This window comes from Amycolatopsis sp. NPDC114478, from assembly GCF_055633805.1.
This window is the reverse complement of sequence record NZ_JBVKDO010000026.1, coordinates 1-110,601: the sequence shown is the minus strand read 5'-3', so window position 1 is coordinate 110,601 and position 110,601 is coordinate 1. Positions and strand designations below refer to the sequence as shown.

General features: G+C 71.6%; 113 protein-coding genes and 3 pseudogenes (1 of these 116 only partly in view). 63 read left to right on the top strand and 53 right to left on the bottom strand.

The genetic code is table 11. The annotated features are described in order from the left end of the window. The 3 genes from ACZ7OH_RS44510 to ACZ7OH_RS44500 form a co-directional block, all read left to right on the top strand. On the top strand, positions 1-750 hold the 3' portion of the coding sequence (locus tag ACZ7OH_RS44510; protein ID WP_470286437.1) for a carboxylesterase/lipase family protein. It extends 636 nt beyond the left edge of the window; only the last 750 of its 1,386 coding nucleotides appear in the window; the start codon falls outside the window, past its left edge; the stop codon is at positions 748-750. Next, a complete protein-coding gene (locus tag ACZ7OH_RS44505; protein ID WP_470286436.1) occupies positions 750-2,312 on the top strand; it encodes a helix-turn-helix domain-containing protein in 1,563 nt (520 codons plus the stop codon). The genes ACZ7OH_RS44510 and ACZ7OH_RS44505 overlap by 1 nt, the downstream gene beginning before the upstream one ends. 116 nt (positions 2,313-2,428) lie before the next feature. Then, positions 2,429-2,641, top strand: coding sequence for a DUF5988 family protein (locus ACZ7OH_RS44500; protein WP_400902479.1), 213 nt, complete (start codon positions 2,429-2,431; stop codon positions 2,639-2,641). 66 nt (positions 2,642-2,707) lie between these two features. Here ACZ7OH_RS44500 and ACZ7OH_RS44495 read toward each other — a convergent pair whose 3' ends face one another. From ACZ7OH_RS44495 to ACZ7OH_RS44470, 6 genes are all read right to left on the bottom strand, one after another. Continuing rightward, on the bottom strand, positions 2,708-5,449 hold the full coding sequence (locus tag ACZ7OH_RS44495; protein ID WP_470286435.1) for an alkaline phosphatase family protein: 2,742 nt from the start codon (positions 5,447-5,449) through the stop codon (positions 2,708-2,710). 5 nt (positions 5,450-5,454) lie between these two features. Next, entirely contained in the window at positions 5,455-6,810 is a 1,356-nt protein-coding gene (locus tag ACZ7OH_RS44490; protein WP_470286434.1) for an ABC transporter permease, read from the bottom strand. Next, positions 6,807-7,724, bottom strand: a complete 918-nt coding sequence (locus ACZ7OH_RS44485) for an ABC transporter ATP-binding protein (protein WP_470286433.1) — start codon at positions 7,722-7,724, stop codon at positions 6,807-6,809. Before ACZ7OH_RS44485 ends, ACZ7OH_RS44490 begins: the two co-directional genes overlap by 4 nt. Positions 7,725-8,012: 288 nt before the next feature. Further along, entirely contained in the window at positions 8,013-8,666 is a 654-nt protein-coding gene (locus ACZ7OH_RS44480) for a polysaccharide deacetylase family protein (protein WP_470286432.1), read from the bottom strand. A 3-nt stretch (positions 8,667-8,669) separates the two neighbouring features. Next, positions 8,670-9,329, bottom strand: coding sequence for a glycoside hydrolase family 11 protein (locus tag ACZ7OH_RS44475; RefSeq protein WP_470286431.1), 660 nt, complete (start codon positions 9,327-9,329; stop codon positions 8,670-8,672). 106 nt (positions 9,330-9,435) lie between these two features. Further along, entirely contained in the window at positions 9,436-10,188 is a 753-nt protein-coding gene (locus tag ACZ7OH_RS44470) for a hypothetical protein (protein WP_470286430.1), read from the bottom strand. 196 nt (positions 10,189-10,384) lie between these two features. Here ACZ7OH_RS44470 and ACZ7OH_RS44465 point away from each other — a divergent pair, with 196 nt between their 5' ends. The 3 genes from ACZ7OH_RS44465 (at position 10,385) to ACZ7OH_RS44455 (ending at position 11,900) form a co-directional block, all read left to right on the top strand. After that, the gene (locus tag ACZ7OH_RS44465; RefSeq protein WP_470286429.1) at positions 10,385-11,251 is read left to right on the top strand and encodes a helix-turn-helix domain-containing protein; all 867 of its coding nucleotides are present in this window, start codon (positions 10,385-10,387) and stop codon (positions 11,249-11,251) included. Position 11,252: 1 nt separating this feature from the next. Continuing rightward, positions 11,253-11,465, top strand: coding sequence for a DUF397 domain-containing protein (locus ACZ7OH_RS44460; RefSeq protein WP_470286428.1), 213 nt, complete (start codon positions 11,253-11,255; stop codon positions 11,463-11,465). 219 nt (positions 11,466-11,684) lie between these two features. After that, on the top strand, positions 11,685-11,900 hold the full coding sequence (locus ACZ7OH_RS44455) for a DUF397 domain-containing protein (protein ID WP_470286427.1): 216 nt from the start codon (positions 11,685-11,687) through the stop codon (positions 11,898-11,900). Positions 11,901-11,977: 77 nt separating this feature from the next. Here the strand turns inward: ACZ7OH_RS44455 and ACZ7OH_RS44450 are convergent, their stop codons facing one another. Beyond that, positions 11,978-12,583: a hypothetical protein gene (locus tag ACZ7OH_RS44450; protein ID WP_470286426.1), complete on the bottom strand. Its 606-nt coding sequence runs from the start codon at positions 12,581-12,583 to the stop codon at positions 11,978-11,980. A gap of 205 nt (positions 12,584-12,788) precedes the next feature. Here ACZ7OH_RS44450 and ACZ7OH_RS44445 point away from each other — a divergent pair, with 205 nt between their 5' ends. Further along, positions 12,789-15,650 carry an AfsR/SARP family transcriptional regulator gene (locus tag ACZ7OH_RS44445; protein WP_470286425.1) on the top strand — a complete coding sequence of 954 codons (2,862 nt, stop codon included), beginning with the start codon at positions 12,789-12,791 and terminating at the stop codon, positions 15,648-15,650. Positions 15,651-15,715: 65 nt separating this feature from the next. Here the strand turns inward: ACZ7OH_RS44445 and ACZ7OH_RS44440 are convergent, their stop codons facing one another. Together ACZ7OH_RS44440 and ACZ7OH_RS44435 are read right to left on the bottom strand one after the other, a co-directional pair. Beyond that, positions 15,716-18,244, bottom strand: a complete 2,529-nt coding sequence (locus ACZ7OH_RS44440; protein ID WP_470286424.1) for an ABC transporter permease — start codon at positions 18,242-18,244, stop codon at positions 15,716-15,718. Continuing rightward, positions 18,238-18,972: an ABC transporter ATP-binding protein gene (locus ACZ7OH_RS44435; protein WP_470286423.1), complete on the bottom strand. Its 735-nt coding sequence runs from the start codon at positions 18,970-18,972 to the stop codon at positions 18,238-18,240. The genes ACZ7OH_RS44440 and ACZ7OH_RS44435 overlap by 7 nt, the downstream gene beginning before the upstream one ends. A 125-nt stretch (positions 18,973-19,097) precedes the next feature. Here ACZ7OH_RS44435 and ACZ7OH_RS44430 point away from each other — a divergent pair, with 125 nt between their 5' ends. From ACZ7OH_RS44430 to ACZ7OH_RS44420, 3 genes are all read left to right on the top strand, one after another. Then, positions 19,098-20,297 (top strand): sensor histidine kinase, encoded by a 1,200-nt coding sequence (locus ACZ7OH_RS44430; RefSeq protein WP_470286422.1) that lies wholly within the window; start codon positions 19,098-19,100, stop codon positions 20,295-20,297. Beyond that, a complete protein-coding gene (locus ACZ7OH_RS44425; RefSeq protein WP_372669369.1) occupies positions 20,285-20,941 on the top strand; it encodes a response regulator in 657 nt (218 codons plus the stop codon). The genes ACZ7OH_RS44430 and ACZ7OH_RS44425 overlap by 13 nt, the downstream gene beginning before the upstream one ends. 71 nt (positions 20,942-21,012) lie before the next feature. After that, entirely contained in the window at positions 21,013-21,201 is a 189-nt protein-coding gene (locus tag ACZ7OH_RS44420; RefSeq protein ID WP_470286421.1) for a hypothetical protein, read from the top strand. On the opposite strand, the pseudogene ACZ7OH_RS44415 reads toward ACZ7OH_RS44420, so the two are convergent. From ACZ7OH_RS44415 to ACZ7OH_RS44375, 9 genes and pseudogenes are all read right to left on the bottom strand, one after another. Further along, a pseudogene (locus ACZ7OH_RS44415) lies at positions 21,177-21,872 on the bottom strand (MFS transporter); the annotation flags it as partial. The gene ACZ7OH_RS44420 and the pseudogene ACZ7OH_RS44415 overlap by 25 nt on opposite strands. Next, positions 21,827-22,765, bottom strand: a complete 939-nt coding sequence (locus tag ACZ7OH_RS44410) for a GlxA family transcriptional regulator (protein ID WP_470286420.1) — start codon at positions 22,763-22,765, stop codon at positions 21,827-21,829. The pseudogene ACZ7OH_RS44415 and the gene ACZ7OH_RS44410, both read right to left, overlap by 46 nt. A 21-nt stretch (positions 22,766-22,786) precedes the next feature. After that, positions 22,787-23,353, bottom strand: coding sequence for a TetR/AcrR family transcriptional regulator (locus ACZ7OH_RS44405; RefSeq protein WP_400902431.1), 567 nt, complete (start codon positions 23,351-23,353; stop codon positions 22,787-22,789). Positions 23,354-23,413: 60 nt separating this feature from the next. After that, a complete protein-coding gene (locus ACZ7OH_RS44400; RefSeq protein ID WP_470286419.1) occupies positions 23,414-24,727 on the bottom strand; it encodes an ABC transporter substrate-binding protein in 1,314 nt (437 codons plus the stop codon). Further along, positions 24,714-25,784 carry a branched-chain amino acid ABC transporter permease gene (locus ACZ7OH_RS44395; RefSeq protein ID WP_470286418.1) on the bottom strand — a complete coding sequence of 357 codons (1,071 nt, stop codon included), beginning with the start codon at positions 25,782-25,784 and terminating at the stop codon, positions 24,714-24,716. Before ACZ7OH_RS44395 ends, ACZ7OH_RS44400 begins: the two co-directional genes overlap by 14 nt. After that, complete coding sequence (locus ACZ7OH_RS44390) at positions 25,781-26,632, bottom strand: branched-chain amino acid ABC transporter permease (RefSeq protein ID WP_470286417.1); 852 nt, start codon at positions 26,630-26,632, stop codon at positions 25,781-25,783. The genes ACZ7OH_RS44395 and ACZ7OH_RS44390 overlap by 4 nt, the downstream gene beginning before the upstream one ends. Positions 26,633-26,660: 28 nt before the next feature. After that, positions 26,661-27,368, bottom strand: a complete 708-nt coding sequence (locus ACZ7OH_RS44385; RefSeq protein ID WP_470286416.1) for an ABC transporter ATP-binding protein — start codon at positions 27,366-27,368, stop codon at positions 26,661-26,663. Beyond that, positions 27,361-28,152 carry an ABC transporter ATP-binding protein gene (locus ACZ7OH_RS44380; RefSeq protein WP_470286415.1) on the bottom strand — a complete coding sequence of 264 codons (792 nt, stop codon included), beginning with the start codon at positions 28,150-28,152 and terminating at the stop codon, positions 27,361-27,363. Before ACZ7OH_RS44380 ends, ACZ7OH_RS44385 begins: the two co-directional genes overlap by 8 nt. A 162-nt stretch (positions 28,153-28,314) precedes the next feature. Further along, a complete protein-coding gene (locus tag ACZ7OH_RS44375) occupies positions 28,315-29,286 on the bottom strand; it encodes an ABC transporter substrate-binding protein (RefSeq protein WP_400902415.1) in 972 nt (323 codons plus the stop codon). A 340-nt stretch (positions 29,287-29,626) separates the two neighbouring features. Between ACZ7OH_RS44375 and ACZ7OH_RS44370 the strand changes: the two genes are divergently transcribed. Beyond that, positions 29,627-30,538 (top strand): Kelch repeat-containing protein, encoded by a 912-nt coding sequence (locus ACZ7OH_RS44370; protein WP_470286414.1) that lies wholly within the window; start codon positions 29,627-29,629, stop codon positions 30,536-30,538. A gap of 4 nt (positions 30,539-30,542) precedes the next feature. Here the strand turns inward: ACZ7OH_RS44370 and ACZ7OH_RS44365 are convergent, their stop codons facing one another. From ACZ7OH_RS44365 to ACZ7OH_RS44355, 3 genes are read right to left on the bottom strand one after another with little or no spacing between them, the layout of a single operon-like run. Next, positions 30,543-30,806 (bottom strand): SH3 domain-containing protein, encoded by a 264-nt coding sequence (locus ACZ7OH_RS44365; RefSeq protein WP_400902409.1) that lies wholly within the window; start codon positions 30,804-30,806, stop codon positions 30,543-30,545. Between the two features lie 11 nt (positions 30,807-30,817). Further along, a complete protein-coding gene (locus ACZ7OH_RS44360; RefSeq protein WP_470286413.1) occupies positions 30,818-31,105 on the bottom strand; it encodes a hypothetical protein in 288 nt (95 codons plus the stop codon). Positions 31,106-31,129: 24 nt separating this feature from the next. Further along, positions 31,130-32,107, bottom strand: a complete 978-nt coding sequence (locus ACZ7OH_RS44355) for a methyltransferase (protein ID WP_470286412.1) — start codon at positions 32,105-32,107, stop codon at positions 31,130-31,132. A gap of 140 nt (positions 32,108-32,247) precedes the next feature. Between ACZ7OH_RS44355 and ACZ7OH_RS44350 the strand changes: the two genes are divergently transcribed. Then, positions 32,248-32,421 carry a hypothetical protein gene (locus ACZ7OH_RS44350; protein ID WP_470286411.1) on the top strand — a complete coding sequence of 58 codons (174 nt, stop codon included), beginning with the start codon at positions 32,248-32,250 and terminating at the stop codon, positions 32,419-32,421. Here the strand turns inward: ACZ7OH_RS44350 and ACZ7OH_RS44345 are convergent. Then, positions 32,370-32,765 (bottom strand): hypothetical protein, encoded by a 396-nt coding sequence (locus ACZ7OH_RS44345; protein WP_470286410.1) that lies wholly within the window; start codon positions 32,763-32,765, stop codon positions 32,370-32,372. The two genes, ACZ7OH_RS44350 and ACZ7OH_RS44345, sit on opposite strands and share 52 nt — an antisense overlap. A gap of 15 nt (positions 32,766-32,780) precedes the next feature. Here ACZ7OH_RS44345 and ACZ7OH_RS44340 point away from each other — a divergent pair, with 15 nt between their 5' ends. The 3 genes from ACZ7OH_RS44340 (at position 32,781) to ACZ7OH_RS44330 (ending at position 34,966) form a co-directional block, all read left to right on the top strand. Beyond that, positions 32,781-33,644, top strand: a complete 864-nt coding sequence (locus tag ACZ7OH_RS44340) for a tetratricopeptide repeat protein (RefSeq protein ID WP_470286409.1) — start codon at positions 32,781-32,783, stop codon at positions 33,642-33,644. A 272-nt stretch (positions 33,645-33,916) separates the two neighbouring features. Then, positions 33,917-34,684, top strand: coding sequence for a GntR family transcriptional regulator (locus ACZ7OH_RS44335; RefSeq protein WP_400902393.1), 768 nt, complete (start codon positions 33,917-33,919; stop codon positions 34,682-34,684). A 24-nt stretch (positions 34,685-34,708) separates the two neighbouring features. Beyond that, positions 34,709-34,966, top strand: a complete 258-nt coding sequence (locus ACZ7OH_RS44330) for a hypothetical protein (protein WP_470286408.1) — start codon at positions 34,709-34,711, stop codon at positions 34,964-34,966. Here the strand turns inward: ACZ7OH_RS44330 and ACZ7OH_RS44325 are convergent. The 4 genes from ACZ7OH_RS44325 to ACZ7OH_RS44310 are packed head-to-tail and all read right to left on the bottom strand — an operon-like array spanning position 34,942 to position 38,759. After that, positions 34,942-36,255: a hypothetical protein gene (locus tag ACZ7OH_RS44325; protein ID WP_470286407.1), complete on the bottom strand. Its 1,314-nt coding sequence runs from the start codon at positions 36,253-36,255 to the stop codon at positions 34,942-34,944. The two genes, ACZ7OH_RS44330 and ACZ7OH_RS44325, sit on opposite strands and share 25 nt — an antisense overlap. Further along, positions 36,252-36,641, bottom strand: coding sequence for a PTS sugar transporter subunit IIA (locus ACZ7OH_RS44320; RefSeq protein ID WP_400902388.1), 390 nt, complete (start codon positions 36,639-36,641; stop codon positions 36,252-36,254). The genes ACZ7OH_RS44325 and ACZ7OH_RS44320 overlap by 4 nt, the downstream gene beginning before the upstream one ends. A 9-nt stretch (positions 36,642-36,650) precedes the next feature. Then, a complete protein-coding gene (locus ACZ7OH_RS44315) occupies positions 36,651-38,276 on the bottom strand; it encodes a PTS system mannose/fructose/sorbose family transporter subunit IID (RefSeq protein ID WP_470286406.1) in 1,626 nt (541 codons plus the stop codon). A 6-nt stretch (positions 38,277-38,282) separates the two neighbouring features. Then, positions 38,283-38,759, bottom strand: coding sequence for a PTS sugar transporter subunit IIB (locus ACZ7OH_RS44310; protein WP_470286405.1), 477 nt, complete (start codon positions 38,757-38,759; stop codon positions 38,283-38,285). Between the two features lie 411 nt (positions 38,760-39,170). On the opposite strand from ACZ7OH_RS44310, the gene ACZ7OH_RS44305 reads away from it, so the two are divergent. Both ACZ7OH_RS44305 and ACZ7OH_RS44300 read left to right on the top strand, forming a co-directional pair. Continuing rightward, the gene (locus ACZ7OH_RS44305) at positions 39,171-40,427 is read left to right on the top strand and encodes a ricin-type beta-trefoil lectin domain protein (RefSeq protein ID WP_470286404.1); all 1,257 of its coding nucleotides are present in this window, start codon (positions 39,171-39,173) and stop codon (positions 40,425-40,427) included. Positions 40,428-40,487: 60 nt separating this feature from the next. Next, positions 40,488-41,432: an MBL fold metallo-hydrolase gene (locus ACZ7OH_RS44300; RefSeq protein ID WP_470286403.1), complete on the top strand. Its 945-nt coding sequence runs from the start codon at positions 40,488-40,490 to the stop codon at positions 41,430-41,432. On the opposite strand, the gene ACZ7OH_RS44295 is transcribed toward ACZ7OH_RS44300, so the two are convergent. Then, positions 41,429-41,608: a hypothetical protein gene (locus tag ACZ7OH_RS44295; protein ID WP_470286402.1), complete on the bottom strand. Its 180-nt coding sequence runs from the start codon at positions 41,606-41,608 to the stop codon at positions 41,429-41,431. The two genes, ACZ7OH_RS44300 and ACZ7OH_RS44295, sit on opposite strands and share 4 nt — an antisense overlap. Before the next feature lie 139 nt (positions 41,609-41,747). Between ACZ7OH_RS44295 and ACZ7OH_RS44290 the strand changes: the two genes are divergently transcribed. The 3 genes from ACZ7OH_RS44290 to ACZ7OH_RS44280 are packed head-to-tail and all read left to right on the top strand — an operon-like array spanning position 41,748 to position 43,628. Beyond that, positions 41,748-42,356, top strand: coding sequence for an RNA polymerase sigma factor (locus ACZ7OH_RS44290; RefSeq protein WP_470286401.1), 609 nt, complete (start codon positions 41,748-41,750; stop codon positions 42,354-42,356). After that, positions 42,353-42,793: a hypothetical protein gene (locus ACZ7OH_RS44285; RefSeq protein WP_470286400.1), complete on the top strand. Its 441-nt coding sequence runs from the start codon at positions 42,353-42,355 to the stop codon at positions 42,791-42,793. Before ACZ7OH_RS44290 ends, ACZ7OH_RS44285 begins: the two co-directional genes overlap by 4 nt. Before the next feature lie 28 nt (positions 42,794-42,821). Continuing rightward, the gene (locus tag ACZ7OH_RS44280; RefSeq protein WP_470286399.1) at positions 42,822-43,628 is read left to right on the top strand and encodes an alpha/beta hydrolase; all 807 of its coding nucleotides are present in this window, start codon (positions 42,822-42,824) and stop codon (positions 43,626-43,628) included. Here ACZ7OH_RS44280 and ACZ7OH_RS44275 read toward each other — a convergent pair. The 4 genes from ACZ7OH_RS44275 to folP all read right to left on the bottom strand — a co-directional run bounded on the left by ACZ7OH_RS44275 (position 43,618) and on the right by folP (position 47,733). Next, entirely contained in the window at positions 43,618-44,460 is an 843-nt protein-coding gene (locus ACZ7OH_RS44275; protein ID WP_470286398.1) for an ABC transporter permease, read from the bottom strand. The genes ACZ7OH_RS44280 and ACZ7OH_RS44275 overlap by 11 nt on opposite strands. Further along, positions 44,457-45,368, bottom strand: a complete 912-nt coding sequence (locus ACZ7OH_RS44270; protein WP_470286397.1) for an ABC transporter ATP-binding protein — start codon at positions 45,366-45,368, stop codon at positions 44,457-44,459. Before ACZ7OH_RS44270 ends, ACZ7OH_RS44275 begins: the two co-directional genes overlap by 4 nt. Next, complete coding sequence (locus tag ACZ7OH_RS44265) at positions 45,365-46,492, bottom strand: LolA-like protein (protein WP_470286396.1); 1,128 nt, start codon at positions 46,490-46,492, stop codon at positions 45,365-45,367. Before ACZ7OH_RS44265 ends, ACZ7OH_RS44270 begins: the two co-directional genes overlap by 4 nt. A 368-nt stretch (positions 46,493-46,860) precedes the next feature. Continuing rightward, positions 46,861-47,733, bottom strand: coding sequence for a dihydropteroate synthase (folP, locus tag ACZ7OH_RS44260; protein ID WP_470286395.1), 873 nt, complete (start codon positions 47,731-47,733; stop codon positions 46,861-46,863). A gap of 96 nt (positions 47,734-47,829) precedes the next feature. On the opposite strand from folP, the gene ACZ7OH_RS44255 reads away from it, so the two are divergent. Continuing rightward, positions 47,830-48,477, top strand: a complete 648-nt coding sequence (locus ACZ7OH_RS44255) for a rhomboid family intramembrane serine protease (protein ID WP_470286394.1) — start codon at positions 47,830-47,832, stop codon at positions 48,475-48,477. Positions 48,478-48,557: 80 nt separating this feature from the next. Continuing rightward, complete coding sequence (locus ACZ7OH_RS44250) at positions 48,558-49,265, top strand: TetR family transcriptional regulator (RefSeq protein ID WP_470286393.1); 708 nt, start codon at positions 48,558-48,560, stop codon at positions 49,263-49,265. Here ACZ7OH_RS44250 and ACZ7OH_RS44245 read toward each other — a convergent pair. Beyond that, a complete protein-coding gene (locus tag ACZ7OH_RS44245) occupies positions 49,262-50,038 on the bottom strand; it encodes an alpha/beta fold hydrolase (RefSeq protein WP_470286392.1) in 777 nt (258 codons plus the stop codon). The two genes, ACZ7OH_RS44250 and ACZ7OH_RS44245, sit on opposite strands and share 4 nt — an antisense overlap. A gap of 95 nt (positions 50,039-50,133) precedes the next feature. On the opposite strand from ACZ7OH_RS44245, the gene ACZ7OH_RS44240 reads away from it, so the two are divergent. Continuing rightward, positions 50,134-50,880, top strand: a complete 747-nt coding sequence (locus ACZ7OH_RS44240; RefSeq protein ID WP_470286391.1) for a trypsin-like serine peptidase — start codon at positions 50,134-50,136, stop codon at positions 50,878-50,880. Positions 50,881-50,943: 63 nt separating this feature from the next. Here the strand turns inward: ACZ7OH_RS44240 and ACZ7OH_RS44235 are convergent, their stop codons facing one another. Both ACZ7OH_RS44235 and ACZ7OH_RS44230 read right to left on the bottom strand, forming a co-directional pair. Then, a complete protein-coding gene (locus ACZ7OH_RS44235; protein WP_470286390.1) occupies positions 50,944-51,771 on the bottom strand; it encodes a hypothetical protein in 828 nt (275 codons plus the stop codon). A 174-nt stretch (positions 51,772-51,945) separates the two neighbouring features. After that, on the bottom strand, positions 51,946-52,581 hold the full coding sequence (locus ACZ7OH_RS44230) for a TetR/AcrR family transcriptional regulator (RefSeq protein ID WP_400902346.1): 636 nt from the start codon (positions 52,579-52,581) through the stop codon (positions 51,946-51,948). A gap of 94 nt (positions 52,582-52,675) precedes the next feature. Between ACZ7OH_RS44230 and ACZ7OH_RS44225 the strand changes: the two genes are divergently transcribed. From ACZ7OH_RS44225 to ACZ7OH_RS44200, 6 genes and pseudogenes are all read left to right on the top strand, one after another. Beyond that, positions 52,676-54,361 carry a TIGR03086 family metal-binding protein gene (locus ACZ7OH_RS44225; protein WP_470286389.1) on the top strand — a complete coding sequence of 562 codons (1,686 nt, stop codon included), beginning with the start codon at positions 52,676-52,678 and terminating at the stop codon, positions 54,359-54,361. 354 nt (positions 54,362-54,715) lie between these two features. Then, positions 54,716-55,555 carry a hypothetical protein gene (locus ACZ7OH_RS44220; RefSeq protein WP_470286388.1) on the top strand — a complete coding sequence of 280 codons (840 nt, stop codon included), beginning with the start codon at positions 54,716-54,718 and terminating at the stop codon, positions 55,553-55,555. Positions 55,556-55,575: 20 nt separating this feature from the next. Next, a complete protein-coding gene (locus tag ACZ7OH_RS44215; protein ID WP_470286387.1) occupies positions 55,576-56,175 on the top strand; it encodes a TetR/AcrR family transcriptional regulator in 600 nt (199 codons plus the stop codon). Positions 56,176-56,569: 394 nt separating this feature from the next. After that, positions 56,570-56,884, top strand: a pseudogene (locus tag ACZ7OH_RS44210) (Rossmann-fold NAD(P)-binding domain-containing protein); the annotation flags it as partial. Positions 56,885-56,993: 109 nt separating this feature from the next. Next, the gene (locus ACZ7OH_RS44205; protein ID WP_470286386.1) at positions 56,994-57,224 is read left to right on the top strand and encodes a hypothetical protein; all 231 of its coding nucleotides are present in this window, start codon (positions 56,994-56,996) and stop codon (positions 57,222-57,224) included. Positions 57,225-57,239: 15 nt separating this feature from the next. Beyond that, positions 57,240-58,262 (top strand): LLM class flavin-dependent oxidoreductase, encoded by a 1,023-nt coding sequence (locus tag ACZ7OH_RS44200; RefSeq protein ID WP_470286385.1) that lies wholly within the window; start codon positions 57,240-57,242, stop codon positions 58,260-58,262. Here ACZ7OH_RS44200 and kstD read toward each other — a convergent pair. Beyond that, positions 58,259-59,983 (bottom strand): 3-oxosteroid 1-dehydrogenase, encoded by a 1,725-nt coding sequence (kstD, locus tag ACZ7OH_RS44195; protein ID WP_470286384.1) that lies wholly within the window; start codon positions 59,981-59,983, stop codon positions 58,259-58,261. The two genes, ACZ7OH_RS44200 and kstD, sit on opposite strands and share 4 nt — an antisense overlap. A 178-nt stretch (positions 59,984-60,161) precedes the next feature. On the opposite strand from kstD, the gene ACZ7OH_RS44190 reads away from it, so the two are divergent. After that, positions 60,162-60,851 carry an SDR family NAD(P)-dependent oxidoreductase gene (locus ACZ7OH_RS44190; protein WP_470286446.1) on the top strand — a complete coding sequence of 230 codons (690 nt, stop codon included), beginning with the start codon at positions 60,162-60,164 and terminating at the stop codon, positions 60,849-60,851. Between the two features lie 10 nt (positions 60,852-60,861). After that, positions 60,862-61,587, top strand: coding sequence for a nucleotidyltransferase domain-containing protein (locus tag ACZ7OH_RS44185; protein WP_470286383.1), 726 nt, complete (start codon positions 60,862-60,864; stop codon positions 61,585-61,587). Here ACZ7OH_RS44185 and ACZ7OH_RS44180 read toward each other — a convergent pair. Together ACZ7OH_RS44180 and ACZ7OH_RS44175 are read right to left on the bottom strand one after the other, a co-directional pair. Next, positions 61,584-62,864, bottom strand: coding sequence for a 6-phospho-beta-glucosidase (locus ACZ7OH_RS44180; RefSeq protein WP_470286382.1), 1,281 nt, complete (start codon positions 62,862-62,864; stop codon positions 61,584-61,586). The genes ACZ7OH_RS44185 and ACZ7OH_RS44180 overlap by 4 nt on opposite strands. Continuing rightward, positions 62,861-63,604: a DeoR/GlpR family DNA-binding transcription regulator gene (locus ACZ7OH_RS44175; RefSeq protein ID WP_470286381.1), complete on the bottom strand. Its 744-nt coding sequence runs from the start codon at positions 63,602-63,604 to the stop codon at positions 62,861-62,863. The genes ACZ7OH_RS44180 and ACZ7OH_RS44175 overlap by 4 nt, the downstream gene beginning before the upstream one ends. A 113-nt stretch (positions 63,605-63,717) precedes the next feature. Between ACZ7OH_RS44175 and ACZ7OH_RS44170 the strand changes: the two genes are divergently transcribed. The 5 genes from ACZ7OH_RS44170 (at position 63,718) to ACZ7OH_RS44150 (ending at position 67,584) form a co-directional block, all read left to right on the top strand. Beyond that, entirely contained in the window at positions 63,718-64,746 is a 1,029-nt protein-coding gene (locus ACZ7OH_RS44170) for a carbohydrate kinase family protein (RefSeq protein ID WP_470286380.1), read from the top strand. Beyond that, positions 64,747-65,481, top strand: coding sequence for a heavy metal-binding domain-containing protein (locus ACZ7OH_RS44165; RefSeq protein ID WP_470286379.1), 735 nt, complete (start codon positions 64,747-64,749; stop codon positions 65,479-65,481). 76 nt (positions 65,482-65,557) lie between these two features. After that, entirely contained in the window at positions 65,558-66,355 is a 798-nt protein-coding gene (locus tag ACZ7OH_RS44160) for a heavy metal-binding domain-containing protein (RefSeq protein ID WP_470286378.1), read from the top strand. Between the two features lie 9 nt (positions 66,356-66,364). After that, the gene (locus tag ACZ7OH_RS44155; RefSeq protein WP_400902309.1) at positions 66,365-67,183 is read left to right on the top strand and encodes a heavy metal-binding domain-containing protein; all 819 of its coding nucleotides are present in this window, start codon (positions 66,365-66,367) and stop codon (positions 67,181-67,183) included. Continuing rightward, a complete protein-coding gene (locus ACZ7OH_RS44150; protein ID WP_470286377.1) occupies positions 67,183-67,584 on the top strand; it encodes a hypothetical protein in 402 nt (133 codons plus the stop codon). The genes ACZ7OH_RS44155 and ACZ7OH_RS44150 overlap by 1 nt, the downstream gene beginning before the upstream one ends. Here ACZ7OH_RS44150 and ACZ7OH_RS44145 read toward each other — a convergent pair. Beyond that, the gene (locus tag ACZ7OH_RS44145; RefSeq protein ID WP_470286376.1) at positions 67,581-69,638 is read right to left on the bottom strand and encodes a PQQ-dependent sugar dehydrogenase; all 2,058 of its coding nucleotides are present in this window, start codon (positions 69,636-69,638) and stop codon (positions 67,581-67,583) included. The two genes, ACZ7OH_RS44150 and ACZ7OH_RS44145, sit on opposite strands and share 4 nt — an antisense overlap. A gap of 69 nt (positions 69,639-69,707) precedes the next feature. Beyond that, complete coding sequence (locus ACZ7OH_RS44140) at positions 69,708-70,577, bottom strand: alpha/beta fold hydrolase (protein ID WP_470286375.1); 870 nt, start codon at positions 70,575-70,577, stop codon at positions 69,708-69,710. Between the two features lie 91 nt (positions 70,578-70,668). Between ACZ7OH_RS44140 and ACZ7OH_RS44135 the strand changes: the two genes are divergently transcribed. Both ACZ7OH_RS44135 and ACZ7OH_RS44130 read left to right on the top strand, forming a co-directional pair. Continuing rightward, the gene (locus ACZ7OH_RS44135; RefSeq protein WP_470286374.1) at positions 70,669-71,217 is read left to right on the top strand and encodes a CGNR zinc finger domain-containing protein; all 549 of its coding nucleotides are present in this window, start codon (positions 70,669-70,671) and stop codon (positions 71,215-71,217) included. A gap of 10 nt (positions 71,218-71,227) precedes the next feature. After that, positions 71,228-71,635, top strand: a complete 408-nt coding sequence (locus tag ACZ7OH_RS44130) for a VOC family protein (protein ID WP_400902294.1) — start codon at positions 71,228-71,230, stop codon at positions 71,633-71,635. Here ACZ7OH_RS44130 and ACZ7OH_RS44125 read toward each other — a convergent pair whose 3' ends face one another. The 4 genes from ACZ7OH_RS44125 to ACZ7OH_RS44110 form a co-directional block, all read right to left on the bottom strand. Next, positions 71,636-72,391: an SDR family NAD(P)-dependent oxidoreductase gene (locus tag ACZ7OH_RS44125; RefSeq protein WP_470286373.1), complete on the bottom strand. Its 756-nt coding sequence runs from the start codon at positions 72,389-72,391 to the stop codon at positions 71,636-71,638. It lies immediately after the preceding gene. Between the two features lie 61 nt (positions 72,392-72,452). Next, the gene (locus tag ACZ7OH_RS44120) at positions 72,453-73,292 is read right to left on the bottom strand and encodes an SCO6745 family protein (protein ID WP_470286372.1); all 840 of its coding nucleotides are present in this window, start codon (positions 73,290-73,292) and stop codon (positions 72,453-72,455) included. A gap of 10 nt (positions 73,293-73,302) precedes the next feature. Continuing rightward, entirely contained in the window at positions 73,303-74,508 is a 1,206-nt protein-coding gene (locus ACZ7OH_RS44115; protein WP_470286371.1) for a cytochrome P450, read from the bottom strand. Positions 74,509-74,759: 251 nt separating this feature from the next. Next, positions 74,760-75,482, bottom strand: a complete 723-nt coding sequence (locus ACZ7OH_RS44110; RefSeq protein ID WP_470286370.1) for an SDR family NAD(P)-dependent oxidoreductase — start codon at positions 75,480-75,482, stop codon at positions 74,760-74,762. A 171-nt stretch (positions 75,483-75,653) separates the two neighbouring features. On the opposite strand from ACZ7OH_RS44110, the gene ACZ7OH_RS44105 reads away from it, so the two are divergent. Next, positions 75,654-77,219, top strand: a complete 1,566-nt coding sequence (locus ACZ7OH_RS44105; RefSeq protein WP_470286369.1) for a discoidin domain-containing protein — start codon at positions 75,654-75,656, stop codon at positions 77,217-77,219. A gap of 76 nt (positions 77,220-77,295) precedes the next feature. Continuing rightward, positions 77,296-77,919 carry an SAM-dependent methyltransferase gene (locus ACZ7OH_RS44100; protein WP_470286368.1) on the top strand — a complete coding sequence of 208 codons (624 nt, stop codon included), beginning with the start codon at positions 77,296-77,298 and terminating at the stop codon, positions 77,917-77,919. Between the two features lie 56 nt (positions 77,920-77,975). Here the strand turns inward: ACZ7OH_RS44100 and ACZ7OH_RS44095 are convergent, their stop codons facing one another. Together ACZ7OH_RS44095 and ACZ7OH_RS44090 are read right to left on the bottom strand one after the other, a co-directional pair. Continuing rightward, on the bottom strand, positions 77,976-78,992 hold the full coding sequence (locus ACZ7OH_RS44095; RefSeq protein ID WP_470286367.1) for a S1 family peptidase: 1,017 nt from the start codon (positions 78,990-78,992) through the stop codon (positions 77,976-77,978). A gap of 432 nt (positions 78,993-79,424) precedes the next feature. Then, entirely contained in the window at positions 79,425-79,712 is a 288-nt protein-coding gene (locus ACZ7OH_RS44090) for a GNAT family N-acetyltransferase (RefSeq protein WP_470286366.1), read from the bottom strand. Between the two features lie 205 nt (positions 79,713-79,917). Between ACZ7OH_RS44090 and ACZ7OH_RS44085 the strand changes: the two genes are divergently transcribed. The 8 genes and pseudogenes from ACZ7OH_RS44085 (at position 79,918) to ACZ7OH_RS44050 (ending at position 86,826) form a co-directional block, all read left to right on the top strand. Next, positions 79,918-81,855: a terpene synthase family protein gene (locus ACZ7OH_RS44085; RefSeq protein ID WP_470286445.1), complete on the top strand. Its 1,938-nt coding sequence runs from the start codon at positions 79,918-79,920 to the stop codon at positions 81,853-81,855. A 1-nt stretch (position 81,856) separates the two neighbouring features. Then, the gene (locus ACZ7OH_RS44080; RefSeq protein WP_470286365.1) at positions 81,857-82,030 is read left to right on the top strand and encodes a hypothetical protein; all 174 of its coding nucleotides are present in this window, start codon (positions 81,857-81,859) and stop codon (positions 82,028-82,030) included. Positions 82,031-82,183: 153 nt separating this feature from the next. Next, positions 82,184-82,975: an MBL fold metallo-hydrolase gene (locus ACZ7OH_RS44075; protein WP_470286364.1), complete on the top strand. Its 792-nt coding sequence runs from the start codon at positions 82,184-82,186 to the stop codon at positions 82,973-82,975. Then, complete coding sequence (locus ACZ7OH_RS44070; protein ID WP_470286363.1) at positions 82,972-83,553, top strand: DedA family protein; 582 nt, start codon at positions 82,972-82,974, stop codon at positions 83,551-83,553. Before ACZ7OH_RS44075 ends, ACZ7OH_RS44070 begins: the two co-directional genes overlap by 4 nt. Then, positions 83,550-85,658: a phage holin family protein gene (locus ACZ7OH_RS44065; RefSeq protein ID WP_470286362.1), complete on the top strand. Its 2,109-nt coding sequence runs from the start codon at positions 83,550-83,552 to the stop codon at positions 85,656-85,658. Before ACZ7OH_RS44070 ends, ACZ7OH_RS44065 begins: the two co-directional genes overlap by 4 nt. Further along, positions 85,655-85,885 carry a glutaredoxin domain-containing protein gene (locus ACZ7OH_RS44060; RefSeq protein ID WP_155544664.1) on the top strand — a complete coding sequence of 77 codons (231 nt, stop codon included), beginning with the start codon at positions 85,655-85,657 and terminating at the stop codon, positions 85,883-85,885. The genes ACZ7OH_RS44065 and ACZ7OH_RS44060 overlap by 4 nt, the downstream gene beginning before the upstream one ends. Continuing rightward, positions 85,882-86,085: pseudogene (locus tag ACZ7OH_RS44055) on the top strand (putative acetyltransferase); the annotation flags it as partial. The gene ACZ7OH_RS44060 and the pseudogene ACZ7OH_RS44055, both read left to right, overlap by 4 nt. Then, positions 86,074-86,826, top strand: a complete 753-nt coding sequence (locus ACZ7OH_RS44050; RefSeq protein ID WP_470286444.1) for a methyltransferase domain-containing protein — start codon at positions 86,074-86,076, stop codon at positions 86,824-86,826. The pseudogene ACZ7OH_RS44055 and the gene ACZ7OH_RS44050, both read left to right, overlap by 12 nt. On the opposite strand, the gene ACZ7OH_RS44045 is transcribed toward ACZ7OH_RS44050, so the two are convergent. Further along, on the bottom strand, positions 86,804-87,592 hold the full coding sequence (locus ACZ7OH_RS44045; protein WP_470286361.1) for a TetR/AcrR family transcriptional regulator C-terminal domain-containing protein: 789 nt from the start codon (positions 87,590-87,592) through the stop codon (positions 86,804-86,806). The two genes, ACZ7OH_RS44050 and ACZ7OH_RS44045, sit on opposite strands and share 23 nt — an antisense overlap. Positions 87,593-87,668: 76 nt before the next feature. On the opposite strand from ACZ7OH_RS44045, the gene ACZ7OH_RS44040 reads away from it, so the two are divergent. Genes ACZ7OH_RS44040 through ACZ7OH_RS44030 form a run of 3 tightly spaced genes read left to right on the top strand, consistent with a single transcriptional unit; the run spans position 87,669 to position 91,628 of the window. Continuing rightward, positions 87,669-89,942, top strand: coding sequence for an ATP-binding cassette domain-containing protein (locus ACZ7OH_RS44040; protein ID WP_470286360.1), 2,274 nt, complete (start codon positions 87,669-87,671; stop codon positions 89,940-89,942). Next, positions 89,939-90,730 (top strand): siderophore-interacting protein, encoded by a 792-nt coding sequence (locus tag ACZ7OH_RS44035; protein WP_470286359.1) that lies wholly within the window; start codon positions 89,939-89,941, stop codon positions 90,728-90,730. Before ACZ7OH_RS44040 ends, ACZ7OH_RS44035 begins: the two co-directional genes overlap by 4 nt. A 16-nt stretch (positions 90,731-90,746) precedes the next feature. Beyond that, complete coding sequence (locus tag ACZ7OH_RS44030; protein ID WP_470286358.1) at positions 90,747-91,628, top strand: phosphotransferase family protein; 882 nt, start codon at positions 90,747-90,749, stop codon at positions 91,626-91,628. Here the strand turns inward: ACZ7OH_RS44030 and ACZ7OH_RS44025 are convergent, their stop codons facing one another. The 4 genes from ACZ7OH_RS44025 to ACZ7OH_RS44010 all read right to left on the bottom strand — a co-directional run bounded on the left by ACZ7OH_RS44025 (position 91,629) and on the right by ACZ7OH_RS44010 (position 95,536). Beyond that, the gene (locus ACZ7OH_RS44025) at positions 91,629-92,792 is read right to left on the bottom strand and encodes a cytochrome P450 (protein WP_470286443.1); all 1,164 of its coding nucleotides are present in this window, start codon (positions 92,790-92,792) and stop codon (positions 91,629-91,631) included. It abuts the gene before it with no gap. 137 nt (positions 92,793-92,929) lie between these two features. Then, positions 92,930-93,493 carry a TetR/AcrR family transcriptional regulator gene (locus ACZ7OH_RS44020; protein ID WP_470286442.1) on the bottom strand — a complete coding sequence of 188 codons (564 nt, stop codon included), beginning with the start codon at positions 93,491-93,493 and terminating at the stop codon, positions 92,930-92,932. Between the two features lie 134 nt (positions 93,494-93,627). Next, on the bottom strand, positions 93,628-94,662 hold the full coding sequence (locus tag ACZ7OH_RS44015; RefSeq protein ID WP_470286441.1) for a glycoside hydrolase family 75 protein: 1,035 nt from the start codon (positions 94,660-94,662) through the stop codon (positions 93,628-93,630). A gap of 169 nt (positions 94,663-94,831) precedes the next feature. Further along, positions 94,832-95,536 (bottom strand): SDR family oxidoreductase, encoded by a 705-nt coding sequence (locus ACZ7OH_RS44010; RefSeq protein WP_470286357.1) that lies wholly within the window; start codon positions 95,534-95,536, stop codon positions 94,832-94,834. A 102-nt stretch (positions 95,537-95,638) separates the two neighbouring features. Between ACZ7OH_RS44010 and ACZ7OH_RS44005 the strand changes: the two genes are divergently transcribed. Next, positions 95,639-96,130, top strand: a complete 492-nt coding sequence (locus ACZ7OH_RS44005; RefSeq protein WP_470286356.1) for a winged helix-turn-helix transcriptional regulator — start codon at positions 95,639-95,641, stop codon at positions 96,128-96,130. Between the two features lie 260 nt (positions 96,131-96,390). Continuing rightward, complete coding sequence (locus ACZ7OH_RS44000) at positions 96,391-97,545, top strand: AAA family ATPase (RefSeq protein ID WP_470286355.1); 1,155 nt, start codon at positions 96,391-96,393, stop codon at positions 97,543-97,545. Positions 97,546-97,745: 200 nt separating this feature from the next. Here the strand turns inward: ACZ7OH_RS44000 and ACZ7OH_RS43995 are convergent, their stop codons facing one another. Beyond that, a complete protein-coding gene (locus tag ACZ7OH_RS43995; RefSeq protein ID WP_470286354.1) occupies positions 97,746-98,747 on the bottom strand; it encodes a LacI family DNA-binding transcriptional regulator in 1,002 nt (333 codons plus the stop codon). A gap of 154 nt (positions 98,748-98,901) precedes the next feature. Between ACZ7OH_RS43995 and ACZ7OH_RS43990 the strand changes: the two genes are divergently transcribed. The 7 genes from ACZ7OH_RS43990 (at position 98,902) to ACZ7OH_RS43960 (ending at position 107,133) form a co-directional block, all read left to right on the top strand. Beyond that, positions 98,902-99,978 carry an ABC transporter substrate-binding protein gene (locus tag ACZ7OH_RS43990; protein WP_470286353.1) on the top strand — a complete coding sequence of 359 codons (1,077 nt, stop codon included), beginning with the start codon at positions 98,902-98,904 and terminating at the stop codon, positions 99,976-99,978. Further along, a complete protein-coding gene (locus tag ACZ7OH_RS43985) occupies positions 99,978-101,534 on the top strand; it encodes a sugar ABC transporter ATP-binding protein (RefSeq protein WP_470286352.1) in 1,557 nt (518 codons plus the stop codon). The genes ACZ7OH_RS43990 and ACZ7OH_RS43985 overlap by 1 nt, the downstream gene beginning before the upstream one ends. Further along, positions 101,527-102,489, top strand: a complete 963-nt coding sequence (locus tag ACZ7OH_RS43980; protein ID WP_470286351.1) for an ABC transporter permease — start codon at positions 101,527-101,529, stop codon at positions 102,487-102,489. The genes ACZ7OH_RS43985 and ACZ7OH_RS43980 overlap by 8 nt, the downstream gene beginning before the upstream one ends. Beyond that, positions 102,486-103,460, top strand: coding sequence for an ABC transporter permease (locus ACZ7OH_RS43975; protein WP_470286350.1), 975 nt, complete (start codon positions 102,486-102,488; stop codon positions 103,458-103,460). Before ACZ7OH_RS43980 ends, ACZ7OH_RS43975 begins: the two co-directional genes overlap by 4 nt. A 30-nt stretch (positions 103,461-103,490) precedes the next feature. Further along, a complete protein-coding gene (locus ACZ7OH_RS43970; RefSeq protein WP_470286349.1) occupies positions 103,491-105,986 on the top strand; it encodes a LamG-like jellyroll fold domain-containing protein in 2,496 nt (831 codons plus the stop codon). Between the two features lie 86 nt (positions 105,987-106,072). Next, positions 106,073-106,471 (top strand): carboxymuconolactone decarboxylase family protein, encoded by a 399-nt coding sequence (locus ACZ7OH_RS43965; protein ID WP_470286348.1) that lies wholly within the window; start codon positions 106,073-106,075, stop codon positions 106,469-106,471. Beyond that, complete coding sequence (locus ACZ7OH_RS43960) at positions 106,468-107,133, top strand: Rossmann-fold NAD(P)-binding domain-containing protein (RefSeq protein ID WP_470286347.1); 666 nt, start codon at positions 106,468-106,470, stop codon at positions 107,131-107,133. Before ACZ7OH_RS43965 ends, ACZ7OH_RS43960 begins: the two co-directional genes overlap by 4 nt. On the opposite strand, the gene ACZ7OH_RS43955 is transcribed toward ACZ7OH_RS43960, so the two are convergent. Together ACZ7OH_RS43955 and ACZ7OH_RS43950 are read right to left on the bottom strand one after the other, a co-directional pair. After that, positions 107,093-107,755, bottom strand: coding sequence for a TetR/AcrR family transcriptional regulator (locus ACZ7OH_RS43955; protein WP_470286346.1), 663 nt, complete (start codon positions 107,753-107,755; stop codon positions 107,093-107,095). The two genes, ACZ7OH_RS43960 and ACZ7OH_RS43955, sit on opposite strands and share 41 nt — an antisense overlap. An 18-nt stretch (positions 107,756-107,773) precedes the next feature. Next, entirely contained in the window at positions 107,774-108,190 is a 417-nt protein-coding gene (locus ACZ7OH_RS43950; protein ID WP_470286345.1) for a PGPGW domain-containing protein, read from the bottom strand. A 395-nt stretch (positions 108,191-108,585) separates the two neighbouring features. On the opposite strand from ACZ7OH_RS43950, the gene ACZ7OH_RS43945 reads away from it, so the two are divergent. From ACZ7OH_RS43945 to ACZ7OH_RS43935, 3 genes are all read left to right on the top strand, one after another. Continuing rightward, positions 108,586-108,921: an ArsR/SmtB family transcription factor gene (locus tag ACZ7OH_RS43945; RefSeq protein WP_470286344.1), complete on the top strand. Its 336-nt coding sequence runs from the start codon at positions 108,586-108,588 to the stop codon at positions 108,919-108,921. Beyond that, positions 108,918-109,379 (top strand): SRPBCC family protein, encoded by a 462-nt coding sequence (locus ACZ7OH_RS43940; protein WP_470286343.1) that lies wholly within the window; start codon positions 108,918-108,920, stop codon positions 109,377-109,379. Before ACZ7OH_RS43945 ends, ACZ7OH_RS43940 begins: the two co-directional genes overlap by 4 nt. A 606-nt stretch (positions 109,380-109,985) precedes the next feature. Next, positions 109,986-110,576: a DUF222 domain-containing protein gene (locus ACZ7OH_RS43935; RefSeq protein ID WP_470286342.1), complete on the top strand. Its 591-nt coding sequence runs from the start codon at positions 109,986-109,988 to the stop codon at positions 110,574-110,576. Positions 110,577-110,601 lie beyond the last annotated feature (25 nt).

Genomic DNA, 110,601 nt, shown 5'->3' with positions numbered 1-110,601 from the left:
GGACACGCGAACATGGTGCGCGGCCGGGCGGAACTGGAGCGGGTGGCGCAGGCAGTGGCCGACCGCCTCGGCGTCGCCCCCACCGCCGACGCGTTCCGGAAGCTGAGCACCGAGCAGCTGCTCGACGCGCAGGACGCCTTGCTCAAGCCCGGCGGGAGCCCCGACCTGCGCGGCGAAGACGGGCTGGACCGCGGCTTCGGCCTGAGCCCGTTCCTCCCGCTGGTCGGCGACGACGTCTTGCCGCGGCACCCCGGCGAGGCGATCCGCGCCGGTGCGGGCGCCGACATCGAGCTGATCGCCGGCACCTGCCGCGAGGAGATGCTGCTGTACTTCGGCCCGACCGGCCTGCTCGACGTGCTGACCGACGAGCAGGCCGTGGCCATGCTGTCGGCGTCGCACCCGGACGCCGCGAACGTCCTTCGCGGCTACGGCTTGGGCGACGGGCGGAAGGCGGGCGAGGTGTTCGTCGAGGCCATGACCGACCTCGTCTTCCGCGACGGCGTCAAGGAACTCGTCGAGAGCCACCACGGCCGTTCGTTCCGGTACGAGTTCGAGTGGCGGGCGCCGCGGCTCGGCGCGTGCCACGGCATGGAGCTGCCGTTCGTGTTCGACTCCCTGGCCGCGTCCGCCGCGCTCGTCGGCGACGAGCCGCCGGCCGAGCTGGCCCGCGAGGTCAACGCCGCGTGGACGCGGTTCGCCGCCACCGGCGACCCGGGCTGGGAGCCGGCCGAGACGACGCACCTGGGCTGATGGACGCCCACGGCCTGCGCGAGCTGTACGACCTCGTCCTGCGCCTGTCGGCGGTCCACGACCTCGACGCGCTGGTGCAGGAGGTGGTCGACCACGCGCGGCGGCTGCTCGGCGTCGACGTCGCCTACCTCGCGCTGGCCGAGCAGGACGGCTCGCTCGTCATCCGCGTCACCGACGGCTCGCTCGGCCCGCGGCTGCGCGGGGTGGTGCTGCCGCCGCACGGCGGGCTGGCCGGGCAGGTCGCCGACACGGGCGAACCGGTGCAGAGCACCGACTACCTCGGCGACGCCGCGTTGACGCACCTGGGCGACGTCGATCGCGTCGCCGAGGCCGAAGGCCTGCGCACGATCCTCGGCGTGCCGCTGCGGTTGTGCGGCAAGGTGGCCGGCGTGCTGATGGTGTCGCAGCGGGCGGTGCGCCGGTTCACCGCGGCGGAGTCGTCGCTGCTGACGTCGCTCGGCTCGTTCGCCGCGATCGCGATCGAGAACGCCAAGCTGGTCACCGCGCTCGCGGAGGCGAACGACCGGCTGGAGCGGGCCGCCCGGCTGCACGACCGGCTCGGCGAGGTGGCGCTGCACGGCGGCGCCGCCGAAGACGTCGTCGTCCCGCTGTCGGAGCTGGTGAGCGGCCTGGTGCTGGTCGCCGACGAGCACGACAAGGTCCGCGCGGCCGCCCGGGCCGGCTCGCTCGTCGAGGCCGCCCTCGATGGCAAGCCGTCGACGCTGTTCGCCGCCGCCCGGCGGACTCGCGTGGACGGGCGGACGGTCACCGTGCCCCTCGCGTCGGTGAACGCGTATTTCGGTGCGCTGCAAGTGGTTCCCGACGCCCCGCTGGCCGAGGCGGACGTCCGGTTGCTGGAGCGCTCGGCGATGACGGTCGCCCTCGTGGCGTCGGTCGAGCGCGCCGAGCGCCGGACGGCGGAGGAACTGGTGGAGCAGCTGGTGACCCGCCGGGTCCGCGAGATTCCGGCCCACGCCCGTGATCTGCGGCGGCCGCACCTGGTCGTGGTGAGCGAGGACCCGCGGCTGCGGGAATTCGCCACATGGAAGTCCACAGTGGATGGTCGTGTGATCGCCCTGGTCCGCGCCGACGAGGCGACGGTCCGCTCCTGGTCACTGGGCACGACGGGCCTGGCGGGCCCGGCCACCGGAGCGGCCGCGCTGGCCGACGCGTACGACGATGCGGTCGCGTGTATCCGGGTCCTGAATGCGTTGGGACGCCGGGGTTCCACGGCTTCGCCGGCCGACCTGGGGCCCTACCGGTACCTGCTGAGCCAGGCCGGTCTCGAAGAAGCGGGCACGTACATCGCCCGCACCCTGGGCCCGCTGCTGGCCCACGACGAGGGGCGCGGCACGGATCTGGTCCGCACCGCGGAGGTCTTCCTGCGCAACGGCCGCCGCAAGACCCCGGCGGCCGAGGAGCTGACGATCCACCCGAACACGCTCTACCAGCGCCTGGACCGCATCACGGCGTTGCTGGGCGAAGACTGGCAAGAGGGCGACCGGGCATTGGACGTCCACCTGGCGCTGCGCATTCACCGCCTGGCCGCAGAACTCGCGTAATACCCCTGCCGTCAACCCCTGCCCGGGCCGATTGACACAGCGAGCGCACGTCAGGGATCGTCGAGAGACGAACAACACATTTTTCCTCCGCGCCGACGAACCCACGGAGATGACTCATGACGAACATCAAGGTGACGCTTTCCGGTGGCCCGGCAGAACTGGGCGAACAGCACCGGGAATGGACGGTCGGCGGCCTCGGCGAAGTCGCGAAGGTCAGCTTCGGCGCCGGCTACGAGCACTTCTCCCACGCGGGCGAGTTCACGACGACCAGCGGCGGCGACCAGGTCCCGGTGTTCGCTTGGTGCGGCCGCACCAGACTCGCCGAATAACCCGCGACGACCGGTCGTGAGCGGGAAACAGGGTGGGAACCCTGTTTCCCGCTCACGACCTATTGGTCAGCCGTCCGATTCCGCGACCGGGAGGTAGGCGCCCGGCACCTGGTCGGGCGCGAACACCTGCTTCTCACCCGGGTACGGCAGCTGCCACCCGTGCGTCTGGTACCACGTGAAGTGGTTCATCTGCGCGGGGTTCGCGTAGTCCGCGACGGCGCTCGGGCCGGTCAGACGCTGGTGCGTCGTCCACTCCTGCCACTGCGCCGCCACCTGCTTCTTGTCCGCGGGCACCGCCGACGACGGCACCGGCGCCGCGGCCGGGTTCGCCGCGGCCGGGACGTCCGGCCCGCACGACGGCTGGGTCTTCAGCCCGTCGGTCAGCGACGTGCGGTTCGGCAGCGCGGTGAACGGCGTGTAGTCCGGCTTCGGGGTGAAGGCCGCCGCCATCGGCGTCGCCGCGCTGTCCTTCTGGTTCATCGGCTTGACCCCGAGGATCTGCTCGATCGTCCGGACCATCGTGATCTGCGAGTAGTAGTGGCTGTCGACGACGCCGTGCTGGGCGTACGGGCTGATGATCTGCACCGGCGCCCGGTGCCCGTCGACGTGGTCGAGACCGGCCTGGGAGTCGTCCTCGACGACGAAGATCGCCGAGTCCTTCCAGTACTGGCTGTGCGAGATCTCGTCCACGATCCGGCCGACCGCGAGGTCGTTGTCGGCGACCTGGGCGGCCGCGTTCGGCGGGCCGCCGGTGTGGTCGCTGGACAGCCAGAACATGTTGAGGTTGGCCGGCCCGTTCTTCTCGAAGTCGTTCTTCCAGACCTGGTACCGGTAGACGTCCGGCACCGACGTGTCGAACTTCGGGAAGCCCGGCACCGAAACGTTGTTCAGCGACGGGATCGGCGACGACGACACCATCGGGTAGGCCGTCGGCTCGCCGGTGGCCATGTTCTTGGCGTCGCAGTACAGGTTCTGCCAGCTCGCGTCCGCGGGCTTGGTCAGGAACTGCTGGAACTCGCCGAAGTCGCGGACCGACTTCCCGGCCGCCTGCGCGCCGGTCCAGAGGAACCCGCTGGTCTGGTGGCCGAGAGCGTCGTCCTCGGTGTCGTAGCTGCGCAGGTACTCACCGGCCGAGGATTCGGTGTACTCCGGGTTGTCGGCCTGCATCAGCCAGTTGTGACCTTCGGCGGAGTTCGTGCCGATGTCGTAGGTGTTGTCGTAGAGCCCGAACTGCTTCTCCAGTGCGTGCTGGTTCGGCGTCACGTTCTCACCGAACTGCGTCACGCTCGGGTCGCCGTTGCCGCGCGCGTCGTCGCCGTAGACCTGGTCGTAGGTCCGGTTCTCCTTGACCAGCATGAAGACGTGCTTGATCGTCGACGGGTCGCCGAGCCGCGCCGGGACGGGCACCGGGTTGCGGTGGCCGTTCGACTCCGCCTGCCGCACCGCGTCGTCGGTCCAGCCGTTCTGCTTGAAGACCTGGCCGGTGTAGCCGCGGATGGCCCGGTCGTCCGGCAGCCGGAACTTCTGCACGCTCGAGGTCGTGTCGTGCGTGCCGTGCCCGGCGGCCGTGGTGGGCCGGCGGGCGTCGATGCCGCGGGTGTTGGAGACGACGACGTCCTTGCCGACCGTGGTGATCGCGGTCGGGAAGTAGTCGGTCGGCAGCAGGCCGACATAGCTCACCGGCTCCTGCGCCCGCTGGAAGCGGTAGACGGCGACCGCGTTCGCGCGGCCGAGCGTCACCAGCAGGTGGCCGTCGTCGGTGAGGGTGACGCCGTCCGGCTCGTACCCGACCGAGGCCTGCGGCCACGGCTGGGTCGCGATGGTCTGCACGACCTTGTCGCGGCCGCTGTCGATGACCGAGACGGTGTTGCTCGCGGTGTTCGTGACGAACACCGTGCCGTTCTTGGTGTACACCGCGGTCGGGTGCAGGCCGACGTCGACGCTCTTCGGCGTCGCGGCCGCGTTCGCCAGGTCGATGACGCTGACCGTGCCGCTCGTGGTGGCGCCGGTGAACTGATTGGCCGGAACCTGCGTGTTGTACGAGTTCAGCGTCGGCTCGCCGGGCTTGGCCGGGTGGCCGCCTTCGTTGCTGACGTACAGCTTGTTGCCGACGCGCACCAGGTCACGCGGCGCGTTGCCGACGGCCCAGCTCTGCTTGACCGCACCGGTCGCCGCGTCGAGGGCGACGACGCGGTTCTGGCCGTTGACCGCCGAGTACACAGTGGACCCGTCGGGCGAGAACACCGCTTGCGCGACCAGCGCGTGCTTGGCGCCGTCGGCCGGGATCTTGACCGACACCGGCGCGGCCACGGTGCCGTCGGGGTTCACCGTGAACTTCGTGTAGCCGTCGGTCTGGGCCAGCCACAACGACTTCCCGTCCGGCGAGTACGTCGGGCCTTCCTGGCCGACGTCGTTGCCGGCGATGCGCAGGTTCGCCGTCGCGGAGTTGCCGACGAGCTGCTGCACATGCCAGTTCTTGAGGTCGACGACGGTGAGTGCGATCCCGCCGTCGGTGGTCAGCGCGGCGAGGTGGCTGCCGTCCGGGCTGACCGAGGACGCCATGATCTTGCCGTTGTTGACGACCAGGCGGTCGCCGATCGGCTTGATGTACTGGTCGGCGGAGACGACCTGGCCGTTCTGGGTGACCTGGCCGACCTGGTCTTCGCCGAACTGCGCTGTCGACGCGACGCCGACACCGGTGCCGGTGGCAACGAGCGCGAACGTGACGGAACCGGCCGTGGCGTAGCGCAGCCGATGACTGCTGCTCCGGCTCTTCCCGGCACGCCGTCTGCGGCGTGTTACCTGCATCGGGGTTATCCCTTCGGGGTGGAGGAGAGCAGCTCGACGTTCCCGTCGAACTGCCAGAGCGGGTTGGGTTGGTCCCCTGCCGGGGTCCGCACCTGGAAGTAGCCGTTCACTTCCTTCGGTCCGTCGCCGTCGGCGACGTACCGCCCGTCCGAGGTGATGTCCAGCTGGTAGATCGCCGTGCCCGTCGCCGCGACGTCCGGCAGGTGCCAGGAGACGACGCACCTCCAGTCGTTGCCGGGGCCCTCCGGCTCGACCCGGCCGTCGCCCTTGGTGCACGCGGCCGTGGCGGCCAGCTGCTCCTCGGTGACGTCGGGCCGGGCGAGCTGCCCGGCCTGCAGCCGGTAGAGGTGGGCGAAGGCGGTGGCGACCGACCGCTGGACCTTGTCCAGGTCGATCCCGGACCCGGTGGCCGGCGTGGCCACCGCGACGACCCCCGCCGTCACGCCGAGCAGCGCGACCAGCGGCAGGACACCGAGGGTGAGCGCGCGGCGCCCCCCGCCGTCGTGGGCGGGGTTGGTGAAGTCGCGGCGCACGAAGAGCAGGTAGGCCAGCGCGGTCGCGGCGACGGCCCACGCGAGGCTGACGCCGACCGCGATCAGCAGCGGCCCGAGCTGGGCGGGGCCGGTGAACAGGCCGTTCCACGCGATGAAGGCGTAGCTGGGCAGGGCGAGCCGGACGGCGACCGGCAGCGGCAGCAGCTGGGCCGGCGCCAGCACGAGCGCGACGACGGCGGGCAGCAGCAGCCCCATCGGCGACCGGCCCCAGAGGACCGACCCGAGCAGCCCGATCGCGCCGAGGGCGAGCGTCGCGGCGAGCACGCAGACCCACGCGAGCAGGACCTGCACGGCGGCGTCGCCCGGGGCCAGCGAGTGGCCGTCGAGACCGACCAGCGGCCGGCTCCCGGCGGCGAGCACCCCGCCCACCGCGCTGGAAACGGCCATCCCGGCGACGAGCACGAGGATCACGGTCAGGCTGGCAAGCGCTTTCGCGACGAAGATCCGCCGCGGCGAGCGGACCGCGACCAGCAGGTGGCGCCAGGTGCCGAGCCGGTCTTCGGAGGCGAAGACGTCCCCGGCGACGACCGACGTCAGCAGCGGAAGGGCGTACGTGCCCGCGAACCCGAGCATCACCAGCGGTCCCGCCCAGCCGGTCGCGTTCATCCACCGGCCGAACAGCGTGTCGACGGGCAGCGAGCTCTGCTCGCTCACCACGGCGACGAACAGCGCGGGCGCGATCCAGCAGGCGAGCACCAGCAGGCGGATGCGCCAGGCGGCGAACAGCTTGACGAGCTCGAAGCGGTAGCCGCGGGTTACCGGCACGGGTTGGGCCGTCTCGCCTGCTTCGGTGAGGGTCGCGGTCATCGGCCGGCCTCCGGCTGTTCGGTGAGGGCGAGGAAGGCGGCTTCGAGCGGGGACACGACGGGGGCGAGCTCGCGCACCGCGATGCCCTCCTTCGCCAGCCGCAGCACCAGTTCGTCGAGCGCGGCGGTCTGCGCGCGCACCACGAAGACGTCGGCGCCGGGGTCGGCCAGCCGGATCCCGGGTGCGCCGGCGACGACCGCGCGGGCTTTGTCCGGGTCGGAGGTGCGCAGCCGGTGGTCGAGTTCGCCGCTCTCGGCGGAGAGCTTGCCGAGCGGACCGGTGAAGACGACGCGGCCGGTGGCGAGGATCGTGACTTCGGAGCACAGCGCCTCGAGGTCGTCCATCCGGTGGCTGGAGAGCACGACGGTGGTGCCCTTGGCGGCGAGCCGCTCGAGGACGCCGTGGACGTGCTTCTTGCCGGCCGGGTCGAGGCCGTTGGCCGGCTCGTCGAGCACCAGCAGGCGCGGCTCGGTGAGCAGGGCGGCGGCCAGGCCGAGGCGCTGGCGCATGCCGAGCGAGAAGCCGCGCACGCGGTCGTCGGCGACGTCGGTGAGCCCGACCTCGCCGAGGACGTCGTCGATCTTCGGCGTCTTCCGGTCGCGGCCGTGCAGGCCCATCAGCGCGGCGAGGTTCTGCCGGGCGGTGAGTGCCGGGTAGAGCCCGGGGCCGTCGACGAACCCGGCGACCCCGCCGAGGTTCCTGCCGACCGGCGCGCCGAGGATCTCCAGGGTGCCCTCGTCGGCGACGGCCAGGCTGAGCAGCAGGCCGAGCAGCGTGGTCTTGCCGGCCCCGTTCGGGCCGACGAGCCCGTGGATGTGGCCGGGAGCGACGTCGAAGTCGACGCCGTCGAGCGCGACGACGTCACCGAAGCACTTGCTGATCCCGCGCGCTCTCACTGCCAGGGGTGCGTCCATGAGTTCCTTGCTCTCGCTTGCGGCTCGATCAAGAAACTTAGGCACCGCAAATTACGGCGGCGGGCGAGCAGGGTGAACGCCGTCCGAACGACAGCCGACCGACGTTCGCCGGGGTGGTGAAATGTCCGGGTTAAGGAGGTTCCTTACGGCGAGTTAACCGCCCGCTTGCCTGTCCACAGTGGATCAACTCGGCTGGCCGTGCCGGTCGTGCCCCGCGGCGCGGCTGGAGTGGTCCGTGAACCGAGGAAGGTGGCGCGGCGGGTTCCGGAGCCGCCGCGCCACCAGGTCTCAGCCCGGCGCGACGGCCCGGCCGGTCTGCGGCGAGATCATGCCCGCGCACAGCCCGCGGCTCGCCAGGGTCTGCGCGATCCGCGGGATGGCGGACAGGGTGTTGGCGGGCCATTCGTGCATGAGGATGACCTGGCCGTTGCCGAGGCGGGCGTTGGCCTGCACGATCGCGTCGACGCTCGCGCCGTTCCAGTCCTGCGAGTCGACGTCCCAGATGATCTGCCGCAAGCCGTACTTGGCTTCGACCGCCTGCAGCGTGGAGTTGGTTTCCCCGTAGGGCGGCCGGAACAGCTTCGGCGTCCCACCCCCGGCGGCCGAGATCGCTTGCTGGGTGCGGGAAACCTCCGAGTCCATTTGGGACTGACTCTGCTGCGTGAGGTGCGGGTGGGTGTAGCTGTGGTTCCCGACCCACATCCCGGCACTGACTTCGGCCCGCACCTGAGCGGGATAGGCGGCGGCGTACTGCCCTTCGTTGAACATGGTGGCGCGCAAGCCGTTCTGCCGCAGGGCGTTGAGCAGCCCGGGGGTGTGCGCGTTCGAGGGCCCGTCATCGAAGGTGAGTCCGACATAGCCGTTGCAGGCGGCGGCGTGCGCGGGTCCGGCGCCGACCGCGCCGGTGATCGCGAGGGCAGCTGCAAGGATCAACGTGCGCATCGGTCAGCCCACCGAGATGTTCGAGTTGCCGCTGCTCTGGTAGCCCTCGGTGGCGAGGATCATGTAGTAGTTGAAGCTGCCCATGCGCATGCCGTAGCGGGCCCAGGCGTCGAAGTGGTTCCCGGTGGTGATGGTCCCACCGGTCTTCTTCTGCTGCCGCACGGACCAGTACTGGTTGAAGGTCTTGGTCCCTTCGACGGAAGGCGCGTTGTACCGGGTGGTCTGGTAGATGTCGTAGGTGCCGCCGTCGCTGGTGACGGTGCCCTTGTAGGTGCCGGTGGGCCGGTAGCTGCCCCAGTTGTCGACGATGTAGTACTCGACGAGCGGGTTCGACGTCCAGCCGTAGAGGGAGAGGTAGCCGTTCCCGGAGGGGTTGAAGCTGCCGGAGTAGTTCACGGTCCGCCGGCTGCCGTTGCTCCACCCTTTGCCGGCGACGAAGTTGTTGGCGTTGCTCCAGTTGGTCCGGTAGTTCCCGCCGGACCCGAGCGTCATGGAGACCGAGCCACCGCCGGCGGTCCAGAACGAGTAGTAGTACCCGTTGTTGTTCCCGGTCTGGTTGGTGGTGATCGTGGTATCGGCCCGTGCCACCCCGGGCACCAAGGCGGCGACCAGCGCAAGGGCGGCCCCACCGGCGAAAACCCTGAAGCGGTTCTTGGTGAGCATGCTTCCTCCTCATCGAGGCCTGGCGATGGGGAAAGCATGTGATCAGGAGCGGCGGTGGGACAATGACTTTCGGAAAGTTTCGCCAGTACGGCAGGGGTTTCCCGATTCAGGCGAACCGCAGGCGGCGGGACAGATCGCGCCGCCGCTGAACGAGGCGGATCCACGCGACGCCACCGCTCGCGATGCCGACGGGATGGTAGGCGTCGGCGCAGCTGCGCTCGCTGTGCCGGATCACTTCGTCGAAGAGCCAGTCGGAGGCGATCACGGCGAGCAGGGCGGTGGTTCCCGCGAGCGAGCGCTTCAGTTCGGGAGCATCGAGCAACTGCTGGGCGTGAAGGATCGAAGAGCCGGTGACGCCGTAGTCGTCGTAGGAAACTTCCCCAGCGTGCAGCGCGAGCCGGAGCCGGATCCGTTCGGACGACGGGTGCGCGCCGTTGTGCGCCGCCAGTTCGTCGGCGAGCGGGCCGAGGAGCAGGTCGGCGAAGAGGACCTTGGAGATGCGAGCGGGGGCAAGCACGAGCACACCATCTCCGAGATCGGCGTGACGGCAGGCAGCCCACGGGATCGCCGCGGCGACGAAGGCGCGCTCGAGGGCCCGGTACATGCCCCGCCGGACGCGGACCTTGTTCGGGTTGGTCCGGCTCCGCAAGCCGAAGCCTTCGACATCGACGACGACGATAGTGCAGTGCGCGGTGTTCAGGCCGACGCCGCCCCGACGGCCGGCTTCGTCCGGCCCGGCCTCCGGTAAGGGAGCGACACCGATGATCCCGGAGCCGCCACCAGGCCCGGGCGGGTCCCATCCCCATGCCCGCCCGCCAAGCCGGGCCGCAGGCGGCCTCGTCGAATCCGGCTCCGGCATGTCGATCCCCTTGACCGCGACCCCGTCATCGCCCGATCGAGAGCGCGTCGCCGGACTCGCCACAGTGTATCGATGGTTATCCTCAAGGTTAGGCAAACTGGATACTTCACCACTACAGCTTCGGTCAGACTGTTCGGTTACCGTAACCAAGAGCGTCTTCTCGCAACTGCGTCAGCACGTGCAAAGGAGCCCGACGTTGTCAGCGCCTTCGTCGCCGGTCGTCGCTTCCTGGGAGCTCGCCCTGCGCCTGAAGCGGCGGCGCGAGCAGCTGGGCATCGAGGTCAGGACGATCACCGAGGCGCTCGGCTTCAGCCGCAACTACTGGTCGGCCGTGGAGAACGAGCGAAAGATCCTCTCGCTGGAAAGCCTGACACGGCTCATCGATCTGTTCGAATTCGACAGCGAAGAGCAGCAGGAGCTGCTGACACTGCGCGCCGCAGCCAAGGAGCGCGGCTGGTGGACACGCTATTCCGCGCTGTTCGACAATGAGATCCAGCGGCTCTACGGCCTGGAACAGGGCGCACGTGGCCTGCGGGACTACGAGAACCTGCTCATTCCCGGCTTGCTGCAGACCGCCGACTACACGCGGGCGCTCATCCTGCCCGACGTGACCATGCGGGCGGTCGAGGTCAACCAGCGCGTCGAGGCCAGGCAGCGGCGGCAGCAGCGGCTCACCGACCCCGACGACCCGTTTCGGTTCACCGCCGTCATCAGCGAAGCCGCGCTGCGGCAGCAGATCGGTGGCCCGAAGGTGCTCCGCGACCAACTCGCACACCTCGCCACCATGATCGAACAGTACCCGGAAAAGCTCGACCTTCGCGTGATCCCCTTCACGGCGACCGCATGCGGGCTCTTCGGCGGGGCGACCGTCGTCGTCATCGACTTCGACAACTCGCAGCTGCCGACGTTGGCCTGGCAGGAAACCGTCTCGTCGTGGGGAATAATCGAAGATCCCACAGAGGTGCGAAACATCACCATGACGTTCGAGGATGCTTACCGGCGAGCCCTCGGCCGAAAAGAAACATTCGAGATGGTCCGCCATCACACCAAGTACATGGAGTGAAGTGAACGACAATCCAATCGCCACCCCCGATCGCAACGGGTGGTTCAAGAGCAGCTATTCCAGTGCCGGCGGAAGCTGTGTCGAAACCCGTTTCACGCGTGGACGCACTCAGGTGCGCGACAGCAAGGACCGGCGACGCGATTCGCCGACCATCGAGGTTCCACCATCGGCGTGGACGTTTTTTCTATGCCTGATCACGCCGGAGGACGCCTGAGGTCGGACAGTTGAGGATGGGGGTGCAGCCGGAGCCCCCATCCCGGCGCACAATGTGCCACCACCGCGTATCAGAGTAAGGAAAGTTTCACCAAGACTCGACAACGGAAAGACCCGCTCAGCCGTCGCAAACAGTCACATCTTGCGACGGCACGCCTTGCCGCGCCCTGAGCAGGATAATCATACACCCCGGATAATCGTCAATCCAAGGAGAAAACCGATGACAGAGAAGCCGCTAGCCAACCACCAAGAATGGTTCCGAAGCTCGCACTCCGGCCATTTCGAGAGCTGCGTGGAGGTGCGATTCGAGCCCGGGAGCGTGCTGGTGCGCGACAGCGAGGACCCACGTCATGATTCACCGTCCCTTGAATTTTCCGTGCCCGCTTGGAAAGCTTTTCTCGGCCTTATCTCCCATGAGCCTGAACATGAAGGTTGAAATAAGTGAAGCATGAGCGCTGAGCGGGCTCCGCTCGCCATCAGGAGGTGGAGCCGGCCACAGTCGGTCCCACCTCCTCAGCCCAGCGCAAGATCGCCCGAGCGGTCGTAGCGCTCCCCCGGCAGCCGGATCCATCCCCACGCCGCGGTTTCCTTCTCCTGTACGAATACCGGCCGATACCACTCGGGTCGACTCACCGGACTGTGCCGGATGATCTCCTCGTAGAACCACCCCGAAGCGATCACCGCGAGATCCCCAGCCGCATTCGCCAGGGCGTCCCGCACCACGCTCGAGTGCAACAGCCGGAACGTGTGCACGATCGCCGCTCCCGTCCTCCCGTATGGGTCGTAGCTGACCTCGCCGGCGTGCAACGCCACCCGCAGGCGGATCCTCTCCGGCAACCGGTGCACCCGGTTGTGCTCGGCCAGCAGCGCAGTCAGCGCCACCGGGACCAGCTCGCTGAACACCGCCTTCGGGTAATCCGCAGGCACCAGCAAGAGAACCCCGTCAACGAGGTCGGAGTGGTAGCAGTCGAGCCAGGACACGCCGCTACCCACCAACGCTCCTTGCACCACGTCGTACAGCGCCGCCCGCAGCGTCAACCGGTGCATGTTCGTCCGCCCCGCGGACGCGAACCCGTCGATCTCGACCACGAAGATCGTGTGGTGCACCGGATCGGCCACCGGCTCCGCGAGCACAGGCGGCGCGCCCCACAGCCACCGCCACGCTTCCGTCCACGACATGACGTGATCGTGAACCGCGGCGGTTGACACATCGGTTACCAACCGCTGGACAAATTCTTGACAGCCCCTTGACCTGCACTGAAACCCGCTCGTCGCCGGGTTACCGTCGGGACAGGAAGTCCCTGCCGACCAACCACAAGGTGCGATGCAGTTCCGGATCCTGGGGCACGTCGAACTCCTGCTCGGCGACCGGGAGGTCGCGCTCGGGCGGGCCAAGGAACGGTCGCTTCTGGGCGTGCTGATGCTCAACCACGGGAAAGTCGTCGCCGTCCGGACCGTTACCGAAGCCCTCTGGGACGACCCTCCCGATCACGCCCGGAAAGATCTCCACGCCTACGTCAGCCGGCTGCGGGCTTCCCTGCGCGACGCCGGGGTTTCCGCGAAGATCGTCACCCAGCGGACCGGCTACCAGTTCCTGCCCGAGGACGACGATCTCGATTACGCGCGCTTCAAAACGCTGTTCAAGAACGGCGAAAGAGCAAGGGAAGCCGGCCGCTTCGACGACGCGGCCGCTGCCCTCAAAGAAGCCATGAACCTCTGGCGCGGGCCCGTCGTCGAAGATCTCGGGACCATCTGGATGGAGCAGAAACGGGAGGACATCGACCGCTACGAACGCGTCGCCGGCTACCAGGCGCTGTGCGCCGTCGAGCTCGAACGCCGGGACTACCGCGGGGTCCTGCGGATCCTCGACGAGGCCATGGTCGACCACGAGCTGGACACCCAGTACATCGCCCAGCGGATCACCGCCTTGAACGGGCTCGGGCACTACGAAGCCTTCGACGCGTACTGGAAACAGGTGTACGACCGGTTCGCGCGGTCGTTCGGGACCGGCCCCGGCCAGGACCTGCAGGACCTGCACCAGCAGCTGCTGCAGTCCCGCGACTCGCCCGCGCCCGCCGACCGGCACCGGACCCAGGCGGCCCTGCGCGCCCTGCCGCCCGCGCAGCTGCCCTCGACCGTCAGCCAGTTCGTCGACCGCGCCGACGACGTCGACCGGCTGGACGACCTGTACGTGCGCTCGCGGGTCGGTGGCCCGCCCGCGACCCTCATCGTCGCGCTCACCGGGCCGGCCGGGGTCGGCAAGACCGAGCTCGGCCTGCACTGGGCGCACGCCGTCCGCGAGCGGTTTCCGCACGGGCAGCTGCACGCCGACCTCGGCGGCTACGGCACCGGACCGCCCCGGGATCCCGCCGACGTGCTCGCCGAGTTCCTCGACGCGCTCGGCGTCGCGGCGGCCGCGATCCCCGCGAGCCCGAGCGCGCGGGTCCGGATGCTGCGGACCCTGCTCGACGACCACCGCGTGCTGGTCTTCCTCGACAACGCCCGGGATTCCAGCCAGGTCGTGCCGCTGCTGCCGGGGAGCGCGCACTCCGTGGTCGTCGTGACCAGCCGGCACCGGCTCAGCGACCTCGTGACCCACCACGGCGCTTTCCGGCTGGAGGTGCGGCCGTTCTCCGAAGCCGAGATCGCCCGGCTGCTCGGCGGCCTGTTGCGCGACACGGACGCCGAGCCGCCCGACCCGGCGGCGGTGCGGGCGCTGACCGGCGGGGCCCCGCAGGCCGTCCGCACCCTCGCCGAACTCCTGCCCGGCACCGGCGGCCTGCCGAGCCCGGCCGAGCTCCTGCTGGCCGGCGAACTGGCGTCGGGCACGATCCTGACGTCGGTGCTGTGGTCGTACCACGCCCTCGACGCGCCGGCGGCGCGGCTCTTCCGTTCGCTCGCGCCGCACGTCTCGCCCAGCCTCGCGCCGGAAGCGGTCTTCGCCCTGGACGGGACCGACGAGGAGTCGACCCGCGGCGCGCTGACCAGGCTCGGGTCGCTGTACCTGATCGACCGGGACGACGGCCGCTACCGGATGGACGCCCTCACCCGCGAGGCCGGCGAACGGCTGGCGCGGGCCCACGATTCGCGCGAAGACCGCCGTGAGACCGAGGCGCGGCTCCTCGACTGGTACATCGCCCGGGTCACCGACGCCGCCGAGGTCCTGGCGCCGGCCCTGCGGCGCACCGCCGAGCTGCCGCACGCCGGTCTGCCGGATTTCGAGGCCGCGGAAGCGTTCCTGGCCGCGGAAGAGACGAGCCTGTGCGCCGCGATCCGCCGCGCGGCGGGCGGCAACCTGCCGCGGGCGGTGACGTTGCTCCGGCTGCTCCGGCCCCACCTCGCCTTCGACGGCACCGGGTGCGATTGGCGCGAAGCCGTCGAGACGGTGCTGCTCGCCGCGCGGGACGTCCAGGACCGCGACGCCGAAGGCCAGGCGCTGGCGACGCTGGCGCGGATCCACGACGACCCGGACAAGATCGCCGAATCCCTGGAGATCGCGAACTTGCTCTTCGGCAACACCCGCAACAGCCGGGACCGGTCGGAAGTCCTCCTCCTGCTCGCGCGCCACGCGGAGGAGGCCGGGGAGCGGGACCGCGCCGAGTCCTGCCTGCGGGAGGCCCTCGACATCCAGCACAGCCTGAACGAACCCGCCCAGTGCGCCGCCGCGCACGGCGAACTCGGCACTCACCTGCGCCGTCGAGGCAAGCTCGAAGAAGCGGAAACCCATCTGTCGCAGGCGAAAACGCTCTACGCCGAACTGGGCGACCACCGGCGTCACGCCGCGATGGCGCTGGAGCTCGGCCTGCTGAGCCGCCGCGCCGGCCGGAGCACGGAGGCCCTCCGGCAGCTGACCGAAGCCGTCGAGCTGCACGAGCGCTACCCGGCCGGCCACGAGCAGACGCTCGCCGCGCTGGTCGAGCTGAGCGAGGCCGCTTGCGACGCCGAAGAACACGGCGACGTCCTGCTGTTCGCCCGGAAGGCCCTCGGCGTGTCCCGTTCGGATCACGTTCCGGTGGTCCGCGCGCTGGTGGCGCTGGTGCGGTCGCTGGCCGCGACCGGCAGGCAGGTCGAGGCGTGGAACGAGTCCCGCCAGACGATCGCACTCGTCGCCGACGTCGACGACCCGGTCCGCGGGCACGTCCGTGAGCAGCTCACCAAGCTGGGGTTGTGGCCGCTCAGCCCATGAGCCGGTCGTGAGTGAGAAACAGTGTTCTAACCCTGTTTCTCACTCACGACCAGCTGCAGCAGGGGTTACTCCCGCAACCCGATCGCGTCGATCGGCCTGGCCCGCAGCGCCACGAACGTCGACAGCCCCATCGCCAAGAACCCGAGTACCGCCGCGCCGCCAACAATTCCGAAGTAGACACTCAACGGCCCCGACGGCAGCGGACTCCCCCGCAGCCCCACATTGAGCAACGCCAACGGCACCAAAGCGACCACAGTCCCCACCACCACCGCGATCCCCACCGTCACCAAAGCCTCGAGGCGCATCATGTGCGTCACCTGGCGACGGGTCGTCCCCACCAGCCGGAGCAACGCGAACTCCCGCGACCGCTGGGCCGTCGTCAAGACCAACGTGTTGGCCACCGAAATCGCCAGGTACCCGACGATCACCCCCGCCGCCACCAGGTTCAGGTAGAACTGAGCCTGCCCGTCGCCACCCGAAGGGGTCGACAAAGCCGTAGCCACCGTCAAGCCCGGGTACGGCAGCGAACGCAACGCCGCGGCCACCGACGCGGGGTCCGCGTCAGGCGAACGCCGGACCAGCACCGAATCGTCCAATCGCCCGCCATTGTGCTGACGCGCCAACGAAACCGGCAAGACGAAGTCACCGAAAGCCTTGTCGTGCGTATAAGTCGCCACCAGACGAAGCTTCGCCGGGACGCCGTCGCCGTAGTAGAACGTGATCTCGTCGCCGAGCTTCTTGCCCTGCCAGTCGGCCTCCGATCGGCTCAACGCCACCGTGTCGCCCGTCAAATCCGCGAGCCGCCCGGAGTCGACGCCCAGTTCCAACACCGCTTGAGAAGAACCAAGCCCTTGCGCCGGCGTGCGCTGGACCTCCGTGCTGTCGCCGACCGTCGACACCGTCAGCACCGACGTGCGGACCACCGGCGTCGCCGTCGCCACGCCCGGCAACCGAGCGGCCGCCGCGGCGACCTCCGGCGAGACCCCCGCCGGGCCGCTCAGCACGTAGTCGGCGGTGGTCGACGCCTCGGTCTCCGAAGCGGCGGCCGCCGTCGCGGACGTCGGGCCGTAGAACATCGCCAGCGCGAACGCGATCGCCAGCATCAACGGTGTCGCCGCCGCGGCCAGGCGCCGCGTGCCCGCCGAAGCGTTCGCCCCGGCCAGGTACCCGCTGATCCGCCACAGCCGTGCCAGCAGCGGGCTCAGGAACCGCACCGCCAGCCCGGTCACCTGCGGCCCCACCACAGCCAGCCCGATGACGATGACCAGCGTCGACATCGACGACACCGCCGTCGCGACGTCGCCGCGCAGGAACAGCGGCACCAGCGCGCCCGCGAACCCGGCCAGCACCAGGCTCCAGCCGGTGATCGCCCGCCCGCGGCCGAGCTGACGACGTTCGACCGCCGCCTCGCCGAGCGCCTCGACCGGCCGGATCGACGACGGCCGCCGCGAGGCCGCCCACGCCGCCAGCCGGGCCGCGCCCAGCCCCAGCAGCACCGCGGCCAGCGACGGCAGCGGGCTGATCGCCAGGGCGAAGTCGGCCGGGATCACGCCGATCGCGGCGAACGCGTCGCGCAGCCCGGACGCGACCGCCAGGCCCAGCGCGCCGCCGAGGACGCCGGCGACGAGCGCGACGATCGTCGTCTCCAGGCCGATGAGCTTGCGGATCTGGCGCGGTGTCGCCGCGACCGCGCGCAGCAGCGCGAACTCCCGGCGCCGCTGGTTGATCGTCAACGCGAGCGTGCTGGCCACCACGAACACCGCCACGAGCAGGGCGAACCCGCCGAACGAGCCGGCGATGGCGAGCAGCAGCGTCCGCGTCTGGCTGACGTCGAGGAACTCGATCGTGCTGCGCTCGACGCCGGTGGTGACCTCGGCGTCCCCGGCGACGGCGCCGATCCGCTGGGCGAGCGTCTCCGGGGCCACGCCGGGTTCGGCCAGGACGCCGATCGCGTGGGCCTGACCGGGGCGAGCGGCCAGTTCCGCGGCCCGGGCCGGTGTGAAGAACAGCGCCGACTGCCGCGACAGCGCGTCCACGATCCCGCTCACGCGGAACTCGACCGGCACGGACCGGGTCATGATCCGCACCTGCCCATCGACGCCGACGCCCGCCCGCCGCGCCAGGTCGGCGTCGAGCACGACCTCGTCCGGCGCCCCGGGCGCCCGGCCCGCGCTCAGCCGGAACGGCGCCAGCACGGCCGCGTCCCAGTTGTGGCCCAGCGACTGCGGGCCGCCGAGGACCTCCCCGGAGGCCGTGACGACCTGCGCCGGGAAGCTCTGTTCGGCCACCGCCGAACGCACGCCGGGCACCGAAGCGATCCGCCCGGCCAGTTCCGAAGGCACCGACGGCTGCTCGCCGACCTGCTCGAACGTCAGCGCGTCGGCGCCCGGCGGGTGCACGGTCTGGGCGCCGCCGACGACGACGGCCGCGGCGGCGTAGCGCTGGGTGGGGACGCCGGCGCGCAGGCCGGACTCCATGAGGACCCCGCAGCCCGCGACCAGCGCGGTGCCGCAGAGGATCGCGACGAAGGCGCCGATGAACCCGCCGAGCCTGGTGCGGATGGTCTGCCACGCGAGGGTCAGCACGGTCACCACTCCCCGAGGTGCGTCATGCGCTCCGCCACCCGCTCGGGGGTGGGGTGCGGGAGGTGCCCGGCCAGCTTGCCGTCGGCCAGGAAGAGCACGCCGTGCGCGGCCGACGCCGCGACCGGGTCGTGGGTCACCATCAGGACGGTCTGCCCCATCCCGTCGACGACGGCGCGGAGCAGGTCGAGCACCTGCCGCGCGGTGCGGGTGTCGAGCGCGCCGGTCGGCTCGTCGGCCAGCACGACGTCGGGCCGGGCGATGAGCGCCCGCGCGATCGCGACGCGCTGCTGCTGCCCGCCGGACAGCTCCGCCGGGCGGTGCTCCAGCCGCTTGGCCATGCCGACGCCTTCGACGATCTCGCGCAGCCACTGCGGGTCGGGCTTGGCGCCGGCCAGCCGCATCGGCAGCGTGATGTTCTGCAGCACGTTCAGCGACGGCAGCAGGTTGTAGGCCTGGAACACGAACCCGACGCGGGTGCGCCGCAGCCGCGTCAGCTCGTTCTCCTTCAGCCGCCCGATCTCGGTGCCGCCGAGCATCACCTTCCCCGACGTCGGCCGATCCAGGCCGGCCGCGCAGTGCAGGAAGGTGCTCTTGCCCGAGCCCGACGGGCCCATCACCGCGGTGAACGTCCCCCGCGGCACGTTCGCCGTCACGCCGTCGAGCGCGGTGACGGCGCCGTCGCCGGAGCCGTACACCTTCCGCACCCCGGCCAGTTCCAGCGCGTTCCCTGTGGTCATTTTCCGGTCCCCTTCGTGGTCTACCGGGAAAACTAGGTCCGCGACCAGCGGCGATCGATCCCGTGGAGAGGTGGATCGGGGGTAGCGCCAGCACCACCACGGCGGTGGGGTGGGACACTGTCGGCGTGACGACCCGCCTGCGCGAGTGCTGGTCGGCGGCTCGTTACCTCGTGGTCGGCGCCGGCACGTCGCTGCTGTCGATCCTGGCCCTCGCCGGGCTCTTCGCCGTCCTGCTGCTGTGCCCGTTCGGCGTCGGCATCCCGTCGCTGGCCCCCGCGATCAAGCTGGCGCGGTGGCCGGTCCGGGTCGACCGGCGTCGCGCCGCGCGCCGGCTCGGCGAGGCCATCCCCGAGCCCTACCGCGACGGCTCCCCGCTGAAGGACCCGGCGACCCGCCGCGACCTCGCGTGGCTCGCGATCCACGCGGCGACCGGCCTGGTGCTGGGCAGCCTGGCGATCGGCCTGCCGCTCGGCGCGGTCCAGCAGGTCGTCACGGTCCTGATCTGGCCGGTGGTGCCCGGCGGGATCGAGGGCTCGCTCGGCATCATGGTGAATTCGTGGCCGAGCGCGGGGCTGGACTTCTTGGTCGCCGCAGGAATGGCCGCGGCGACGCTCCTGCTGCCGCGGGCCGCGCGCTGGCAGGCCCGCACCGCGCAAAAGCTGCTGCGGCCGGCCCCGGGCGTCGTGCTGGCCGACCGGGTCGCCGAACTGACCGCGACGCGGGCGGCCGCGCTGGAGGCGCACGGCGCCGAGCTGCGCCGCATCGAGCGTGACCTGCACGACGGCACCCAGGCGCGGATCGCCGCGGTCGTCCTGCAGCTCGGCATCGCCGGCCAGCTCTACGACCGCGACCCCACCACGGCGCGGGACCTGCTGGTCAAGGCCCAGGACACCGCGACCGACGCGCTGGCCGAGCTGCGGACCGTCGTGCGCAGCATCTACCCGCCGCTGCTGAGCGAGCGCGGCCTCGCCGGGGCGGTGCGCGCGCTCGCCGAACACTGCCCGGTGCCGACGGCCGTCACCGTCGAATACGAGACCGGCCGCCCGGCCGCAGTCGAGGCCGCCGCGTACTTCGTCGTCGCCGAGATGCTCGCGAACGTCACCAAGCACGCCGAAGCGTCCACTGTGGACATCACACTCGGCGGCACGGCTTCCCTGCTGACCCTGGAGATCCGGGACGACGGCCGCGGCGGCGCCGACGAGCGGCGCGGCAGCGGGCTCGCCGGGATCCGGCGCCGGGCCGAAGCCTTCGACGGAACCCTCACCCTGACCAGCCCACCCGGTGGGCCGACCGTGCTGCGAGTGGAGCTGCCATGCGGGTCGTGATCGCCGAGGACGACGCCTTGCTGCGCGAAGGGCTCGCGCTGCTGCTGAAGACGGCCGGCATCGAAGTCGCCGCCACGTTCGACAACGCCGAGGGCTTCCTCGAGTTCGTCGAAGGCGACCGGCCGGACGCCGTCGTGATGGACGTCCGGATGCCGCCGACCCACCGCGACGAGGGCCTGCGCGCGGCCGTGCGCGCCCGCGAGATCCACCCCGGGCTGCCGGTGCTGGTGCTGTCGGCGCACGTCGAGACGAGCTACGCGGTCGAGCTGCTCGCCGACGGCGTCGGCGCGGTCGGCTACCTGCTCAAGGAGCGCGTCGGCAAGGTCGAACGGTTCCTGGACGCGCTCGAGCGGGTCGCGAAGGGCGGCACGGCCATGGACCCGGAGGTCATCGGCCAGCTGATGTCCCGCCGTCGCGCGAAGGACCCGCTCGAAGCGTTGACGGCGCGGGAGCGCGAGGTGCTGGCGCTGATGGCCGAGGGCTACAACAACGGCACGATCGCCGAGCTGCTCGTCGTCAGCGACGGCGCGGTGCTCAAGCACATCCGCAACATCTTCGCGAAGCTCGGCCTGCCGTCCGACGAAGGCGGCGGGCACCGCCGGGTGCTGGCGGTGCTCGCCTACCTCGGCCGGGACGCGGGGTAGCGCTGGCGCTACCCCGGATCCGGGTGCCGACGGGATCGTTGGCTGAGCAGCGCGTTCGTAGTGTTCGTGGCATGACGAACAACACCGTTTCCACCCGTACCGCGACCGCGCTGTGGCCGGTCCTCATCGTCAGCGCCGCCGTCAACGCGGGCGGCCCCCTGCTGGGGCTGGGTCTGGTGCCCCGGATGATCGCCGGCGGCATCGCGATCGCCGCCATCGCCGGCCTGGTCGCCCACTACGTCCGGCGCCGGAGGGCGTGAACCGCCGGCGCCGCCGCGACCCAGAACGGTTTCGCCAGCCCTGCGAGAACCGGGCCCGCCGTCGCGCCGACGTTGAGCGCCGCGGTCGCGTAGGAGCCCGCCATGGTCGGGGCGCCGGTGGTGAGGGCCGGCGCGACCCAGCCGCCGAGCAGGAGAACACCGGGCAGGCGGCGGAGTTCCCGCAGTTCGCCGCGCAGGTCGGCGGGGGTGTCCTCGACGCGGGACGCGCCGGCCAAGGCGGGCAGGCACAGCGCGGCGACGCCCCAGAAGGCCGAGCGCCAGCCGAAGGCGGCGTCGAGCAGCGCCCCACCGGGAATCCCGGCGACGCAGGCGAGGGTGGTGCCCCCGAACAGCACGGCGAGCGCGCGTCCGGTCTTCTCCGGCGGCACGAGCCCGGCGGCCGCGGTCAAGGCGACGGCGAGAAACCCGGAGTTGGCGAGCGCGGCGACCACCCGCGTCCCGAGCAGGACGCCGAAGGACGACGTCAGGCCCCCGACGACGTGCGCGGCGAGGAAGGTTCGCAGCGCGGTCCGGCGCCGCCAGCGCCGGGCGACGGCGGCCATGAACGGCGCCCCGGCGACCATCCCGGCGGCGAAGGCGGGCGACCGGTTTCCCCGACCGCCCGTCACCCCGCCCGGAAGCTCGCCCGGTAGGCCTGCGGACTCGTTCCCACCACCCGCTTGAACCGCTCCCGGAACGCGCCCGGCGAGCCGAACCCCACCAGCCCGGCGATGCGGTCCACCGGCTCGCCCGTCGACTCGAGCAGGTGCTGCGCCCGCCGGACGCGCACCCTCAGCAGCCACTGCAGCGGTGTCGTTCCCGTCTGCTCGCGGAACCTGCGGTTCAACGTGCGCGTGCTCATCCCCACCTGGGCCGCCACCCCCGAGAGCGTCAGCTCCGACGCGCAGTTCTCCTCCAGCCACGCCAGCACCGGCTCCAGCTCCGACCCGCGGGGCGTCGGCGGCGGGTCGTGCGCGATGAACTGGGACTGGCCGCCCTCGCGCTCCAGCGGCATCACCGACAGGCGGGCCGCCGAAGCCGCCACCGCCGAGCCGTGGTCGCGGCGGATCAGGTGCAAGCACAGGTCCAGGCCCGCCGCCGCGCCCGCCGAGCTCAGGATCTGCCCGTTGTCCACGTACAGCACGTCGGGATCCACCTCGACCGCCGGGAACGACCGCGCCAGCTCGGGCGCCGCCGCCCAGTGGGTCGTCGCGCGCAGGCCGTCCAGCAACCCCGTCTCGGCCAGCACGAACGCCCCCGAGCAGATCGACGCGATCCGCGCTCCCCGCGCGGCCGCCGAGCGCAACGCCGAGATCACCGAAGCCGGCAGCGGCGGGTTCGCGGAACGACCCGGCACGATGATCGTCTCGGCGTCAGCCAGCCCCGACAGGTCCCACGGCGGCCGCAACGTGAACATCCCCGCGTCCAGCTCGCGCGCGGGACCGCAGATCCGGACCTCATACGCCGGCCGGCCGCGCAGGAGCGTCCGCGAGAAGACCTCGATGGGTGTCGCCAGATCGAACGGGACGACCTGGTCGAGCGCGAGGACCGCCACGATGTGCATGCCCCCACGATAGATCGTCCACTATGGACGGAGGCTGCGCAGCATCAGGTTCGCGAAGTGCTCGCCCACCTGCTCCCCCGACAGCTCGCCGTCGGCGTGGTACCACATGCCGAGCCGGTGGATGGCACCGAAGTGGTAGTTGATCACCAGGTCGGCGGGCACGTCGGCGCGGAACACCCCCGCCCGCTGCCCCTCGGCGACCAGGTCCCGCACGCGCTCGTGGTAGGTGCGCCGCTCGGCCCGCACCTGGACCTGCTTGGACTTCTCCAGCAGCGGGAACGACTGGAAGAACACCGTCGCCGCGTCGAGGTCGGCGATGCTCGTCACGACGACGTCGGCGACGATCGCGTGCAGCCGCTCCGGCAGCGGCAGGTCCGACTCGGCGATCGTCACCATCCGGCGCGTCTGCATCCGCAGCATCGCCGTGTAGATCTCGAAGAGCAGGTCGTCCTTGGACTCGAAGTAGTGGTACAGCCCGCCCTTGGTGACGCCGGCCTCTTCGACGATCTCGCGGACCGTCGTGGCCTCGAAGCCCTTCTCGGCGAACAGGCGCACCGCCGCCCGCACGACCTTCTCCCGCACGTTCATGTCGCCACCCTATGTGAGCGGGCGGGCCGGCTCGCGCGGCGCCGCGAGCCGGCCCGGTCCTCACTTGCCCAGCAGGTTCACCTGCTCCGGAGTGGCGCGTTCACCGGTGTACGGCGTGATCGCCCCGGTGCCCCGGTCGGTGACCGACGGTGGCTGGATCACCGTCGTCGTGGTGTCCGGGTTGATCTTGAACACGTACGCGCCGGTGTAGCCGGCGTGCGAGTCCTTCGAGAACCCGAACGGCGTCAGCCCCGGCCCCTTCAGGGCGCCCGAGGTCATGGCGTCGACGATCTTCTGCCGCGTCGGGTCGGGCCCGGCGGCCTTCAGCGCCTGCGCGAACGTGTAGGCCTGCACCATCCCGTAGAACAGCGTGTTGGTGAGCGGCTCCTTCGGGATGTACTTGTCGTGGATGCCCTTGAAGTAGGCGACCCACGGGTCGGACGTCTGCGCGACGTCGGGCAGGTAGCCGGTGCCGATCAGCCCGTTCAGCAGCTGCGCGCTCGACACGCTGGCGCCGCCGCGCTTGGCGAAGTCCTGCAGCAGCCCGGACAGCGTCGCCGGGTCCGCGCCGATGCTGCTGACGACGAACTGCGGTTTGTACCCGATCTTCGCGGCGGCCAGGATCGACAGCGCGGTGAACGCCGGGATGCACTCGCAGACGACGACCTCGGCGCCCGCGGCCTTCAGCGCCGACAGCTGCGGCGTGACGTCGGTGTTGGCGCTGTCGTAGCCCTGCCGGACGACGGTCTGGTCCTTGACGAACTGGTCGAGCCCGGCCTGGGTGTCGCGGCCGACGTCGTCGTTCTGCGTGAAGTAGCCGATCTTCTTGCCCGCGAAGGTGTCCTTGATGTACTTGCCCTGGATCTTGCCCTCGCGCGTGTAGTCGACCTGGTACCCGAAGGTCATCGGCGCCTTCTGCGGGTTGTCCCACGCGAGCGCGCCCGACGACACCAGCAGGTCCGGCACGCCTTCGGTGTTGAGGTAGTCGACGACCTTCGAGTGCGTCGGGGTCCCGAGGCCGCCGACGATCGCGAACACCTTGTCCTGCAGCACGAGCTTCTTGACGACCTCGACGGTCTTCGTCGGGTTGTACCCGTCGTCTTCGACCTTGTAGTCGATCTTGCGGCCGTTGATCCCGCCGCCGTCGTTGATCGCCTGGTACACCGCGCGGGCGCCGACGGAGATCTTGCTGTACCCGGGCGCGGCCGGGCCGGTGAGCGGCTGGTGCGTGCCGATGGTGACGGTGTCCTTCGTGACGCCGACCGCCGAGTCCGCGGCCTGCTGACCACCGCCGTTGCTCTCGCCCGCGCCGCCGCACGCGCTGAGCGCGAGCGCCAACACCGCGATTCCCGCGACGGTTCTAGTGGTTCTCATGGTTCTCCTTCTTTTCGGCGGGTCGACGGAGAAGTCCGCGCAGCTTCTGGAAACCACCCTGGATACCGCGGGGGAAAGCGAGCACGACGACGATGAGGATCACGCCGTACACCGCCAGCGGGAGGTTGTTGGCCACGTCGGTGTTCAGGTGCAGGACGTCGGCGAGGTCCTCGGACCAGGCCTGGAAGTAGACGAGCGCGACCGCGCCCCACAGCGCGCCCCACAAGGACCCGAGCCCGCCCAGCACGACCGCGGCCAGCAGGCTCAGCGACAGCGCGGGCGTGAACGACCCCGGCGCGGCGGTGCCGAGCAGGAACGCCTGCAGGCCACCGGCGAGGCCGCCGCACACGGCGCTGATGAGGAACGCGAGGATCTTCGTGCGCCCGACGGCGATCCCGCTCAGCGACGCGGCGACCTCGTCGTCGCGGACCGCGCGGAAGTTCCGGCCGAGCTTGCCGCGCACGACGTTCACCACGAGCACCAGCGCGATGAGCACGCTGAGCCAGACGATCCAGGTCTGCCAGCGCAGCTCCGGGACCGCCACGCCGGACGGTCTGCTGTGGACGGTGAAGCTGAGTCCGTTGCTGCCGCCGAGGAAGTCCTGGAACCGGCGGGTCAGCGCGGGCAGTCCGACGGCCAGCGCGAGCGTCGCCCCGGCGAGGTACGGGCCGCGCAGCCGGGCCGCCGCGGCCCCGGCCAGCAGCCCGGCGAGCCCGCCGGCGGCCGAGGCGAGCAGCAGGTCGGCCCACAGCGGGAACGACGGCACGTGCTTCACCAGCAGGGCGACCGTGTACGCGCCGATGAACATGAACGCGCCGTGGCCCAGCGAGACCTGCCCGGTGAGACCGGTCAGCAGGGTCAGCCCGGCCACCGCGATCAGGTAGTAGCCGATGGTCGCGATCCGCAGGTTGGTGAACTCGTCGGTGACCAGGGTCAGCGCGACGACGGCGGCGAACGCGGCCAGCGCGGCGAGGCTGTGGCGCAGCAGCGGCGGCAGCGTCCGCTTCTTCGTGGAGGTCTCCACCCGGGTTTCCGGAAGACTCGTGCGCACCGTCATACCCGCCTCACCTTCGCCCGGCCGAACAACCCGCTGGGCCGCACGATCAGCACGACGACGAGGATCGCCAGCGCCGCGATCGTCACCATCTCCGGTCCCAGGTAGCCGGACACGTAGGACAGTCCGACGCCGAGCACGAACCCGCCGGCGATGGTGCCCAAGGGGTTGTCGAGCCCGCCGAGCACGGCCGCGGTGAGGGCGTAGACGAAGACGCCGTCCAGGACGTTCGGGAAGAGGAACGGCGGGGTGGCGAGCAGCCCGGCCAGCGAGCCGACCGCCGCGGCCAGCCCCCAGCCGACGGTGAGCATCAGCCCGACCCGCACGCCGAGCGTGCGGGCGACGTCCGGGGCGAACGCGGCCGCCCGCATCCGCAGGCCCAGCGGGGTGTACTTGAACACCACCAGCACGAGCGCGGCGATGGCGAGCACCACCAGCACCACGAACAGGTCGTTGGCGGAGAACCGGCCGCGGAAGTCGAAGGCGTACGGGAACGCCAGCGGTTCGTTGGACCAGATCATGCCCGCGATCGCTTGCAGCACCAGCAAAAGCCCGAGCGTGACGATGATCGAGCTCAGCTCGGAGCGGTGCCGCAGCGGCCGGATCAGCAGCCGTTCGGTGGCGACGCCCAGCACGGTCCCGGCCACGATCGCCACGGCGAACCCGAGCCAGTAGCTGCCCGTCGCCTTCGTCACCGAGTACGCGAGGTACGTCGAAATCAGGGCGAGGGCGGGCTGCGCGAAGTTCACCACCCGGGTGGCCCGGTAGATGATGACCAGCGCGAGCCCGAGCGCCGCGTAGACCGCGCCGGCGGAGATCCCGCCGAGGGTCAGGTCGAGGAATTCCTGCATACCGGACCGTTCTCTCCCTGGTGGTTGCTCAGAAACCGAGGTAGGCGTGGCGGAGGCCGTCGTCGGCCAGCAGCTCGGCCGCGGTGTCGACGGCGACGACCCGGCCCAGCGCCAGGACGTACCCGCGGTCGGCGATGGACAGCGCGGAGTGCGCGTTCTGCTCGACGAGCACGACGGTGAGCCCGGTCGAGGCGCGCAGGTCACGCAGAATCCCCATGATCCGGGCGGTGATCAGCGGCGCGAGGCCGAGCGACGGTTCGTCGAGCAGCAGCAGCTCGGGCCGGCTCATCAGCGCGCGGCCGATGGCCAGCATCTGCCGCTCGCCGCCGGACAGCGTCGACGCGGGTTTCGCCGAACGTTCCTCCAGCGGCGGGAAGAGCTCGTAGACCTCCTTGCGGGCGGCCGCGCGGTCGGCGCGGTCCCGCCGCCACAGCGCACCCAGCCGGAGGTTCTCGTCGACGGTCAGCTCGGTGATGACCCCGCCGCCCTCGGGCACGTGCGCGACCCCGCCGCGCGCGATGCGGTCGGGGGCGAGCCCGGTCAGTTCCTTGCCGTCCCACGCGATCCGACCGCCGTGCGCGGGCTGCAGGCCGCTGATCGTGCGCAGCAGCGTCGTCTTGCCGGCGCCGTTCGCGCCGAGCACGGCGGTGATCCCGCCGCGCTCGACCTCGATGCCGACGCCGTCGAGCGCGCGGACGGCGCCGTAGGCCACGGACAGCTCGTCGATCTCAAGCACTCGGGGCCTCCTCGGCGGGGTCACCGAGGTAGGCCTCGGCCACGCGGGGGTCGGCCTGGATCTCGGCCGGCGTGCCCGCCGCGATCACCTCGCCGAAGTTGAGCACCACGACCCGGTCGCACACCTGCATCACGAGGTCCATGTGGTGCTCGACGAGCACGACTGCCATGTGCTGCCGCAGCGACCGGATCAGCGTCGACAGCTCGGCGAGCTCGGCCGACGACAGCCCGCTCGCGGGTTCGTCGAGCAGCAGCAGGTCGGGCTCGGCCACCAGCGCCCGGGCGAGGGCGACGCGTTTTCGCACGCCGTAGGGCAGTACCCCCGGCAACCGGTCGGCGAGGTCGGCGATCCCGAGTTCGCCGAGCGTGGCGCGGGCCCGCGCGGCCAGCTCGGATTCGTCGCGCGCCGACCGGCCGGCGCCGACGAGCGCGGGGAGGACGCCGGTGCGGGCGTGCCGGCCCGCGCCGGCCATCACGTTCTCGAGCACGGTCAGCCCGGCGAACAGGCCGAGGCCCTGCAGGGTCCGGACGATCCCGAGGCCCGCCAGCTGTTCGGGGCGGTGCCGCACGAGGGGTTCCCCGCGCCAGACCACGCGGCCGGACTGCGGCCGGACGAACCCGCAGATGACGTTGAACAGCGTGGTCTTCCCGGCGCCGTTGGGCCCGATGACCCCGACGACCGTGCCGGCGTCGACGCTCAGCCGGACGTCGTGGAGCGCGGTGAGACCGCCGAACCCGACGGTGAGCCCGTCGACCACGAGCAGGTCCTCACCGAGAAGTGTCATCGTCGACTCTCCTGTCATGTCCCACTATGTGGACCAAGCCGTACCGCGCGGTCGGTATGAAGAGGGTGGGGTGCGACGCCGGTCGTGTCAAGGCGTGAGCGCGCACGAAAAAGGGCGGGTGCGCTCTTCAGCGCACCCGCCCCGGGTCGTGTCGTGCCGGGATCAGCCCGTGCTGGCCTGCGGGGTGATCATCGAGGAGGCGTCGAGCTTCGTCTGCACGACACCCAGCTGCTGCAGCAGGTCCGGCACGCGCTGGATGCGGCGGGCGTCCAGGGTGGACCCGAACGCCGGCATCACCATCAGGCTCGCGATGTCCTGGTCCACGTGGGCGTTGCGGACGACGAGCGGCTCGATCCGGCCCCGGTCGACGGCGGCGCGCGTCGCGTTGAGCATCGCGCGCTGGAACGCGAGCATCGTCTTCGGGTGGTCCTGGACCCACTTCCCGGTGGCGCCGAAGCCGGTGAGCGGGAAGGCCTGCGTGCTGCCGCTCGCGGCGTCGATGACGGGGAACGCCCCGGCCGTCTTGGCGGCCTGGGTGAGGAACGGCTCCGGCTGGTAGGCGGCATCGACGCGGCCCTGCGCCAGCGCGGCCCCCATCTCCGGCAGCGGCATCGGGACCCACTGCACCTTGTCGAACTCGACGCCGTGGTCGCGCATGACCGACCGGGTCAGCACGTCGGACGCGGCGTTCTTCGAGCTGATGGCGATCCGCTTGCCGTTGAGGTCCTTGACGGACTTCACCGGCGAGTTGGGCACGGTGACCAGCTCGTTGCTGCGCGGGCTGGCGGAGGTGGCGTCGCTGACCAGCTTCACGTCGGACCCGTTGTTCTTCGCCAGGAAGAACAGGGTGTAGGTCGAGAGCGCGAGGTCGTCCTGGCCGTTCGTCATGCGGGTGAGCGACTCCTGCCCGCTGGCGGCGGCGTCGGCCTGCACGTCGAGGCCCTCCGCCTTGAAGTAGCCGCCCTCCTGCGCCAGCCAGAACGTGGCGAGGTCGACGGTGGCGAAGACCGCGACCCGGATCGAAGCCTTTTCGACGGCACCGCCGCCGGTCGCGGTGCGCTGGCTGCACGCGCTCACCAGTGCGAGGACCAGCGCGAGCACGGCGAACCGGCGGGTCGAGGCGCGTTTGCGCATGCCACTCCTCGGAAAAGAAACACGGGGACCACGGATTCCGGCGTCAAAGCCGTTGATCGCCGGACTGTAGATGACGATTTCCCGGACCGCAAACACGTTGCCGAGAAATACCGCACCGATGATCACCATCGGAAACAAACCAACGAGAAACGCGCACACAGCGTGATCGTTGTCCGCCATCCGGCCCAGCCCACTGCGTCGGATGATCGTCAGCGGCGTTCCTCCCGGCCGAGTCATCCGAAAACGAATAACCCGCGCCGGCGCGAATAACGGAAATCGAATCCGTCGTAACGGACGGGTCCGCCACGGAGACTCTGGGCGCGGAAAAGGGGTGGAAACGATGAACGAAACCTGGAAGTACCGGCCGCCGATGCTCTCGCCCCGGTTCGCCCACGAGGTGGCGACCGTCGGGGACGACGTCTTCGTGCTCGGCGGCACCGACGGGAACGTCGCCTACAGCTCGGTGGAGACCCGCAAGCTGACGGGCAGCGGCGAGTGGCACTACGTCAGCCCGATGCCGTTCCCGCGGGGCAACCACGCGGCCGGCGTCGTGGACGGGCTCGTCCACGTCGCGGGCGGGATCGGCCCGGACGGGCGCACGACCGACGCGGTGGAGGTCTACGACCCGGCGGCCGACGCGTGGCGGGAGAGCCCGCCACTGCCGGTCCCGCTCGGCGCGGCTTCGGCGGCCGGGCTGGGCGGGAAGCTGTACGTGGCGGGCGGCTTCGTCGGCGACAGCGATCCGGAGGAGCACGCCACGGACGCCGTGCTCGTCTTCGACCCGGCGGCGGGGCGCTGGGCGCCGGTCGCCCCGATGCTCACCCCGCGGGCCCGGTTCCGGCTCGTCGCGACCGGCACGCACCTGTACGCGCTCGGCGGGCTGCCCAGCAGGCAGCAGAACGCGCTCGACTCCGTGGAGCGGTACGACCCGGACACCGACCGCTGGGAGGCCGTCGCCCCGATGCGCAAGCGCCGCGGCGCGCCCGGCGCGGTCCGGGTGGAGGACCGGATCATCGTGGTCGGCGGCGGTCCCGCGCCGATCGAGGACCCGACCGCGCGAGACCGCACGACCGAGGTCCTCGACGTCCGCACGGGCGAATGGGTGCTGCTGAGCACCCTGCTCCCGCACGGCCGGGCGTCCGTCGTCTGCGCGGCCACCCCGGCCCACCGCGTGCTGGCGATCGGCGGCAGCGCGAACCTCTACGGCCAGAGCGTGACGGTGCCGGACGTGCTGTCGCTCAAGGTGCCGTGAGCGGTCAGCAGAACCAGCCGGCCTGGATCCAGCCGCGCTGGTTCACGTGGCCCATGGCGTAGCCCTCGGCCCAGTCACCGCTGGGCGAGTACCGCGACAGCTCGAAGTGGTCGCCGCGGTAGAGGGTGCCGATGATGACCCCGGCGGGCTGAGTGCGGACGTAGAGGTCCTGGGCGCAGATCTCGTGCACGGTCCCGGCGCTGGCGGCGGGCGCGAAGGCGATCGCCGCGGCGGCGGCGAGGGTGGTGGTCAGCAGGGCGCGTTTCATCGGTTTCCCTTTCAGTTCAGGGTGAAGCAGTCGCGGAGGAGGAAGCCCCACTTGCCGGTGCCGTGCCAGAAGACGTCGGCGGAGTAGTGGTCCGCGGTGATGTACCGGACGCCGATGTAGTTGCCTTCGACGAGCGTGGCGATCGGGTCGGAGTGGCCTTGGCCCGGGGTGTAGTTGCCGAAGAGGGTGGCGGTCTGGCAGGTGATGTGCGCGGCCCGGGTCGGCACCCAGGGATCGCCGATGGTGCCGCTTCCACTTTGGACGGTCGCGTGGGCGGCCGCCGCGGTGAGGGCGCCCACCGCGACGGCGAGGACGGTCGCGGCCTATCCGAACCGGAACTCCAAGACCGACCGCCCGCCCGCGTCCGTCACCGACTCCAAGACCAGCCCGTGTTCCGACGCGAGAGCCTCGAACTCCTCGACCCGCCGTTCCCGCCCCCCGAAGATGACGAGCATGGCCAGGTCCATGTCGGTCGCCGCCTGCCGGCCGCCGACCGGCTCGACGACCACGATCCGCCCGTCCGGCCCGGCCGCCTCGACGCAGCGGGCCAGGATGCGGTGGGCGTGCTCGTCGTCCCAGTCGTGGAGGATGTCGACCAGCAGGTAGGCGTCCGCCCCGGGCGGGAGCGGGTCGAAGAAGCTGCCGGCCGCCGCCGAAGCCCGGTCGCCCAGCTCGTGCGCGGCGAAGGTCGCCACGGCCATCGTGACGTCGAGGTCGACCAGCCGGCCCCGCACCGGCGCGTGGGCCGCCAGGATGCCCGCGAGCACCGTGCCCGGACCGCCGCCGACGTCGACGATCGTGGCGAACCGGCTCCAGTCGTACCAGGTCGCGAGGTGCGGGACGCCGGCCCGCAGCCGGTGCGCCATCTGGCGGTCGAACGACTCCCGCAGCGGCGGGTGCGCGGCGAGGTCGGACCAGAAGTCGCGCCCGTACCGGCGGTCGTACCCGGCCTGCCCGGTGGTGACGCTGTGCAGGAGCTCGGTGAACGCCAGCTCGGCGCGCCCGCCCGCGGTGTCCAGGTTCAACAGGACCGTGGTCAGGTTGTCGCCGCAGAGGTTCTCGCCGAATTCGGTGGTGCGGTAGCCGGCTGCGGTCCGCTCGAGGAAGCCGAGGCTGGTGAGGTGGGCCAGCAGCAGCCCGAGCGGAACCGGCGCGACGCCGAGGTCTTCGGCCAGCCGGTCGACGGCGGCGTCGGTGTCGCGCAGCCGGTCCGGCAGTCCCAAGGTCACCGCCACCCGCAAGGCCATCGGTGTCGCGAGGCCCGCCATGCGCAGGATCGTGTTCGCGTCGTCACTCCCCATGACCGCGCATGGTTCCAGCCGGGTAATTCCTTCCACAAGGGACGGTCGGTGAGCGGACGGGCACCGGGAGCGAAGGGAAGCGGATTGGAAGTCCCCTCGGGCAAGATCGATCCGCATCCCGAAGCGTGAGGAGTCGAAACATGAAAGCCCGTGTTCTCCAGGCCGTCATCGGTACGGCCTTCCTGGCCGTCCTCGTCCTCGCGCCCGCCGCGCAGGCGGCCGAGACACCGCCGCAGAACGGCCCCTCGATCGGCGTCGGTCCCTACATCGGCGACTCGCCCAAGCCCGGGACGGCCAACGCGGAAACCAGGTAAGCCGCGCGCAGGACGGCGTCGCGCAGCAGCGCGCCGCTGTCCCGCTCGCGGGCCGGGGCCAGCACGAACCCCGCGTCCGTGTGCTCGCCCCAGCCCGCCATCGCGTGCGGCTCGCCGAAGCCGCGGATCGGGCACGGCAGCGGCGGCGCCACCGGCAGGTGCGCGTCGCTGGCCAGCAGGCTGACGTCCGCGCGGGCCGCCTGCTCCGGCACTGCCCGCGCGGCCCGGTCCGGCGGCGCCTGGTGCGCCACGACGAGTGCCCGCGGAACCCCCAGTCCCGCGGACACCCGCCGCTGCGCCAGCCGGTAGGCGACCAGCGCGCCCAGCCCCGCGCCGAACAGCACGTGCGGGCGAGCTCGATGCTGGAGTGGACGGGCCGGCTGTCGGAAGCGGTCGAACACAGCCGGCGCGCGATCCAGCTGTTCCGCGAGCTGGGGAACCGGTCGGGTGAGGCGCTCGCGCTGAACTCGCTGAGCTGCCACTACCGCCAGCTGGGCCGGCTGGAGCAGGCCGAGGACTGCCTGTACGAGGCGGTCGCGCTGTGCCGCCGGGAGGAGCTGCGGTTCTGGGAAGCGGCGAACCTCGCCGACCTCGCGTGGGTGCTGCTGGAGACGGGCCGGTTCACCGAGGCGGCCGACGCGGCCGAGGGATCGCTGGCGGCGTTCCGCGAACTGGGGTCGAGCTTCGGGGAGGCGACGGCGTTGAACGCGTTGAGCGCGCTGCAGGGCGCGCGCGGCGATCACGCGGCCGCGGCCCGGACGGCAGAGGAAGCGTTGGACCGCGTCCGTCGCGACGGCGACCGCCAGGTGGAGGCGGCGGCGCTGATCGCCCTCGGCCGCGCTTCGGAAGCCAGCGGCGACCTGACGCTGGCGGAGCGGGTGCTCAGCGAAGCCCGCGAACTGGCGGCGGAGTCGGGGTTGCGGGGCCAGCTGGCCGAGGCATCGGCGACGCTGGCGTGGGTGCTGGCGGCGGCCGGCCGGGTCCCGGAGGCGGGCGAGCACGCGCGCGCGGCGTTGGACGCGGCCCGCGCGGGCGGCTACCGGCTGCTGGAGGCCCAGGCGTTGCTCGGACTGGCGGCGGTCGAGGGCGCGGCGGGCCGGTCGATGCTGGCGGCGGGGACCGCGCGGGAGGCACGGGGGTTGTACCGGTCGGTCGGGCACGTGACGGGGGAAGGACTGGCCGAGCGCTTCCTCACGGACCTCGCCCGGCGAGCCACCGGCTGAGCCGGGGAAAGCAGTCGCGGTCTCGCCGGCCAAGCCACCGGCCGAGCCGCGGCAGGCACTCGCGCGCCGGGCCCCCGGTCGAGCCGCGGCGAGCACCCGAACCACCACCTGCCCGCCGGCCTCGGACCAACCGCGGTCGCCCGATCGCGCGCGCCCGCTGGACCCGACGGCAGCGGTGCCTGCCCCCGAACGCCGTCACCACCCTTCCTTCGTGGTCGCGCCACCGGATGAGCGGTGTTACCCACCGGCGGGCGGCGCGACATACTGAACCCATGCCCCGTCCCAAACACGTCCCCGCGAGCGATCTCCGGCTCCCGGACGCGCTGCAGCCGGGGCGGCCCAAGGGCGACCAGCTGCGCGAGATCCTCGAGAGCGTCGCGACCGAGGCCGGCCCCGGGCGGCTGATGCCGTCCGAACGGTTCCTCGCCGAGCACTTCGGCGTCGCCCGGGGCACCGTGCGGCAGGAGATCAACCGCCTGGTCTCCGACGGCGTCCTCTACCGCCAGCACGGCACCGCCACCTTCACCGCCGAGCGCCAGACCGCGCACATCGACATGCTGACCTCGTTCACCGAGGACATGAAGGCCCGCGGCGTCGTCCCGAAGACGAAGGTGCTGCACGCCGAGGTCGAGGGCGCGGGCCGGCGGCTGGCCGGCCGCCTGAACGTCCCGCCGGGCGCGCGGGTGTTCCGCCTGGAGCGGCTGCGCTTCGTCGAGAACGAGCCGTTCGCCGTCGAGCGCACCAACCTCTCGGTCGACCGGTTCCCCGGCATCGAGCTGTTCGACTGGGAGACGCAGTCGCTGCACCGCACGATCGAGGAGCGCTGGGGCGTCCACGCGGAGTGGAACGACACGGCGATCTCGGCGGTCCTCCCGGACACCGGCGACGCCGCGCTCCTCGGCATCGAGCCGAGCCAGCCGTGCCTGATCATCGAGGGCACCCTGCACGACCAGAGCGGCGGCGTCATCGAGGCGGGCCGGTCGCTCTACCGCGCGGACCGCTACACCGTCTTCACGCAGGCGCGGCGCAGCCCGGCCTGAGCGGGCCCCCCATCCCTGCCGCGCGTGATCACGGGGAAAGGGAGGCACGCCGACGGCACCAGCGCACCGCGCACTCGTGCAGGGCGCGGAACCGCGATCCTGGTTTCCGGCTTCGCCGTGCTCGGCGTGGTCCTGTCGTCGGTCGCCTGGTGGCGGGGAGCCTGGCGGCCGCGCGGTGCGCACCTCCCATCGCCGCTCAGCCTGCTCGGCCTGTTCTTCCTGGGCGTCGCCGTGCTCCGGTCCGGCTTTCCGCTCGGTCAGGAGCGCGGCCGCGCCTCCTGATGCGCCCGGAGCAGCTTGAGGCAGTGCTCCACCAGCTTGTCCCCCGCGTCGGGCTCGAACAGCGTCACGTACGACTCGTAGATCCCGTCGCGGTGGCCATCCGCGTCGGGCAGGTAGCCCAGGTAGCCGTCGGAGTACCCGATCACCCGCGTGTGCCGGAACGGGCTGCCGCGCCGGATCCGCAGCCCCAGGGACGCGAACAGCTCGAACGGCGTGTGCAGCCAGGCGATCTCGCCCAGCGACACGACGCTCACCGGGACCTCCGCGCAGCCCGTCGGCCGGTCGGTGGCCGCCATCGCCGCCAGCATCGCGCCGCCCTCGTAGCGCGTCTGCGCGATCCGGACGGCCGGGTGGTCTTCGCCGTGGTGCGCCAGTTCGCGCTGCCACTCGCGCTCGGCCGACTCCCGCAGCTCCAGGCTATCCTCCAGCGACGGCACGTCCCGGTAGGGCAGGTGCAACGCCGAGCGCGTCATCCGAACCGGGCCGGACTCCGCCCCGGAGGACGCCTCCGCCAGGGTCCGGGCGATCGACGTCGCCAGGTGGCCGCCGAGCGTGCGGACCTCGGCGTGGTCGCGGCCGCGCCGGACGAACCGGGAGCTCGCGTCGCCCGCCGCGCCCTGCAGGAACGCCGAGACCGGCTGCCCGATCAGCGCCGCCAGCTCGCGCCGCGTCGCGCCCGGCCAGTCGGCCGACCAGGTCAGGTTGTCGGGCCCGAGCACGGTCGGGTGGCTCGCGTAGTCGAACAGCAGCGCCGCCGGCGAACCGTCGTCGCGGCGCAGTTCGAGCACGCCGAACGACGTGTCGTGCGGCCCGTCCGGCCGGTAGCGGTTGCCGCCGACGGCCTCGGTCGACCCGGCGTGCCAGCGGGCCCGGACGCGGCCGCGGCACGCGCGCAGCCGCAGTGCCGCGCCGGTGACCGTCTCCGCCATGCGGCCCACCAGACCGGCGTCGCGCCGCCAAGGAAGCCCCGGGTGCAGCGGTCCGGTCCAGCCCTCGGGCCCGGAATGCGTGTGCGACGCGCAGAGGACCACGCGCGCGGGGTCGATGCCGACCGCCGCGGCGACGGCGTCGGCCAGGGTGCGGGTGAGGCCGGCGTCGACCGCGAGCGCGTCGAGCGCCACCCACAGCACGCCCGGGTCGTCCTCGGTGGACAGCCAGATCAGCGACGCCTCGAGGTCGTCGTGCGTGCCGGTGGCGACGCCGTGCCGGGCCAGGTAGCCGCCGAGCGGGTGCCCGGGCCCCGGCGTGATCCGGACGTCTTGCGCGGCGAGCAGCAGCGCGGCGGTCACCAGGTCGATTCCAGGACGTCGACGACGCCGTCGCGGCCGGCGGCGCGCGCCACCCCGGCCAGCTCGGTGACGTCGCCGGTCGTGTGCAGCAGGACTTCCAGCAGCATCGGCAGGTTGAGCCCGGAGACCAGCTGGATGCGCGGGTGCACGGCGGCGAGCGCGCGCACGGCGTTGAACGGCGAGCCGCCGTGCAGGTCGGCGAGCACGAGCGCCTCGGTGGCCTCGCCGAGCAGCGCGAGCAGCCGGACGCCGAACTCCTCCGGGCTGTCGTGCGGGCTCAGCTCGCACACCTTCAGCCGCGACTGCGGCCCCAGGATCATTTCGGCGGCTTCCCCCACGCCGGAGGGCAGCCGCCCGTGCCCGGCGAGGACGATCGGGACGGACATGGCGGTCTCCTAACCCTTTGCCGGGGCCGACGGCGCGAACCAGCCGAGCCACCCCAGGATGACCCCGGCGACGACGACGATGGCGATGATCCAGACGGGCCGCAGGCGGGCCTTGGCCGTGAGCAGGTACACCCCGGCGGTGACGAGGACCGGCAGCAGGAACGGGACGAGCTCGTCGAGCCGGGCCTGGATCGCGACGGCCTGCGTCACGGGCTGCCCCTGGACCGTCGTGGTCTGGCGGTAGGTCAGCGTGGTGACGACCTTGACGATCGACGGGATGAACCCGCCGAGCACGACGAACCCGAGCACGGTGGCCCCCTGCGCGACGCGCGCGAGCGCGCCGGCGGCGAGGTGGCCGGCCAGCCGTTTCCCTTCGCGGTAGGCGAACCCGAACTGCCAGCGCCGGATCAGCGCGTACGGCACGAGGACCATCACCGCGGCGAAGGCGGGGCCGAGCCAGTTGCCCTGCAGCGCCCAGGACGCGCCCATGGTGAAGACGATGCTGTTGTAGAGCGCGAAGACGACGGTGTCGCCGATGCCCGCCATCGGGCCCATCAGCGCGACCTTGGTGCTCGCCGCCGACTTCGGCGTACCGGCTTCTTCGAGGGCGACGCTGGAGCCGAGGATCAGCGGGCCGCCGACGAGCACGGAGGTGTTGAAGAACTGGAGGTGCCGCTGCAGGCCGGCGACGTAGTCGGCCTTCTCCGGGTAGAGCCGGCGTAGCACCGGTTCCATCGAGTACGCGAAGCCGAGCGCCTGCATCCGCTCGTAGTTCCAGGAGATCTGGCTCGACCAGAAGTACCGGCGGAACACCCGGCGCAGGTCCTGCTTGGTCAGCCGGGCGTCCACAGTGTCCTTTTCGGACTTTTCGGCGGTCTCCGGGACCTCGATCGCCGGTTCGTCGCGCTTGAGCGTCACGAACAGCATCGCGACCGCGACGCCGATCAGCGCGATGCCCAGCAGCGGCACGTGGAGGTAGGCGAACGCGACGAACCCGATCAGCAGCAGGTACCAGTACCGCGAGAGCTCCATCATGCCGAGCAGCAGCGCGAACCCGACGGCGGGCAGCAGCGACCCGGCGAGCGTCATACCCTGCACGAACCCGGCGGGGATGCTCGCGGTGATGTCCTTGACCAGGCCGCCGGACGCGGCGAGCGCGGCGAGGAACGTCGGGATGGCGCGCACCGCCACCCACGGCACCAGGCTGACCCAGTGGATCACCGCCAGGCCGCGGGCGTTGCCGTCGGCGGCGTAGCCGTCGGCCCGGTGGACCAGCGCGGTGGTGATGATCTTGCCGACCGGGTCGAGCGCGGAGAGCAGGATGGCGGCGGGCAGCCCGACGCCGAGCCCGATGGCGACCTGCGCGGACGTGTCGCCGGCGGCGCCCGCGGCCAGCGCGGTGCCGACGATCGCGCCGGTCTGGTAGTCCGGGATGGTCGCGCCGCCGTAGGTGTAGACGCCGAGGGCGGCCAGCTCCAGCGTCGCGCCGATCAGCAGGCCGAGCAGCGGGTGCCCGACGATCAGGCCGGCCACCGAGCCGGCGATGAGCGGGCGCTGCGCGTAGATGAGGAACGGGCCGAGCCCGTCGTAGGTGCAGTAGATCGCCCAGAGGGTCAGGGCCAGCGCGACGAGCATGCGGGGCTAAAGCCCTTTCCGGTCGAGCAACGGGACGAATTCGGTGGGTTTGTCCTGCGGCATCAGCTGCGTGACCAGCGGGACGCCGGACGCGGCCAGCTCGCGGTAGGCGTCCGCCTCGTCCGCGGTGACCGCGATCGAGCGCGTGACCATGGTGTAGGCGGTACCGGGGCGCGGGGCGACGTTGCCGACGTTGACGGCTTCGGGTCTCAGGCCGCCTTCGACCAGGCGGAAGGCGTCTCCGGGGTCCTTGGCGAGGATCATGACGCCGGCGTCGGCGGTGGTTTCGAGCGTCTCGGCGACGGTGAAGACGTCGGTGGGCAGCCCGCGGGCGGCCTGCGGGAGCAGCATCCGCTGCAGCTCGTCGGCGGCGACGTCGTCGTTGCAGACGACCAGCCGGCGGACGCCGAGCCGCCGCGTCCACGCGACGGTGACCTGCCCGTGGATCAGCCGGTTGTCGATCCGGACGTGTGCCCCCGCCATGTGTCTCCTCCCGGCCCGCAGCGTCCATACTGGTTCGTACCAGTAGTTGTGTCAACGCTGTCCGTGACCGGCGGTTTTCAACGACGGCTTCGCGCGGCCGACGGAAGGACCCCTCAGACCTTCCGTCGGCCCGCGAGCGCGAAGCCCCCTCGGATTTACCCGGACCCTCCCATAAAGGTATATACCAGTATGGACGTCCGAGATCGACTGTCAAGACCTGCGCCGATGATCGGTACGAAGATCATTTTCAATCGGTCGACCGAAATGGACCAACTGAGCGGACTGGTGGGCGATTCACTCCAAGCTGTCCGCTCTTGTCAGTGACAGCCCGCTCACTCCCTGCCTATCATCCTCAGTGGTCTAGACCGCACTTCTCGCCCCCTGCCGCACCGGGAAAGGCGGAACTCCCCCATGACCGCGAAATCCCCGCGCCTCGCCGCGCTCTGCGCCGCCCTCGTCATCGCCACCTCGCTGCTCCCCTCGGCCGCCGCCGCGGGGGATGGCACCGAACAGCTGCCCGGCCGGCTGCGGCACCAGACCGCCGCCGCCCCGATGTCCGCCGTCTGCGACGGCGACGGCACCAGCGGCAAGCGCGTCCAGGCCCTCTACGTCCGCGGCGACACCCAGGCCGACCGCTACAGCCAGTTCGCCGGCCAGTTCCAGACCTTCGCGAGCCAGATCGACGACGGTTTCGTCGAGGCCGCCTACCGGCTCGGCGGCGGCGTGCGGCACGTCCGGTACGTCACCGACTCCAGCTGTCGCGCCACCGTCAACAACGTGACCATCGCCCAGGCCGACATGGCAGGAGTCGACACCATCACCAACGCCATCAAGGCGCAGGGCTACAACCGCGCCGACCGCAAGTACATCGTCTGGTACGACAAGGACGGCTGCGGCCTCGCGTTCGGCAACGGCGGCAACGACAGCCCCGGCTCGGGCAACCCGTACAACGCCGGCCCGCACTACGCCACCGTCGGCACCGGCTGCTGGTCCTGGCAGGCGACCGGGCACGAACTGCTGCACACCCTCGGCGCCGTCCAGGGCAGCGCACCGCACTCCACCGCCTACGGCCACTGCTGGGACGACGAAGACATCATGTGCTACGACGACGGCGGCCTGCCGAACCCGCCGGGCACCCTCGTGAAGGTCTGCCCCGGCGCGCCGGAGAACCAGTTCGACTGCCTCGGCGACGACTACTTCAACACCAACCCCGCGCCTGGCAGCTACCTGGCGACGCACTGGAACGTCGCGACCAGCGCGTACCTCATCGCCAGTGGCACGCCCTACCCCGCCGGCCCGATCACCGGGATCGACGGCAAGTGCGTAGACGTGTCGAACAGCGGCACCGCCAACGGCACCGCCGTGCAGCTCTGGACGTGCAACAGCACCGCCGCTCAGCGCTGGACCCGCCAGAACGGCACCGTCCGCGCACTCGGCAAGTGCCTCGACGTCGCCAACAGCGGCAGCGCGGACGGCACGCTCGTCCAGCTGTGGGACTGCAACGCCACCGGCGCGCAGAACTGGCAGGCCCGGTCGGACGGGACACTGCTGAACCCGCAGTCGGGCAAGTGCCTCGACGCGCCCGGCGGGTCCACCGGCGACGGCACCCGCCTGCAGATCTGGTCCTGCTCGGCGGGGGCCAACCAGCGCTGGGTTATCTCGGGGTAAAACCCCGCAACCTGCTCGCGCCCCCGTCGTTATCCGCTTCGTCAGTCCAGGGGAGGAACCATGCCGGCCGTCACTTCGAACATCGTCCCGCTCCGGCACGCGCGCCCAGGCGTGGTCGCGTACGTGAAGAGCCCGGCCGAGTGGTTCGTCTCCAACAGCGGCTGGATCCAGGGCAGCGAGGGTGTCGTGCTGGTCGACACCTGCGGCACCGAGCAGGCGACGCTGGAGCTGGTGCGCGACGTCCGCAAGTACGCGGGCGAGCAGGAGCTCACCGTCGTGGTCACGCACGCGCACGGTGAGCACCACAACGGCGTCGGGGTCGCGTTGCGCGAGGGCGGGACGGCGCTGGCCGCCCCCGGCAGCGTCGACCTGGTCAAGGCCGGGCCGCAGACCTACGGCAACGTCTTCACGTTCACCCAGTGGGGCGTGCTCGAGCCGCCGGAGCCGGCCGCGGTCCGGCCGGTGCCCGGCTGGCAGCGGCTCGACCTCGGCGACGCGGTCGCCGACGTCGTCGCGGTGCCGGGCGTCGCGCACACCGCGGGCGACCTCGTGGTGCACGAGCCGCGCTCGGGCACGCTCTTCACCGGCGACCTCGTCTCCATCGGCGACACCCCGATGGCGGTGCACGGCTCGGTCACGGGCTGGCTCAGCGCGCTCGACTGGCTGCAGGACACGTTCCGCCCGCGGACGCTCGTGCCCGGCCACGGCCCGGTGGCGACCCCGGGCCACAGCGCGCTGCACGCGATGCGCGTCTACCTCGAGTGGCTGCTCGAGGTGACCGGGCGCCAGACGGACTTCACGCGGCTGGCGAACCAGGCGTCGCTGCGCTGGCCGCACTGGCGCAACCCCGAACGGCACATCGGCAACCTGATGCGCGCGTACGCCGACCAGCACGGCCGCAAGCTCGACGTGGACCTGGCGGTCGACGCCATCCTCGCGGCCGCCGGCGGCCGGATCGACCTGGACTGCGTGCTCGGCGGGGAACCGGTCCGCCGCATTTCCTAGAGCCGCACCACTTCCGGCACCACCGGCGTGTCCCCGAGCCACGTGCAGGCGGGCACGCCGGTGCTCGAGGGCACCGGCACCGCCTTGCCGATCTTCACGCCGGCCACCGGCCGCCCGCACGCGGCGAGGTCCAGCACCAGCAACGGTATGACGAGCAGTACTTTCCGGATCCGCATATCGGCTCACCCCGGCTTGGTCTCCACACTCCCACCCGGCACACGGCGGCCGCGACGGCGCGGTTCAGCGCGATCGGGTGTATTTCCGCGGGCCCGCGCGGATCGGATGAACGGGGGGACGACCGGAAGGAATCCCCCGATGGAGTACCGGCTGGTGGCTACGCTGAGCGGGTCGATCGGAGGTGCGGTGGACACCACGACCCTGCTCGAAACGGCCGCTCGCGGCGACCAAGCGGCCTGGGACACCCTGGTGGACCGGTACGCGAGCCTGCTCTGGGCGATCGCGCGCGGCCACCGGCTCTCGGACGCCGACGCGGCCGACGTCGTCCAGACGACGTGGCTGAAGCTCGTCGAGAACCTCGGCAAGATCAAGGACCCGGACCGCCTGCCCGGCTGGCTCGCGACGACCGCGCGGCACGAGTGCCTCCGCCAGCTGCGCCGCGCCGGCCGCGAACGGCCGTCCGACGACCGGGACTGGCCCGAAGAGGCCGCCAGCCACCCGGGTGTCGACGCGGCCCTGCTCCTCGACGAGCGCAACGCCACGCTGTGGCGCGCGCTGGCCGCGTTGTCGGAGCAGTGCCGGCAGCTGCTGCGGGTGCTGATGGCGACGCCCCCGCCGTCGTACGCGGACGTGGCGGCCGCCCTCGACGTGCCGGTCGGCAGCATCGGCCCGACCCGGCAGCGCTGCCTGGCCCGGCTCCGGGAGCGGGCCGGCGCGGCCGGGCTCGGAACGGAGGACCGGACGTGACCGACGACGACGAACTCCTCGACGAGCTGCGCGCCGCCGCCGGGCAGGCGGACCCGGTGCCGGACCTCGTGCTGCGCCAGGCCCGCGCGGCGCTCGCCACCCGCGACCTCGACGCGGAACTGGCCGAGCTCGGCTTCGACTCCGACCTCGAGGCGGCGGGCGCGGTCCGCGGCGGCGACGTCCGCCTGCTGTCGTTCGACTCGGCGCGCGTGTCGCTGGAGCTGCAGGCCGAGTACGAAGACGACCGCGTCACGCTGCGCGGCCTGGTGACGGGCGCGACCGGCGACGCGGTGATCGAGGCCGCCGGCGAGCGGCACGTCCGGCCGATCGCCGCGGACGGCTGGTTCACCGCGACCGGCCTGCCGCGCGGGGCGACGCGGGTGCGGGTGACGGCGGCGGACGGCACGACGGTCACCACCGGCTGGACCAGCCTCTGACCCGGCCCGGCCGGGGCATCATGGACTGGTGCGGATCACGGCTTGGTGGCGCGGAATCAGCCCGCGACGGCGGCTGCTCATGGGCGGCGTCGTCGTCGCGGTGGCCGGCGTGCTCGTCGCGTCCGTCCTCGCCGCGACCGGCACCAGCGCCGCGCCGCAGTCCGGCGTCCCCGACCAGGGCAAGCCCGGGCCGGTGCTGCTCGTCCCCGGTTACGGCGGCGGCCAAGGCGCGCTGAACGAGCTCGCCGCCCACATCCGGCAGGCCACCGGACGCTCCACCGAGGTCCTCACCCTGGCCGGCGACGGCACCGGTGACCTGCTCGAACAGGCCGGCGTCCTGGCCGAAGCCGTCGAGAACGCGTACGCGCGCGGAGCGCCTTCGGTGGACGTCATCGGCTACTCCGCCGGCGGGGTCGTTGCCCGGCTGTGGGTCAGCCGCGACGGCGGCGACCACCAGGCCCGCCGCGTCGTCACGCTCGGCGCGCCGATGCACGGCACCGGCCTCGCCGCAGCCGGCGGCGCGCTCGTCCCCGGCGCCTGCCCGACCGCGTGCGTCCAGCTCGCCCCGGGCAGCACGCTCATGCAGGAGCTGGCGAAGGAACCGATCCCCGCGACGCTGCCGTGGCTGTCGGTGTGGACCGAACGCGACGAGACCGTCACGCCCCCCGAGTCCGCCCGCCTCGAGGGCGCCGTCAACGTCCCCCTCCAGCAGGTCTGCCCCGGCAACCAGGCCGGCCACGGCGACCTGCCCACCGACCCCGCCGTCACCGAGCTCGTCCTGCAGGCCCTGGGCACCGGCCCGCTCGAAGCGCCCACCGAGTGCCTCAGCTCGTGACGTCCTTGGTCGCGAAGTTCGCCCACGCGGCCCCGAAGAACACGACGATGTAGCCGGCCTGCAGCAGCAGCCCGTGGTCGATGTTGCGCCACAGCACGGGATCCCGGAAGAAGTCGATCCAGGACAGCCAGTAGTGCGTCGGCAGGTACGGCTTCACCGACGCCGCGGCGTCCAGGGTCTCCAGCACCGAGCTGGTGATCAGCACGGCCAGCCCACCCAGCGCGGCCCCCAGCGCCGAGTCGCTCAACGTCGAGAGGAACAGCGTGATCGCGGCGAACCCCAGCATCGACGTGACGATGTAGGAAACCGCGCCCAGCAGCCGCAACCCGAGCCCGGACGAGCTGAGCGACTGCCCCGACAACGACGTCACGCCGGTCGGCTGCCCACCCGGCCCGGCCACGCCCGGGGTCCCGCCGGTGCCGAACAGGATCACGCCGAGCACCAGCGACGTCAGCACGACGATCACGATCGCCGCGGTCACGTACACCGCCAGGGCGATCATCTTCGCGCCGAGCAGCCGCGTCCGGCCGACCGGGCGCACCAGCAGGTACCGCAGCGTACCGCCGGACGCCTCCCCCGCGATCGAGTCGCCGGCCACCACCGCGACGGCGATCGGCAGGAACAGCGGCAGGACGAGCGCGAGCGCGGCCGCCGGGAACAGCGAGCCGTCGTTGACCACCGCCGACAGGAACGCCCCGCCCTGCCCGGGCGGCGGCGCGAAGTCGGCCGTCGCCAGGAAGACGCCGACGATCGCCGGCAGCAGGCAGAGCAGCAGCACGCTGACCCACACCCGCGGGCGCAGCGCGAGCTTGCGCAGTTCGACGGCGATCACCCGGCGGCCCCGAACCGGTCCGAGCCCGGACCCGTCACATCGAGGACGACCTCTTCGAGCGTCCGCTGTTCGGCGTGGATCGACGTCACGCGCACCCCCGCTTCGACCAGCAGCGCGTTCAGCGCGGCCGGGTCGCCGTGCCGGATGACCAGGCGGTCGCCGTCGCGGGACTCGAGCTGGCCGTCGAGGACCGCGGCCGCCGCGGCGGCGTCCGGCGTGCCGACCAGCACCCGGCCGGTCGCCGCCCGCAGCGTCGCCAGGTCCTCTTCCAGCACGAGCCGCCCGCGGTCGACGACGCCGACGCGCGTGCAGAGCTGCTCCACCTCGGCGAGCAGGTGACTGGACAGGAACACCGTGGTGCCACCCGCGTTCAGCTCGACGAGCAGTTCGCGGATCTCCTTGATGCCCTGCGGGTCGAGGCCGTTGGTGGGCTCGTCGAGGATCAGCAGCCGGGGCTTGCGCAGCAGCGCGCCGGCGAGGCCGAGGCGTTGCCGCATGCCGAGCGAGTACGCCTTCACCGGCCGCTGGTCCACGCCGCCGAGGCCGACCTGCTCCAGGGCTTCGTCGATCCGGTGCCGCCGGGTGCGCCGCCCGCCGCCGCGCCCGGCTGCGTCGAGCAGCGCGAGGTTGCGCCGGCCGGACAGGTGCGGGTACGCGGCCGGGCCCTCGACGAGCGCGCCGACCTCCGACAGCACCTCGGCGACCCGCTTCGGGACGGGCTTCCCGAGCACCTCGATCTCGCCGCTGGTCGCGTAGACGAGGCCGAGCAGCATCCGGACGAGCGTGGTCTTGCCCGAGCCGTTCGGGCCGAGGAAGCCGTAGCGGTCGCCTTCGCGGACGGCCAGGTCGACTGCGTCGACCGCGAGGGTGGCGCCGTACCGCTTGGTCAGCGCGCGCGTGACGATCATCGGCCGCTCCGGCGCAGCCGGGACAGCTCGTCCGCGACGGTCTTCAGCACGTCCGGCGTCACCGTCCCGGCCAGCAGGTAGGAGCGGCGGAAGGCCGACGCACGGACGATGGCCAGCGACAACGGCGTGATCGACAGCTGCACCACGGTCCCGGCGGCCAGCTTGACCTGCACCGCGCCGGCCTTCGCGGCGGCGTCGGCGGCCGCGTTCCCGACCGCGCGCGGCACGGCGATGACCGCGAAGGCCGCGAGCCCGCTGCCGTAGAGCGCGGCGCCCTCGACGCCGCCGAAGTCCGACGACACCACCGGGCGCCCGGCGAGCGTCGCCGGCAGCGGCACCTGGCCCAGCGCGCCGAGCGCGTTCGAGACGTCCGGGGCGCTCGCCACGGTGAACCCCGAGCCGAGCACCGGCCTCGGCGCCTCGACGACCGGTGTCGTCTGCTCCAGCTGCTGGAACTCGGTGACCAGGATCGGCGCCTCCTGGCCCCGGGCGGTGACCTCGACGCGCACGGGCAGGCCGGTCGCCGGGTCCGCCCAGACGTCGACGCGCCCGATCGTCGTGGCCGGGTCGGCGGGCACGAGCCGCAGCCCGGACGCGGCGATCCCGGCGACGTTGCGGCCCGGCAGCGCGCTCACCGAGTCGCCCTTCGCCGCCTTCAGGATCCGCCGCGCGAGCTCGGGCGGCAGCAGGTCCCCGCCCCGCGGGAGCCGGACGCTCGGCTCGCCGACCAGCTCGGTCAGCGTGTTGTCGCCGTAGTCCCAGGTGTATTCGCCGTCGGGCAGGCGGTAGACGTCGTGCTCGCCGGCGGTGCCGAGGATGTCGACGCGGTAGCGGTCGGGCCCGGCGTACCACGCGCGCATCGGCGTCCGCATCGAGAAGAGCGCCGTGACGGGAGCGAGGTTCGGCAGCTCCGGCAGGGCGAGCGACCCGGCGCTTTCGGCGTAGCCCTGGTACGGCTTTCCGGCGGACGCCAGCACCAGATCACGAAGCCGGGCCGGATCGACGCTGGCCCCGGCCGGTGCGAGCGCGGCGACGACGGACGGCACGGACACGAGCACCGCGGCCACGGCGGCGACGACCGCCCACCGGCGCCGCTTCGCGTGCCGCACCACCGAGGGCGTCATCCGGCATCACCTCTCCGTCCTTTGTACGCCATGGCCGCTACTGTCGAGGGGTGGCGAATCCCGTTCATGCCGCGGTCCTGAGCTAGGCGCCTGGCGCACGCGGCGGGCGCAGCGGCTCTCGCTGCTCTACGTGCCCCTCGACCCCGGCCACATCCCCCTGCGCGTCGCCGTCGCTCGCAGGTCGCGCCAGGACACGCTCCGTGTCCGCGCGGCGGCGGGCGCTGCGCGAGTTGCCCGGGGACGTCGGCGCGGCGGAACGGCGACACCGGGACATCGCGGTCGCGGCCCGCGGATCCACGCCGGACGCAACGCGGATTCCTCGACCGGGCACGGGCCGCCGAGGTCACGTCACCCTGGCGACTCAGTCCTTAGTGGACAGTGAGGCTCGCGACCGCCTCGACGGCTTCCCGCGTCTCCCGGACGTTGTGGGCGCGGAAGACCGCCGCACCCGCGTGCGCCGCGATCGCCGTGGCCGCGAGGGTGCCCGCCAGGCGGTCGTGGGCCTCGACGTCGAGCGTCTCGCCGATCAGGTCCTTGTTCGACAGCGCGACGAGCACCGGCCAGCCGGTCGCCACCAAACGGTCGAAGTGCCGGAGCAGCGACAGGCCGTGGCGGGTGCTCTTGCCGAAGTCGAACGTCGGGTCGACGAGCACGCCGCCGCGCGGGACCCCGGCCGCGACCGTCCGCTCGGCCGCCGCGGTCAGCTCGGCGACCACGTCCGCGACGACGTCGTCGTAGCGCGGCCAGAACGGGCGGTCCGCGGACGGCTCGGGGTACGGGTCGGTGCGCACCGGCATGCCCCCGACGTGGGAGCAGACGTAGCCCGTGCCGAACTCGGCGGCCACCTCGACCAGCTTCGGGTCGGCGCCCGCCCAGGTGTCGTTGAGCAGGTCGGCGCCCGCTTCGCAGACCCGGCGGCCGACCTCGTGGCGCCAGGTGTCGACGCTGATGACCAGGTCCGGGTGGCGTTCCCGCACCTCGGCGACGAACGGCACGACCCGGGCGCTCTCCTCGTCGACGTCGACCTCGGGACCCTCGCCCGCCTTCACCCCGCCGATGTCGACGATGTCGGCGCCCGCCGCGACCGCGCGGTCGACGGCGTCGCGCGCGGCGTTCTGCGCGAAGGTCGCGCCTTTGTCGTAGAAGGAGTCGGGCGTGCGGTTGACGATGGCCATGACCAGCGCGCGGTCGCCGGGCATGCGGCGGCCGCGGAAGACCGTCTCCGGCCGGGGTGACGTCATGTCCTCAACCCTGCCAGGTCACGGCTCGGTCCGGAACGCCGCGTCCGCGGCCCCGGGCCGGTTATCCTCGGGCGCACACCGAGCAGGGGGAACGACATGACGAGCGGCGAGGGACCGGCCCGCAGCGAAGCCGAGATGATGATCGCCGAGGCCAAGAAGGCCTTGTGGGTGATGGTCGGCCTGCTGGCCTTCCTGTGGGTCGTCCAGCTGGTCAACGCGCCCACCGGATACAGCCTGAGCAACGAGTTCGGCATCGAGGCGCGGAACCCGGCGTCGCTACCGGAAATCTTCAGCGCCCCGTTCATGCACGGCAGCTGGGGCCACATCGAGGGCAACTCGGGACCGCTGTTCGTGTTCGGCTTCCTCGCCGCCTACCGCGGCGTGAAGAAGTGGCTCGGGGTGAGCGTGCTGATCATCGTCGCGAGCGGGCTCGGCGTCTGGTTCATCTCGCCGTCGGGCTCGGTCACGGTCGGGGCGAGCGGCCTGGTGTTCGGCTACTTCGGCTACATCATCGTGCGCGGCCTGTTCGACCGCCACCCGATCGACCTCGTGATCGGGCTGGTGATGGCGTTGTGCTTCGCCTACCAGTTCGCGTCCCTGCTGCCGAGCGAAGAAGGCATCAGCTGGCAAGGCCACCTGTTCGGCTTCGCCGGCGGCATCATCGGCGGCTGGCTGTTCCGCGACAAGCGCCCGAAGGCGGTCACCGCCCCCGACCCGGCGACGACGCTGCTGCCCAAGAGCTAGCCGAGGTCCGCGAGAAGTCGAGCATCGCCGCCGTCGAGGACGGCCGCCACTGCCCGCCGACGTCAGTTCGGGCCGAGGTCGTGGGGCACCGCGATGGTGTCGAGGACGACGTCGAACAGGTCCCGGCTCGCCTCGAGCTGCCGGGGTCGGCCGGCACCAGCAGCTCACGCGCCCCGAGGCGGCTCGCGTCGGCGGCCTTCGCGGCGGAGCGGCTGACGACCATCGTCTCGGCGCCCAAGGCGACCGCCAGCTTGACGGCCAGGTGCCCGAGCCCGACCACCGCGACCCGGGTGCCGGGCCCGGCATCGAGCGCGCGCAGCGACTCCCAGACCGTGATGCCCGCGCACAGCAGCGGCTCGGCGGCCGAGCGCATCGTCGAAGCGGCCCGGACCAACCGGGCCCAGCTGTACGCCTACTTCGGCAGCAAGGACAGGCTGTTCGACGCGATCTTCTTCGCGTCGCTGGAGCGGATCGTGAACGTGGTGCCGATCGACGGCGCCGACCTCGCCGGCTGGACCCGCCTCGAGCGCCGGCCGGCCGGTCACCTGGTGGCCGACACCGACCGGCCGGACGACCCCAAGCTGCGCGCCATCGCCGACGCGCAGGCCGCCGGGCTCGTCCGGCCGGGTGACCCGTTCGACCTGATGGCGGTGGTGATCGCGATGTCGATGGCGTGGTCACCGGTCAGCAACGTCTATGCCGCCACCGAAGAGGAGCCCACCGAGGTCCACGACCGGCGCCGGCAGCTGCTGCGGGAGTGCGTGCGAAGCGCCATCGCGCCCGCTTAGGCCCCGAAGGCGAACACCGCCGCGACGAACTGGTCCGGGTCGAAGTCCATCGCCTGGTGCGCCTGGCCGTGCAGCGGCACGACGTCGGCGCCCGGGATGCGCGCGGCGACCGCGTCGGCGGCGAGCCGCAGGTACTCCGGGCTCTCGGTGCCGGCGAACAGCCGGACCGGGATCGCGATCTCGCCGAGGCCCGCGCCGAACTCCATCGCCTCCACGACGTCCAGCTCGCGCGGGATCGTGTGCGCCGCAGCCACCCGCGCCCGCCAGACCGGCGTGCCGCGCATCGCCTCGACGTCGTCCTCGCCGAGCCGGAGCGCCTCGCGCAGGAAGATCCGCAGGATTTCCTCGGGGTCCCCGGCCGCCCGCATGCGGTCGCGCGCGTCCGCGCCGACGACGTGCCCGCCCGGCTTCGGCCGGGGTGGCTCATAGGCCACGAGCCGCGTCACCGCGTCCGTCTTCCGGACGGCCTCCAGGGCGCACAAGGCGCCGTAGGAGTGCGCCAGCAGGTAGACGTCTCCCCCGGCCGCCTCGGCCACGGCGGCGATGTCCTCACCCTCGCGCCCGATGGCGTAGCCGGGTGCCTCGTCCCGGCTCAGGCCACGCCCCCGGCGGTCGACGAGGTGGAGGCGGTAGCGCTCGGCGAGCCGCTCGCGCACCGCCGTCCAGCGGGCGTGGTCGGCGCCGGTGCCGTGCACGAGGACCATCGGCGGGCCGGCGCCGAGGGTCTCGAACCCGATGACCGTGCCGTCGGGCGACCTGACCGAACTCGGCATGGCCCCGACCATAGCGTCCGCACAGCCGCTGTGAAGTCGCTGTGCATCCAGCTCGTTGAGCTGCCAAGCCGGCTCCCGTGTGGTGATCTGGAGTCGTGGCGATCAACTTCCTGAGGCCCGCGCTCGCGGGCGCGGCGACCGTGCTGGTGCTCTGCGCCGGGCTGGTCGCCGGCACGAACACGACCGCCGACGACGCCTACGCGGCCGGAGCCCCGGTCACTTCTTCGAATTCCCCCGCTCCCGCCGTTCCGGCGAAAACCGTTTCCCCGGTCGGCGCGTTGTTCGCGAACGGGAGCCATTTCTGCACCGCGAGCGTCGTGCATTCCGGCGGCGGCGACCTGGTGCTGACGGCCGCGCACTGCGTCCGGGACGGAATGTCGTTCGCCCCGGCTTATCACGACGGTGTCGCGCCACTGGGAATGTGGACGGTCACCTCTGTCGCCGTCGCGGACGGCTGGACGTCTTCGGCCGATCCGGATCTGGATTTCGCGTTCCTGACCGTTCGGCAGGCCGGAAATCCGGCGTCACTGGAAAGCCTCACCGGCGCGAACGTCCTCGGCATCGACCGCGGATTCGACCACACGATCACCCTGACGGGGTACCCCGACACGACCGATTCCCCGGTGGTGTGCACCGGGACGACCACACGGTCGGACACCTACCAAATGCGCGTCGCGTGCCCCGGTTTCCCGGACGGCACCAGCGGCGGCCCGTGGGTCACCGACGGCGCGGTCATCGGGGTCATCGGCGGCTACCAGCTCGGCGGCGACACCCCGGACGTCTCCTACAGCGCGTACTTCGACGACGACGTCGCGAAGCTGTACGCCTCGGTCGCCGGCTGAAAACGCGAACCGGGCCCGCGTCCCTGGCGGAGGACACGAGCCCGGTTCACCTCTCGCGAACCCTCAGCAGGTCACGATGAGCCCGGTGAGCGCCGAGCACGTCTTCGACGCGCTGTCGTTGGCGCTGGTGGGATCCTCCGGCGAGCTGGCCGTGCGCACCGCCGTCGTGGTGTACGACCCGAGCGCCAGCAGGCCGCCGTTGACCGAGAACTTCGCCGTCGCCGAGGCGCCGGACGCCAGCGACGCGACGTCGCAGTTCACGTTCCGCGTGGTGCCGACGTGGGCGCAGCCGGTGCCGCTCGCGTACGACAGGCCCGACGCATACGTTGCCACCACGCGGATCCCGGACGCGGCCGACGGGCCGATGTTCGTCACGGTCACCGTGTAGTCGATGCGCGCGTTGAGGCCGCCGTGGCCGGTCGCGGCGAGCCCGACCTTGATGTCGGCCTGGGTCACCGGGCTGGCGACCGTGATGACCGGGCCGTCGAGGATGTCGAAGGCGTAGTTGTCGCCGACGAACTGGTGCTGCAACGTGAACTGCCCGGGCGTCGCGGTGTCCTTGACCTTCAGGGTCCACACCGTGGTCCTCGTGCCGCCCGCCTCGAGGTCCCCGAACGCGGCGCGGTAGCTGCTGCCGGCCTGGAAACAGCCGACCGAGGTGGTGTTGGTGCAGGAGACGACGTCGACGACGTCGGTGATCGCCGTCGGGTTGCCGTAAATGGCGGCCTTCGCGAAAGTCACCGTGAAATCGCGGTCGTTGTGAATGGTTTGCGTGACGGTGAAGGTCTGTCCCGGCACCACCGTGGTGGTGCTGACATCGACGGCACTCGTGGGCGTATCCGCCTGCGCGGCGGGCGCCAGCGCGATGAACGCTGTGGCCAGTGCGGCCACCGAAGACAGGATCGTGGTCCGTCGCCAGGGTCTGTGCATAGTCGTGGTCTCGCTGTTCCGTCCGGGGAATGCCGCTCTGACTGATGCTGCGTGGTATTCATGGACATCCGACGCTGATCAGTCGTCGTGATCCCGGCATTCGTTACCGCCATCCGGACGCGCCCGGGACGGCCGTCAGGACGGTTGCCAGCGGCCGTTCATCTCACCGGGGCGCGGCGGCGGACCGGGCAGAACGCCGTCTTTTCCGGCTTCCAGCCCCTCGATGAGCATCGCCAGGTACCGGCGGCGCAGCTGGGCGGTGCGCTCGGGGTCGTCGACGCGGATCGCCGCGCAGCACTCGAGGATCATGCCGAGGTCTTCGGTGACGGCGTCTTCGCGGAGCCGCCCGGTCGCCCGCGCCCGCGCGAAGAGGGCCGCCGACAGCTCGTTGGCCCGCCGCGCGTCGGCACCCATCTCCTCGGTCGGGGTGAACGTGCCGGCGAGGTGGACGGTCAGCGAGTGGACGTCGGCGTCCACGACCCGGCGGAGGAAGCCGGTGAGCGCCGTCCAGGGATCCGGCTCCTCGTCGGCGGCCTCGGCCTCGGCGATGAAGGTGCGCAGGCCGTCGTGGCAGAGCCGGCAGAGCAGGAGCTCCTTGCTCGGGTACCGCCGGTAGAGGGCGCTGATGCCGACCCCGGCGCGCTCGGCGACCTGCGAGATCGGCGCCTTCGGGTCCGCGAGGAAGACGTAGCGGGCGGCGTCGAGGATGAGGAGGTTGTTGCGGGCGGCCTGGCCGCGGCGGCCGGGCAGGGCGGTCTCGGTCTCGGGCATGCCCCGGAGATTAGCACTGGAACGGATCATTCCGGTCTGCTAGAGTTCGGAACGAAACATTCCGTTCCACTCGTCCGACCCCGAGGAGCCCGCCATGACCGTTCGCCCGTTCCGCGCCGAGGTCCCCCAGTCCGCCCTGGACGACCTGCGGGGCCGTCTCCAGCGGGCGCTGTGGCCGGACGACCTGCCCGCCGAGTACGGCGTCACGAACGAGCGGGTCCGCGCGCTGGCCGAGCACTGGCTGGAGAAGTTCGACTGGCGGGCGTTCGAGGCGCGGCTCAACGCGTACCCGCAGTTCGTGACGGAGATCGACGGCGAGACGATCCACTTCCTGCACGTCCGGTCGTCGCGGGCGGACGCGACGCCGCTGGTGCTGACGCACGGCTGGCCCGGCTCGGTCGTCGAGTACCTCGACGTGATCGGCCCGCTGACCGAGCCGGAGTCGGCCGGCGAGCCGGCGTTCCACCTGGTGATCCCGTCGCTGCCGGGCTTCGGGTTCTCAGGCCCGACGCGGGCGGCGGGGTGGGGCACGCACCGCACGGCGGCGGCGTGGGCGGAGCTGATGAGCCGCCTGGGCTACGAGTCGTACGGCGCGGCGGGCAACGACGCGGGCTCGATGATCTCGCCGGAGATCGGCCGGCTGGCGCCGGAGAAGGTCGTCGGCGTGCACGTCACGCAGCTGTTCTCGTTCCCGTCGGGCGACCCGGCGGAGATGGCGGACCTGAGCGAAGCCGATCAGGCGGCGCTGGCGCACCTGCAGTGGTTCTACGAAAACATGTTCTCCTTCAACACGTTGCACAGCCAGCAGCCGCACACGCTCGCGTTCGCGCTGGCCGACTCCCCCGTGGCGTTGCTGGCGTGGAACGCCCAGCTGTTCGGCGAGCACCTGGACGCGGACTTCGTGCTCGCGAACGTGGCGCTGTACTGGCTGACGGGCACGGGCGGCTCGTCGATCCGCTTCTACTTCGAAGACGCGCACACGCCTTCGCACCCTTCGTCACCGACGACGGTCCCGACGGGCCTGGCGATGTTCGCGGGCGACTTCCAGTCGATCCGCCGGTTCGCCGAGAGGGACCACGCGAACATCGTCAGCTGGAACGCGTACGACGCGAGGTCGGGAACCGGCGGCCCCCGAGACGCGGCCGGCCACTACGCGGCGCACGAGGCCCCGGAGGTCCTGGTGGCGGACATCCGCGGGTTCTTCGCGAGCCTGAACAGCTGGCCCCTGCTGACGGCGGCGCACAACGCGTTGCGCACGGCGGTGGCAGGGGTAACGGACGGCACCGTCCCGACCCCGTGCGCGGAGTGGACGGTGAACCAGGTGATCCACCACGCGGGAGGCGACCAGCAGGGCTACGCGGCGTTCATCACGGGCGAGCCGGGCCCGAACTTCAACCCGTTCGCGCCATCGGGAGAGCTGGAGGACGCGCTGGCCTTCCTGGAGCCGACGCTGGCCGCGTCTGCGGCAGCGTTCGCCACGGTTTCCCGGTCGGCAACGGAAGTCCCGACGCCCCTCCCCCAGGGCGCCCTCCCGGCTTCGGTGGCGGTGGGGGCAGCGGCATTGGACGCGGCGGTCCACGCGTGGGACATCGCGGTGGCGACGGGTCAGTCGTCCCCGTTGACCCCGTATCTGGCGGAGTCGCTGCTGCCGGTGGCGAGGGAGTTGGCAGAGCCGTTGCGAGGGTTCGCATACGCGCCGGCTTTGGAGGGGACGCAGAAGGACGACGCGGCGGCAGAACTGCTGCGCTACTTGGGCCGCGATCCTCAGTGGACGGTGTAAGAGATCTTTCGGCCGGGGCACCGCCGGGGGCGGGTTTGTCCGCCGGGGGTTGCGGGTTCTCTCCCTCGCCAGCCACCCATGAACCCCGCTCCAGCTCAGGGCCGCTGAGCAGGATCCCGCTTCGAACAGGAATCCTCCGCTCCGACGCCAGCGCGCCAAGCCGCACACCCTAGCCTGGCCAGCGCAATTTCTCCCAGCCAGCAACAATTCCGGCCCCAGCACCAGCACGTTCCGCCGCGACCGAGCCGGTGCCCGACAGTAGCCCGCCCACCACAAAAGACCACCCCTCCGCAACCGAATACCCACACCAAAACCCTTTGCCCCCAACCAATCCCCCTCCCTACCCTGACCCCCATGACGAACCGACCGTTCCGGTGGGACCTGGTGCGTCCCGACCAGGTCGGAACCCTCCTCGACCGAGCCCCGCAACCCCACCTCTGGTACCTCGACGACCTCACCGAAGCCACCGCGAAAGTCCTCGCTCGCTGCGGCAACGGCGAACTCCACTTCGTCGGCCGGTCGCTCGACAGCATGCACGATCTCCTCGGCGGGGCCCTCGAACGCACCTCCTGGCACGATCGCGTCCACCAGCTCCCCGTCTCCCTCAAACCACGACTCGCCTACAGCCGGCGAGACGTCGAGATCCTCAGGGAGAACCTCGCCGAAAACGGGATCACCCCCTACGAACTCGCGCGCGGGACCCGGCCGACCGTCTTCGTCGATCTCGTCTTCGAAGGCGATACCTTCACCGAGCTCTACCTCCGGCTGCGGGACTGGATCGACGACGAACGCGAGGCCTGGCACGTCATCCGGCGCAAGCTGCGGTTCCTCGGCGTCACCCTGCGGCAGCCCGTGCGCCCCGATGCCTGGCGGTGGCAGGAAGACGTCGACTGGACTCGGGAACTGCCCGCCGCCGCCGTGCGGAACGTCTCGCTCGCGCGGGACGTCTGGTACTACTTCGGTGACCACCAGCCGAAGCTGACCCCCTCCTTCCCGCGGCAGCGGTGGACCGACGAGACCGTCCGGACGCCCGACCACGGCAAGGCGACCCGGCGCGCGCTCGCCGAAGCCTTCGCCCTCGTCGACGCGGGGCGGTCCGCCGAAACGCGGGACCGGCTCGTGCGGACGATCTCCGCCGAACCCGCCATCGCCGGGCCCTGGCTGCGGGCGCTCGTCACCGAACTGCGGTGCTGACCACCCGGTACCGTTGCCCCATGAAGCGCAAGGAGGTCGCCGTCCGGCGGGAGGAGATCCTGCTCGCCGCGCTCGATCAGGTGCGGCTGCGGGGCATCGCCGGGGTGCGGGCCGCCGATGTCGCCCGGGCCCTCGGCGTCAGCACCGCGCTCGTCTTCTACCACTTCGGCACGCTCGAAGCCCTCATCATCGAGGCCTTCCGGCAAGCCGCCGAACGCAACCTCGCCGTCCTGCGCGACGAGCTGGCCCGCCCCGGCCCGGCCGGTGAACGGCTGCGCGCCGTCCTCGTCCTCTACGGGCCGACCAAGCCCGCCTCCGGCTGGCACCTCTGGATCGAGGCCGGCGCCGCCGCGATGCGGGACGCCGAACTGCGGGACGTCGTCCAGCGGCTCGACCTGCGGTGGCGCGACGCCGTCGTCTCGCTCATCGTCGAGGGGGTCGCCGCCGGCGAGTTCCGCTGCCCCGACCCGCACGGGGCGGCGTGGCGGCTGACCGCCCTGCTCGACGGGCTCGCCGTGCAGTTCGTCGCCCGCGAGGGCACCGTCACCGCCGACGACTGCGCCCGGTGGGTCGAGCAGGCGCTGGCCCACGAACTCGCCATGACCGCGGAGGTCCGATGACCGCGCCGGCCCTGCTCGAAGTGGCCTGGACCGACCCCGTCACCGGGTGCCGCGGCTAGCTGGTGATCGACCGGCTGGACCGCGGCGTCGCCAGTGGCGGCCTGCGGATGCGCCGCGGCTGAACGCTGTTCGCAGTGCGCGGCCTGGCCCGGGGCATGACGCTCAAGGAAGGCCTCGACTACGACCCCCACGGCCGGTACGTCCCGCCCGGCGGCGCCAAGGGCGGCATCGACTTCGACCCGCACGACGAGCGCGCCCGCGACGTCGTCGCCCGCTACCTGCACGCCATGCGGCCGTTCATCGAGCGCTACTGGACCATGGGCGAGGACCTCGGCCTGCGCCAGGACGCCATCGACCGCGTGACTGATCCGGCCAAAGCAGGCCGCGCCCAGGGCTGGCCGACGCCTTCCTCATCGAGGTCGGCGGCCTCGGGCTCGACGAGCTGGTCGGCGGTCTCGGCGTCGCCCAGGCCACGCTCACCGGGCTGGAGATGCTCGGGCTCGGCGGGCCGAACCGGGTGGTGGTCCAGGGGTTCGGCTCGATGGGCGGCACGACCGCGCGGTTCCTCGCCGACGCCGGGCTGCGGGTCGTCGGTGTCTCGGACGTGCGCGGCGTGGTGGTGAACCCGGACGGCCTCGACGTCGAACACCTCCTGCACCACCGCGACCGCTTCGGCGGCCTCGATCGCGACCACCTCCGGCCGGGCGACGAGCTCCTGCCGCCCGAAGCCTGGCTCGACGTCCCCGCCGAGCTGCTGGTGCCCGGCGGCGACCGAGGAGCTGCTCGCCGCCCGCGGGATCCGGGTGCTGCCGGACTTCGTGGCCAATTCGGCGACCAACTCCTGGTGGTGGTGGACGCTGTTCGGCGACGTCGGCGCGGACGCCGACGAGGCCTTCGGCAAGGTCCGCACCCGGATGCGCGACCTCGTGACGGCGATGTTCGAACGCGCCACCCTCGACGGGCTCAGCCTCCGCGCCGCCGCGCTGCAGCTGTCGGAGAAGAACCTCCAAGCCATCCAGGCCCGCTTCGGGAACGAATCCACCCCCTAGATAGTTGAACGCTCTATGAAACTCGGCATCTACAGCTTCGGCGACCGCGCGCCGGACCCCCGCACCGGCGAGCAGCCGTCCGTCGCGCAGACGCTGACCAACACCCTCGAGCGGATCAAGCTCGCCGACGAACTCGGTATCGGCTTCTACGGCCTCGGCGAGCACCACCTCGACCAGTACGCGATCTCCAACCCGGGCACGGTCCTGGCCGCCGCGGCGAGCGTCACCAACCAGATCACCCTCAGCTCCGCCGTCACCGTGCTGAGCACCGAGGACCCGGTCCGCGTCTACCAGCAGTTCACCACCCTCGACCAGCTCAGCCACGGCCGCGCCGAACTGCTCGCCGGGCGCGGGTCGTTCACCGAGTCCTTCCCGCTCTTCGGCAACGACCTCGGCGACTACGACGAACTGTTCGAGGAAAAGCTCGCCCTGCTCCTGCACATCGACCGCGAAGACCCGCTGACCTGGTCCGGCAAGTTCCGCCCGCCCCTGGAGAACGCGCGGATCCTCCCGCGCCCGTACGGCGACCACCTGCGCATCTCGATCGGCACCGGCGGCAACCCCGAGTCGTCGATCCGCGCCGGGCTGCTGGGCCTGCCCGTCGTCTACGCCGTGATCGGCGGCCGGCCGGAGCGCTTCGCCCCGCTCGTCGACCTCTACCGCCAAGCCGGGGAAGCGGGCGACCAGCAGGACTTGCACGTCACCATGAGCGCCATCGGCTTCATCGCCGAAAAGTCCCAGTACGCCAAGGAAACGTTCTACCCGTACTGGCTCGAGACGATGAAGTACGGCGCCAAGGCCCGCGGCTGGGCAGTCCCGACCCGCGGCGAGTACGACTCCTACACCCACAACGCGCAGGCGTTGTTCGTCGGCAGCCCGCGGGAGATCGCCGACCGGCTGATCACCGTCGGGAAGCTCACCGGTGCCGACCGGTACGCCCTGCAGATGGACTGGTCGGGCGTGCCGCACAAGGACGTCATGCGCGCCATCGAACTGCTCGGCACCGAGGTGCTTCCCATGGTGGAAAAGGAGTTCTAGACGTCGTTCCCGGCGACGAACCCGAACGTCATCGCCGGGCCGATGGTCGAGCCGGCGCCCGCGTAGCTGTGGCCCATCACCGCCGCGCTCGCGTTGCCCGCCGCGTACAGGCCCGGGATCACCGAGCCGTCGGGGCGGAGCACGCGGGCGCGGGCGTCGGTGCGCATGCCGCCCTTCGTGCCGAGGTCGCCGGGCACGATCTTGAACGCGTAGAACGGCGGTGCCCACAGCGGCGCCAGGCACGAGTTGGGCAGCACCAGCGGGTCCGTGTAGTAGTGGTCGTACGCGCTCACGCCGCGGTGGAAGTCACCGTCCACACCGGACCACGCGAAGGTGTTGAACCGGTCCACTGTGGACTTCAACGCGGCCGGCGGCACGCCGGTCGCCGAGCCCAGCGCCTGGATGCTCGACGCCTTGACCACCGCACCCGCCGAGTACCACGCGTCGGGCAGCGGCAGCAGCGGCAGGGTGTCGCGGAACAGGTACTTGTTCCGGTAGTTCTGGTCGACGACGAGCCAGGCCGGGATGTCCGGCTCGGCCGGGTTCTTGTCGTACATGACGTGCACGACGTCGCTGTAGGGCGCGGCCTCGTTGACGAACCGCTTGCCCGCCTGGTTGACGATCAGCCCGCCGGGCAGCGTCCGCTCGGCCAGGCAGAAGTACGGGTCGCCGGGGATCGGGATGGCCGGGCCCCACCACGCGTCGTCCATCAGGTCCAGCGCCGCGCCGGCCCGCTGCCCGGCGCGGTGGCCGTCGCCGGTGTTCTCCTTCGCGCCGACCGTCCACGCGGTGCCGATCGGCTGCCGCTGGTACTGCGCGCGCATCGCGGCGTTGTGCTCGAACCCGCCGGACCCGACGATCACGCCGCGCCGCGCCCTCACCAGCCCGCCCGGCGTGAGAACTCCTGTCACCGCGCCGTTTTCGACGTTCAGGTCGAGCAACGGCGTGTTCAGCAGCACCGGGACGTTCGCCTGCTGCAGACCGACCCGCAGGCCGGCGGCGAGCGACTGCCCCATGGTCAACGGCTTCTGCCCGGCCAGCGCGGCGGCCGTGCCGCGGGCGAGGCACGCGGCGGCGACCGCCGCGCCCTTGGCGTTGACCGCGGCCAGGTTCAGCCACTTGTAGTCGGCGCTGAACACCACCATCCCGGCCGGGGTGGCGAGGTAGGGCGGGTTCAGGTTCGCGAGCTCGGCGCCGAGGAGGTTGCCGTCGAACTGGTCCGGCTCGATCGAGCGGCCGTTCGGCAGCCCGCCCGGCAGCTCGGGGTAGTAGTCGCTGTAGCCCTCCATCCAGCGGAACCGCAGCGGGCTGTTGGCCATGACGAACGCGATCATCTGAGGCCCGTTGCGCAGGAACGCTTCCTGCCGCGCGGCCGGGACGTCCGGCCCGACGACGGCGGCGAGGTACTGCGCGGCTTTGGCCGGCGTGTCCGGCACGCCGGCGGCGAGCAGCACCGGGTTGTTCGGGATCCAGATCCCGGCGCCGGAGCGCGCCGCGGACCCGCCGAACGTCGGCGCCTTCTCGAGCACGACGACGCTGAGCCCGCGCTTGGCCGCCGTCAGCGCCGCGGTCATCCCGGCGGCGCCGGCGCCGACCACGACGACGTCGTACTCCCCCGCGGTCGCCGCGTTCGCGGCGGTCGCGAGCCCGGGCGTCATGGCGAGGCCCACGCCCGCCGCGGTGCCGCGCAGGATCTGGCGGCGGGTCAGCTCGGCATCCATGGCGCACATCGTGTCGGTCCACTCCGAAAACTGGAACAGGTTCTACACGCTTGGAGCAGTGCGGTAGGCCACTGGTCCGAACCCATGACGACATTCGCCGCACAAGTTGACGCGAGCCTCATGTTGTGGCTAAGTTGAGAACAGTCTCAAGTTAATCCGAGGAGGACCTTTGCCCAAAGTGATCGCCGTCCTGGGGGTCGGCCCGGGGCTCGGCCTGTCCATCGCCCGCCGCTTCGGCCGTGAAGGCTTCACGACGGCGCTCGTCTCGCGCACCGACACCCGGCACGCGAGCTACCGCGAGTCCCTGAGTGGCGCCACGCACACCTACACCGCGGACGTGACCGACCCCGCCGAACTGGAAGCCGTTCTAGCGCGAATCGAAGCCGACGCCGGAGAGATCGACACGGTGTACTTCGGCCCGGCGGACCTCTCCGGTCCCCGTCCCGTCCCGCTGACCGAAGCGGGCGCCGACGTCGTGCGCGCGCCGTTCGAGTCGATCGTGCTGCCGGCGGCCCGGCTCGTCGAAGCGGTCCTGCCGCGCATGCTCGACCGCGGCTCGGGCACGCTGCTCTTCGCGGGCGGCCTGAGCGGCAAGTACCCGATGCCGATGCTGGGCAGCCTCGCGCCGGCGTCGGCGGCGCTGCGCATGTACGTCCTGACGTTGCACGCGGCTCTGCGCGAAACCGGCGTCTACGCGGGTGCGCTGACGATCGGCGGCCTCATCGAGCGCGGCGACATCCACCAGGAGTTCACGCCCCAGGACCACGGGTTCACGCCCGGGACGCTGAACCCGGACGACATCGCCGACACGGCGTGGTCGCTGTACACCGACCGCAAGGAAGCCGAAGCGGAGTTCACCGCGGTCTAGCCTGGGGATCATGTTCACCCCGGCGGACCGGACCCTGCTCCGCGACACCCTGGTCGACGCGGCCCGGTCGGACGGGCGCGTCACCGGCGCCGCGCTCACCGGCTCGGCCGCGCTCGGCGCCGAGGACGCGTGGTCGGACATCGACCTCGCCTTCGCCGTCGACGGCGACCCCGGGCCGGTGCTCGCGGACTTCACCGCGCGGATGTACCGCGAGCACGCCGCGGTGCACCACCTGGACGTCTTCTTCGAGCGGACCGTGTTCCGCGTCTTCCTGCTGGCGAACACCCTGCAGGTCGACCTCGCGTTCTGGCCGGCCGCGGACTTCGGCGCGACCACGCCGAAGTTCCGGCTGCTGTTCGGGACGGCCCAGGACCGCCCGGCGACCCCGCCACCGGACGCGCGCCGGCTGATCGACCTCGCGTGGCTGCACGCGCTGCACGCGCGGTCGAGCATCGAACGCGGCCGCGGCTGGCAGGCGGAGTACATGATCAGCCGGGTCCGGGAGTACACGCTGGCGCTCGCCTGCCTGCGGCACGGCGTGCCCGCCGTCGAGGGCCGCGGCCTGGACCAGCTGCCCACCGACGTCACCAGGCCGTTCGAAGCGACGCTCGTCCGCGAGCCGAGCGACGCCGGGCGGGCCTTCCACGCCGTCACCGGACTGTTCATCGGCGAAATCGAGCACGTCGACGCCGACTTGGCTCAACGGCTGGCGCCGCTCCTGCGGGAGATTTCCTAAGCCAGATAAGCGAGTTCCGGGTGCGCGGCGGCGTAGGCGTCGAGCAGCCGCCGCGCCACGGAGACCGAATCGACCAGCGGGTGCAACGCGAACGCCCGCAGCGCCGCCGCGCGCGAACCCGTCGTCGCCGCTTCGATCGTCGCCCGCTCGACGGCCTTGACCGCCGTCACCAGACCCAGCGCGTGGCCGGGCAACGGCCCGGCGGACAGGGGCCGCGCGCCGTTCGCGTCGACCACGCACGGCACCTCGACGACCGCGTCCGCCGGCACGCCCGGGAGCGCGGATCCGTTGCGGACGTTGAGGATCAGCGTCGTCCGCTCGCCGTGCGCGATGGCACGCATCAACGCCAGCGCGACGTGCTCGTAGCCGCCGCCCTCGAGATCGTCACGCTCTCCTTCGCGCGTCTCGGCCATGTACGTCGCTTCGCGCTCCAGCCGCGTGCGCTCCCACGACTCCAGCGAAGGTTCGGCGTAGAAGCCGCGTTGCTGCTCCAGCAGCTGCGCGCCGCGCGACGCGGAACCGCCGGCTTCTCGCGCGAAGTAGTAATAGTGCAGGTATTCATTGGGCAACGCGCCGAGCGCGCGCAGCCACTCCGCGCCGAACAGCTTGCCCTCCTCAAAGGATTCGAGGGCACTCGTGTCGGCGAGCAGCTCCGGCAGGACGTCCGACCCGCCGACCCGGACCGCGCGCAGCCAGCCCAGGTGGTTGAGCCCGGCGTAGTCGAACCACGCCGTCGCCGGGTCGATCCCCAGGGCCCGCGCGACGCGGCGGCACAGCCCCACCGGCGAGTCGCAGATGCCGAGCACGCGGCCGCCGAGGTGCGCGGCCATCGCTTCGGTGACCATCCCGGCGGGGTTGGTGAAGTTGATGACCCACGCGCGCGGCGCCAGCTCGGCGATCGTCCGGGCGAGGTCGACGGCGACCGGGACCGTCCGCAGCCCGTACGCGATCCCGCCCGCGCCCACGGTTTCCTGCCCCAGCAAGCCTTCCGCGTGCGCGATCCGCTCATCCAGCCGGCGGCCGCGCAGCCCGCCGACGCGGATGGCCGAGAACACGAAGTCCACATCGGACAGTGCGGCGGCCAGGTCCGTGGTGGTGCGCACCCGCGGCGGGTTCGCCACGCCAACGGCCTGTTCGGCCAGGACCCGCTCGATCGCCGCCAGCCGCCCGGCGTCGACGTCGTGCAGGACCAGCTCGGTGACGCCACCGTCGGCCAGCAGCGCGCCGTGCACGAGCGGCACGCGGAACCCGCCGCCGCCGAGGATCGCGAGCCTCACCGCAGCACCTCGACGCCGGCCTCGCGCAGGACCGCGCAGGTCGGTTCGTCGGCCCCGGGCGTCGTGACGACGACGTCGAGCGCGTCCGGGCCGCACACCATCGCCAGCCCGGTGCCGGGGAACTTGCCGGCGTCGGCGAGCAGCACCACGCGGTCGGCCGCGGCGACCATCGCGCGCTTGACCGGCACCTCGACGACCGTCGAGTCCATGACGTGCCCGTCGCCGCGGACGCCGCTGGTGCCCAGGAAGACGGTGCCGGCGCGCACCTGGCGCAGCGCGTCCTCGGTCAGGAATCCCACCATCGAGTGATAACTGCGCCGGACCAGGCCGCCGAGCAGGACGAGCTGGACGTCGTCGGCGTCCTTGAGCTCTTCGTAGACGGCGAGACTGCTGGTGATCACCGTCAGCGCCCGGTCACGCAGGTGGCGCGCCAGCCGGTGCGCGGTGGTGCCGATGTCGAGGAGCACGGTGTCGCCGTCGGCGACCAGGGCCGCCGCGCGCCGGGCGACGGCGTCCTTCTCGTCGGCGCGCTCGGCGGCCACGTGCGCGAACGGTTCGTCGCCGGCCGCCATCGCTCCGCCGTAGACGCGGGTCAGCCGGCCTTCGCGGCCGAGCCGCACCAGATCGCGGCGCACGGTCGCCTGGCTGACGCCGAGCCGCTCGGCCAGCACGCCGACCGGCGCCGGGCCCTCCGCGCGGAGGGCCCGCAGGATCAGCTCGTGACGACGCTGGGGCAGCATGCGGGGACGATAGCAGTCAAACCCGCTCACCAGCCGATCGAGTTTGCGCAGGTCTTGCGCATTCCGCGCATCTGAAGCACGCTCGTGCGCATCCTCGATCCCCGGAGGCGCCCGTGCCGGAAGAGTCCGCACCCGACATCGATGTCTTCCTGTCCGGCCTGCTGTTCTTCGACCTGGTCTTCACCGGGCTCGAGCACCCGCCGGCGCCGGGCACGGAGGTGTGGACGGGCGGCATGGGCTCCGGGCCGGGCGGCATCGCGAACTTCGCGGTCGCGCTGAGCCGCCTCGGCCTGCGGACGTCGCTCGCGGCGGCGTTCGGCACCGACGTCTACGGCCGCTACTGCTGGGACGTCCTGGCCCGCCAGGAACGCATCGACCTCTCGCGGTCGCGGCGGTTCCCGGAGTGGCACTCCCCCGTCACCGTGTCGCTGGCCTACGCCGGCGACCGCGCGATGATCACCCACGGCCACCCGCCGCCCGTCCCGGTCGCCGAGCTGGCCGGGTCGCCGCCGCCGAGCCGCGCGACCGTCGCGCACATCGGCCTCGACACCGCCGAGTGGGTCCACACCGCGCACCAGGCCGGCAGCCTCGTCTTCGCCGACGTCGGCTGGGACCCGTCGGAGACGTGGTCGGCGACGCTGCTCGACCAGCTGGCCTGCTGCCACGCGTTCCTGCCCAACGACGTCGAAGCGATGCGCTACACCAGAACGGACACCCCCGAAGCCGCGCTGGCCAAGCTCGCCGAGCTCGTCCCCGTCGCGGTGATCACCCGCGGCGCGGCGGGCGTCCTCGCGGTCGACGGCACCACGGGCGAGACGGCGGACATCCCGGCGCTGCCGGTTAGCGTCCTCGACGCGACCGGCGCCGGCGACGTCTTCGGCGCGGGGTTCGTCGCCGCGACCCTGACCGGCTGGCCGCTGGCCGACCGGCTCCGCTTCGCGGGCCTCACGGCGAGCCTGTCGGTCCAGCACTTCGGCGGCGCGCTGGCTGCCCCGGGCTGGCACGAGATCGCCGAGTGGCGCGCGCGCACCCGTTTGCCGGACTACGCGTTCCTCGACGACGTCCTGCCGGCCGAGACGATCGCCGAGACGTCCCGCCGCGGCCCGGTGACGCTCGGCTTCGGCGACGACAGCTGGCGCTGAGTGCACCCCCGCGCCGGCCGCTACACGACGTCGGGGCTGCGGACGTCCTTGCTGTCGGTGCCGGGCGCGGTGAGCGCCGAAGCGGTCGGGCTGCGCCCGGTCGGCGAGGTGATGGGCTGCGTGGTCTCGCAGTCCGAGGACGTGGTTTCGGGCCTGCGCCGCGGCTACGCGACGGCGATGGACCGGCTGCGGGAGGAAGCCTCGGCGCTCGGCGCGGACGGCGTGCTGGCGATCTCCTGCACGGTGACCGGGGTGAGCGCGACGGTCCGCGAGTTCGTGGTGCTGGGTACGGCGGTCCGAGCCGTCCGGGGCAAGCGCCCGGCCCGGCCGTTCACGACGGGGTTGCCCGGCCCGGACGTGGCGAAGCTGCTGCTGGCGGGCTGGGTCCCGGTGACGCTGGCGATCGGCATCGACGGCGGCGCGGCGTACGACCTGGCGATGACGGACCGGCCGGGCGCGGAGGCACCGATGCCGACGGAACTGGTGACGCGGGTCCGCGCGGCCGCGCGGGCGGAGTTTGGGACTGCAGTGGCGGAGTCGGGCGCCGACGGCGGCCTGGTGACGTCGACGACGCTGCGCGCGTGGGCGTTGGGCAACACGGGAGCGGCCGCGGTGGCGAGCGTGTTCGGCACGGCGATCGCCCGCTTCGGCGACGGCCCGGCGACCGGCTCGCGGCCGGTGGTGCCGCTGGCCGCGGACCCGCGCCGGGCCGGACCTTCCGGACATACCCGGTGATCACCCCGCGACCGCCGTCCGCCCGCGCGAATCCGTGCCACGATGGGGTGGAGCCGGGGTCGAAGGAGGTCAGCCAGTGCCCGATTGGGACGGTCGTGGCCTGCCGCCCGTCGCGCGGGCGCGCGTCGACCGCTTCGCCGCGTCCGGGCTCAAGACCTCGCTGCTCAGCGTGCCCGGCGCGGTCGGTGCCGAAGTCGCCGGCTTCACGCCCGTCGGCGAGGTCATGGGCTGCGTCGTGCAGCAGGTCGGCTGGACCGGGTTGGGCCAGTGGGCCACCGACCAGGTCCGGCAGATGGCGGACACGCTGCGCCAGGGCTACGCGACCGCGCTCGACCGGCTCGGCGAGGAAGCGCGCGCCCTCGGTGCGGACGGCGTGCTCGACATCCGGATCACGATCACTTCCCTCGACGGCGTGGCGCAGGAGCTCGTCGCGCTCGGCACCGCCGTCCGCGCCGAGACCACGCAGCGGCCGCGGCGCCTCTTCACCACCGACCTGCCGGGGCAGGACGTCGGCAAGCTGATGCAGGCCGGCTGGGTGCCGGTGCGGCTCGCGGTCGGCGTCGCGGCGCGCGGTGTGGTCGACTACAACATGCAGTACCAGACCAACGTCTGGGCCGGGAACACCGAAGTGGACGCCCCGACGAAGGTGGTCAACGAGGCCCGGGCCGCGGCCCGGGCCGAGTTCGCCCGCGCGATCCGCGACTGCGGCGCCGACGGCGGCATCGTCTCCGGCCTGCAGCTGCGGACGTGGCCGGTGCAGGAGCTCGCGGTCGTCGGCATCGCCAGCGTCACCGGAACCGCGATCGCCCGTTTCCACGAAGGCCCCGCCGCGCCGACCAGCGCGCTCAAGATCCTGCCGTTGAACCGTTCCTGAGGAGGCTTCGTGACCACCGCGGACCCCGCCGCGCAGCACATCCCCGAAGATGCGATGCGCCGGCTCGCCGAGATGCGACCGGGCTCGAAGACCAGCCTGTTCACGTCCGACCTGAGCGTGAACGAGTTCCTCCTCGTGCGCGAAGCCGGGTTCCGGCCGCTCGGGCTGGTGCTCGGCTCGAGCATCTACCACGTCGGGTTCCAGATGGGGCGGTGGAGCAAGAACCAGGAGCTGGACCGGCTTTCGCAGGCGATGTACCACGCCCGCGAGCTCGCGATGTCCCGAATGGAGGCCGAGGCGGACGTCCTGGGCGCCGACGGCATCGTCGCGGTCCGGCTGGAGATCGAGTTCAAGGAGTTCGGCAGCGACCTCGCCGAGTTCATCGCGATCGGCACCGCGGTCAAGGCCGACGAACCCGGCGAATGGCGCAACAACACGGGAAAGCCGTTCACCAGTGATCTGTCCGGTCAGGACTTCTGGACGCTGGTGCAGGCCGGCTACGCGCCGCTGGGCATGGTGATGGGCACGTGCGTCTACCACATCGCGCACCAGCGGTTCCGGCAGATGATGGGCAACATCGGCCAGAACGTCGAGATCCCGCAGTACACCGAGGCGCTGTACGACGCGCGCGAGCTGGCGATGTCGCGGATGCAGGCCGAGGCGGAGCAGCTGGAAGCGGAGGGCATCGTCGGGGTGCAGCTGCTGTCGCTGCCGCACCGCTGGGGCGGCCACACGACGGAGTTCTTCGCGATCGGCACGGCGGTGAAGCCGTTGCGCGCCGACCACCGCATCGCCAAGCCGCAGCTCGTGCTGCCCCTGACCGACTGATGGGCGGCGAACTGGACTTCCACCTGGTGGCGGCGGCCCTGCGCACGGACCGCGCGGACGTCGAGTCCTACCACCGGGTCCTGTCCGAGACCCTGGGCGGCGCGCTGCCCCCGGGGATGGTCGAGGTCGAGCGGCGCCGATCGTTCGCCGACCGTGTGGCCGGCCGCGAAGGGCAGGCGACGGCGGTGCGCGTCCGGACGCCGGACCGGGTGCTGGTGCTGAGCGCCGGCAAGCACGGCGGGGTCGCGGCGGAGATCCACCAGGTGGTGCGCGGCGTGGTGATCAGCCGGAAGGAAGCGGCGGTCGACGACTGGCTGGCGGCGCTGGCGCAGGAGTTGACGGCGTTGGCGGAGAAGGACGCGAGAGCGCGTGACGCGCTCTCGCGCCTCCTCGGCGGCTAGGCCACCGTCACCAGCAGGATCTTGTTGTGGCTGTTGTGCGGCGTGCTGTCCTTGTCGCCGTCCACGCTGGTCGCCAGCCACATCTTGCCGTCCGGCGCCGGCTCCACCGTGCGCAGCCTGCCGTACGTCCCGTCGAAGAACGTCTGGAAGTTCGTCAGCGAGCTGCCGCTGATCACCGCGCGGTAGAGCCGCGTGCCGCGCTGGCACGCCACGTACAGCGCGTCGTGGATGATCGTGATCCCGCTGCACGATCCCTGCGCCACCGGGTACGTCTTCTTCGGCGCGATGAACCCCGCCGTGCCGCACGAACCCGACGTCCCCTCACACGACGGCCAGCCGTAGTTGCCGCCCTTCACGATCAGGTTCGTCTCGTCCATGATGCTGTTGCCGAACTCCTGCTCCCACAACCTGCCCTGCGAGTCGAACGCCAGGCCCTGGACGTTGCGGTGCCCGTAGCTCCACACCGCGTTGTGGAACGGGTTGTCCGCCGGGATCGAGCCGTCCGGGTTGATCCGCAGCACCTTTCCGTTGGGGCTGCTGGTGTTCGACGCGTTGGCGCCGTTCTGCGCGTCACCCGTGCCGGCGAACAGGTACCGGCCGTCCGGGCTGAAGCGCAGCCGGCCGCCGTTGTGGAACTTGTTGCGCGCGATGCCGCTCAGCAGGACCTGCTCGGTGCTCGTGGTCAGCGAGTCGGCGGCCGGGTCGTACTTGATCCGCACGATCCGGTTGTCGTTCGGCGAGGTGTGCATGATGTAGAGCCAATGGTCGGACGCGTACGACGCCGGGTTGATCTCCAGCCCGGTCAGGCCGCCTTCGCCGTCGGTGCTCTGGGCGTTCGGCACGGTCCCGATCGTCTTCTTCGCACCCGTCTTCGGGTTCAGGTGGACGATGTCGTGCGCGTCGCGCTGGTTGTAGAGGATCGTCCCGTCGGGCAGGGTCACCAGGCCCCACACGACGTCGTCGTCGGTGGCGACCTGCGTCGCCCCGCAGACGCCTTGCGCCGGCGTGCAGCCCGACCCGCCGGTGGTCGTGACGTCCAGGACCGGCGTGCTCGGGTCGCTGAGGTTGCCGTTCGCGTCGACGGCCCGCACCTGCAGGTGGTACGCGGTGTTCGGGTTCAGGCCGCCGAGGGTGGTGCTCGCGGTGTCGGACGTCCCGAGCTGGGTGCCGGAGTCGAAGATCCGGTAGCCGGTGACGCCGACGTCGTCGGTCGACGCGGTCCACGCGAGACCGATCGACGTGCTGGTGACCGAGGTCGTGTGCACGTTCCCCGGCACCGACGGCGGATTGTGGTCGTCCGACGGCGGTGTCTTCACCGAGAGAGTACCGCTGGCCTGCGAGACGTTCCCGGCGGCGTCACGCGCGTTGACGTAGAAGCCGTACGTGGTCTTCGGGCTGAGATTGCCGCAGGTGGCCGTCAGGGCTCCGGTCGTGCTGGCGCAGAGCTGGCCGTCGCGGTAGACGTCGTAGCCCACGACGCCGCTGTCGTCGCTCGCCGCGGTCCACGAGATGGTCGCGCTGGTCGCGGTGACCGCGTCGAGCGTCGGCGTGCCGGGCTGCGTCGGCGGCGTGACGTCCCCGGTCGACCCGTAGACGCCGAACTCCTGCAGCGAATAGCCCTTCGACGCGTCGGTGCGGCAGCGTTTCGTGCCGTACACCCGGACATAACGACCGGTCCCGTCGAGGGAGGTCAGGTCTTCGACGCCGCCCTTCCCAGTGGTGGTCGCGTAGATCTTCGTCCACGTGACGTGGTCGGCGGAGGTGTCGATTTCGTAGGCGGTGGCGCAGGAAGCGTCCCACTGCAACCGGACGCGGCTGACGTGCGCCGCCGCGCCGAGGTCGACGTAGATCCACTGTGGATCGACGCCGGCCGCGCTCGCCCAGCGGGTCGCCGAGTCGCCGTCGACCGCGTTCGCCGCCGGGCAGCACGCGCCCGACGACGACGCCGTCACCGGCTTTCCTTGTGACAAGAGGGAATCCGCGGCTCCCGCGGGGGTGATCGTCGCGGCGACCAGCGCGAGCGCGATCGCCCCCACGCGCATCCGTCTGCCCATTACCGTCCTCCATGAGTGCTGACGACGGCGGAGGTCGGAAAAAACCTTACGAGCGCGCCGACCGGCCGGTCAACCGGCATCCCGCTCAACGGGCAGCACCCGCCCGAGGAATCCCCGGATGTACCCGGCGATGGCGTCCAGGTGCGTCTCCAGCGCGAAGTGGCCCGAATCGAGCAGGTGGATCTCGGCGTCGGGCAGGTCGCGGGCGTAGGCGCGGGCACCGTCGGCGACGAAGATCGCGTCGTTGCCGCCCCAGACGGCCAGCAGCGGTACCCCGCTGGTCCGGAAGTATTCGTGGAACTTCGGGTACAGGCCGATGTTGTGGTGGTAGTCGGCGAGCAGCGCCATCTGGATCTCGGCGCCGCCGGGCCGGTCGAGCAGGGCCTGGTCGTGGATCCAGACGTCCGGGCTGACCAGCGCCGGGTCGGGGACGCCGTCGAGGTACTGCGCCTTCGTGGCCTCCAGGCTGACCATGCCGCGCAGGTCGTCCTCGGACAGCGTGCCGGCGGCCAGCTTCTGCGGCAGCCCGGCGCCGAGGCCGTCGACGTAGGCGTTGCCGTTCTGCGTGACGATCGCGGTCACCCGCTCAGGGTTGCCGGCCGCGATGCGCAGGCCGACCGGGGCACCGAAGTCCTGGATGTAGAGCGCGAAGCGGTCCAGGCCGATCTCGTCGAGCAGGCCGAGCGTGAGCTCGGCGAGCGCGTCGAAGGTGTAGGTGAACTCGGCCACCGGCGGCGCGTCGGACGCGCCCGCGCCGAGGTAGTCGGGCGCGACGACGTGGTAGCGGTCGGCCAGCGCCGGGATCAGGTGCCGGTACATGTGCGAGCTCGTCGGGAACCCGTGGAGCAGCACGATCGTGGGCGCCCCGGCGGGCCCGGCCTCCCGGTAGAACAGCCGGTGCCCGGCGACGGTGGCGAAGCGGTGGTGCACGGCGACCATTGGTCACTCCTCACGTCTCATGTTTATTGACTCATTTATCCATGAGACAGCGTAGGCTGTCAACATGATGTCCGGACTGAGGGAGGCGAACGTGGTCACTGCGGCACCCGGCGAGGAGCGCTCGCCCGCGCTGGCGCTGGTCAACACCCGCCGGCTGACCGCGGGCGGCGAGGTCGACGACCTGGCCGAGCCGCGAGCCGCCGCCAGGTGGCTGAGTCTGGCCGCCCCACTCGGCGCGGACGACCTCCGCCGCGTCACGGACCTGCGCACGGCGGTGCGCGAGCTGCTGGCCGCGTTGGCGGAGGACCGCGAGCCGGCCGCCGACGCCGTCGAGACGGTGAACGCGGCCGCCCGCGCCGACGCCGCCGCGCCGCAGCTCGCCTGGCCTCGCCGTGAGTGGCGCAGCACGCGCCCGGGCACCGTCGACGAGGCGCTGGCCGCGCTGGCCCGCGACGCGATCGACGTCGTCACCGGCGACCTCGCCCCGCTGGTGCGCCCGTGCGAGGCGCACGGCTGCGTGCGGTTCTTCTTCCGCGAGCACGGCCGCCGCCGCTGGTGCTCGACGACGTGCGGTGACCGCGTCCGCGCGGCCCGCCACCAGCGGCTGGTGGTCGAGCGGCGCGAGACGCCGTCCGGGTAGCGTGCGTCACATGGAATGGACGCTCGAAGTGGTCGTGGTGCCGGTCTCCGATCTGGACCGCGCGAAGGCCTTCTACGCCGACCAGGTCGGGTTCACCGTCGACCACGACATGACGGTCGGCGAAGGCGCCCGGTTCGTCCAGCTGACCCCGCCGGGCTCGGGCTGCTCGGTGGTGATCGGCAAGGGCGCGGTGCCGGAGATGCCGCCCGGCTCGCTGAAGGGACTGCAGCTCGTGGTCAACGACCTCCCGAAAGCCCACGCGATGCTGCGCGAGCGCGGCGTCGAGGTGAGCGACATCGAGGTCTTCGGCACGGGCGCGTGGGACGGAAAGGCCGACCTCGACAACGTGGGCTTCGTCCACTTCGCCGACCCGGACGGCAACGCGTGGATGGTGCAGCAGATCTCGTCGCGCAAGTAGCTAGTCGACCAGGGCGCCGCAGCTGACGTTGACCGTCGAGGCCGTCATCGTGCGGGCCCGGTCCGACGCCACGAACGCCGCCACCGCGCCCACGTCCGCCAGCGTCGCCGTGCGGCCCAGCATCGTCTTGCCGGCGATGTTCGCCTCGATCGCCTCGCGGCCCGCGAAGTCCGCCGGGAGGGTCTCCGGGATGCCGCCGGTCCGGAGCGTCACCGCGCGCACGCCGTGCGGGCCCAGCTCCGCGGCCAGCTGGCGGCGCATGGCCTCGAGCGCGTGGAACGCGACCTGCAGGCCGCCCACCGAGAACTCGCGCACCGGTTCGCCCGCGCCGCCGAAGAACAGCAGCACGCCGGAACGCTGTTTGACCATGTGGCGGGCCGCGGCGCGGGCCGTCAGGAACTGGGTCCGGACCGCCGTCACGACCGGGCGTTCGTAGTCGGCCAGGGTCATGTCGAGCAACGGCGTGCCCTGGACGTCGCCGTGGGCGATCAGGTTGAACGAGATGTCCAGGCCGCCCTCGGCGGCCACGGCGTCGGCGTGCTCGTCGACCGCCCGCTCGTCGAGGGCGTCCACCTCCGCCACCTCGGCCACGCCGCCCGCCGCGCGGATCCGCTCGGCGACCACGTCGAGCCGCGCGCGGGTGCGGCCCGCGAGGAACACGCGCGCGCCTTCCTCGGCGAAGGCCGTGGCCACCGCCGAGCCGATCCGGCCACCGCCGCCGTAGACGATCGCGTTCTTGCCGTCGAGCAGGGTCATCGTGTCCCTCCGAAGTCCGGGTTCACCGGTGCGTCGAACGGGACCCGGCGAAATCGACACGTCAGGGCCGCGGGACGCCCATCGGGTTCGGGACCGGCACGACGCCGGCGTCGATGACCGCCCGGCTGAGCGGGACGGCCAGCTCCAGCAGCCGCTCCAGGTCCTCGCCCAGCGCGTCGACCGGGGCCGACGCCAGGCGGTCGGTGTCCTCTTCGAGGCGGGTGCGCACCGCCGTCCCGGCGTCCGTCAGCCGGCCGTTCGCGTCCAGCAGGCCGCGGGCCCGCAGGCGCTCGGCGGCCGCCGTCCAGCCGTCCTCGGTCCAGCCCCGGTGCGGCTGGACGTCGCCGCGGCCGACGACGCCGTCGCCGATGTGGGTCAGCGTGGTCTCCAGGCCGGTCAGCCCGGCGTGGACCGCGGCCAGGACGTGGCCGTCGCCGCGGTGCTCGCGCAGCACCGTCGCCGCCAGCCAGAGCCGGCCCAGCACGCCGGCCGGCCGGGGCACCGCGGACCACGCCGCGGCGAGGGGGCGTCCGTCGAACCGGCACGCGGCGGCGGCCCGCTCCAGCAGCGTCGCCAGTTCTTCGTGCCCGGACCCCAGCGTCCGGTCCAGCGCGGCTTCGACGGCGGCCAGCCGGGAGCCGAGCACGTCGTCCGGGGAGGCGAACGACCACGCGTCCGGCAAGGCCCGCGCGACCATCGCCGGGGCGAAGCCGAACAGCACGGACGTCGCCGGCGCGGGACCGATCGGGCCCAGCGGCGCGAGACGGCCCGCGAAGTACCCCATCCAGTACCCACGCAGGCCGGCCTCCTTCGCCGCGGCCGCCGTCTCCGGCGCGAAGTACACGACCGCGTGCAGGGGTTCGACGGCCGCCCACAGCCGCCGCGCCGGTGAAGGTGTCATGCCGCCATTCTCAGCCCCAGGCGACCGGCAGCTCCCGCACCCCGTAGACCAGCGTGTTGTGCTTGAACGCCAGCTCTTCCCGCGGCACCGCGAGCCGCAGGTCCGGCACCCGGCGGAACAACCGCGTCAACGTTTCCTGCAGCTCGACGCGCGCGAGCTGCTGGCCGATGCACTGGTGCGCCCCGAAGCCGAACGCGACGTGCGTGCGCGGCGAGTCGCGGTGGAAGTCGAGCTTGTCCGCGCCGGGGAACAGGTCTTCGTCGCGGTTCGCCGAGTTCAGCGCGGCGACCAGCCACTCCCCCGCCTTGACCGCCCGGTCGCCGATCTTGACGTCCGCGGTCGCGTACCGCAGCACGCCGAACTGCACGACCGACAGGTACCGCAGCAGCTCCTCGACCGCGCGCTCCGGCGCGGACAGCACGACGTCGCGCTGGGCCGGGTGGTCCAGCAGCACGAGCGTGCTGAGCGCGATCATGTTGGCCGTCGTCTCGTGGCCGGCCACCAGGAGGCTGAGGCCCAGCACCACGAGTTCCTCCATGGTGAGCGGGTCGCCGGTCTTCTCGCCACGGGAAATCAGCCTGCTGAACAGATCGTCCCGCGGATTCCGCTGCTTGTCGGTGAACAGCTCCACGAGGAACGCGGAAAGCTCGTCGTAGGCCTGCTGGCCTTCCTCGCGGGTGGCGTCGGTGCTGACGAGCAACCCGCTCTGCCGCTGGAACCGCTCGCGGTCGGCGTACGGGACGCCGAGCAGTTCGCAGATCACCAGCGACGGGATCGGCAACGCGAAGTCCCGCACCAGATCGGCTTCCCCGGGGCGGGCGAGCATGGCGTCGAGGTGGCTCTCGACGAGCTCCTGGACGTAGCCGCGCATCGCCTCCACGCGCCGCACGGTGAACTCCGCGATCACCATCTTCCGGATGCGCGAGTGCTCGGCGCCGTCCAGCTGGATGATGGAGCCGGGGCTGACTTCCTCGTCGAGGTCGGCGTTCGGGTTGACGTGCACCGAGGAAGCGCCGCGCGAGCTCATCGTGCGGTCGGCGAGCACCGCGCGGACGTCGCTGTAGCGCGTCACGAGCCAGGCGTCCATGCCGGCCGGGCAGCGCACCTGCGACGTCGGCGCGGTTTCCCGCAGCTTGGCGTAGTTTTCGGGCGGGTCGAACGGGCATCCGGCCGGTCGTGCCGTCGGGAGGGCCGGGGTTGCGGATGCTGCCGTCACGGCGGATCACACCTCTCATCCGGTGGTCTGGACACTTCCACCATGGAGAGAACCGGGGCGGTCGTGGGACGTTCGACCCACTTCCGACCCGGATGGCCTAGCGAGCCCGCAGAACCACGTGCAGCCAAGGCCGGGTGCCGCGCGGGCGATCCAGCCGAAGGCGACCGCGAACCCGCAGGCCAGCGCCAGTTCGACGGCGACACCACCGGACTCGCGTAATCGGCATACCCCGCAAGGGACTGTGGCCAGGCCTAGCGAGCCCCGTACACCCCGCCGTTCACGTGCACCACCTGCCCGGTGACATGTCCCGCCTCCGGGGAAGCCAAGAACCCCACCGCGGCCGCCACTTCCTCCGGCGTCCCCGCGCGCTTGTCGAACGCCACCGATACCCTCGCCGCCACCCATTCGTCGGAAACCGTGCCGTGGAAGAACTCCGTGTCGAGGGTGACTCCCGGCGCCACCACGTTCGCCGACCCCGCCGCGCCGAGCTGGCGCGCCAGGTCGGTGTTCCACGCCTCGATCGCCGCCTTCGCCGCGCCGTACGAGCCCGAGCCCTGCTTCGCCGCGACGGACCCCAGCGTCACAACCCGCACGTTGTCCGCGAAGCGCGGCTTCAACGCCGTGGTCACCAATACCGCGGAAACGACGTTGGCTTCGAAGTTCGCGCGCCACGCGTCCGCCAGGCCCGCGAGACCCACCGGCGCCTCCCGGACGCGGTCGGTGTTGCCGCCGGCGTTGTTGACCAGGACGTCCACTCGCGAAGGCAGCTCCGCCAGCGCGGCCTGCACCGCCTCCGGGTCACTCGCGTCGAAGGCCACCGCCCGCGCGCCGAGCTTCTCCGCCGCCGCTTCCAGCACGTCCTTGCGCCGGCCCGTGATGGTGACGCGCTCGCCCGCCGCCGCGAACCGGGTGGCGATCGCCAGCCCGATGCCCGTGCCGCCCCCGGTGACCACGACTTCCCGTTGTCCGCTCATGGCGCCATCTTCGCCGAGCGGACCGGCGGCGCGCGCGGGTTTCCCGGCGACCGGAACACGAAACCGGATTCGTTAGGAAACTTTACGAACAAGTCTTGACGGCGGGCCGCCGCCCGGCGAACCTGGACGCACGCCGCAGTCATCGTCCGCCCCACCCCCTCCGGAGGCAGCATGACCCGGCGCGCGCTCGTGCTCGTCGTGACCCTGTTCCTCGCGTTGGCCACCCCAGCGGCGAGCGCGGCCACCACGCAGCCGACCTTCCTCACCTTCTACGGCTGGTGGGACAACACGCCGCCCGGCGGCGACATCTCCTACCCGCAGATCCACGACACCGCGGGCGGCAAGGGCAGTTACGCCGACCCGATCACCTTCGCCACCAGCAGCGCCGAGCTCAAACCCGGTACCAAGGTCTGGGTGCCGCGAGTGAAGAAGTACTTCATCATGGAAGACGGCTGCGACGAGTGTTCGCAGGACTGGAGCGGCAAGGGCCCCAACGGCGGACCCGGCCTGCGCCACATCGACCTCTGGCTCGGCGGCAAGGGCGGCAGCGCCTTCGACGCGATCGACTGCGAAGACGCGCTCACGCACTACAACGCCGACAACACGCCGGTCATGGAGCCGGTGGTCGTCGACCCGCCGTCGAACGAGCCCTACGACGCGACGCCGATCTTCAACACCAGCACCGGTGAATGCTGGGGCGGCGCGCAGCCGAACACCACGGTCGGCCAGTACAAGAACAACTCCACCGGCACGTGCCTCGAAGCCCCGAGCAGCGGCACGACGCTGAAAGTGGCCGCCTGCACCGAAAGCGACGCCCAGCGGTTCACCTTCCACGGCGCTTTCCTCGTCATCAACGACAAGTGCGCGGGCATCTCGGGCAGTTCGATCGTGCTGCAGACCTGCACCGGCGGCCCGGCCCAGCAGTGGTCGATCAACCCCGACGGCACCATCTCCGACATCCAGACGAGCAAGAAGTGCTTCCGCGCCTCGGGCACGACACTCACCGCGGGCAGCTGCTCCGGGACCCCGGCCCGCTGGACGTTCACCGCGGCGGGCACCCCTTCCGGCATCAGCGTGACGCCGTCGTCGGTGTCGGTCGCCCCGGGGGCTTCGGCGACGGCCACCGTCACCGCCACGGACGCCGTCACGCTGTCCGCGAGCGGCGCGCCCGCGGGTGTCACCGTGTCGTTCGCGCCGGCGTCGATCCCGGCCGGCGGGTCCTCGACCGTCACGGTCGCCGCCGCCGCGAACGCCACTCCCGGCTCGGCAACTGTCACCATCACCGGCGGCGCGAAAACCGCTTCGCTGGGCGTCACCGTGACCGGCGGTGGAGGCACCGAAACCCTGCTCTCCCAAGGCAAGACGGCGACGGCGTCGTCGACCGAGTCCTCGTCCTACCCGGCGAGCGCGGCCTTCGACGGCAACCTGACCAGCACCCGCTGGGCGTCCAAGGAAGGCTCGGCCAGCGAGTGGCTGCGCGTCGATCTCGGCGCCACCAAGCAGGTTTCGCACGTCAAGCTGACCTGGGAAGCCGCGTACGGCAAGGCGTACAGCATCCAGACGTCGGCCGACGGCACGACCTGGACGACGATCTACAGCACCACGACCGGCAACGGCGCGACCGACGACCTCACCGGGCTGGCCGGCAGCGGCCGCTACGTGCGGATGAACGGCGTCACGCGCGGCACGTCGTACGGCTACTCGCTGTACGAGATGCAGGTGTACGGCACGGCCTGAGTTGCCATTCCGGCAACGCGATTTGCCTCCTCGGTGACGTCCTCCGCATGCTGGGGGACGTCACCGAGGAGGAACCATGCCGCACGACCAGCCGATGATCGTCGAAGACATGCTCAAGCAGGAGTTCTGGGAAGCGATGTACCAGCGCGACGAGCACCGGATCTGGAGCGGGAACGTCAACCCCAACCTCAGCTCCGAGGTGGCCGGGCTGACGCCCGGACGCGCGCTCGACCTCGGCTGCGGCGAAGGCGGCGACGCGATCTGGCTCGCGAAGCAGGGCTGGACGGTCGACGGCGCCGACATCTCGACCGTCGCGCTCGCCCGCGCCGAGGAAGCCGGCAAGAAGGCCGGCGTCGACGTCCGCTGGCTGCACCGCGACATCCTGAAGTGGCGCCCCGAGGAGCAGTACGACCTGATCTCCGCGCAGTACATGCACCTGCCGCCGGACCTGCGCCGCGACGTCTTCACCGCGGCGGCCGCGGCCGTCCGGCCGGGCGGGTCGCTGCTGGTCGTCGGGCATTCGCCGAAGGCCATGCGGGAGTTCGACGGCCAGAAGCCGCCGGAGGAGCTGTTCTTCGAGCCGGAGGAGATCACGAGCTACCTGGGCGACGCCTGGGAGTGGATCGTCGAGACCTGCGAGACGCGCGGCGAGGGCCACCACACCGACGCCGTCTACCGCGCGCGGCGCCTCGAAGCATGAGAAAGGCCCCTTTCACCTGCCCTCGACTCGGGTGAAAGGGGCCCTTCGCGGGTCGATCAGGCGAGCTGGAGGCCGTAAGCCTGCAGCTCGAGGGTGAGCGGGTAGAAGTAGCTGGTCACGGTGTCGCCGCCGGACAGCGTGCCGAGCCCCGTCGAGCCGTCGTAGGCCGGGCCGCCGGAGTCACCGTGGTCGGTGTGGGCGGTGGTGCCGAACTCGTGGTTGAGCACGCCGACGTCGAAGTTGACCGACTCGTCGACCGAGGTGACCTGGCCGCTGCCGCCGCCGGTGGTCGAGCCCTGCTTCTGGATCTGCTCGCCGACGGTCGGGTCGGCCGCGGAGGTGATCGCCTGGCCGGTGTTGATCTCGCCGGGACCGGTGCCGTTCGGGCGGGTCAGCAGGCCGGAGTCGGCGCCCGGGCAGTCGCTTTCGACGACCTGCGCGCCGGAGACGTCGCCGCCCGCCCAGGTGCCGCCGAGGTTCGTGCAGTGGCCCGCGGTGAGCAGGAACGGCGAACCGCCGCGCGTCACGTTGAAGCCGAGCGAGCAGCGGCCCTGGCTGTTCTGGATGGCGTCGCCGTCGGAGATGTGCAGCTCCAGCTTGCCGGTGCGGTGCTCGACGCGGACGCTGTCGCCGTACTTCGCGGCGGCGGCGGCGACCTTGTCCGTGGTCTCCTTGCTGGCGGCGTCGTAGACCTTCACGACGACCTGGTTGGTCTTGGTGTCGATGCCCCACGCGGTCTGCGGGACGTTCTTCACCGCGTCGAGCTGGTTCTTGACGCCGGTGAGGGCGGCGAAGGTGTGCTTGACCTTCTTCGCGGTGAGGCCCGCTGCCCGCACCTGCTGCACGGCGGCGTCGTCGACGACGTTGACGACGGCTTTGCCGTTCTCGAGGTAGACACCGCCGGAAGCGGCGCCGAGCGCGTTCGCCACCTGGGTGGCACTGGTGATGGCCTGGGCCTGCATCGCGGCGAAGGCCAGCGGGGACGCGGTGGCCGCCGACGAGCAAACGCCCGCCGTCAGCGCGGCGGCCGACAAGACGGCGAAGGTCTTGAGGGCGGTCTTCCGGGGAGTCATCAACTTCCTCCAGGTAGCCGGTTCGAAGCCTGCGCCGGTCACTTTCGTTGCCAGGCAACCAACGCAACACCGACGAAGGTTGGTTAATAACCAGCAGATCCGGACATACCTCGCGTTCTGGACCGGTTGGCCGCAGCGACGTTGCTGCGTTCGGCGTAACAAAGGCCCGGTCGGCTGCACGGAGGAGGTCGACGCTGGGCTGACCGGCTCAGCCCTTCGGCCACCGAACGTCATGAACGAGTCGTTCATGACGTCCCGGGGGCGCGCGGCTCGGGCATGGACCGGCTGCTGTCGCGCGGCCCGGAGCCGGCTGAGCCCATCGACCTCGCCCGCTCAACGGTGGCGAGCGGCCCAAGCCCTGGCCGCGCGGGTCGTTCATGCCATCCGCCGGCCCCCCGAGGTCCTGAATGAGTCATTCAGGACCGGACCGGCTCAGCCCTTCGGCCACCGAACGTGGTCCTCGTACCCCGGGTTCTTCCGCAGGTACCCCGCGATGAACGGGCAAACCGGCACGATCGTCCGCCCCTTGGCCACGACATCGTCGAGCGCTCCGGCTGCCAGTACCTTCCCCAGCCCCTGCCCGGCGAACGCGTCGTCGACCTCGGTGTGGGTGAACACCGTCAGCTCGCCGCGCTCCTCGTAGTACGCCGAGCCCGCCAGCTTGTCGCCCACCCACACCTCGTAACGGCCCTCGTCCGGGTTGTCGACCACTTCGGCCATGCCACCGCTCCCTTCGCCTGGGGTACTCCCCCATCGTGCGACGGCCGGGCCCCGCGTGCCGACCGGGTCGTGCACGTCACTGGGCCGGCCGGGGGACGTGCCCGGCCCGTTCGTGTGCTTCGCGCCGGAGCCCCTTGGCGCGCCCGGCCGGTTTTGGTTGCCTCACGGGGTGCCCGAGCAGCCGTTCGTCCTCCCCGAGTTCTACATGCCCTACCCGGCGCGGCTGAACCCGCACCTGGAGCGGGCCCGCGCGCACAGCAAGGCGTGGGCGCGCGGGATGGACATGATCGACGTCCCGCAGCACGGCACGGTCATCTGGACCGAGCACGACCTCGACTCCCACGACTACGCCCTCCTCTGCGCCTACACCCACCCGGACGCCGGCGCGGCCGAGCTCGACCTCATCACCGACTGGTACGTCTGGGTCTTCTACTTCGACGACCACTTCCTCGAGCTCTACAAGCGCACCGGCGACATCGAAAGCGCGCGCGCCTACCTCGACCGGATCGACCTCTTCATGCCCGCCGAAGGCGAGATCACCGCGACGCCGGAGAACCCCGTCGAGCGCGGCCTCGCCGACCTGTGGGACCGCACGATCCCGCACCGCTCGGCCGCGTGGCGGCGCCGGTTCGTCGACAGCACGAAAGCTCTTCTCGAAGAGTCGTTGTGGGAACTGGCGAACATCAACGAAGGCCGCCTCGCCAACCCCATCGAGTACGTCGAGATGCGGCGGAAGGTCGGCGGCGCGCCGTGGTCGGCGAACCTCGTCGAACACTCGGTGCACGCCGAAGTCCCGGACGCGATCGCCGCGACGAGACCCCTGGAGGTCCTGCGCGACTGCTTCGCCGACGGCGTCCACCTGCGCAACGACCTCTTTTCCTACCAACGCGAAGTGCAGGACGAGGGCGAGCTGTCCAACGGCGTGCTCGTGTTCGAGAAGTTCCTCGACCTCTCGACGCAGGAGGCGGCCGAGGCCGTCAACGACCTCATCACCTCGCGGCTGCACCAGTTCGAGCACACGGCGCTCACCGAGGTCCCCGCGCTCTTCGACGAGCACGGCGTCGACCCGGCGGCGCGCGCGGCGACGTTCGCCTACGTCAAGGGCCTGCAGGACTGGCAGTCCGGCGGCCACGAGTGGCACCTGCAGTCCAGCCGGTACATGAACGAAGGCGCGCTCGACGACCGGCCGCCGGCCGCGCGGATCCTCGCGTCGGTGCTCGCCACCGCGCCGCAGCGGCTGCGGGCCTACAGCCACCGGCCGTTCAGCGAGGTGCGGGTGGCGCGGCCGGCCGTCGAGCCGCCGTTCCCGGTGCGGCTGAACCAGCACCTGGACCGCTGCCGCCGCCGCAACGTCGACTGGGCGCGCACCACGGGCCTGCTCGACGGCGTCGTGTGGGACGAGCGGAAGCTGCGCGCCGCCGACCTGCCGCTGTGCGCGGCGGGCATCCACCCGGACGCGACCGCTGAGCGCCTCGACATCACCAGCGACTGGCTGACCTGGAGCACCTACGCCGACGACTACTTCCAGGAGGTCTTCGGCGCCACGCGCGACCTTGCCGCGGCGAAGGCGTGGCGCGAGCGCCTGACGCTGTTCATGGGAGATGGCCCGGCGCCGCTGAACCCCGTCGAAACCGCGCTCGCCGACCTCTGGCCGCGGACGGACGACCGCGCCGCGGTGCGGAAGGCCGTCGAGTCGATGACCGGGAGCTGGCTGTGGCGGCTGGCGAACCTGGCCCAGAACCGGATCCCCGATCCCATCGACCACATCGAGACGCGGCGCCGGACGTTCGGCGCGGACCTTTCGATGGCCCTGACCGCCCCGAAAGCGCGGCCGGCCCTGAAGCACCTCGCGGCCGACTACGGCGAACTCGACAACGGCGTCCTCGTCGTGCGGAACTTCCTCGGCTGCTCGGAGGAACGCGCCTTCGCGGTGGTCGCCGACCTGGCCGAGGCGCGGCTCGCGGAGTTCCGCCACGCGGGGGACGCGTCGCTGCGGGACTGGCTGGCGGGCGTGGCGCACTGGCACGAGCACGCCGGCCGGTACACCGGCACCGAGCTGGGCCACCACCCGCGGTTCAGCGGGCCGACCGGGCTCGGGACGTCGTCGCTGCGGATCTCGTCCCTGCTCCCCGCGGGCCGCTGAGGTGCCGACCGACAAGCAGGTGCGGATCGCCGAACTGCTCCACGAGATCGGCATGCACCGCGAAGCCGAGGAGGCGCTCCGCACGGACCTGCCCGCGAGATGGCGCCGGCTGCACCGGCGCCTGAAGCTGCGGCTGACCGGACGGCCCCGGCGGCGCCCGGCCAGCCGGAGGTAGCGGGCGCGCCGGCCAGGCGGGAGCCCGCGCCGCCGAGCCGAAACCACCGCCAAGCCGCGGCCACCGCCCCACCGGGCGCGCGCCGTCACCGGGCAGCGTTGCCCGCGCCACTCCTCCGGGCGTCCGCCGGGGGCGAGGGCGATACTCGACACCGTGAGCGGCTTCAACCTGCGTTTCCTCGGCCATTCGACCGTCCGGCTCGAACTCGCCGGCCGGGTCGTGCTGACCGATCCCGTGCTCACCGCACGCGTCGGCGGGCTCGTCCGGGTCGTGCCGCCACCCCCGCCGGACGTCTACGCCGGCGTCGACCTCGTCCTGCTCTCCCACCTGCACGGCGACCACCTGCACCTGCCGTCGCTGAAGCTGCTCGGCCGGGACACCCGGATCGCCGTCCCGCGCGGGGCCGGGGCCTGGCTCGCCAGGAAGGGCTTCCGGAACGTCGAGGAGATCGCGCCCGGCGAGACCCTGACCGAGGGCGGCCTCACGGTCACCGCCACCGAAGCCGTCCACTCCGGACACCGGTGGGGCCCGCGGCTGACCCACGGCCCGCAGAGCCCGGCGATCGGGCACCTTGTCGAAGGCGACGGCACGACGGTCTACAACGCCGGCGACACCGACCTCTTCGCCGGGATGGCGGACTTCGGCCCGGTCGACGTCGCCCTCCTGCCCGTCTGGGGCTGGGGGCCGAACCTCGGGCCGGGTCACCTGGACCCGGCCCGCGCCGCGAAAGCCGCCGAAGTCACGCGCGCCCGCGCCGCCGTTCCGGTGCACTGGGGCACCCTCGCCGTCCCCGGCCTGAAGCGGACCGCCCGGATGCGCCGGCTGCTCGCCGACCCGCCGCGCGTGTTCGCCGCCGAAGTGAAAGCCGCCGGCGGAACCACCGAGGTGCTGTTCACCGAGCCCGGCGCCGAGGTCGCGCTCCCCGCGCGCGAGGACCGGGCGTGAACTGGACCGACCCGGCCGCCATCGGGTACCCGGCCGTGTTCGGCGGCGTGCTGCTCGGCTCGATCATCCCGATCGTGCCCACCGGCGCGGTGGTCGGCGCCGCGGCCGCCGTCGCCACCACGACCGACCACCTCTCCCTGCCGCTGGTCATCGTGCTCGCCGTGCTCGGCGCGTACGTCGGCGACGTCGTGACGTTCGGGATCCCGCGCCTGGGCAGCGAAGCCGCGTTCCGCTGGATCAGCCGCCGCCAGCCCGCCGAACGGCTCGAAAAGGCCCGTGCCCAGTTCACCCGCCGCGGCTGGCAGCTCGTGGTGATCGGCCGGCTCGTCCCGGCCGGGCGGATCCCGGTGCTGCTCGCGGCGGCCGCGCTGGGCTACCCGTGGCGGAGGCTGCTGCCCGCCGCGCTGGTCGCGTGCGTGCTCTGGGCGACCGCGTACAGCTTGCTCGGCATCCTCAGCGGGGGCATCTTCGACTCACCCCTCATCGCGACGCTGCTGGCGACGGTGCTCGTCCTGCTGGTCACCGTGCTGCTGAACCTGGTCTCGCGGTGGCGCCGCAAAACCAAGGAGAAGGTGTGACGACGACCGCGCCGAAGGGCCGTCTGCTGCGGGGCGGCCGGGCCGTCGCCCGCATCCTGCTGGTGTGGGCCGCGGTGACCGGGGCGCTGCGCCTGCTCGACGTCCTCCTTCCCGGCTTCCGGATGACGCACTGGTGGCAGCCCACGGTGTGCGCGCTGCTGCTCGGCCTGCTCGCCGCCATCGGCTGGCCGCTGGTCATGCGGATCGCCTACCCGCTGGCGTTCTTCACCTTCGGCGTCTTCGGGTTCCTGCTGCTCGGCGCGGGCACGCTGGCCGTGTTCCGCACGGTCCCCGGCGTCGAGATCGCCGACTTCCGCACCGCCGTGCTCGTCACGCTCGGCATGGCCGGGGTGGCCGTGCTGATCTCCAGCCTGCTCGCCATCGACGAGGACGAGATCTTCTTCCGCCGCGCCGCCCGGCGCCGCCGTCGCCACACCCCCGAGCCCGGCGCGGCCGACCAGCCGCCCGGCGTGGTGTTCCTGCAGATCGACGGCCTCGGGTACGACACCGTCCGCCGCGCGGTCCGCGACGGCGACATGCCGACGTTCGCCGCGTGGCTCGCCGAAGGCAGCCACGCGCTCACGCCGTGGCACACCGACTGGAGCTCCCAGACCGGGGCGAGCGTGTGCGGCATCCTGCACGGCTCCAACCACGACATCCTCGGTTTCCGCTGGTACGAAAAGGACCGCGACCACGTGATGGCGTGCGCGCACCCGACCGACGCCGCCGAGATCGAACGGCGGCACTCCGACGGGCGCGGCCTGCTCTCGGGCGACGGCGCCGGCCGCGGCAACCTCTTCTCCGGCGACGCCGACCACGTCAGCCTCACCATGAGCTCGATCCCGGTGCTGGTGCCGAAGAAGCTGCGCCACCGCCGCCGCGACCGGCTCGGCGCGGGCTACTACGCCTACTTCGCGAACCCGGTCAACGCGCTGCGCACGTTCGTCGTCGCGCTCGTCGATGTCTTCCGCGAGATCAACGCGTCCGTGCGCCAGCGCCGGGCCGGCGTGGTGCCGCGGGTCCCGCGCGGCGGCTGGTACCCGCTGGCGCGGCCGGGCACGACGGTGATCGCGCGCGACGTCGTCGTCTCGGCCATCCTCGGCGACATGCTGGCCGGGCGGCCGGTCGTGTACGCGGACTTCCTCGGCTACGACGAGGTCGCGCACCACTCCGGCATCGAGCGGTTCGACACGCTGTCGGTGCTGCGCTCGATCGACCAGCAGATCGCGCGGCTGCACCGGGCTTCGCGGCTCGCCCCGCGCCGCTACCACGTCGTCGCGCTGTCGGACCACGGCCAGACGCAGGGCCAGGCGTTCTCCCAGCGGTTCGGCGAGACGATCGAGGCGTACGTCGGCCGGCTGTGCGGCGGGTCGCCGTCCGCGTCCGCCGGCAAACGGCGCCAGGCCGAGAGCTGGCAGATCAACGCGGCGCTGGCGGAGGCGACGAAGAGCGGCGGCCTGATCGCGCGCCGGCTGCGTGCCCGGGTGGAGGACGCCGAGTGCGCCGAGGACCGGCCGCGCACGACGTCCGGCTCCCCCGGCGCGGTGACCCGCGTGGCGCCGGGCGTGGTGGCGGTCGTGTCCGGGCACGTCGCGATGGTGTCGTTCACCGAGCACGAGGGCCGCGTCGAGCTGGAGAGGATCGAGCGGGAGTTCCCGGACCTGCTGCCGTCGCTGGTCGACCACCCGGGGGTCGGGTTCCTGCTGGTCCGCAGCCGCGAGTTCGGCCCGGTGGTGCTGGGCCGCGACGGCCTCCACCGCCTGGCGACGGGCGTGGTGATCGGCGAGGACCCGCTGCTGCCGTACGGCCCGCACGCGGCGGACCTGATCCGGCGGGTGGACACGTTCCCGCACTGCGCGGACGTGATGATCAACAGCCGCTACGACCCGGACTCGGACCAGGCGTCGCCGTTCGAGACGCACGTGGGTTCGCACGGCGGGCTCGGCGGGCCGCAGCAGCGGGGGTTCGTGGTGCACCCGCGGGAGCTGGCGCCGCTCGGCGAGGTGGTCGGCGCGGAGGCGCTGCACCAGGTGTTCCGCGGGTGGCTGACCGAACTGGGTCACCCGTCACCCGTTCCCGACGCTGTTTCGGAGGTTGTTTCGTGAGTTTGACGGTGTACGGCGCGTCCTGGTGCCCGGACGTGAAGCGCAGCCGCGCGCTGCTCGACCGCGAGGGCGTCGAATATTCCTATGTGGACGTCGAGGCCGACGCGGCCGCCGAGGCCCGGGTCCGCGAGCTGCAGGACGGCGCGCGCCGGATCCCGACGATCGTGTGGGACGACGGCAGCTTCCTGGTCGAGCCGTCCGACGACGAGCTGAGCGCGCGGCTGTGAAGCTGCTGCGGGACCTGCCGCTCGGCACGCGGGTCGTGGTGCGCTACCGGATCGAGGGCGGGTTCACCGACGCGCTCGGCAACCTGGTGGCGCGCGACTCGGCGACGTGCACGGTGGAGACCCGGCGCGGCCCGGTGGTGGTGGCGTTCGACGCCGTCACCCTGGCCAAGCCGGTGCCCCCGCCGCCGGTGCGGCAGTCGAAGTTCGACGCGCTGGTCGCCGAAGCCGAAGCGGTGTCGGTGGACGGCTGGGACTTCTCCTGGCTCGACGGCCGGGCCACCGAAGCCCGCCCGTCCTGGGGCTACCAGCGCCTGCTGGGTGCCCGGCTCGCCCAGGTCGAGGCGGCGCTGGACGTCGAGACCGGCGGCGGCGAGGTGCTCGACGGCTGTCCCGCGCTGCCACGGTTGATGGCGGCGACCGAGTCGTGGCCGCCGAACGTGGCCCGCGCTTCGGCTCGTCTCCGTCCGCGCGGGGTCGTGGTCGTGGCCACCGAGGGCCTCCCCTTCGGCGACGACGTGTTCGACCTCGTGTCCAGCCGTCATCCCGTGACGACCGATTGGGCCGGGATCGCCCGCGTCCTGCGCCCCGGCGGCAGCTACTTCTCGCAGCAGGTCGGCCCGGCGAGCGTGTTCGAGCTGGTCGAGTTCTTCCTCGGCCCGCAGCCGGCGGAAGGGCGCAACAGCCGTCACCCGGACCGAGCCGTGGCGGCCGCTGCCGACGCGGGCTTGGAGGTGACGGACCTGCGGTCGGAGTCGCTGAGGACCGAGTTCTTCGACATCGGCGCGGTGGTGTACTTCCTGCGCAAGGTGATCTGGATGGTCCCGGGGTTCACGGTGGAGCAGTACCGGCCGCGGCTGAAGGAGCTGCACGAGCTGATCGAGCGCGACGGCCCGTTCGTCGCCCACACGACGAGGTTCCTCATCGAGGCCCGGAAGCCTTGACGATCGCCGCTTCGACGCCGTCCAGCAGCAGTTCCACTCCCGCTTCGAACGCCAGCCTCGCCTCGCGCTCCAAGTAAGGCTCGTCCGAGGGTTCGCCAGCCGGCCCCAGCTTCGCCACCGTCGGGAACCGCGCCGGCAAATCCGGCACCAGCTCCCCCAGCAACGCGGACCGCGCGCCCCACCAGTCCTCTTCGGACAGTCCTGTCTCGTGCGCCGCCTGGCGGGACTCCGCTGCCGCCTGGACCGAGCCGCGGACCACGTTGAACAGCGCCGACACCACCCAGCGGACCCGCGCCAGCGGCAGCCCCGTCGAGGCCAGCACCGACAGCAGCGTCTCCTGGACGTGGAACTCCCCCGGCCCGAGCACCGGGCGCGCCGGGGAGACCTGCAACAGCCACGGGTGCCGCAAGTGCAAGTCCCACAAGGCGTCGGCCAGGGCAACAGCCGCCGCGCGCCAGCCCGAAGACGTCGGATAGGACGACGGCAGCTCCCCCAGCGTCCGGTCGTACATCAGGTCGACCAGCTCGGTCTTGCCCGGCACGTACGTGTACAACGCCATCGCCGTCCGGCCGAGCCGCTCGCCCACCGAACGCATCGACAGCGCCGCCATGCCCTCGGCGTCGGCGATGTCGATCGCCGCCGCGACGATCGCTTCCACGGACAGGCCCGGTTTGGGCCCCGGGCCCGTGCGCGGCGCGACCACGCGCGGCCCCCACAGCAGCTCCATGGACCGCCGGGCGTCGCCCTGACCCGCGAAGACGACCACCTTGCCGACTCCTTACACCCTAAAGTATTGTACGATCGAGAATCACTTTACAGCCTAAACTATCAAGAAGGACGGTATGACCTCACCCAGGCGGGCCGCCGACACCCACGACGTGATCGAGGTCCGGGGAGCCCGGGAGAACAACCTGACCGGCATCGACCTGGACATCCCGAAGCGCCGGCTCACGGTGTTCACGGGCGTGTCCGGCTCCGGCAAGTCGTCCCTGGTCTTCGGCACCATCGCGGCCGAGTCCCAGCGGCTGATCAACGAGACCTACAGCGCGTTCCTCCAGTCGTTCATGCCGAGCCTGTCGCGCCCGGACGTCGACCTGCTGGAGAACCTCAGCGCGGCCATCGTCGTCGACCAGGAGCGGATGGGCGCCAACTCGCGCTCCACCGTCGGCACCGCGACCGACGCCTACGCCATGCTGCGGATCGCCTTCTCGCGCCTGGGCGAACCGCACGTCGGCACGTCCGGCGCGTTCAGCTTCAACCTCCCCGAGGGCATGTGCCCGGCCTGCGAGGGCCTCGGCCGGGTGTCCGACCTCGACGTCCACGCCCTGCTCGACTTCGACCTTTCCCTCCACGAGGGCGCGATCCAGGTGCCGGGTTTCACGCCGGACACCTGGTACGTGCAGACCTACCTGTCCTCCGGCTTCTACGACCCCGACGCCAAGATCCGCGACTTCACGCCGCAGCAGCTCGACGACCTGCTGCACAAGGACTCCTGCAAGGTGAAGGTGGGCAAGACCAACGTCACCTACGAGGGCCTGGCGGTGAAGGTCCGGCGGCTCTACCTGCACAAGGACGTCGAGTCGCTGCAGCCGAAGCTGCGTGCGTTCATCGAGAAGGCCGCGACCTTCAAGACCTGCGACGCGTGCGACGGCGCCCGGCTGAACCAGGCCGCGCTGTCGGCCAAGATCGACGGCAGGAACATCGCCGACTGCTCCGCCATGCAGATCAGCGACCTCGCCGAGTTCGTCCGCAACCTCGACGCGCCGTCGATCCGGCCGCTGCTGGGCAACCTGCGCGACACCCTGGACTCGCTCGTCGAGATCGGCCTCGGCTACCTCTCCCTGGACCGCGAGTCCGCGACGCTCTCTGGCGGCGAGGCGCAGCGCGTCAAGATGGTGCGGCACCTGGGATCGAGCCTCACCGACGTCACCTACGTCTTCGACGAGCCGACCGTCGGACTGCACCCGCACGACATCGAGCGGATGAACAACCTGCTGTTGTGCCTGCGGGACAAGGGGAACACGATCCTCGTCGTCGAGCACAAGCCGGAGACGATCCGGATCGCCGACCACGTCGTCGACCTCGGCCCCGGCGCGGGCACCGACGGCGGCCGGCTCTGCTACACCGGCAGCGTCGACGGGCTGCGCGCGTCCGGCACGCTCACCGGGCGCCACCTCGACCACCGGGTCACGCTGCGCGAGAAGATCCGCGAGCCCACCGGGCACGTCTCCATCACCGGCGCCCGCCTGCACAACCTGAAGGACGTCAGCGTGGACGTCCCGCTCGGCGTCCTGACCGTCGTCACCGGCGTGGCGGGCTCCGGGAAGTCGTCGCTGATCCACGGCTCCCTATCCCACCGCGACGACGTCGTCGTGGTCGACCAGTCGGCGATCCGCGGCTCGCGCCGGTCCAACCCGGCGACCTACACCGGCCTGCTCGACCCGATCCGCACGGCGTTCGCCAAGGCCAACGGCGTCAAGGCGAGCCTGTTCAGCGCCAACTCCGAAGGCGCCTGCCCGCACTGCAAGGGGCTCGGCGTCATCTACACGGACCTGGCGATGACGGCCGGGGTCGCGTCGGTCTGCGAAGAGTGCGAGGGCAAGCGGTTCACGCCCAAGGTGCTCACGTTCGAGCTGCGCGGCAAGAACATCAGCGAAGTCCTCGCGATGTCCGTCGCCGAGGCGCGCGAGTTCTTCGCCACGGGCACCGCACGGACGGTCCTCGACCGCCTCGCCGACGTCGGCCTCGGCTACCTGACGCTCGGGCAGCCGCTGACCACGCTCTCCGGCGGCGAGCGGCAGCGGCTCAAGCTGGCGATCCGGATGGCCGAGAAGGGCTCGACGTACATCCTCGACGAGCCGACGACCGGGCTGCACCTCGCCGACGTCGACCAGCTCCTCGCGCTGCTCGACCGGATCGTCGACGCGGGCAACACGGTGCTCGTGATCGAGCACCACCAGGCCGTGATGGCGCACGCCGACTGGCTGATCGACCTCGGCCCCGGCGCCGGCCACGACGGCGGCCGGGTCGTCTTCGAAGGGACCCCGGCGTCCCTCGTCGAGCACGCGTCGACGCTGACGGCCCGTCACCTGCGCGAATACCTGGGGAAGCCGTGAACCCGACGGGCCTGCTCGAAGTGACGGCGGTGCGGCGGCCGACGCCGCGCACCGTGCGCGTCACGTTCACCGGCGCCGGGTTGCGCGAGCTGGAGGCGTGGCCCGACCAGCAGCTCAAGCTCCTGTTCCCACCGCCGGGCCGCCCGGTGCGGCTGCCGGCGGACGACGGCGACGTCATGCGCTGGTACCAGGCGTACCTGGCGATCCCCGAAGCCGAACGCCCGGTGATGCGCAGCTACACGGTGCGCTCGCGGGACGGCGACACGATCGACGTCGAGTTCGTGCTGCACTCCGGTCACACCGACGGCCCGGCGACGGCCTGGGCGCGCACGGCGGCAGCCGGGGACGTCCTCGGCCGGTACGGCCCGGACGCCGCGTACCGCCGTCCACTGTCCACAGCGGACACCCTGCTGCTGGCCGGGGACGAGACCGCGGTACCGGCCATTGCTTCCATACTGTCCGAAGTGGACAACGCCGTGGCGTTCGTCGAAGTGGCGGACGCGGCGGAGGAGCAACCGCTGCCCGTCCACTGGCTGCACCGCGACGGCGCACCGCACGGGGCCAGGCTGCTCGACGCCGTGCGCGGTCTTGCACTGGCGCCGGGGTCGGCCGCGTGGCTCGCGGGTGAAGCGGGGATGGTGCGGGCGCTGCGCCGTCACCTCGTCGGCGAGCGGGGGTTCGACAAGCGGGACATCGAGTTCACCGGCTACTGGCGGCGCAAGCTGACCCAGGACGACGCGCCGACGGCGGAGGACCTCGCCGACGCGCGGGAAAAGTCGGCCGGCTAGTGGCAGACTCGGCCGGGTGCGCGCGGAACTGACGGCATCGGGCATCGACCCGGCTTCGGTGGTGACGGCCGAGAACATCGGCGGCGGAACGTACAACACGGCGATCCGCCTGGAGCTCGCGGACGGGCTGCGGCTGGTGCTGAAGATCGCGCCGTCCGGCCCCGGGCTCACCTACGAACACGACCTCCTGGCCACGGAGGCGGAGTTCTACCGGCGGGCGTCGGGGCCGCTGCCGTCCGTGGTCGGCGCGGGGCCGGGGTTCCTGCTGATGACGGAGCTGCCGGGCGTCCCCTGGTCCCAGGTCGCCGACGGGCCGCGGCCGCACCGGGAGCTGGGCGAGGTCGTGGCCGGGCTGCACACCGTCACCGGCGACGGCTTCGGCTACCCGCAGGACCCCCTGCACCCGACGTGGCCGAAGGCGTTCACGGCGATGGCGGACGCGGTCCTGGCCGACGCCGTCCGCTACGGCGTCCACCTCCCGCGCCCGGCGGCGGAGATCGCGCACCTGGTCCGCCGGCACGAGCCGCTGCTGGAGCTGGTCGAGACCCCGGTGCTGGTCCACTTCGACCTGTGGGACGGCAACATCCTCCTCGACGACGGCCGCCTGTCGGGCATCATCGACGCCGAGCGCGCGTTCTGGGGCGACCCGGCGGCGGAGTTCGTCTCACTGGGGCTGTTCCGCGACCTCGACCCGGGGTTGCTCGAGGGCTACCGCGCGGCGGGCGGCCCGGTGGAGTTCGGCATGCCGGTGTGGGCGCGGGTCGGGCTGTACCGGGTGTACCTCGACCTGATCATGCTGGTGGAGATGGTGCCCCGCAAGGACGACGACGCCGACCGCGCCCGGTTCCTGTCGGCCCGCCTCGGCCGGCACGTCGACGCCCTGCAGCGCGCGGTGTGATCACCAGGTGACCGGGAGGCAGTGCACCCCGTAGACCAGCATGTCGTCCTTGAAGGCCAGCTCCTCCACCGGCACCGCGAGCCGCAGCTGCGGGATGCGCCGGTACAGCGTTCCGTACACCACCTGCAGCTCCACCCGCGCCAGCGTCTGGCCGAGGCATTGGTGCACCCCGTACCCGAACGCCACGTGGTGGCGGGCCTCGCGCGTCACGTCCAGGCGGTCCGGGTCGGCGAACACCGCGCCGTCGCGGTTGGCCGCGTCGCCCGCGGCGATCACGCCCTCGCCCGCGCGGATCACCTCGCCGCCGAGCTCGATGTCCTCGACCGCCACCCGGCGGCGTCCGGTGTGCGTGATGTTCAAGTAGCGCAACAGTTCCTCGACCGCGCGGCGCAGCAGGTCCGCGTCACCCGTGCGCACCAGTTCGAGCTGGTCCGGGTGCTCCAGCAGCGCCACCGTGCCGAGCGCGATCATGTTCGCCGTCGTCTCGTGGCCGGCCACCAGCAGCAGCTGCCCCATCGACGCGACCTCTTCGGCACTCATGCGCCCGGTCGCGTACTGGGACACCGCCAGCTTGCTCAGGACGTCGTCCCCCGGGTCGGCGACCTTCCGCTCCACCAGGCCGCCGAGGTACGCCAGCAGTTCCTCGGTCGCCTGCACCGACTCGGCCGGTGTCGCGTTCGTCGACACCATCACCTTCGTGATGTCCTGGAACAGCTCCCGGTCCTCGTACGGCACGCCGAGCAGCTCGCAGATCACCAGCGACGGCACCGGCAACGCGAACGCCGTCACGAGATCGACGGGCTTCGGGCCGGCGAGCAGCCCGTCGACCAGGTCGTCGACGATGCGCTGGATCGCCGGGCGCAGCGCCTCCATCTTCTTGACGAGGAAGTCGCCGGTCAGCAGGCGCCGCTGCGCCGCGTGCTCGGCACCGTCCATGGTGATGAACGACTTGGCGCGCTTCCGCCGGGCGGCCGAAGCCGCGCTCTGGTGCGGGTAGCCGGGCCGATCGGAGTCGGCGCTGATCCGCGAGTCGCGCAGCACGGCGCGGACATCGTCGTAGCGGGTCACCAGCCACGGCGTGCTGCCGTTCCACAGCCGGACGCGCGACACCGGCGGCAGCTCGCCGAGCTCGGCGGGCGGATCGAAGGGACACCGCCGGGTCATCGGAAACGCGGGCACGCCGTCCACCGGATACCTCCCGAAGCTGCCGGAAATTTACATAGCTATGCTAAGCATCTTCGAGAGTTTCCGCCACAGTCCAATCAGGCGACGACCCGCATCCGACCGCGCCACCCCGCCGATCAGGCGAACACCAGCGAGATCAGCTCGTCCACGAACGGCTCCACCAGCTCGGCCCCCGTCCGGTTCAGGACGCTGTGGAACAACGCCACCCGCCCGTGCGCGCCCACGAACACCACCGCCGCTGCCCGCCCCGGTGTTACCCGCAGCGCGTGGCCGGCCTCGACGCACCTCTCGAACCCGGCCGCCAGCCGATCGATCACGTCCAGGAGCGGCCCCTCCGCCGGGCCGCCCGGCTCGGCCCGGGACGCCCCGTTCGCGAGCATCAGCCGGTAATGCCCGGGGTTCTCCATCGCGAACGTGCAGTACGCGTGAATCTGCGCCCGGACGCGGCCGACCACGTCGGTTTCGCCGAGCGACTCCTCGGCCGCGCGCATCGATTCCGCGAGCCGCGCGTATTCGTGGTCGAGCAGACCGCGCACCAATTCCGCGCGGTCGGAAAAATGCTGGTAGATGCTCGCCGGGGCGATGCCGACCGCGCGCGCGACGCCGCGGATCGTCAGCCCGTCTTCCCCGCCGAGCTCGGCCAGCAACCGCGCGGCCGCCGCCAGGATTTCCCCGCGCAGCCGTTCGCCCTCACCCCAGCGGTTCCTCGTTCGGCCGTTTCCGGCTTCGACGCTCTCCGGCACCCGGCCATTCATACGCCCGGGTCGGCGAGGCCCGTGTTCCGGGGTCCCCGAAAGGACCCCGGAACGCCACCTCAGTGGTTGTTCACGAACTGCCGCGCAAGCGCTTCCCCGGCGCTCACCGCGTTGGCGTGGCTCTCGATCGGCGTCACCTTGGAATTCTTGAAGAACAGATACGTGACGCCGGAATCGGTTCCGCCGTTCGACGGGTCGGGGTTGATCCCCAGCGAGTTCGCCGTCGCGTACGACGCCTCGCCGATGATGTCGGTCGGCCCGGTGTCGCCGACCACGGCGTAGGTGACCTGGTTGTTGTAGATCACCGCCACCACGCCGGCACCCGCGATACCGAACTTCCGGTAGTCCCAGGTGCTGCTCGGGCTCGGCACGACCACGTACGGCAGCGCGGCGGCGTTCAGCGGCTTCCCGTCGGACTGGTGGAACGCGGTGTCGGCCTGGAAGCAGCAGTCGGTGTTCTCGTTGCACTGCGACGTCCGCTGGCCGTCGCAGTCGACGTCCATGTCGGCCTTCCAGAAGACGGCGTCGGAGAGCCCGCAGACCGGGATCGTCCGGCTCGTCTCGGAGTCGGTCTTGTACTTGCCGTTGGAGATCTGGCTGCACGCCGTCAGCTTCGAGAGCAGCTCGGACGCGCTCGGCGCGCCCCCGCCGCCCCCGGAGTCGCCGACGATCAGCGAGTCGACGTTCGGGCCGCCGTTCGCCGTCGTCGCCGTGGCCCGGACGGTGTGCGTGCCCGCGGTCAGCGTGGTGGTCACCGCGGTGGTCGCCCACGTCGTCCAGGCGCCGGTCCCGGCGAACGACGGCGTCGCCACGGTCGTGCCGTCGACGGCGATCGTCATCGGCCGGGCGGTCGTCGTGCCGTTGGCGAACCGGAAGCCCAGCGAGGTGCTGCCGGCCGCGGCGACCGACACCGACCACTGGACGGCCGAGCCGGTCACGTTGTCGTAGTTGACGAACCCGGTGCCGGTGAACCCGGCGTGGTCGGAGTTGACCGCGCCTTGGGTGATGGTGGCGTTCTCGGCTTCGTAGGTGACTGTCGCGGCGTCCGCGGCTGCCGGCGCCACCAGGAGGGCGCCGACGGCCGCGATCGCCATGGCGATCGCCCGGGGTCTGTACATGAGGACCTCCGCCAGTTAGGAAAGTTTCCTTACTGTCGGAAAACGCTAAGTCGACATAACCGCCCGGTCAAGACGGACCTCTCGGCCCGGTGGGCTCTCGTTGAGCGGGAACCCGTTCAGCCGGCCGACACCGTCCGAAGTGGACTCAAGACGCGAGCGCCGGGTACAGCCCCGCGAGGTCGCCCGACAGCCCGGCCCGGACGTTCCGGCTGACGTCGTCGGCGAGCACCTCGAAGCGGCCCTCCTCGACGCCGTCGAGGGCGAGCCCGGCCACGACCGCCGGGTCGACCTTCGGCCCGTCGACGTGCTTGGCCATGTCGGTGTCCATGTACCCGACGTGCAGCGCGGTCACCCGCGTCTTCTGCGGCGCCAGCTCCAGGCGCAGCGCGTTGGTCAGCGACCAGGCCGCGGCCTTCGCCGCCGAGTACGCGGCGACCTGCGGCGAGGTGAACCACGACAGCACCGACAGGACGTTGAGGACGGCGCCGCCGCCGTTGCGCTCGAGGATCGGCGCGAACTCGCGCGTCACGGCGAGGGTGCCGAAGTAGTGCGTGTCCATCTCGAGCTTGATGTCGTCGAGCGACCCGCCGAGCAGCGACGACCCGGTGGACGAGCCGGCGTTGTTGACCAGCAGCGTGACGTCCCCGGCCTGCGCGGCGGCTTCGCGGATCGACTCGGGGTCCGTGACGTCGAGGCGAAGCGGCACCACGCCCGGCAGGTCGACGGACTCGGGGTTGCGCGCGGCGGCGTAAACCTTCTCCGCACCGCGCTCGAGGAGCGCGGCGGCGAACTGCCGGCCGAGCCCCCGGTTGGCTCCGGTGACCAGCGCCACCGCACCCGTGATCTCCATGACGAGCTCCTCTCGCACCTGGCTTGCTCGTTGCAAGCTAGCTATCGACGACCCTACGGCGTAGACTTGCTCGAAGCAAGCCAGGTCGGGGGGGTCACAGTCATGAGCCGCCGCATCACCTTCGAGGACAACTCCTGCCCGATCGCCCGCGCCGCCGACGTCCTCGCCGAGCCGTGGACGCTGCTGATCCTGCGCAACGCCACCGCGGGCACCACCCGGTTCGAGGACTTCCGCACCCAGCTCGGCATCGCCGACAACGTGCTGACGACCCGGCTGGCCAAGCTCGTCGAGCGCGGCCTGCTGACGAAGCTCCCCTACCGCGACGGCGGCCGGACGCGGTACGAGTACCGCCTCACGAAGGCCGGCTCGGACGCCCTGCCGGTGCTGCACGCGCTCGGAGCGTGGGGTGACGCGCACACTTCGTCGGATAGCGCGTACGGCCCGATGCAGCTGGTCCACTGCGCCTGCGGCGAGCTGACCCGGCCGGGCGAGAAGTGCGACGCGTGCGGAAAACCACTGGTCAGGGACGATCTGGCGTGGCGCGGCTCGTGGCTGTCCGAGGGCGAGATCCCCTTGGCGGACCCCGTCGCCTGAGCTGCCCGGCGCCGCCGTCGCGCTGGCGATGATCGCAACCCCGCTGACCGCCGCACCCGCGATGGCGGCCCCGGAGGCGGCCACCAGGAGAGCTCCTCGGGCGCCTCGCGGCCGCCGCCCAGCAGCACCGCATCCACGAAGTGACCACGCCGGTCAAGTGACCAGCGTCCGACGTCGTCGGGGGAGGCCGCACCGGGTACGCCCGGCGGACAGAGATCGGACGAATCCGGATTGTCGGGGGTGGCGGCTAGGTTCGGGGCATGCTGACCACGCTGGCCGTCGAGAACTACCGCTCGCTGCGTGACCTGGTGCTGCCGCTGTCGGCGTTGACGGTGGTGACGGGCCCGAACGGCAGCGGCAAGTCGAGCCTGTACCGCGCGCTGCGGCTGCTGGCGGACGCGTCCCGCAACGGCGCGGTGGCGGCGCTGGCCCGCGAAGGCGGCCTGCCTTCGACGCTGTGGGCGGGTCCGGAGAACGGCGTGCGCCCGGGGACGCGGGTCCAGGGCACGGTGCGCACGAAGGCGGTCGGCCTCCGGCTGGGGTTCGCGGGCGACGAGTTCGGCTACGCGCTGGACCTGGGGCTACCGGTGCCCCAGAAGAAGACGATGTTCAACCTGGACCCGGAGTTCAAGCGGGAGGCGGTGTGGGCGGGACCGGTCCTGCGGCCGGCGGCGCTGCTGGCGGACCGGGCGGGCCCGGCGGTGCGCACCCGGGTGGCCTCCGGTGCGTGGGACGCGGAGCAGTACAAGATCCGGCTGTCCGACAGCATGTTGAGCGAGTTCGCGGACCCGAGGGCGTGCCCGGAGCTGCTGGTGGTCCGCGAGCGCATCAGGTCGTGGCGCTTCTACGACCACTTCCGCACGGACGCGGCGGCCCCGGCCCGCCAGTCCCGCCCGGGAACGCGAACATTCGTGCTGTCCCACGACGGCGCGGACCTGGCCTCGGCCCTGCAGACGATCATCGAGATAGGCCGCGCGGCGGAGCTGGCCGAGGTCGTGGACGCGGCGTTCCCGGGCTCCTGGGTATCGGTGGAGTCGCGCGACGAAGTGCTGTCGATCCGCTTCCACCAGCACGGACTGCTACGGCCGTTGTCGGCGGCGGAGCTGTCGGACGGAACGCTGCGGTTCCTGCTGTGGGTGGCGGCATTGCTGACTCCGCGGCCCCCGGAGCTGCTGGTGCTGAACGAGCCGGAGACCTCGCTGCACCCGGAGTTGCTGCCGGCATTGGCAGCGCTGATCGCCACGGCGGCAAAGGAGACGCAGCTGGTGGTGGTGTCGCACGCGGGGTCGTTGATCCAGGCGTTGGCGGAGGTGGCGGAGGTCGGGGCGTTGGAGCTGGAGAAGGAGGGCGGAGAGACGAAGCTGGTGGGGCAGGGAAGGTTGGACCGGCCGAGCTGGCACTGGCCAAAGCGCTAGAAAGATGACGGCAGCCGGCAACGCAGGCCGACCAAGAGATCACCAGACCTCCCCCGCCCCTCATCCTCGCCGCACATCAGTCGGCGGTTGAGGTTGTCAAGGCACGCTTTCCCGCCTTGACAACCTCAACCGCCGACTGAACACTCCGCGAGGGGGGGCGGGGGATGTCGGTCGCATCTCTGAACCGGGCGCAATCGGGCTCACCGAGCCCGAGTGCTCTCCCGGATCTCCAACGCGAACGGCGTCTGGATGTCCTGCGGCGGCAACCCCTTGTCCCCCGTGACGCGCCGGTGCACCAAGTCGATCGCCGCCTCCGCCAAAGCCGTCTTGTCCGGGGCGATCGTCGTCAACGACGGCAGCGAGAACGCGCTCTCCTCGTTGTTGTCGAACCCCACGATCGCCACGTCCTCGGGCACCCGCAACCCCAGCTCGGCCACCGCCCGCAACGCGCCGATCGCCAGCAGGTCGTTGAAGCAGAACACCGCGTCCGGCGGCGCGTCCGAAGCCAGCAGGGACTTCATCGCCGCCGCACCCACCGACCGGTGCCACTTCTCCGCCGGCGCCACCAAAGTGTCCGAATAGGACAGACCCGCTGCGGCCAAGCCCGCTCGATACCCCGCGAGACGCTGCGAAGAAGTCCCGCGGGAAGGGTTCCGCCCGATGGCCGCGATCCGGGTCCGGCCGAGAGAAGCCAAGTGCGACACCGCCGTCTGCGCCGCCAGGACGTTGTCGATCGCCACGTGATCGATCGGCACGTCGACCGCGTGCTCGCCCAGCATCACCAGCGGGATCTCCCCCGGCGAGGGGAAATCCGCCGCCTCCAAGGCTTCCGGGTGCACCAGCGCGCCGTCGACCAGGTGCGGGCCCAGCGAGAACAGCGTCTCGCGCTCCCTTGAACGCGTCCCCTGCGTCTGCTCGATCAGGACGCTCCAGCCGCGCTTCTGCGCCGCCGTGATGACCAGACCGGCCAGCTCGCCGAAGTACGGGATCGACAGCTCCGGCACCATCAGCGCCAGGAAGCCCGTGCGCCCGCGGCGCAGGTTCCGCGCGCCGACGTTGGGCCGGTAGCCCGTCGCCGCCAGGGCCTCCTCGACCCGCCGTCGGTTCTCCGGCTTGACGAAGGCATAGCCGTTCACCACGTTCGACACCGTCTTCACCGACACTCCGGCGAGCGTGGCGACGTCCTTGAGCGTCACGGTCACGGGCGGCTCCTTCGGGATAGTGAGCCCGAAGCATAGCGACAATTTGCCGGTTTACAACGTTGTTCCAACGATGTAAAAAGTACCTCAAGGCTCCCGCGGTGACTCCGATCACCCCGGTGAGCGGGCCACCACCGTCGCTGCCCGAGGAGTCACCGTGCCTCTGTCCACCCGTCCCCGCCTGGTCCTGGTCACCGCGGCCGCCGCCGCGCTCACCCTCACCTCCTGCACCAGCAGGGAAGAGACCCCGGCCGCCCCCTCCAACGGGAGCGGCCCCGCCGCGTCCGCGCAGTCCGTCGCGCCCAGCGCCGACGGCTGCACCCTCGACAAAACCGGTTACCCCAAGGTCGACCTCAAGACCGCGGTGGTCGGTTTCTCACAGTCCGAAAAGGAAGCCAACCCCTTCCGGATCGCCGAGACGCAGTCCATCAAGGACGAAGCCGCGAAGCTCGGCATCGCGAGCGACAAGCTGCTGGTCACGAACGCCCAGAGCGACCTGAACAAGCAGATCAGCGACATCAAGTCGATGCTCGACCGGGGCGCCCAGCTGCTGGTCGTCGCGCCGCTGAACTCCGACGGCCTCCAGCCCGCGCTCGACGCGGCGAAGGCCAAGAAGGTCCCGGTCGTCACCATCGACCGCAAGGTGACGTCGCAGCCGTGCACCGACTACCTGACCTTCATCGGCTCGAACTTCGTCGAGCAGGGCAAGCGCGCCGCGCAGGAGATGGCGCGGGTCACCGGCGGCACCGGCAAGGTCGCGATCCTGCTCGGCTCGTCCGGCAACAACGTGACCACCGACCGCACGAAGGGCTTCAAGGACGAGCTGGCCAAGACGTCCGGGCTGTCCGTGGTCGCCGAGCAGACGGGTGAATTCGACCGCTCCAAGGGCCAGGCCGTGATGGAACAGCTCATCCAGAGCCACCCGGACATCACCGCCGTCTACGCCGAAAACGACGAAATGGGTGTCGGCGCGGTCAACGCGCTGAAGACCGCGGGCAAGGCGCCGGGCAAGGACGTCAAGGTCGTCTCCATCGACGGCACCCGCAATGCGGTGCAGCTCATCGCCGACGGCAGCTACAACGCCGTGATCGAGTCCAACCCGCGCTTCGGCCCGCTGGCCTTCCAGACGCTGCAGAAGTTCGAGGGCGGCGAGGCCATCCCGGCGAGCATCGTGATCACCGACGACCAGTACGACGAGACCAACGCGACCCAGAAGGTCGGGAACGCGTACTGATGACGGCAGCCACCGAAGAGGACGTCGCCATGACGACCGCACCGGTGCTCGAGGTGGCCGGGGTGACCAAGCGGTTCCCCGGCACCCTCGCGCTCGACGACGTCAGCTTCGCGCTGCGACCGGGCGAGGTGCACGCGCTGGTCGGCGAGAACGGCGCGGGCAAGTCCACGCTGATCAAGGTCCTCACCGGCGTCTACCAGCCGGACGAGGGCGAGGTGCGCCACCTCGGCGAGCCGGTGACCTTCAAGCAGCCGATCGACGCGCAGCGGGCCGGGATCTCCACGATCTACCAGGAGGTCAACCTCGTCCCGCTGATGAGCATCGCCGGCAACGTCTTCCTCGGCCGCGAGCCGCGCACGAAGGCGGGGCTCGTCGACTGGTCCAGGATGTACGCCGACGCCCGCGAGCTGCTCAAGGGCTACGGCATCACCGACGACGTCAAGCGCCCGCTGCACACGTTGGCGGTGGGGGCGCAGCAGATGGTCGCGCTCGCCCGCGCGGTCTCGACCGACGCGAAGGTCGTCATCATGGACGAACCGACGTCGTCGCTCGAGCCGCGCGAGGTCGAGACGCTCTTCGAAGTGCTGAACCGCTTGCACGCCGAAGGCATCGCGATCGTCTACGTCAGTCACCGGATGGACGAGCTGTACCGGGTCTGCGACAGCGTCACCGTGCTGCGCGACGGCCGGGTCGTCCACAGTGGACCGTTGAAGGACCTGCCGCGCATCGAGCTGGTGTCCAAGATGCTCGGCCGCGAGATCAGGCAGATCCGCGAAGAGGGCGTTACGGCGTTCGGCGAGGAGCACGAGGTCGAGCGCGAACCGCTGCTCAAGGCCGAAGGCCTGTCCGGCATGCGGAAGCTGCACGACGTCTCGGTGAGCATCCGGCCCGGCGAGGTCGTCGGCCTCGCCGGCCTGCTCGGCTCCGGCCGCAGCGAAACCGCGCGGGCCATTGTCGGCGCGTTCCCGCTCGACGGCGGAACCGTGCTGCTGGCCGGGAAACCGCTCAAGAAGGGCAAGATCAAGGCCGCCATGCGGGCCGGGATCGCGTTGCTGGCCGAAGACCGCAAGACCGACGGGATCATCCCGAACCTGTCGGTCCGCGAGAACATCGTCCTCGCCGCGCTGCCGACGCTCTCGCCGTTCGGCCTGGTCAGCAAGGCCAAGCAGGACAAGATCGTGAAGATCTTCATGGAGCGCCTGCGGATCAAGGCGGCCAGTCCCGAACAGAAGGTGTCCGAGCTGTCCGGCGGCAACCAGCAGAAAGTACTGCTCGCCCGCTGGCTCGCCACCGGCCCGAAGATCCTGCTCCTCGACGAGCCGACGCGCGGCATCGACGTCGGCGCGAAGGCCGAGGTGCAGTCGCTGATCGACGAACTCGCGCAGGAAGGGCTCGGCGTGCTGCTCATCTCGTCCGAACTCGAGGAGCTGATCGACGGCTCCGACCGCGTGGTCGTCCTGCGCGACGGCTCGGTCGTCGGTGAGCTGACCGGCGACCGGATCACCGAGGAGAACGTCCTGACCGCGATCGCAGCCGAGGGTGACAACGATGTCTAGCGCCACCCTGACGAAAAGCCCCGACCGCGCGAAAGTCACCGCGTGGCTGCAGAACTACGGCGTCTACCTGGCCGTCGTGGTGCTGCTGCTGTTCAACATCGCGTTCACCGAGAACTTCCTGTCCGCGGCCAACTTCCGCACCCAGCTGGTGCAGGCGGCGCCGGTCTGCATCGTCGCCCTGGGCATGGCGCTGGTGATCGGCACCGAGGGCATCGACCTGTCGGTCGGCTCGGTGATGGCGATCGCCGCCGCGCTCATCCCGCTCTACCTGGGCGCGGGGCCGCTGATGGCGATCATCGTCGCCGTCATCGCCGGCGTGGTTTCCGGCCTGTTCAGCGGCTACCTGGTGGCGTACCTGGGCATCCAGCCCATCATCGCGACGCTCGCCCTGCTGGTCGGCGGGCGCGGGCTCGCGTTGGTCATCGCCCACGGCCAGCTCGTCCAGCTGCGCAACCAGGACTTCCTGGCGCTGGGCACCGGGGACCTGCTCGGCGTTCCGATCATGGTGATCGTCGCGGGCGTGCTGGCGGTGCTGACCGGGCTGGTCGTCCAGCGCACGACGTTCGGGCGGCACCTGGTCGCGGTCGGCGGCAACCGCGCCGCGAGCACCCTGGCCGGCCTGCCGGTGAAGCGCGTGCTCATCAGCGTCTACGTCATTTCCGGGGCACTGGCCGCGATCGCCGGCGTGCTGGCGACTTCGCGACTGGCCGCCAGCGACCCGAGCGACGTCGGCCTGCTCATGGAGCTGTCCGCGATCACCGCGGTCGTCGTCGGCGGCACGCCGCTGACCGGCGGCCGGGTGCGCGTGCTCGGCACCGTGTTCGGCGCGCTGCTGATGCAGCTCGTCCAGGCGACCCTGATCAAGCACAACCTGCCGGACTCCACCGCGCAGATGGTCCAAGCGGCCATCATCGTCGTCGCGGTCTACGTCGCGCGCGAGCGGAGCAGCCGATGACCGCCACCCAGACCACCGCTCGCAACGCCGCGTTCGCCGGCGTCTTGCAGCGCCAGGGCGCCGCCGTCGTGCTCGTGCTCGGCATCTTCGCTTCGTGGTTCGCCTTCCCGCACTTCGGCACCGCTGACAACCTGCGCAGCCTCGTGCTGCAGGGGTCGTTCCTCGCGGTGATCGCGCTCGGCATGACGTTCGTGATCATCTCCGGCGGCATCGACCTGTCGGTCGGCTCGAACTACGCGCTCGGCGGCGTCCTCGCCGCGTACGGCGCGCAGTACGGCCTAGTCGTCGCGATCCTGTTGCCGCTGGCGGTGTGTTCGCTGATCGGCTTCATCAACGGCCTGCTCATCGCCCGCACCGGGATGGCGCCGTTCATCGTGACGCTGGCGTCGCTGCTGTTCGCCAGGGGACTCCTGCTCGCGCTGACCTCCGAAGGCGCGACGACTTACAAGGTGGAGCCGGGCTCGGCGTTCCTCTGGCTCGGCCAGGGCACGATCTTCGGCATCGGCGTCCCGGTCTACCTGACGCTGATCCTCTTCGCGCTCGGCGGGCTCCTGTTGCGCCGCACGCGGTTCGGCCAGTCGGTGTTCGCCATCGGCGGCGCCGAGCAGTCCGCGCTGCTGATGGGCCTGCCGGTGGCCCGCACCAAGATCAGCCTCTACACGCTCAGCGGCGCGCTCGCCGGGTTCGCCGGCGTCCTCACCGCGGCGTACCTGCAGTCCGGCGTCACGGTGATCGGCGTCGGCACCGAACTGGACGCGATCTCGGTCGTCGTCATCGGCGGCACGCTACTCACCGGCGGCGCCGGGACGATCATCGGCACGCTCGTCGGCGTGCTGCTGCGCACGCTGATCCAGAACGTCATCAACCAGATCGGCACCCTCGACTCCAACTACCAGACGGTGGTGAGCGGGGCCTTCCTGCTCGTCGTCGTGGTGATCCAGCGCCTGCTGGCGCGCTCCCGAACCCGCTGAGCCCCAGTCCCCCCACAGGAGGTCTCAACGATGTTCCACCCTGCCCGAAAAACCCGGAGATGGCTGACCGCGGCCGCCGCTTTCGCGGTCGCGGTGGCCGGCCTCGGCACCGTGCCGGCGGCCAGTGCCGCCGACGCGCCCCAATGGCAGCGGCTCACCCCGCCGCTGTCCACGCCCTGGACCAAGGACGTCTCCCCCACCAACGCCCTGCCCGACTACCCCCGCCCCCAGCTGACCCGCGACAAGTGGCAGAACCTCAACGGTGTCTGGGAGTTCGCCAAGGCGACCCCGGGTGAGGCCGCGCCGATCGGGAAGACGCTCGGCGAGCGGATCCTCGTGCCGTACCCGGTCGAGTCCGCGCTGTCCGGGATCATGCGCCACGAGACGAACATGTGGTACCGCCGCGCGTTCGAGGTCCCGAAGAACTGGCAGATCGGCAAGGGACAGCGGCTGCAGCTGCACTTCCAGGCCGTCGACTACGACGCGACGATCATCGTCAACGGCAAGACGGTCGCCCGCCACACCGGCGGCTACGACGCCTTCTCCGTCGACGTCACCGACGCGCTGACCACGGCCAGGACCCAGGAGCTCGTCGTCGGCGTCGCCGACCCGAACGACCAGGGCGGGCAGCCGATCGGCAAGCAGCGCCAGCCCGGCGACGGCATCTTCTACACGCCGACCTCCGGCATCTGGCAGACCGTGTGGATGGAGCCGGTGGCGTCCGCGCACATCGACCGGCTCGACCTCACCCCGGACGTCGCGACCGGGTCCGTCACGGTGATCGCCGAGGTCGGCGGCCCGGTGCGACAGCGCGTCGAAGCCGTCGCCTACGACCACGGCCGCCCGGTCGGGCGCGTGTCCGGTGACGCGAACAAGCCGTTGAAGCTCAAGGTGGACCGGCCGCACCTGTGGTCGCCGGACGACCCGTTCCTCTACGACGTGCGCGTCAAGCTGTCCGGCGGGGACGAAGTGGGTTCGTACTTCGGCCTCCGGTCGATCAGCGTCGGCAAGACCGCCGACGGCAAGCAGCGGATGCTGCTCAACGGCAAGTTCGTCATGCAGGTCGGCCCGCTCGACCAGGGTTTCTGGCCGGACGGCATCTACACCGCGCCGACCGACGCGGCCCTGAAGTTCGACCTGGAGCAGGAGAAGGCGCTCGGCTTCAACATGGTGCGCAAGCACATCAAGGTCGAGCCGGACCGCTGGTACTACTACGCCGACAAGCTGGGCCTCATGGTCTGGCAGGACATGCCGGCGATGAAGGACGACGTCGAGCCGTCGGCCGCTTCCCGCGTCAACTTCGAGTCCGAGATGCGGCGGATGATCGACCAGCACCGCAGCTTCCCGTCGATCGTCGCCTGGGTGCCGTTCAACGAGGGCTGGGGCGACTACGAAGTCGGCCGGATCGCCGACGAGGTCAAGACGTGGGACCCCTCGCGGCTGGTGAACGCGGAGTCCGGCGTCAACTGCTGCCGGTCCGAACCGGACAGCGGCAAGGGTGACATCTACGACGACCACACCTACACCGGTCCCGGGACGCCGATGCAGACCGGGACGCGCGCGGCGGTCGACGGCGAGTACGGCGGGCTCGGCCTCAAGGTCGACGGTCACCAGTTCGACCCGGCGGGCAGCTTCGCCTACGAGATGGAGCCCGACAGCGCGACGCTGACCCGGCGCTACGGCGAGCTCCAGCAGCGCCTGCTGCTGGTCGCCCAGCGGTGCGGCGTCTCGGCCGGCGTCTACACGCAGACCACCGACGTCGAGAAGGAGGTCAACGGCTTCTTCACCTACGACCGGCAGGTGAAGAAGATGGACTTCGCGGCGGTCCGCGCGGCGAACCTCGCGGTCATCAAGGGCGCGACGGGTGCGCCGGTTGCGGGTCCCACGGTGCCCGCGGGCACCCCGGGCATCGACGGCATCGCGGCCTACGGTTTCGACGAGAACACCGGCACGACGGCCGCGGACAGCGTCGGCCACCACGACGCCACGCTCGTCGGCGGCGCGTCCTGGACCGCGGGCAAGACCGGCTCGGCGCTGGCGGTGAACGGGTCGGGCCAGTACGCCGACACGGGTGCCGCGCTGGTGAACACCGAAGGCAGCTACAGCGCGGCGGCGTGGGTGAAGTTCAACGCCGTGGGTGACGGCTTCCAGACGATCGTGAGCCAGGACGGCGACAGCAACAGCGCGTTCTTCCTGCAGTACTCGGGCCAGGACCACCGGCTGGCGATGAGCTTCGTCGGCACGCGGGCCCTGGCGCCCACGGCCCCGGAGACGAACCGCTGGTACCACGTGGTCGGCGTCCGCGACGCGGCCGCGGGCACGCTGAAGCTGTACGTCGACGGCCAGCTGGCGGCCACGAAGAGCGTCTGCCTCGGCGACGCGTCAACGGGCCACACGGTGATCGGCCGCGGCAAGTACGGCGGCGGTCCGGTCGACTACCTCAACGGAGCGGTCGACCAGGTCCACATCTACGACCGGGCGCTCTCCGACGCCGACGTGAGCGCGTTGTACAGCAGCGACAAGTAGGCAGTTCGCCCGGAACGGCCGCACCGGGAGGTTCCCGGTGCGGCCGTTTTGCGCTGGAGCGCGCTCCAGCCGCTACCGTCGCTGTCATGACCGATGATCGTTTCGAACGCGGCAAGCGGGCTCTGGTCGACCTCAACGGGGAGGAGACCGCCCAGCGCGTGCTCGACAGCCTCGAAGACATCTCGCCGAAGCTCTCCGACAGTCTCGTGTCGTGGGGCTTCGGCGAGATCTACACGCGGCCGGCGCTCGTGCCGCGGGACCGGCAGCTCGTCACGCTCGGCATGCTCACCGCGCTCGGCGGGTGCGAGCCGCAGCTGGAGGTGCACGTGAACGCGTCCCTCAACGTCGGCCTGAAGCCCGAGGAAATCGTCGAAGCGCTGCTGCAGTCGGCCGCCTACTGCGGCTTTCCGCGGGCGTTGAACGCGACCGCCGTCGCGAAGAAGGTCTTCGCCGAACGCGGGCTGCTGCCGGTGACGGACGCATGAGGGTCGTCCTCTTCGGCGCGACCGGCATGGTCGGCCAGGGCGCGCTGCGGGAGTGCCTGCTCGACGAGCGCGTCGAGGCGGTCCTGGCGGTCGGCCGGTCCCCGCTCGGCGAGACGCACCCGAAGCTGACCGAGCTGGTGCGCGAAGACCTCTTCGCCCTCGACCCGATCACGGGCTACGACGCGTGCCTCTTCTGCCTCGGCGTGTCCTCGGTCGGCATGGCGCCGGCGGAGTACGAGCGGATCACCTACCAGCTCACCCTTTCGGTGGCCCGGAAGCTGCCCGCGGACACCGCGTTCGTGTACGTCTCGGGCCAGGGCACCGACAGCACCGAACGCGGCCGGGTGCGCTGGGCACGCGTCAAGGGCGCCACCGAGAACGCCCTCGCGAAGCTGCCGCTGCGGACGTTCGCCGTGCGCCCCGGCTACATCCAGCCGCTGTCCGGGATCACGTCGAAAACCACGTTGTACCGCACGCTCTACCGCGTCGCGATGCCCTTGTACCCGCTGCTGCGGCGGCTGTTCCCGGGCTTCGTGACGACCAACCGGGAGCTCGCCCTGGCGATGCTGGAAGTCGCCGAGAACGGCTACGAGAAGCCCGTGCTCGAAAACAGCGACATCGTCACCGCCGCCGCACGACGAGCCCGGCCAGCAGGTTCGTGAGCGCTTCGGCCAGCGCGTCCGCGAACGTCGGCACCCCGCCCAGCTCGGCCGCGGCCGCCGCGACGGCGTCGGTCGGGTTGGCGTACGGCCACGCCCCCGACACCACGATCACCACGCCGAGGGCGAACTGCCGGGCGCCCTCGGCCGACAGCTCCGGCACCCGCGTCCGGACCAGCGCGCCGAGCCGCTCGGTGTTGGCCGCCGCGCGGCCCTTGAAGCTCCGGGCGAACTCCGGCGAGATGTTGCGTTCCAGCACCGGCGCCATCGCGCTGACCAGCTCGCACAGCAGCCGCCGCTCGGCCAGCGTCGCGGCGATCGTCCCCGCGACGCGCTCTTCGCGCGCGTAGCCGGGATCCGGTGGCGCGGGGGCGCCGAGCTCCCCTTCCAGCGCGTCGAGCCACGCCGTCCACGCCGTGTCGAGGACCTCGAGGAAGACGGCTTCGCGGCTGTCGAAGTAGCGGAGCACATTGGACTTCGCGAGCCCGACGCGGCAGGCCAGCTCCCGCAGGCTGATGTCGGCGACCGGGCGCTCGGCCAGCAGCTCCCGCGCGGCGGCGAGGATCGCGGTGCGGCGCGCCTCGATCTGCTCCGGCCGCCGGGCACGCTGGAATCCGGCGCTCATGGCGCCGACAGTACTTCCTCAGCTGCGGCTGCCGGCCTCGCGCCGGGACTTGACCCGCCGGTAGCTCCAGATCAGCAGCGCGAACAGGATCACCGACGACAGGATCAGACTCGACCCCGTGCTCCAGCCGGCGAACGGCAGCGACTTCACCGTGCCCCAGACGATCCCCGCCGCCAGCAGCGCCAGCCCGGCCAGCACGGACCCGGCGATCCGCAGCGGCGACGACACGCTCTCCTCGGCCGCCTTCATCGCGCGGTCGCGCACCGGGTCGACGTACCGCTCGAGCGCCGGGAACTCCGAGGCCAGCAGCAGGAGCCCGGCGAGCACGAGCAGCAGCCCGGGGCCGGGCAGGACGAGCAGCAGCACCCCGACCACCAGCAGGACGGCACCCGCCACCGTGATCAGGACCCGCTTCGCCTGGTTGCCGATGCCCACTGGGCGTCTCCCCTCGTTTCGTCCGATTCTTCCTGGTTGCGGCCTCGTGTGCCACTCACGAGGATCCTCGCCCTGACCGCGGCCACGGTCACGCCCGCCAGCGCGACCACGGGCCCCGGCCAGACGTAGAGAACCTGGGCGTGAGTACCCCGCCGTTCTGCTGCGCTCCCAGCCGCTTCGCCAGATCGTCCGCGGTGGTCAGCACGCCGTGGCTGCCGCCGGAGAACCAGTCCGGTTCGGACACCGGGACCTCGAACCCGACGGCCTGGACGTACCCGGCGGTCCCGGCAGTCCAGCAGCATCCGGACGGTGGTCCGGCGAGCCGGAAGTCCGGCAGGTCTTGACAGCGTGGCTATATTCAACATATCGGTTGATAAACAGATTGGTTGATAAAGATGTCGGTTGACGAGGCGGCGCTGGACCGGGCGTTCACCGCACTCGGCGACCCGGTCCGCCGGGCCCTGATCGCCCGGCTGTCGCGCGGCGAAGCGACGGTCAACGAGCTGGCCGAGCCCTTCGCGATCACGAAGCAGGCGGTGTCCCGGCACATCCAGGTGCTGGAGCAGGCCGGGCTGATCACGCGCAGCCGCGACGGGCAGCGCCGGCCGTGCCACCTGGTGCCGTCCGCCCTCGAAGCCCTCACCGGCTGGATCGACACGTACCGGCTGGCGACCGAACGCAGCTACCGGCGGCTCGACGCCGTCCTGGAGACCTTGGAGGAAACGCCATGAGCACGACGATCACCGCCCAGCCCGGAACGCCGTTCATCGAGATCACGCGCGAGTTCGCGGCCCCGCCGTCGGCGGTCCTGCGCGCCCACACGGATCCCGAGCTGATCGTGCGCTGGCTGGGCCCGCACGGCATGGAGATGGAGCTAGTCGAGTTCGACGCGAGGTCAGGAGGTGCGTACGACTACATCCACCGCGACTCCCGAGGCGAATACCGCTTCCGCGGCGTGTACCACACGGTGAGCGCCGACCGGATCATCCAGACGTTCGAGTTCCTGGGCGCACCGGGCGAGGTGACCCTGGATTCGATGACGCTGACGGACCTCGGCGACGGCCGAACGCGCGTCGAGACGCGCTCGGTGTTCCCCTCGGTTTCGGCGCGCGACACGGCACTGGAGAGCGGGATGAGCCGAGGGATCACAGAGTCGTTCGAGCGGCTCGACAAGGTGCTGGCGGCCTGAGGTGCCGGGCGTCGTCGCGAGTTTCTGCATGTCATTGGACGGGTTCGTCGCACGGCCCGACGATTCGGTCGGGCCACTGTTCGACTGGTACACCGCCGGCGAGGTCGAGGTCCCGATGGTGGGCTACCCGACGACGTTCCGGGTGTCCCCGCCCAGCGCGTCGTATCTGAAGTCCTTTTTGGACACTGTCCGCGGTAGCGCTTTCGTCTGCGGGCGGCGGGTTTTCGACTACACCCGGGGGTGGGGTGGGCATCCTCCTGGTGGGGGTTCCGCCTTCGTCGTCACTCATCGGCCTCCGCCTTCCTGGTCGTCTTCCGTTCTTGCTCCTTTCACGTTCGTCTCGGACGTGGCCCGCGCTGTCGAGTTGGCTGCGGCTGCCGGGGATGGGAATGTTGGTGTTTCGGGACCCTCCATTGCTCGGCAGTGCTTGGAGCTTGGGTTGCTCTCTGAGGTTCGGGTTGATCTTGTGCCGGTGTTTCTCGATTCGGGGGTTTCGTACTTCTCCGGCCTCTCTGCGCCTGGCGCTTCGCTTGAGCAGGTTGAGGTTGTGGTTGGCTCCGGGGTGACACACTTGGTTTACCGGGTCCACTACCCGGAGTCTTAGAGATGAGGCTTCACCGGAGTTCTGCTTCTACCCGTTCGCGTGATGAGGCCGAGATCGGTGCGCTGCTGACGGAAATCGAGTCCCGCGGGGTGATGGAACTCCTCGGTTACCGCTCGGTGGCCCGTCTCCTCGAGCACTTGGCGGACATCCCGAAGTCGGCGGCGGAGACGGTGGTCAAACGAGCCCGCGCTTTGCACCCCGACAGCACCCCCGCGCTGGCTCCCTCCACCGCCCCCGTCGCGGCGGAGGGCCGCCTGAGCAACCCGATGATCGACACGATCGTCAGCACCCTCACGCAGATCCCACCGGAGCACCGCGAGGACGCCGAGCAGCACCTGCTGGCCCTGGCCGAAGACGCAGGCCACAAACAGGTCGCCGCCCTGGGAGCCCGCATCGTGGCGCACCTGGACCCCGACGGCCCCGAACCAGACACAACCGAACCGGCGATCCCCAGTCGCGAACTGTCCCTCCGCCGCAAAAGAACCGGAGTATGGGAGCTGCACGGCCGCTTCGACGACGAAACGGTGATGCGCCCCGGGTCTGGTGCAGGTCTCGTTGCCTGTCACCGAGCCCGGGCAGGCTCGAAGGATTGATCGTAGCGCGACGCTCGGTGGCCGG

Bases quoted from the DNA above. Each gene is read 5' to 3' on its own strand.
- ACZ7OH_RS44245 (WP_470286392.1), bottom strand. From the start codon at position 50,038: ATGCCGAGTTCGGTCAGGTCGCCCGACGGCACGGTCATCGGGTTCGAG.
- ACZ7OH_RS44365 (WP_400902409.1), bottom strand. From the start codon at position 30,806: ATGAAACGCGCCCTGCTGACCACCACCCTCGCCGCCGCCGCGGCGATC.
- ACZ7OH_RS44225 (WP_470286389.1), top strand. From the start codon at position 52,676: ATGACCGTTCGCCCGTTCCGCGCCGAGGTCCCCCAGTCCGCCCTGGAC.
- ACZ7OH_RS44480 (WP_470286432.1), bottom strand. From the start codon at position 8,666: ATGCGCACGTTGATCCTTGCAGCTGCCCTCGCGATCACCGGCGCGGTC.
- ACZ7OH_RS44265 (WP_470286396.1), bottom strand. From the start codon at position 46,492: ATGACGCCCTCGGTGGTGCGGCACGCGAAGCGGCGCCGGTGGGCGGTC.
- ACZ7OH_RS44370 (WP_470286414.1), top strand. From the start codon at position 29,627: ATGAACGAAACCTGGAAGTACCGGCCGCCGATGCTCTCGCCCCGGTTC.
- ACZ7OH_RS44375 (WP_400902415.1), bottom strand. From the start codon at position 29,286: ATGCGCAAACGCGCCTCGACCCGCCGGTTCGCCGTGCTCGCGCTGGTC.
- ACZ7OH_RS44145 (WP_470286376.1), bottom strand. From the start codon at position 69,638: ATGGGCAGACGGATGCGCGTGGGGGCGATCGCGCTCGCGCTGGTCGCC.
- ACZ7OH_RS43980 (WP_470286351.1), top strand. From the start codon at position 101,527: ATGTCTAGCGCCACCCTGACGAAAAGCCCCGACCGCGCGAAAGTCACC.
- ACZ7OH_RS44445 (WP_470286425.1), top strand. From the start codon at position 12,789: ATGCAGTTCCGGATCCTGGGGCACGTCGAACTCCTGCTCGGCGACCGG.
- ACZ7OH_RS44085 (WP_470286445.1), top strand. From the start codon at position 79,918: ATGCCCTACCCGGCGCGGCTGAACCCGCACCTGGAGCGGGCCCGCGCG.
- ACZ7OH_RS44005 (WP_470286356.1), top strand. From the start codon at position 95,639: ATGAGCCGCCGCATCACCTTCGAGGACAACTCCTGCCCGATCGCCCGC.
- ACZ7OH_RS44405 (WP_400902431.1), bottom strand. From the start codon at position 23,353: ATGAACGTGCGGGAGAAGGTCGTGCGGGCGGCGGTGCGCCTGTTCGCC.
- ACZ7OH_RS44185 (WP_470286383.1), top strand. From the start codon at position 60,862: ATGTTCACCCCGGCGGACCGGACCCTGCTCCGCGACACCCTGGTCGAC.
- ACZ7OH_RS44110 (WP_470286370.1), bottom strand. From the start codon at position 75,482: ATGAGCGGACAACGGGAAGTCGTGGTCACCGGGGGCGGCACGGGCATC.
- ACZ7OH_RS43975 (WP_470286350.1), top strand. From the start codon at position 102,486: ATGACCGCCACCCAGACCACCGCTCGCAACGCCGCGTTCGCCGGCGTC.
- ACZ7OH_RS43935 (WP_470286342.1), top strand. From the start codon at position 109,986: ATGAGGCTTCACCGGAGTTCTGCTTCTACCCGTTCGCGTGATGAGGCC.
- ACZ7OH_RS44380 (WP_470286415.1), bottom strand. From the start codon at position 28,152: ATGACACTTCTCGGTGAGGACCTGCTCGTGGTCGACGGGCTCACCGTC.
- ACZ7OH_RS44350 (WP_470286411.1), top strand. From the start codon at position 32,248: ATGAAAGCCCGTGTTCTCCAGGCCGTCATCGGTACGGCCTTCCTGGCC.
- ACZ7OH_RS44425 (WP_372669369.1), top strand. From the start codon at position 20,285: ATGCGGGTCGTGATCGCCGAGGACGACGCCTTGCTGCGCGAAGGGCTC.
- ACZ7OH_RS44255 (WP_470286394.1), top strand. From the start codon at position 47,830: ATGACGAGCGGCGAGGGACCGGCCCGCAGCGAAGCCGAGATGATGATC.
- ACZ7OH_RS44505 (WP_470286436.1), top strand. From the start codon at position 750: ATGGACGCCCACGGCCTGCGCGAGCTGTACGACCTCGTCCTGCGCCTG.
- ACZ7OH_RS44395 (WP_470286418.1), bottom strand. From the start codon at position 25,784: ATGACGGTGCGCACGAGTCTTCCGGAAACCCGGGTGGAGACCTCCACG.
- ACZ7OH_RS44410 (WP_470286420.1), bottom strand. From the start codon at position 22,765: ATGCACATCGTGGCGGTCCTCGCGCTCGACCAGGTCGTCCCGTTCGAT.
- ACZ7OH_RS44305 (WP_470286404.1), top strand. From the start codon at position 39,171: ATGACCGCGAAATCCCCGCGCCTCGCCGCGCTCTGCGCCGCCCTCGTC.
- ACZ7OH_RS44175 (WP_470286381.1), bottom strand. From the start codon at position 63,604: ATGCTGCCCCAGCGTCGTCACGAGCTGATCCTGCGGGCCCTCCGCGCG.
- ACZ7OH_RS44105 (WP_470286369.1), top strand. From the start codon at position 75,654: ATGACCCGGCGCGCGCTCGTGCTCGTCGTGACCCTGTTCCTCGCGTTG.
- ACZ7OH_RS44230 (WP_400902346.1), bottom strand. From the start codon at position 52,581: ATGCCCGAGACCGAGACCGCCCTGCCCGGCCGCCGCGGCCAGGCCGCC.
- ACZ7OH_RS44270 (WP_470286397.1), bottom strand. From the start codon at position 45,368: ATGATCGTCACGCGCGCGCTGACCAAGCGGTACGGCGCCACCCTCGCG.
- ACZ7OH_RS44025 (WP_470286443.1), bottom strand. From the start codon at position 92,792: ATGACCCGGCGGTGTCCCTTCGATCCGCCCGCCGAGCTCGGCGAGCTG.
- ACZ7OH_RS44400 (WP_470286419.1), bottom strand. From the start codon at position 24,727: ATGAGAACCACTAGAACCGTCGCGGGAATCGCGGTGTTGGCGCTCGCG.
- ACZ7OH_RS44015 (WP_470286441.1), bottom strand. From the start codon at position 94,662: ATGGCGATCGCGGCCGTCGGCGCCCTCCTGGTGGCGCCGGCAGCCGCG.
- ACZ7OH_RS44000 (WP_470286355.1), top strand. From the start codon at position 96,391: ATGCTGACCACGCTGGCCGTCGAGAACTACCGCTCGCTGCGTGACCTG.
- ACZ7OH_RS44215 (WP_470286387.1), top strand. From the start codon at position 55,576: ATGAAGCGCAAGGAGGTCGCCGTCCGGCGGGAGGAGATCCTGCTCGCC.
- ACZ7OH_RS44315 (WP_470286406.1), bottom strand. From the start codon at position 38,276: ATGCTCGTCGCGCTGGCCCTGACCCTCTGGGCGATCTACTGCACCTAC.
- ACZ7OH_RS43985 (WP_470286352.1), top strand. From the start codon at position 99,978: ATGACGGCAGCCACCGAAGAGGACGTCGCCATGACGACCGCACCGGTG.
- ACZ7OH_RS44340 (WP_470286409.1), top strand. From the start codon at position 32,781: ATGCTGGAGTGGACGGGCCGGCTGTCGGAAGCGGTCGAACACAGCCGG.
- ACZ7OH_RS44470 (WP_470286430.1), bottom strand. From the start codon at position 10,188: ATGCCGGAGCCGGATTCGACGAGGCCGCCTGCGGCCCGGCTTGGCGGG.
- ACZ7OH_RS44140 (WP_470286375.1), bottom strand. From the start codon at position 70,577: ATGGTCGCCGTGCACCACCGCTTCGCCACCGTCGCCGGGCACCGGCTG.
- ACZ7OH_RS43955 (WP_470286346.1), bottom strand. From the start codon at position 107,755: ATGAGCGCCGGATTCCAGCGTGCCCGGCGGCCGGAGCAGATCGAGGCG.
- ACZ7OH_RS44220 (WP_470286388.1), top strand. From the start codon at position 54,716: ATGACGAACCGACCGTTCCGGTGGGACCTGGTGCGTCCCGACCAGGTC.
- ACZ7OH_RS43940 (WP_470286343.1), top strand. From the start codon at position 108,918: ATGAGCACGACGATCACCGCCCAGCCCGGAACGCCGTTCATCGAGATC.
- folP (WP_470286395.1), bottom strand. From the start codon at position 47,733: ATGACGTCACCCCGGCCGGAGACGGTCTTCCGCGGCCGCCGCATGCCC.
- ACZ7OH_RS44010 (WP_470286357.1), bottom strand. From the start codon at position 95,536: ATGGAGATCACGGGTGCGGTGGCGCTGGTCACCGGAGCCAACCGGGGG.
- ACZ7OH_RS44390 (WP_470286417.1), bottom strand. From the start codon at position 26,632: ATGCAGGAATTCCTCGACCTGACCCTCGGCGGGATCTCCGCCGGCGCG.
- ACZ7OH_RS44100 (WP_470286368.1), top strand. From the start codon at position 77,296: ATGCCGCACGACCAGCCGATGATCGTCGAAGACATGCTCAAGCAGGAG.
- ACZ7OH_RS44320 (WP_400902388.1), bottom strand. From the start codon at position 36,641: ATGTCCGTCCCGATCGTCCTCGCCGGGCACGGGCGGCTGCCCTCCGGC.
- ACZ7OH_RS43960 (WP_470286347.1), top strand. From the start codon at position 106,468: ATGAGGGTCGTCCTCTTCGGCGCGACCGGCATGGTCGGCCAGGGCGCG.
- ACZ7OH_RS43965 (WP_470286348.1), top strand. From the start codon at position 106,073: ATGACCGATGATCGTTTCGAACGCGGCAAGCGGGCTCTGGTCGACCTC.
- ACZ7OH_RS43970 (WP_470286349.1), top strand. From the start codon at position 103,491: ATGTTCCACCCTGCCCGAAAAACCCGGAGATGGCTGACCGCGGCCGCC.
- ACZ7OH_RS44095 (WP_470286367.1), bottom strand. From the start codon at position 78,992: ATGACTCCCCGGAAGACCGCCCTCAAGACCTTCGCCGTCTTGTCGGCC.
- kstD (WP_470286384.1), bottom strand. From the start codon at position 59,983: ATGGATGCCGAGCTGACCCGCCGCCAGATCCTGCGCGGCACCGCGGCG.
- ACZ7OH_RS44130 (WP_400902294.1), top strand. From the start codon at position 71,228: ATGGAATGGACGCTCGAAGTGGTCGTGGTGCCGGTCTCCGATCTGGAC.
- ACZ7OH_RS44485 (WP_470286433.1), bottom strand. From the start codon at position 7,724: ATGGACGCACCCCTGGCAGTGAGAGCGCGCGGGATCAGCAAGTGCTTC.
- ACZ7OH_RS44310 (WP_470286405.1), bottom strand. From the start codon at position 38,759: ATGGCGGGGGCACACGTCCGGATCGACAACCGGCTGATCCACGGGCAG.
- ACZ7OH_RS44500 (WP_400902479.1), top strand. From the start codon at position 2,429: ATGACGAACATCAAGGTGACGCTTTCCGGTGGCCCGGCAGAACTGGGC.
- ACZ7OH_RS44120 (WP_470286372.1), bottom strand. From the start codon at position 73,292: ATGACACCTTCACCGGCGCGGCGGCTGTGGGCGGCCGTCGAACCCCTG.
- ACZ7OH_RS44335 (WP_400902393.1), top strand. From the start codon at position 33,917: ATGCCCCGTCCCAAACACGTCCCCGCGAGCGATCTCCGGCTCCCGGAC.
- ACZ7OH_RS44475 (WP_470286431.1), bottom strand. From the start codon at position 9,329: ATGCTCACCAAGAACCGCTTCAGGGTTTTCGCCGGTGGGGCCGCCCTT.
- ACZ7OH_RS44435 (WP_470286423.1), bottom strand. From the start codon at position 18,972: ATGACCACAGGGAACGCGCTGGAACTGGCCGGGGTGCGGAAGGTGTAC.
- ACZ7OH_RS44125 (WP_470286373.1), bottom strand. From the start codon at position 72,391: ATGACCCTGCTCGACGGCAAGAACGCGATCGTCTACGGCGGCGGTGGC.
- ACZ7OH_RS44455 (WP_470286427.1), top strand. From the start codon at position 11,685: ATGACAGAGAAGCCGCTAGCCAACCACCAAGAATGGTTCCGAAGCTCG.
- ACZ7OH_RS44295 (WP_470286402.1), bottom strand. From the start codon at position 41,608: ATGCGGATCCGGAAAGTACTGCTCGTCATACCGTTGCTGGTGCTGGAC.
- ACZ7OH_RS44420 (WP_470286421.1), top strand. From the start codon at position 21,013: ATGACGAACAACACCGTTTCCACCCGTACCGCGACCGCGCTGTGGCCG.
- ACZ7OH_RS44090 (WP_470286366.1), bottom strand. From the start codon at position 79,712: ATGGCCGAAGTGGTCGACAACCCGGACGAGGGCCGTTACGAGGTGTGG.
- ACZ7OH_RS44495 (WP_470286435.1), bottom strand. From the start codon at position 5,449: ATGCAGGTAACACGCCGCAGACGGCGTGCCGGGAAGAGCCGGAGCAGC.
- ACZ7OH_RS43945 (WP_470286344.1), top strand. From the start codon at position 108,586: ATGTCGGTTGACGAGGCGGCGCTGGACCGGGCGTTCACCGCACTCGGC.
- ACZ7OH_RS44300 (WP_470286403.1), top strand. From the start codon at position 40,488: ATGCCGGCCGTCACTTCGAACATCGTCCCGCTCCGGCACGCGCGCCCA.
- ACZ7OH_RS44200 (WP_470286385.1), top strand. From the start codon at position 57,240: ATGAAACTCGGCATCTACAGCTTCGGCGACCGCGCGCCGGACCCCCGC.
- ACZ7OH_RS44150 (WP_470286377.1), top strand. From the start codon at position 67,183: ATGGGCGGCGAACTGGACTTCCACCTGGTGGCGGCGGCCCTGCGCACG.
- ACZ7OH_RS44040 (WP_470286360.1), top strand. From the start codon at position 87,669: ATGACCTCACCCAGGCGGGCCGCCGACACCCACGACGTGATCGAGGTC.
- ACZ7OH_RS44490 (WP_470286434.1), bottom strand. From the start codon at position 6,810: ATGACCGCGACCCTCACCGAAGCAGGCGAGACGGCCCAACCCGTGCCG.
- ACZ7OH_RS44355 (WP_470286412.1), bottom strand. From the start codon at position 32,107: ATGGGGAGTGACGACGCGAACACGATCCTGCGCATGGCGGGCCTCGCG.
- ACZ7OH_RS44290 (WP_470286401.1), top strand. From the start codon at position 41,748: ATGGAGTACCGGCTGGTGGCTACGCTGAGCGGGTCGATCGGAGGTGCG.